The 112,197-nt window shown below is 41.7% G+C and carries 126 protein-coding genes and 1 tRNA gene (2 of these 127 running past the window's edge); 80 read left to right on the top strand and 47 right to left on the bottom strand.

Annotation, left to right across the window (positions count from 1 at the left end):
* A protein-coding gene (locus J0656_RS14505) for a metal-dependent hydrolase (protein WP_207035128.1) crosses the window boundary here: on the bottom strand, nucleotides 1-188 show its beginning. Its footprint begins 496 nt before the window's first position; only the first 188 of its 684 coding nucleotides appear in the window; the start codon lies at nucleotides 186-188; its stop codon lies off the left edge, out of view.
* Nucleotides 189-358: 170 nt separating this feature from the next.
* On the opposite strand from J0656_RS14505, the gene J0656_RS14500 reads away from it, so the two are divergent.
* Together J0656_RS14500 and J0656_RS14495 are read left to right on the top strand one after the other, a co-directional pair.
* On the top strand, nucleotides 359-772 hold the full coding sequence (locus J0656_RS14500) for a 6-carboxytetrahydropterin synthase (RefSeq protein ID WP_207035126.1): 414 nt from the start codon (nucleotides 359-361) through the stop codon (nucleotides 770-772).
* Nucleotides 773-799: 27 nt separating this feature from the next.
* Nucleotides 800-874: transfer RNA gene (locus tag J0656_RS14495), tRNA-Val, on the top strand.
* Between the two features lie 6 nt (nucleotides 875-880).
* Here the strand turns inward: J0656_RS14495 and J0656_RS14490 are convergent.
* The gene (locus J0656_RS14490) at nucleotides 881-1,042 is read right to left on the bottom strand and encodes a hypothetical protein (RefSeq protein WP_207035124.1); all 162 of its coding nucleotides are present in this window, start codon (nucleotides 1,040-1,042) and stop codon (nucleotides 881-883) included.
* A 162-nt stretch (nucleotides 1,043-1,204) separates the two neighbouring features.
* Here J0656_RS14490 and J0656_RS14485 point away from each other — a divergent pair, with 162 nt between their 5' ends.
* On the top strand, nucleotides 1,205-1,411 hold the full coding sequence (locus J0656_RS14485) for a helix-turn-helix transcriptional regulator (protein WP_207035122.1): 207 nt from the start codon (nucleotides 1,205-1,207) through the stop codon (nucleotides 1,409-1,411).
* Between the two features lie 56 nt (nucleotides 1,412-1,467).
* Here J0656_RS14485 and J0656_RS14480 read toward each other — a convergent pair whose 3' ends face one another.
* Nucleotides 1,468-2,742 carry a UDP-N-acetylmuramoyl-tripeptide--D-alanyl-D-alanine ligase gene (locus J0656_RS14480; RefSeq protein WP_207035120.1) on the bottom strand — a complete coding sequence of 425 codons (1,275 nt, stop codon included), beginning with the start codon at nucleotides 2,740-2,742 and terminating at the stop codon, nucleotides 1,468-1,470.
* A gap of 65 nt (nucleotides 2,743-2,807) precedes the next feature.
* The gene (gene gldJ, locus J0656_RS14475) at nucleotides 2,808-4,460 is read right to left on the bottom strand and encodes a gliding motility lipoprotein GldJ (protein WP_207035117.1); all 1,653 of its coding nucleotides are present in this window, start codon (nucleotides 4,458-4,460) and stop codon (nucleotides 2,808-2,810) included.
* A 394-nt stretch (nucleotides 4,461-4,854) separates the two neighbouring features.
* Between gldJ and porV the strand changes: the two genes are divergently transcribed.
* The 9 genes from porV (at nucleotide 4,855) to J0656_RS14430 (ending at nucleotide 14,335) form a co-directional block, all read left to right on the top strand.
* Nucleotides 4,855-6,003 carry a type IX secretion system outer membrane channel protein PorV gene (porV, locus tag J0656_RS14470; RefSeq protein WP_207035114.1) on the top strand — a complete coding sequence of 383 codons (1,149 nt, stop codon included), beginning with the start codon at nucleotides 4,855-4,857 and terminating at the stop codon, nucleotides 6,001-6,003.
* 62 nt (nucleotides 6,004-6,065) lie between these two features.
* Nucleotides 6,066-6,572, top strand: a complete 507-nt coding sequence (gene cdd / locus J0656_RS14465; protein ID WP_335622055.1) for a cytidine deaminase — start codon at nucleotides 6,066-6,068, stop codon at nucleotides 6,570-6,572.
* Between the two features lie 80 nt (nucleotides 6,573-6,652).
* Nucleotides 6,653-7,651 carry a pyruvate dehydrogenase (acetyl-transferring) E1 component subunit alpha gene (pdhA, locus tag J0656_RS14460; protein WP_207035110.1) on the top strand — a complete coding sequence of 333 codons (999 nt, stop codon included), beginning with the start codon at nucleotides 6,653-6,655 and terminating at the stop codon, nucleotides 7,649-7,651.
* 4 nt (nucleotides 7,652-7,655) lie between these two features.
* A complete protein-coding gene (locus J0656_RS14455) occupies nucleotides 7,656-9,296 on the top strand; it encodes a pyruvate dehydrogenase complex dihydrolipoamide acetyltransferase (RefSeq protein ID WP_207035107.1) in 1,641 nt (546 codons plus the stop codon).
* Between the two features lie 98 nt (nucleotides 9,297-9,394).
* Nucleotides 9,395-10,372 (top strand): M28 family metallopeptidase, encoded by a 978-nt coding sequence (locus tag J0656_RS14450; RefSeq protein WP_207035105.1) that lies wholly within the window; start codon nucleotides 9,395-9,397, stop codon nucleotides 10,370-10,372.
* Between the two features lie 55 nt (nucleotides 10,373-10,427).
* Nucleotides 10,428-11,105: an SDR family NAD(P)-dependent oxidoreductase gene (locus J0656_RS14445; RefSeq protein WP_207035103.1), complete on the top strand. Its 678-nt coding sequence runs from the start codon at nucleotides 10,428-10,430 to the stop codon at nucleotides 11,103-11,105.
* A 46-nt stretch (nucleotides 11,106-11,151) separates the two neighbouring features.
* Complete coding sequence (locus tag J0656_RS14440; protein WP_207035101.1) at nucleotides 11,152-11,763, top strand: SprT-like domain-containing protein; 612 nt, start codon at nucleotides 11,152-11,154, stop codon at nucleotides 11,761-11,763.
* Between the two features lie 28 nt (nucleotides 11,764-11,791).
* The gene (locus tag J0656_RS14435; protein WP_207035099.1) at nucleotides 11,792-12,871 is read left to right on the top strand and encodes a mannose-1-phosphate guanylyltransferase; all 1,080 of its coding nucleotides are present in this window, start codon (nucleotides 11,792-11,794) and stop codon (nucleotides 12,869-12,871) included.
* 3 nt (nucleotides 12,872-12,874) lie between these two features.
* Nucleotides 12,875-14,335 (top strand): DUF389 domain-containing protein, encoded by a 1,461-nt coding sequence (locus tag J0656_RS14430; RefSeq protein ID WP_207035097.1) that lies wholly within the window; start codon nucleotides 12,875-12,877, stop codon nucleotides 14,333-14,335.
* Nucleotides 14,336-14,337: 2 nt separating this feature from the next.
* Here J0656_RS14430 and J0656_RS14425 read toward each other — a convergent pair whose 3' ends face one another.
* Together J0656_RS14425 and J0656_RS14420 are read right to left on the bottom strand one after the other, a co-directional pair.
* Complete coding sequence (locus J0656_RS14425) at nucleotides 14,338-15,105, bottom strand: ABC transporter ATP-binding protein (RefSeq protein WP_207035095.1); 768 nt, start codon at nucleotides 15,103-15,105, stop codon at nucleotides 14,338-14,340.
* Nucleotides 15,105-15,842, bottom strand: a complete 738-nt coding sequence (locus J0656_RS14420; RefSeq protein WP_207035093.1) for an MlaE family ABC transporter permease — start codon at nucleotides 15,840-15,842, stop codon at nucleotides 15,105-15,107. The genes J0656_RS14425 and J0656_RS14420 overlap by 1 nt, the downstream gene beginning before the upstream one ends.
* Nucleotides 15,843-15,958: 116 nt before the next feature.
* Here J0656_RS14420 and pafA point away from each other — a divergent pair, with 116 nt between their 5' ends.
* Nucleotides 15,959-17,638 carry an alkaline phosphatase PafA gene (pafA, locus tag J0656_RS14415; RefSeq protein ID WP_207035090.1) on the top strand — a complete coding sequence of 560 codons (1,680 nt, stop codon included), beginning with the start codon at nucleotides 15,959-15,961 and terminating at the stop codon, nucleotides 17,636-17,638.
* Here pafA and J0656_RS14410 read toward each other — a convergent pair.
* From J0656_RS14410 to gcvP, 4 genes are all read right to left on the bottom strand, one after another.
* On the bottom strand, nucleotides 17,610-18,482 hold the full coding sequence (locus J0656_RS14410) for a glycosyltransferase family 2 protein (RefSeq protein ID WP_207035089.1): 873 nt from the start codon (nucleotides 18,480-18,482) through the stop codon (nucleotides 17,610-17,612). The two genes, pafA and J0656_RS14410, sit on opposite strands and share 29 nt — an antisense overlap.
* A gap of 37 nt (nucleotides 18,483-18,519) precedes the next feature.
* A complete protein-coding gene (locus J0656_RS14405; protein ID WP_207035086.1) occupies nucleotides 18,520-19,047 on the bottom strand; it encodes a class I SAM-dependent methyltransferase in 528 nt (175 codons plus the stop codon).
* Nucleotides 19,048-20,106 (bottom strand): 3-oxoacyl-ACP synthase III family protein, encoded by a 1,059-nt coding sequence (locus tag J0656_RS14400; RefSeq protein WP_207035084.1) that lies wholly within the window; start codon nucleotides 20,104-20,106, stop codon nucleotides 19,048-19,050.
* Between the two features lie 167 nt (nucleotides 20,107-20,273).
* Nucleotides 20,274-23,126: an aminomethyl-transferring glycine dehydrogenase gene (gene gcvP / locus J0656_RS14395; RefSeq protein WP_207035082.1), complete on the bottom strand. Its 2,853-nt coding sequence runs from the start codon at nucleotides 23,124-23,126 to the stop codon at nucleotides 20,274-20,276.
* 126 nt (nucleotides 23,127-23,252) lie between these two features.
* Here gcvP and J0656_RS14390 point away from each other — a divergent pair, with 126 nt between their 5' ends.
* On the top strand, nucleotides 23,253-24,077 hold the full coding sequence (locus J0656_RS14390; RefSeq protein WP_207035079.1) for a UbiA prenyltransferase family protein: 825 nt from the start codon (nucleotides 23,253-23,255) through the stop codon (nucleotides 24,075-24,077).
* Here J0656_RS14390 and J0656_RS14385 read toward each other — a convergent pair.
* From J0656_RS14385 to J0656_RS14350, 8 genes are all read right to left on the bottom strand, one after another.
* Nucleotides 24,074-24,304 carry a hypothetical protein gene (locus J0656_RS14385; RefSeq protein WP_207035077.1) on the bottom strand — a complete coding sequence of 77 codons (231 nt, stop codon included), beginning with the start codon at nucleotides 24,302-24,304 and terminating at the stop codon, nucleotides 24,074-24,076. The two genes, J0656_RS14390 and J0656_RS14385, sit on opposite strands and share 4 nt — an antisense overlap.
* Nucleotides 24,305-24,306: 2 nt before the next feature.
* Nucleotides 24,307-24,861 (bottom strand): sigma-70 family RNA polymerase sigma factor, encoded by a 555-nt coding sequence (locus J0656_RS14380; protein WP_207035076.1) that lies wholly within the window; start codon nucleotides 24,859-24,861, stop codon nucleotides 24,307-24,309.
* A gap of 223 nt (nucleotides 24,862-25,084) precedes the next feature.
* Nucleotides 25,085-25,480, bottom strand: coding sequence for a response regulator (locus tag J0656_RS14375; protein WP_207035074.1), 396 nt, complete (start codon nucleotides 25,478-25,480; stop codon nucleotides 25,085-25,087).
* 12 nt (nucleotides 25,481-25,492) lie between these two features.
* Nucleotides 25,493-27,352 (bottom strand): sensor histidine kinase, encoded by a 1,860-nt coding sequence (locus J0656_RS14370; protein WP_207035072.1) that lies wholly within the window; start codon nucleotides 27,350-27,352, stop codon nucleotides 25,493-25,495.
* Between the two features lie 150 nt (nucleotides 27,353-27,502).
* Nucleotides 27,503-29,518, bottom strand: coding sequence for a M3 family metallopeptidase (locus tag J0656_RS14365; protein WP_207035069.1), 2,016 nt, complete (start codon nucleotides 29,516-29,518; stop codon nucleotides 27,503-27,505).
* Nucleotides 29,515-29,916, bottom strand: a complete 402-nt coding sequence (locus J0656_RS14360) for a hypothetical protein (protein WP_207035067.1) — start codon at nucleotides 29,914-29,916, stop codon at nucleotides 29,515-29,517. The genes J0656_RS14365 and J0656_RS14360 overlap by 4 nt, the downstream gene beginning before the upstream one ends.
* Nucleotides 29,917-29,934: 18 nt before the next feature.
* Nucleotides 29,935-30,426 (bottom strand): 5-(carboxyamino)imidazole ribonucleotide mutase, encoded by a 492-nt coding sequence (purE, locus tag J0656_RS14355; protein WP_207035065.1) that lies wholly within the window; start codon nucleotides 30,424-30,426, stop codon nucleotides 29,935-29,937.
* Nucleotides 30,427-30,429: 3 nt separating this feature from the next.
* Nucleotides 30,430-31,584: a 5-(carboxyamino)imidazole ribonucleotide synthase gene (locus J0656_RS14350; RefSeq protein WP_207035063.1), complete on the bottom strand. Its 1,155-nt coding sequence runs from the start codon at nucleotides 31,582-31,584 to the stop codon at nucleotides 30,430-30,432.
* A gap of 117 nt (nucleotides 31,585-31,701) precedes the next feature.
* Between J0656_RS14350 and J0656_RS14345 the strand changes: the two genes are divergently transcribed.
* The 6 genes from J0656_RS14345 (at nucleotide 31,702) to J0656_RS14320 (ending at nucleotide 36,711) form a co-directional block, all read left to right on the top strand.
* Complete coding sequence (locus J0656_RS14345; RefSeq protein WP_207035221.1) at nucleotides 31,702-32,808, top strand: adenylate kinase; 1,107 nt, start codon at nucleotides 31,702-31,704, stop codon at nucleotides 32,806-32,808.
* A gap of 33 nt (nucleotides 32,809-32,841) precedes the next feature.
* Nucleotides 32,842-33,843, top strand: a complete 1,002-nt coding sequence (obgE, locus tag J0656_RS14340) for a GTPase ObgE (RefSeq protein ID WP_207035060.1) — start codon at nucleotides 32,842-32,844, stop codon at nucleotides 33,841-33,843.
* A 63-nt stretch (nucleotides 33,844-33,906) separates the two neighbouring features.
* Nucleotides 33,907-34,431, top strand: a complete 525-nt coding sequence (locus J0656_RS14335; RefSeq protein WP_207035058.1) for a DUF4136 domain-containing protein — start codon at nucleotides 33,907-33,909, stop codon at nucleotides 34,429-34,431.
* A 234-nt stretch (nucleotides 34,432-34,665) separates the two neighbouring features.
* Nucleotides 34,666-34,875, top strand: coding sequence for a hypothetical protein (locus J0656_RS14330; protein WP_207035056.1), 210 nt, complete (start codon nucleotides 34,666-34,668; stop codon nucleotides 34,873-34,875).
* A 55-nt stretch (nucleotides 34,876-34,930) separates the two neighbouring features.
* A complete protein-coding gene (locus tag J0656_RS14325) occupies nucleotides 34,931-35,989 on the top strand; it encodes a sensor histidine kinase (RefSeq protein ID WP_207035054.1) in 1,059 nt (352 codons plus the stop codon).
* The gene (locus J0656_RS14320; protein WP_207035052.1) at nucleotides 35,986-36,711 is read left to right on the top strand and encodes a LytR/AlgR family response regulator transcription factor; all 726 of its coding nucleotides are present in this window, start codon (nucleotides 35,986-35,988) and stop codon (nucleotides 36,709-36,711) included. Before J0656_RS14325 ends, J0656_RS14320 begins: the two co-directional genes overlap by 4 nt.
* A gap of 34 nt (nucleotides 36,712-36,745) precedes the next feature.
* On the opposite strand, the gene J0656_RS14315 is transcribed toward J0656_RS14320, so the two are convergent.
* The 3 genes from J0656_RS14315 to J0656_RS14305 all read right to left on the bottom strand — a co-directional run bounded on the left by J0656_RS14315 (nucleotide 36,746) and on the right by J0656_RS14305 (nucleotide 38,318).
* Nucleotides 36,746-37,123, bottom strand: a complete 378-nt coding sequence (locus tag J0656_RS14315) for a DoxX family membrane protein (RefSeq protein WP_207035050.1) — start codon at nucleotides 37,121-37,123, stop codon at nucleotides 36,746-36,748.
* Nucleotides 37,124-37,217: 94 nt separating this feature from the next.
* Nucleotides 37,218-38,003: an SDR family oxidoreductase gene (locus J0656_RS14310; protein ID WP_207035048.1), complete on the bottom strand. Its 786-nt coding sequence runs from the start codon at nucleotides 38,001-38,003 to the stop codon at nucleotides 37,218-37,220.
* Nucleotides 38,004-38,006: 3 nt separating this feature from the next.
* The gene (locus J0656_RS14305) at nucleotides 38,007-38,318 is read right to left on the bottom strand and encodes a cupin domain-containing protein (protein ID WP_207035046.1); all 312 of its coding nucleotides are present in this window, start codon (nucleotides 38,316-38,318) and stop codon (nucleotides 38,007-38,009) included.
* Nucleotides 38,319-38,414: 96 nt separating this feature from the next.
* On the opposite strand from J0656_RS14305, the gene J0656_RS14300 reads away from it, so the two are divergent.
* Nucleotides 38,415-39,314, top strand: coding sequence for a Mur ligase domain-containing protein (locus J0656_RS14300; protein WP_207035044.1), 900 nt, complete (start codon nucleotides 38,415-38,417; stop codon nucleotides 39,312-39,314).
* A 265-nt stretch (nucleotides 39,315-39,579) separates the two neighbouring features.
* Here J0656_RS14300 and J0656_RS14295 read toward each other — a convergent pair whose 3' ends face one another.
* Entirely contained in the window at nucleotides 39,580-40,032 is a 453-nt protein-coding gene (locus J0656_RS14295; RefSeq protein WP_207035042.1) for a DUF1569 domain-containing protein, read from the bottom strand.
* A 53-nt stretch (nucleotides 40,033-40,085) separates the two neighbouring features.
* On the opposite strand from J0656_RS14295, the gene radC reads away from it, so the two are divergent.
* Genes radC through J0656_RS14265 form a run of 6 tightly spaced genes read left to right on the top strand, consistent with a single transcriptional unit; the run spans nucleotide 40,086 to nucleotide 45,684 of the window.
* Entirely contained in the window at nucleotides 40,086-40,784 is a 699-nt protein-coding gene (gene radC / locus J0656_RS14290) for a RadC family protein (RefSeq protein ID WP_207035041.1), read from the top strand.
* A 3-nt stretch (nucleotides 40,785-40,787) separates the two neighbouring features.
* The gene (locus J0656_RS14285; protein ID WP_207035039.1) at nucleotides 40,788-42,083 is read left to right on the top strand and encodes a polysaccharide deacetylase family protein; all 1,296 of its coding nucleotides are present in this window, start codon (nucleotides 40,788-40,790) and stop codon (nucleotides 42,081-42,083) included.
* Nucleotides 42,076-42,765 (top strand): YjjG family noncanonical pyrimidine nucleotidase, encoded by a 690-nt coding sequence (locus J0656_RS14280; RefSeq protein ID WP_207035037.1) that lies wholly within the window; start codon nucleotides 42,076-42,078, stop codon nucleotides 42,763-42,765. Before J0656_RS14285 ends, J0656_RS14280 begins: the two co-directional genes overlap by 8 nt.
* A 54-nt stretch (nucleotides 42,766-42,819) precedes the next feature.
* Entirely contained in the window at nucleotides 42,820-43,371 is a 552-nt protein-coding gene (locus tag J0656_RS14275) for a hypothetical protein (protein ID WP_207035035.1), read from the top strand.
* 2 nt (nucleotides 43,372-43,373) lie between these two features.
* On the top strand, nucleotides 43,374-44,831 hold the full coding sequence (locus J0656_RS14270) for a DUF5723 family protein (RefSeq protein ID WP_313790198.1): 1,458 nt from the start codon (nucleotides 43,374-43,376) through the stop codon (nucleotides 44,829-44,831).
* 13 nt (nucleotides 44,832-44,844) lie between these two features.
* Nucleotides 44,845-45,684 carry a hypothetical protein gene (locus J0656_RS14265; RefSeq protein WP_207035031.1) on the top strand — a complete coding sequence of 280 codons (840 nt, stop codon included), beginning with the start codon at nucleotides 44,845-44,847 and terminating at the stop codon, nucleotides 45,682-45,684.
* Here J0656_RS14265 and J0656_RS14260 read toward each other — a convergent pair.
* Nucleotides 45,681-46,967, bottom strand: a complete 1,287-nt coding sequence (locus J0656_RS14260; RefSeq protein WP_207035029.1) for a replication-associated recombination protein A — start codon at nucleotides 46,965-46,967, stop codon at nucleotides 45,681-45,683. The genes J0656_RS14265 and J0656_RS14260 overlap by 4 nt on opposite strands.
* A 120-nt stretch (nucleotides 46,968-47,087) precedes the next feature.
* On the opposite strand from J0656_RS14260, the gene J0656_RS14255 reads away from it, so the two are divergent.
* A complete protein-coding gene (locus J0656_RS14255) occupies nucleotides 47,088-47,810 on the top strand; it encodes a rhomboid family intramembrane serine protease (protein ID WP_207035027.1) in 723 nt (240 codons plus the stop codon).
* Here J0656_RS14255 and rlmB read toward each other — a convergent pair.
* The 6 genes from rlmB to J0656_RS14225 all read right to left on the bottom strand — a co-directional run bounded on the left by rlmB (nucleotide 47,807) and on the right by J0656_RS14225 (nucleotide 56,783).
* Nucleotides 47,807-48,541: a 23S rRNA (guanosine(2251)-2'-O)-methyltransferase RlmB gene (gene rlmB / locus J0656_RS14250; protein ID WP_207035025.1), complete on the bottom strand. Its 735-nt coding sequence runs from the start codon at nucleotides 48,539-48,541 to the stop codon at nucleotides 47,807-47,809. The two genes, J0656_RS14255 and rlmB, sit on opposite strands and share 4 nt — an antisense overlap.
* A gap of 94 nt (nucleotides 48,542-48,635) precedes the next feature.
* The gene (locus tag J0656_RS14245; protein ID WP_207035023.1) at nucleotides 48,636-49,991 is read right to left on the bottom strand and encodes an aryl-sulfate sulfotransferase; all 1,356 of its coding nucleotides are present in this window, start codon (nucleotides 49,989-49,991) and stop codon (nucleotides 48,636-48,638) included.
* 36 nt (nucleotides 49,992-50,027) lie between these two features.
* Nucleotides 50,028-50,777: a hypothetical protein gene (locus J0656_RS14240; RefSeq protein ID WP_207035021.1), complete on the bottom strand. Its 750-nt coding sequence runs from the start codon at nucleotides 50,775-50,777 to the stop codon at nucleotides 50,028-50,030.
* A 172-nt stretch (nucleotides 50,778-50,949) separates the two neighbouring features.
* Complete coding sequence (locus tag J0656_RS14235; protein ID WP_207035019.1) at nucleotides 50,950-51,822, bottom strand: hypothetical protein; 873 nt, start codon at nucleotides 51,820-51,822, stop codon at nucleotides 50,950-50,952.
* An 11-nt stretch (nucleotides 51,823-51,833) separates the two neighbouring features.
* Nucleotides 51,834-53,510: a SusD/RagB family nutrient-binding outer membrane lipoprotein gene (locus tag J0656_RS14230; RefSeq protein ID WP_207035017.1), complete on the bottom strand. Its 1,677-nt coding sequence runs from the start codon at nucleotides 53,508-53,510 to the stop codon at nucleotides 51,834-51,836.
* Nucleotides 53,511-53,540: 30 nt separating this feature from the next.
* Nucleotides 53,541-56,783, bottom strand: a complete 3,243-nt coding sequence (locus tag J0656_RS14225; protein ID WP_207035015.1) for a SusC/RagA family TonB-linked outer membrane protein — start codon at nucleotides 56,781-56,783, stop codon at nucleotides 53,541-53,543.
* A gap of 516 nt (nucleotides 56,784-57,299) precedes the next feature.
* Here J0656_RS14225 and rpsL point away from each other — a divergent pair.
* The 36 genes from rpsL to J0656_RS14045 all read left to right on the top strand — a co-directional run bounded on the left by rpsL (nucleotide 57,300) and on the right by J0656_RS14045 (nucleotide 80,128).
* On the top strand, nucleotides 57,300-57,674 hold the full coding sequence (rpsL, locus tag J0656_RS14220) for a 30S ribosomal protein S12 (protein ID WP_014032016.1): 375 nt from the start codon (nucleotides 57,300-57,302) through the stop codon (nucleotides 57,672-57,674).
* 19 nt (nucleotides 57,675-57,693) lie between these two features.
* Entirely contained in the window at nucleotides 57,694-58,170 is a 477-nt protein-coding gene (rpsG, locus tag J0656_RS14215; protein WP_127140093.1) for a 30S ribosomal protein S7, read from the top strand.
* A gap of 8 nt (nucleotides 58,171-58,178) precedes the next feature.
* Entirely contained in the window at nucleotides 58,179-60,305 is a 2,127-nt protein-coding gene (gene fusA / locus J0656_RS14210) for an elongation factor G (protein ID WP_207035013.1), read from the top strand.
* A gap of 12 nt (nucleotides 60,306-60,317) precedes the next feature.
* Nucleotides 60,318-60,623: a 30S ribosomal protein S10 gene (gene rpsJ, locus J0656_RS14205; RefSeq protein WP_108246808.1), complete on the top strand. Its 306-nt coding sequence runs from the start codon at nucleotides 60,318-60,320 to the stop codon at nucleotides 60,621-60,623.
* Between the two features lie 168 nt (nucleotides 60,624-60,791).
* On the top strand, nucleotides 60,792-61,415 hold the full coding sequence (rplC, locus tag J0656_RS14200) for a 50S ribosomal protein L3 (protein WP_207035011.1): 624 nt from the start codon (nucleotides 60,792-60,794) through the stop codon (nucleotides 61,413-61,415).
* The gene (rplD, locus tag J0656_RS14195) at nucleotides 61,415-62,044 is read left to right on the top strand and encodes a 50S ribosomal protein L4 (protein ID WP_207035009.1); all 630 of its coding nucleotides are present in this window, start codon (nucleotides 61,415-61,417) and stop codon (nucleotides 62,042-62,044) included. The genes rplC and rplD overlap by 1 nt, the downstream gene beginning before the upstream one ends.
* A gap of 7 nt (nucleotides 62,045-62,051) precedes the next feature.
* The gene (rplW, locus tag J0656_RS14190; RefSeq protein WP_108246811.1) at nucleotides 62,052-62,342 is read left to right on the top strand and encodes a 50S ribosomal protein L23; all 291 of its coding nucleotides are present in this window, start codon (nucleotides 62,052-62,054) and stop codon (nucleotides 62,340-62,342) included.
* Between the two features lie 9 nt (nucleotides 62,343-62,351).
* A complete protein-coding gene (rplB, locus tag J0656_RS14185; RefSeq protein WP_207035007.1) occupies nucleotides 62,352-63,176 on the top strand; it encodes a 50S ribosomal protein L2 in 825 nt (274 codons plus the stop codon).
* A gap of 11 nt (nucleotides 63,177-63,187) precedes the next feature.
* On the top strand, nucleotides 63,188-63,466 hold the full coding sequence (gene rpsS, locus J0656_RS14180) for a 30S ribosomal protein S19 (RefSeq protein WP_108246813.1): 279 nt from the start codon (nucleotides 63,188-63,190) through the stop codon (nucleotides 63,464-63,466).
* A 7-nt stretch (nucleotides 63,467-63,473) separates the two neighbouring features.
* Nucleotides 63,474-63,881, top strand: a complete 408-nt coding sequence (gene rplV / locus J0656_RS14175; protein ID WP_207035005.1) for a 50S ribosomal protein L22 — start codon at nucleotides 63,474-63,476, stop codon at nucleotides 63,879-63,881.
* Nucleotides 63,882-63,891: 10 nt separating this feature from the next.
* Nucleotides 63,892-64,602, top strand: a complete 711-nt coding sequence (gene rpsC / locus J0656_RS14170) for a 30S ribosomal protein S3 (protein ID WP_108246815.1) — start codon at nucleotides 63,892-63,894, stop codon at nucleotides 64,600-64,602.
* A gap of 19 nt (nucleotides 64,603-64,621) precedes the next feature.
* Nucleotides 64,622-65,041, top strand: coding sequence for a 50S ribosomal protein L16 (rplP, locus tag J0656_RS14165; protein ID WP_108246816.1), 420 nt, complete (start codon nucleotides 64,622-64,624; stop codon nucleotides 65,039-65,041).
* 19 nt (nucleotides 65,042-65,060) lie between these two features.
* A complete protein-coding gene (rpmC, locus tag J0656_RS14160) occupies nucleotides 65,061-65,252 on the top strand; it encodes a 50S ribosomal protein L29 (protein WP_108246817.1) in 192 nt (63 codons plus the stop codon).
* Between the two features lie 13 nt (nucleotides 65,253-65,265).
* The gene (rpsQ, locus tag J0656_RS14155) at nucleotides 65,266-65,523 is read left to right on the top strand and encodes a 30S ribosomal protein S17 (protein WP_100816200.1); all 258 of its coding nucleotides are present in this window, start codon (nucleotides 65,266-65,268) and stop codon (nucleotides 65,521-65,523) included.
* 2 nt (nucleotides 65,524-65,525) lie between these two features.
* Complete coding sequence (gene rplN, locus J0656_RS14150; RefSeq protein ID WP_014032002.1) at nucleotides 65,526-65,894, top strand: 50S ribosomal protein L14; 369 nt, start codon at nucleotides 65,526-65,528, stop codon at nucleotides 65,892-65,894.
* A 16-nt stretch (nucleotides 65,895-65,910) separates the two neighbouring features.
* The gene (gene rplX, locus J0656_RS14145; RefSeq protein ID WP_220113515.1) at nucleotides 65,911-66,222 is read left to right on the top strand and encodes a 50S ribosomal protein L24; all 312 of its coding nucleotides are present in this window, start codon (nucleotides 65,911-65,913) and stop codon (nucleotides 66,220-66,222) included.
* A 2-nt stretch (nucleotides 66,223-66,224) separates the two neighbouring features.
* Nucleotides 66,225-66,776, top strand: a complete 552-nt coding sequence (rplE, locus tag J0656_RS14140; protein ID WP_108246819.1) for a 50S ribosomal protein L5 — start codon at nucleotides 66,225-66,227, stop codon at nucleotides 66,774-66,776.
* A gap of 1 nt (nucleotide 66,777) precedes the next feature.
* Entirely contained in the window at nucleotides 66,778-67,047 is a 270-nt protein-coding gene (rpsN, locus tag J0656_RS14135; protein WP_108246820.1) for a 30S ribosomal protein S14, read from the top strand.
* A gap of 18 nt (nucleotides 67,048-67,065) precedes the next feature.
* On the top strand, nucleotides 67,066-67,464 hold the full coding sequence (gene rpsH, locus J0656_RS14130) for a 30S ribosomal protein S8 (protein ID WP_207035003.1): 399 nt from the start codon (nucleotides 67,066-67,068) through the stop codon (nucleotides 67,462-67,464).
* A 19-nt stretch (nucleotides 67,465-67,483) separates the two neighbouring features.
* Nucleotides 67,484-68,026 carry a 50S ribosomal protein L6 gene (gene rplF, locus J0656_RS14125; protein WP_207035001.1) on the top strand — a complete coding sequence of 181 codons (543 nt, stop codon included), beginning with the start codon at nucleotides 67,484-67,486 and terminating at the stop codon, nucleotides 68,024-68,026.
* 11 nt (nucleotides 68,027-68,037) lie between these two features.
* Nucleotides 68,038-68,391 (top strand): 50S ribosomal protein L18, encoded by a 354-nt coding sequence (gene rplR / locus J0656_RS14120; protein WP_207034999.1) that lies wholly within the window; start codon nucleotides 68,038-68,040, stop codon nucleotides 68,389-68,391.
* Between the two features lie 6 nt (nucleotides 68,392-68,397).
* On the top strand, nucleotides 68,398-68,922 hold the full coding sequence (rpsE, locus tag J0656_RS14115; protein ID WP_176619618.1) for a 30S ribosomal protein S5: 525 nt from the start codon (nucleotides 68,398-68,400) through the stop codon (nucleotides 68,920-68,922).
* 12 nt (nucleotides 68,923-68,934) lie between these two features.
* Nucleotides 68,935-69,114, top strand: a complete 180-nt coding sequence (gene rpmD / locus J0656_RS14110) for a 50S ribosomal protein L30 (RefSeq protein WP_108246825.1) — start codon at nucleotides 68,935-68,937, stop codon at nucleotides 69,112-69,114.
* Between the two features lie 13 nt (nucleotides 69,115-69,127).
* The gene (gene rplO / locus J0656_RS14105; protein ID WP_207034997.1) at nucleotides 69,128-69,580 is read left to right on the top strand and encodes a 50S ribosomal protein L15; all 453 of its coding nucleotides are present in this window, start codon (nucleotides 69,128-69,130) and stop codon (nucleotides 69,578-69,580) included.
* 11 nt (nucleotides 69,581-69,591) lie between these two features.
* Nucleotides 69,592-70,935 (top strand): preprotein translocase subunit SecY, encoded by a 1,344-nt coding sequence (gene secY / locus J0656_RS14100; RefSeq protein WP_207034995.1) that lies wholly within the window; start codon nucleotides 69,592-69,594, stop codon nucleotides 70,933-70,935.
* A gap of 3 nt (nucleotides 70,936-70,938) precedes the next feature.
* A complete protein-coding gene (gene infA / locus J0656_RS14095; RefSeq protein ID WP_014031991.1) occupies nucleotides 70,939-71,154 on the top strand; it encodes a translation initiation factor IF-1 in 216 nt (71 codons plus the stop codon).
* A 4-nt stretch (nucleotides 71,155-71,158) separates the two neighbouring features.
* Complete coding sequence (gene ykgO / locus J0656_RS14090) at nucleotides 71,159-71,275, top strand: type B 50S ribosomal protein L36 (RefSeq protein WP_010519235.1); 117 nt, start codon at nucleotides 71,159-71,161, stop codon at nucleotides 71,273-71,275.
* A 2-nt stretch (nucleotides 71,276-71,277) separates the two neighbouring features.
* A complete protein-coding gene (rpsM, locus tag J0656_RS14085; protein WP_207034994.1) occupies nucleotides 71,278-71,652 on the top strand; it encodes a 30S ribosomal protein S13 in 375 nt (124 codons plus the stop codon).
* A gap of 101 nt (nucleotides 71,653-71,753) precedes the next feature.
* The gene (gene rpsK, locus J0656_RS14080) at nucleotides 71,754-72,146 is read left to right on the top strand and encodes a 30S ribosomal protein S11 (protein WP_108246829.1); all 393 of its coding nucleotides are present in this window, start codon (nucleotides 71,754-71,756) and stop codon (nucleotides 72,144-72,146) included.
* Between the two features lie 112 nt (nucleotides 72,147-72,258).
* Entirely contained in the window at nucleotides 72,259-72,864 is a 606-nt protein-coding gene (gene rpsD, locus J0656_RS14075; RefSeq protein WP_207034992.1) for a 30S ribosomal protein S4, read from the top strand.
* A gap of 21 nt (nucleotides 72,865-72,885) precedes the next feature.
* Nucleotides 72,886-73,878: a DNA-directed RNA polymerase subunit alpha gene (locus tag J0656_RS14070; protein WP_127023976.1), complete on the top strand. Its 993-nt coding sequence runs from the start codon at nucleotides 72,886-72,888 to the stop codon at nucleotides 73,876-73,878.
* A gap of 60 nt (nucleotides 73,879-73,938) precedes the next feature.
* A complete protein-coding gene (gene rplQ / locus J0656_RS14065; RefSeq protein WP_207034990.1) occupies nucleotides 73,939-74,442 on the top strand; it encodes a 50S ribosomal protein L17 in 504 nt (167 codons plus the stop codon).
* 97 nt (nucleotides 74,443-74,539) lie between these two features.
* The gene (gene carA / locus J0656_RS14060) at nucleotides 74,540-75,652 is read left to right on the top strand and encodes a glutamine-hydrolyzing carbamoyl-phosphate synthase small subunit (RefSeq protein ID WP_207034988.1); all 1,113 of its coding nucleotides are present in this window, start codon (nucleotides 74,540-74,542) and stop codon (nucleotides 75,650-75,652) included.
* A 118-nt stretch (nucleotides 75,653-75,770) separates the two neighbouring features.
* On the top strand, nucleotides 75,771-77,063 hold the full coding sequence (eno, locus tag J0656_RS14055) for a phosphopyruvate hydratase (RefSeq protein WP_207034986.1): 1,293 nt from the start codon (nucleotides 75,771-75,773) through the stop codon (nucleotides 77,061-77,063).
* Between the two features lie 122 nt (nucleotides 77,064-77,185).
* On the top strand, nucleotides 77,186-78,724 hold the full coding sequence (locus tag J0656_RS14050) for a glycogen synthase (protein ID WP_207034984.1): 1,539 nt from the start codon (nucleotides 77,186-77,188) through the stop codon (nucleotides 78,722-78,724).
* A gap of 120 nt (nucleotides 78,725-78,844) precedes the next feature.
* Entirely contained in the window at nucleotides 78,845-80,128 is a 1,284-nt protein-coding gene (locus tag J0656_RS14045) for a citrate synthase (protein ID WP_207034982.1), read from the top strand.
* A 68-nt stretch (nucleotides 80,129-80,196) separates the two neighbouring features.
* Here J0656_RS14045 and J0656_RS14040 read toward each other — a convergent pair whose 3' ends face one another.
* Nucleotides 80,197-80,529, bottom strand: coding sequence for a hypothetical protein (locus J0656_RS14040; protein ID WP_207034980.1), 333 nt, complete (start codon nucleotides 80,527-80,529; stop codon nucleotides 80,197-80,199).
* Nucleotides 80,530-80,953: 424 nt separating this feature from the next.
* Between J0656_RS14040 and J0656_RS14035 the strand changes: the two genes are divergently transcribed.
* From J0656_RS14035 to J0656_RS14025, 3 genes are all read left to right on the top strand, one after another.
* Nucleotides 80,954-81,868 carry a dimethylarginine dimethylaminohydrolase family protein gene (locus tag J0656_RS14035; protein ID WP_207034978.1) on the top strand — a complete coding sequence of 305 codons (915 nt, stop codon included), beginning with the start codon at nucleotides 80,954-80,956 and terminating at the stop codon, nucleotides 81,866-81,868.
* Nucleotides 81,869-81,950: 82 nt separating this feature from the next.
* The gene (gene ctlX, locus J0656_RS14030; protein ID WP_207035218.1) at nucleotides 81,951-82,856 is read left to right on the top strand and encodes a citrulline utilization hydrolase CtlX; all 906 of its coding nucleotides are present in this window, start codon (nucleotides 81,951-81,953) and stop codon (nucleotides 82,854-82,856) included.
* A gap of 221 nt (nucleotides 82,857-83,077) precedes the next feature.
* Nucleotides 83,078-83,695, top strand: a complete 618-nt coding sequence (locus J0656_RS14025; RefSeq protein WP_207034976.1) for a Pr6Pr family membrane protein — start codon at nucleotides 83,078-83,080, stop codon at nucleotides 83,693-83,695.
* 147 nt (nucleotides 83,696-83,842) lie between these two features.
* On the opposite strand, the gene J0656_RS14020 is transcribed toward J0656_RS14025, so the two are convergent.
* The 5 genes from J0656_RS14020 to J0656_RS14005 form a co-directional block, all read right to left on the bottom strand.
* Nucleotides 83,843-84,028 (bottom strand): hypothetical protein, encoded by a 186-nt coding sequence (locus J0656_RS14020; protein WP_207035227.1) that lies wholly within the window; start codon nucleotides 84,026-84,028, stop codon nucleotides 83,843-83,845.
* Between the two features lie 126 nt (nucleotides 84,029-84,154).
* Nucleotides 84,155-84,751: a hypothetical protein gene (locus tag J0656_RS20190; protein ID WP_237688952.1), complete on the bottom strand. Its 597-nt coding sequence runs from the start codon at nucleotides 84,749-84,751 to the stop codon at nucleotides 84,155-84,157.
* The gene (locus J0656_RS14015; protein ID WP_237688951.1) at nucleotides 84,679-85,668 is read right to left on the bottom strand and encodes a peptidase associated/transthyretin-like domain-containing protein; all 990 of its coding nucleotides are present in this window, start codon (nucleotides 85,666-85,668) and stop codon (nucleotides 84,679-84,681) included. Before J0656_RS14015 ends, J0656_RS20190 begins: the two co-directional genes overlap by 73 nt.
* Before the next feature lie 281 nt (nucleotides 85,669-85,949).
* The gene (locus J0656_RS14010) at nucleotides 85,950-87,371 is read right to left on the bottom strand and encodes an SDR family oxidoreductase (RefSeq protein ID WP_207034975.1); all 1,422 of its coding nucleotides are present in this window, start codon (nucleotides 87,369-87,371) and stop codon (nucleotides 85,950-85,952) included.
* A complete protein-coding gene (locus J0656_RS14005) occupies nucleotides 87,368-87,793 on the bottom strand; it encodes a hypothetical protein (protein WP_207034973.1) in 426 nt (141 codons plus the stop codon). Before J0656_RS14005 ends, J0656_RS14010 begins: the two co-directional genes overlap by 4 nt.
* A gap of 94 nt (nucleotides 87,794-87,887) precedes the next feature.
* On the opposite strand from J0656_RS14005, the gene argS reads away from it, so the two are divergent.
* Nucleotides 87,888-89,666: an arginine--tRNA ligase gene (gene argS, locus J0656_RS14000; RefSeq protein WP_207034971.1), complete on the top strand. Its 1,779-nt coding sequence runs from the start codon at nucleotides 87,888-87,890 to the stop codon at nucleotides 89,664-89,666.
* Nucleotides 89,667-89,702: 36 nt separating this feature from the next.
* Here the strand turns inward: argS and J0656_RS13995 are convergent, their stop codons facing one another.
* The 4 genes from J0656_RS13995 to J0656_RS13980 all read right to left on the bottom strand — a co-directional run bounded on the left by J0656_RS13995 (nucleotide 89,703) and on the right by J0656_RS13980 (nucleotide 94,188).
* Nucleotides 89,703-90,071 carry an endonuclease domain-containing protein gene (locus J0656_RS13995; RefSeq protein ID WP_207034969.1) on the bottom strand — a complete coding sequence of 123 codons (369 nt, stop codon included), beginning with the start codon at nucleotides 90,069-90,071 and terminating at the stop codon, nucleotides 89,703-89,705.
* Between the two features lie 90 nt (nucleotides 90,072-90,161).
* A complete protein-coding gene (locus tag J0656_RS13990; protein WP_207034967.1) occupies nucleotides 90,162-92,720 on the bottom strand; it encodes a TonB-dependent receptor in 2,559 nt (852 codons plus the stop codon).
* A complete protein-coding gene (locus tag J0656_RS13985; RefSeq protein WP_207034965.1) occupies nucleotides 92,698-93,612 on the bottom strand; it encodes a FecR family protein in 915 nt (304 codons plus the stop codon). Before J0656_RS13985 ends, J0656_RS13990 begins: the two co-directional genes overlap by 23 nt.
* 75 nt (nucleotides 93,613-93,687) lie before the next feature.
* The gene (locus tag J0656_RS13980; protein WP_108247056.1) at nucleotides 93,688-94,188 is read right to left on the bottom strand and encodes an RNA polymerase sigma factor; all 501 of its coding nucleotides are present in this window, start codon (nucleotides 94,186-94,188) and stop codon (nucleotides 93,688-93,690) included.
* A 113-nt stretch (nucleotides 94,189-94,301) separates the two neighbouring features.
* Between J0656_RS13980 and J0656_RS13975 the strand changes: the two genes are divergently transcribed.
* The 3 genes from J0656_RS13975 (at nucleotide 94,302) to folD (ending at nucleotide 97,781) form a co-directional block, all read left to right on the top strand.
* Complete coding sequence (locus tag J0656_RS13975; protein ID WP_207034963.1) at nucleotides 94,302-95,360, top strand: hypothetical protein; 1,059 nt, start codon at nucleotides 94,302-94,304, stop codon at nucleotides 95,358-95,360.
* Nucleotides 95,361-95,535: 175 nt separating this feature from the next.
* Nucleotides 95,536-96,864, top strand: a complete 1,329-nt coding sequence (gene ffh / locus J0656_RS13970) for a signal recognition particle protein (RefSeq protein WP_207034961.1) — start codon at nucleotides 95,536-95,538, stop codon at nucleotides 96,862-96,864.
* A 38-nt stretch (nucleotides 96,865-96,902) separates the two neighbouring features.
* The gene (gene folD / locus J0656_RS13965; RefSeq protein ID WP_207034959.1) at nucleotides 96,903-97,781 is read left to right on the top strand and encodes a bifunctional methylenetetrahydrofolate dehydrogenase/methenyltetrahydrofolate cyclohydrolase FolD; all 879 of its coding nucleotides are present in this window, start codon (nucleotides 96,903-96,905) and stop codon (nucleotides 97,779-97,781) included.
* Between the two features lies 1 nt (nucleotide 97,782).
* Here folD and J0656_RS13960 read toward each other — a convergent pair whose 3' ends face one another.
* Nucleotides 97,783-97,929, bottom strand: a complete 147-nt coding sequence (locus J0656_RS13960; protein WP_159075859.1) for a hypothetical protein — start codon at nucleotides 97,927-97,929, stop codon at nucleotides 97,783-97,785.
* Between the two features lie 120 nt (nucleotides 97,930-98,049).
* Here J0656_RS13960 and J0656_RS13955 point away from each other — a divergent pair, with 120 nt between their 5' ends.
* Complete coding sequence (locus J0656_RS13955; protein WP_207034957.1) at nucleotides 98,050-98,676, top strand: DUF2306 domain-containing protein; 627 nt, start codon at nucleotides 98,050-98,052, stop codon at nucleotides 98,674-98,676.
* A gap of 1 nt (nucleotide 98,677) precedes the next feature.
* Here the strand turns inward: J0656_RS13955 and J0656_RS13950 are convergent, their stop codons facing one another.
* The gene (locus tag J0656_RS13950; protein WP_207034955.1) at nucleotides 98,678-99,100 is read right to left on the bottom strand and encodes a VOC family protein; all 423 of its coding nucleotides are present in this window, start codon (nucleotides 99,098-99,100) and stop codon (nucleotides 98,678-98,680) included.
* Between the two features lie 33 nt (nucleotides 99,101-99,133).
* Nucleotides 99,134-99,973 carry an alpha/beta hydrolase gene (locus tag J0656_RS13945; protein ID WP_207034953.1) on the bottom strand — a complete coding sequence of 280 codons (840 nt, stop codon included), beginning with the start codon at nucleotides 99,971-99,973 and terminating at the stop codon, nucleotides 99,134-99,136.
* A 97-nt stretch (nucleotides 99,974-100,070) separates the two neighbouring features.
* Here J0656_RS13945 and J0656_RS13940 point away from each other — a divergent pair, with 97 nt between their 5' ends.
* On the top strand, nucleotides 100,071-100,493 hold the full coding sequence (locus tag J0656_RS13940; protein WP_207034951.1) for a winged helix-turn-helix transcriptional regulator: 423 nt from the start codon (nucleotides 100,071-100,073) through the stop codon (nucleotides 100,491-100,493).
* Nucleotides 100,494-100,503: 10 nt separating this feature from the next.
* Here the strand turns inward: J0656_RS13940 and J0656_RS13935 are convergent, their stop codons facing one another.
* Nucleotides 100,504-101,052: a hypothetical protein gene (locus J0656_RS13935; RefSeq protein WP_207034949.1), complete on the bottom strand. Its 549-nt coding sequence runs from the start codon at nucleotides 101,050-101,052 to the stop codon at nucleotides 100,504-100,506.
* Between the two features lie 5 nt (nucleotides 101,053-101,057).
* Nucleotides 101,058-102,566, bottom strand: a complete 1,509-nt coding sequence (locus tag J0656_RS13930; protein ID WP_207034947.1) for a helicase HerA-like domain-containing protein — start codon at nucleotides 102,564-102,566, stop codon at nucleotides 101,058-101,060.
* Nucleotides 102,567-102,622: 56 nt separating this feature from the next.
* Between J0656_RS13930 and J0656_RS13925 the strand changes: the two genes are divergently transcribed.
* Together J0656_RS13925 and J0656_RS13920 are read left to right on the top strand one after the other, a co-directional pair.
* Nucleotides 102,623-103,075 carry a RidA family protein gene (locus J0656_RS13925; RefSeq protein WP_207034945.1) on the top strand — a complete coding sequence of 151 codons (453 nt, stop codon included), beginning with the start codon at nucleotides 102,623-102,625 and terminating at the stop codon, nucleotides 103,073-103,075.
* A 32-nt stretch (nucleotides 103,076-103,107) separates the two neighbouring features.
* Entirely contained in the window at nucleotides 103,108-103,740 is a 633-nt protein-coding gene (locus tag J0656_RS13920) for a 7-carboxy-7-deazaguanine synthase QueE (RefSeq protein ID WP_207034943.1), read from the top strand.
* Between the two features lie 7 nt (nucleotides 103,741-103,747).
* On the opposite strand, the gene J0656_RS13915 is transcribed toward J0656_RS13920, so the two are convergent.
* Nucleotides 103,748-104,545: a hypothetical protein gene (locus J0656_RS13915; protein ID WP_207034941.1), complete on the bottom strand. Its 798-nt coding sequence runs from the start codon at nucleotides 104,543-104,545 to the stop codon at nucleotides 103,748-103,750.
* Between the two features lie 44 nt (nucleotides 104,546-104,589).
* Nucleotides 104,590-105,297, bottom strand: a complete 708-nt coding sequence (locus J0656_RS13910) for a class I SAM-dependent methyltransferase (protein ID WP_207034939.1) — start codon at nucleotides 105,295-105,297, stop codon at nucleotides 104,590-104,592.
* A 73-nt stretch (nucleotides 105,298-105,370) separates the two neighbouring features.
* On the opposite strand from J0656_RS13910, the gene J0656_RS13905 reads away from it, so the two are divergent.
* From J0656_RS13905 to J0656_RS13895, 3 genes are all read left to right on the top strand, one after another.
* Complete coding sequence (locus J0656_RS13905) at nucleotides 105,371-105,865, top strand: YkgJ family cysteine cluster protein (protein ID WP_207034937.1); 495 nt, start codon at nucleotides 105,371-105,373, stop codon at nucleotides 105,863-105,865.
* Nucleotides 105,866-105,886: 21 nt separating this feature from the next.
* Nucleotides 105,887-106,717: a sterol desaturase family protein gene (locus J0656_RS13900; RefSeq protein ID WP_207034935.1), complete on the top strand. Its 831-nt coding sequence runs from the start codon at nucleotides 105,887-105,889 to the stop codon at nucleotides 106,715-106,717.
* A 773-nt stretch (nucleotides 106,718-107,490) separates the two neighbouring features.
* Entirely contained in the window at nucleotides 107,491-108,843 is a 1,353-nt protein-coding gene (locus tag J0656_RS13895) for a BspA family leucine-rich repeat surface protein (RefSeq protein ID WP_207034933.1), read from the top strand.
* A 468-nt stretch (nucleotides 108,844-109,311) separates the two neighbouring features.
* Here J0656_RS13895 and J0656_RS13890 read toward each other — a convergent pair whose 3' ends face one another.
* Entirely contained in the window at nucleotides 109,312-110,535 is a 1,224-nt protein-coding gene (locus J0656_RS13890; RefSeq protein ID WP_207034931.1) for an exo-beta-N-acetylmuramidase NamZ family protein, read from the bottom strand.
* Between the two features lie 3 nt (nucleotides 110,536-110,538).
* Here J0656_RS13890 and J0656_RS13885 point away from each other — a divergent pair, with 3 nt between their 5' ends.
* Together J0656_RS13885 and J0656_RS13880 are read left to right on the top strand one after the other, a co-directional pair.
* Entirely contained in the window at nucleotides 110,539-111,780 is a 1,242-nt protein-coding gene (locus J0656_RS13885; RefSeq protein WP_207034929.1) for an ABC transporter permease, read from the top strand.
* A 65-nt stretch (nucleotides 111,781-111,845) separates the two neighbouring features.
* Nucleotides 111,846-112,197, top strand: the 5' portion of a protein-coding gene (locus J0656_RS13880; protein ID WP_207034927.1) for a M20/M25/M40 family metallo-hydrolase. Its footprint extends 947 nt past the window's final position; the window shows 352 of its 1,299 coding nt (coding positions 1-352); it begins with the start codon at nucleotides 111,846-111,848; the stop codon falls past the right edge of the window.

The following is a 112,197-nucleotide window of genomic DNA, read 5'->3' as shown; positions in this document are numbered from 1 at the left end:
TTGGCAATGGCCTCTACATCCAGAACATGATCTTGATGCCCATGGGTCAGAAAAATGTAATCAACTTTAAGGTCGTCAATGTTAACATCGGATGCCATTTCGTTGCCGGTGATAAACGGGTCGAACAAAATGTGTTTTCCGTTCATCTCAATCAGGAAACAAGCATGTCCTAAAAAGGTAATTTTCATAGTGTAGTATTTTTTATTTCGTATGTTATTTTGAAGGTTTTTGACCTATTGCATAAAGTTAACAAGAACAAGTTTGAATTTCAATTTGAAATCGAAAGGTTCAGGATCCTTTTGCATATTTTTTTGAATCAATAAAATATGATTGCAGAAAAAGAACTTAACTTTGCAGCATGATTGCCACGATTTGTAGAAAAGCACATTTTAATGCCGCACACAGGCTTCATAACCCAAAATGGAGCAAGGAAAAGAACATTGAAGTGTTCGGAAAGTGCAACAGTCCTAGTTTTCACGGTCATAATTTTGACCTTGAGGTACGGATAAAGGGAGAGGTTGACCCGGATACCGGTTTTGTGATGGACCTTGCAGAACTTGGGGCATTGATAAAAGATGAGGTAGAGGAACGCTTTGATCATAAGAACCTGAACGAGGATTGTCCGGAGTTTAAAAATCTGCTCCCGACAACAGAGTACTTCGTAAAAGTTATTTATGATATCCTAAAACCGAGTCTTAAAAAGGGACAATTATTGCATATTACCTTGCACGAGACATCAAAGAACTCTGCGGAGTATGGAGATTGGGATTAATTTCCGATATTGCACCCCGTTTTCAAAGGGATATTAGCTCAGTTGGTTTAGAGCGCTGCCTTGACAGGGCAGAGGTCACTGGTTCGAATCCAGTATATCCCACTTTTTCTACTCATATTCCGAAATCCTTTTTCTTAGTTTTTGGTTACTGCGCTCCAAGCGATCGTTTTGGTTGCGTAAACCGCCCAATACTTTTTGCATGGCCTCTAGGCTTTCTTGTTGTAGGCTGATGATTTGTTCTAGGTCTGATTTGGTGAACCTTTTACTCATGGTCTGTGATTGTATTCAAAAAACACTTTAAAATATTTATTTGAATCGTTAAAAGCAATATTAAAATATAAAAAATACTTTAATAAATATAATAAAGCATAAAATTAACCCAACAGCATATAGGGTTAAGTGACTATTTTTGATACGGAACAACTTCCCAACATGGAAAAAGAAGTATTCAATCGTATAAAAGCAGTTTTGGCTGAGAAGGGAAAAACCAATAATTGGTTGGCTGATGAATTGGATATGAACCGGACAACAATTTCAAAATGGTGTAGGAATGACATGCAACCAAGAGTTGAAACGCTTTTTCAAATTGCAAAAGCCTTGGATGTAGATGTCAGGGAGCTTCTCGTTTCGTCCAAATGATGAGAATGAGGCACATAAAAACTCGGATTCATGGTTTTATAAACGGTAACGACCAATCATAACACCTCCAAAACACGTTCCAAGGCCATTCCCCGCGAACCTTTAATGAGGAGTGATGCTTTTTCCAAAGGATGCTTTGTCAGATGCTCTTTTAAGGCATCAAACGATTTGAATTTACTCAAAGAAGTCTTGGTTCCATAGAAATTCTCGCCTACCAAATAGATTTGGTCAAAATGAAGGTTTTCTGCGAGGTCGGCAATGGATTGATGTTCTTCAGCAGCCGTGCTTCCAAGTTCGAACATATCTCCAATGATCAAAGTTTTTCTTTTGGCCTTCATCAGGCTGAAGTTTTCCAAGGCAGCCCTCATACTCGTAGGGTTTGCGTTGTATGCATCAAGAACGATATCAAAACCGTTTTTGGAAAGTAGCTGTGATCTATTGTTTTCTGGTCGGTAGCTTTCAATGGCTGTTTTGATGTCTGTCAAGGGCACATTAAAATATTTCCCCATCAGAATGGCGGCGCAGCAATTGGTAAAGTTGTATTTGCCCACCAGTTGCGTATTTATTTGTGTTCCCTCAACCTCTAAAGAAACGTAAGGGTCAACCCCAAGGAACTTTATTTGATAATATTGATGGTCACTGGAGCTAAAGCCCATCTTTTTGGTGTAGTTGGCCAATTTTTCCTTCTGAATTCCATCATCTGCATTAAAGAAAATAGAGTTGTTCTGGGATATGAGGTGGTCGTACATCTCACTTTTTCCTTTAATGACGCCCTCCACACCTCCAAAACCTTCCAAATGGGCCTGTCCAAAATTGGTGATATAACCAAAATCTGGCTGGGCAATGCTGCATAGGAACTCGATTTCCTTTTGATGGTTGGCGCCCATTTCCACAATGGCGATTTCAGTATCCTCTTTTATGGACAATAGGGTCAATGGAACCCCAATATGGTTGTTGAGGTTGCCTTGTGTGGCTATGGTCCTGTATTTTTTGGAGATAACCGCATGGATAAGTTCCTTGGTGGTGGTTTTACCATTGCTCCCGGTCAGGGATATGATTTTTGCGCTGGAATACTTTCTATGGTAAGTTGCCAATTTTTGTAAGGTCTCCAAGACGCCATCACAAAGAACAAGCCGCTCGGAAGTTTTAAATTCTTCCTCATCAATAATAGCATAGGCGGCACCTTTGTCCAAGGCTTCCTGAGCAAACTTATTACCATTAAAATTGGGGCCTTTTAAGGCAAAGAACAGACAATTTTTGGTGATTTTCCTCGTGTCCGTACATATATGGGGATGCTCTAAAAATAGAGCGTGCAATTCTTTTATCGTCATAAATCGAAGATAAAAAAAAGCCCCGACCTTTTTGGCCGGGGCTTTTAAAATACTCAAGAAGTTTTTTATCTCGCTTTTTTGTGACGTACTGTCTTTTTAGATCTGGATTTAGATCCAACTCTGGACATGGCACATCTAAAGCCGATATCGTCTGTTGCCATATATTGTGGCAAGTATCTACGTTGTGCAGGATCCAACCAATAAGCACGGTCTCTCCATGATCCACCTTTGTACACGCGAACCTCGTTGTTGATCAAGGATGTTCTGTAGTTGGATTCGTCATACTGGCGAACAATCTCACCATCCTCGTTGCGCTCAACTTTGTGATTAGGGGAGTCGTACATTTTTTGGGTATCTCCATCTTCTTCGCTAAAGCGGTCAAAGAACCTTGAAGAACCTGGGTCTCCATCTCTAAAACCTCTGTTGTCGCTTTTATCGAAGTTGGTTCTTAGGTAGGTTTCTTCCTCTGTAACCGCAACTTCTTTGATTTCTCCAGGAAGATTGATAGCTACGATTTTACCATTTGGCAAGGTATCGTATACAATTTCATCCCTCAATATTTCCACTTTTCCATCTTCGCCGATGGCTTTTTTCATGAAAACGTTTCCACGGTAGTAGTTGAAATCACTTATCTCATCATCAACAATAGGACGGTAAACATCCGCAACCCATTCGTTTACGTTACCGGCCATGTCGTACAGACCAAAGTCGTTAGGCTTGTATGATTTTACTTGACCTGTGATGTCGGCACCATCGTCGGACCATCCGGCAATACCTCCGTAATCACCTTTTCCTTGTTTAAAGTTGGCCAATTGGTCCCCTCTTCCCACACGTTGACCGTTACGGGTATAGTCACCTTCCCAAGGATATTTTTTTCTACCTCTATAGTTGTTGTATTCCCTAGTTCCAACAAGTGCCTGCGCAGCGTATTCCCATTCAGTTTCAGTAGGGAGTCTGTATTCTGGCATAATTACCCCGCTGCTTCTTTTGGCAAAGGAGTTGATGGAATCTTTCTTTTGTTTTCCTTGAAGCGAATCAATTTCACCTCCATAAACAGATTCTGGATTGTTTAAGTAGGCCTCAGTACTGAAAGTACCTTCTAGTTCTCCGTTCAACACCTTGTATTTGGTATCGTCGGCAAGGTAGCCCTCCCTTTCGAGCATTACCTCGTTCACCCTGTCGGTTCTCCATTCGGCATATTGTGTAGCCTGCACCCAGTTGACACCTACCACGGGATACTCGGCATATGCTGGGTGTCTTAGGTAGTTGTTTGTCATTGTTTCGTTAAAGCCCAATCGGTTTCTCCAAACCAATGTATCTGGCAGGGCACCTTCGTATATGTTGGCGTATTTTGGGTCATCTGGAGGGTATACCGCCTTTAGATAATCCAAGTACTCTAGGTACATTACGTTGGTTACTTCGGTCTCATCCATGTAGAATGACTGGACGTGCTGCTGTGTTGGCGTATTGTTCCAATCGTGCATAATGTCGTCCTGGACTTTACCTTTGGTAAAAGTTCCACCCTCTACAAATACGGTTCCTGGAGGCGTTTCTTGCTCTTTAAAATCCGAATTGTATTGAAAACCTCCCTCTTTGGCATTAATTTTCCAACCAGTGGCTCTGGAGACGTTCTTTGATGAGGATGAGTTTTTACAACTGGAAAAACTTCCCATCACTACGGCGCAAGAAAGTACAACTTTGATTAAGTGTTTTTTCATAATTTGGGCTTGAGTACTTTAAAAATCAGGGTTTTTACCCTCAGTATCTTCGACTTGTTTTGATTTTTTTAAATCTTTCGATGGCATTAGAACGGCGTTTTTACCATTATATTTTGTGCTCATCAAATATTTGTAACACCCGAAAATTGCGGCATGCTACATTTCAGTAACGGAGAAGGTTCCAAAATAGTATGGAGAAATCGGTTTTTAACGGTCAAGAAAGATAAGTGTGCTTATTTTTTTTGCCTTTTAATCAAAATAGAGACGATTTGGACATTCGGTATTAGAAATATGTCCTTCTATATAAGAATTTCCTCAAAAGACCGTTAATGTGTAATAAGTCCAAAGGAATTATTTTGGATTCAATAACTTTACTAAACGCTAAATACTTAGAATGAGAAAGTTACTCGTATTGGTGTTGCTGGTCATCGTAGGTGCTACATCGATGAGCGCACAACAAGAAAGGGCGATCACTACAGCAGTTCCATTTTTGACCATTGCAGCCGATGCGCGGGCCTCCGGTATGGGGGATATGGGTGTTGCCACCTCCTTTGATGCATATTCCCAGCAGTGGAACCCAGCCAAATATGCTTTTGCCAATAAAAAATCAGGGGTAGGGATAAGTTATACCCCGTACTTGGAAACCATTGTAAACGATGTTTCCTTGTTAAATGCCAATTATTACAACAAGCTTAACGACCAAAGTGCTTTTGCATTTGGATTGCGTTATTTTGGATTGGGTGAAATAGAATTAAGGCAAACCATAGATCAAGATCCAACTTTGGTGAAACCCAACGAGTTTGCTCTGGATGGTTCCTATTCCTTAAAATTGAGCCCAACATTTTCCATGGCCGTTGGTGGTAGGTTTATAAGTTCAAATCTAAGATTCCAGGACGGTGTGCAAGATTCACAAGCAGCCAATGCATTTGCGGTGGATGTTGCAGGATTTTACAGGTCCAGGGAAATTGCATACAGTAATTACGATGGACGTTGGAGAGCTGGATTCAATATCTCCAATTTGGGAGGTTCGCTTCAGTATGATGAGGGAGGGCAAGAAAACTTTTTGCCGACCAACCTGAAACTGGGAGTTGGTTTTGATTTTATTTTTGATCAAGACAATATATTGGCCATCAATACAGAGTTTAACAAACTATTGGTCCCGACACCAAGGGATTTTAATGGGGACGGTCAGATCACCACGGAAGACAACGATGAATATCAGAACATAAGTTTCTTCAACGGAGTTTTCGAATCCTTTGGAGATGCCCCGGATGGTTTCAGCGAAGAATTGAAAGAGGTGACTTGGGCACTTGGTGCCGAGTATCGATTTAGGGAAGCCTTTATGTTGCGAAGCGGGTACTTTAACGAAAGCGAGGAAAAAGGTTCCCGCAAGTTCTTTACATTGGGGGCAGGCTTCAAATTTAAATCGGCCCAAATAGACCTTTCCTATCTGTTCTCGACCTCACAGGTCAGAAATCCTTTGGAAAACACATTGCGTTTCTCTCTTAGCTTTGATTTTGGAGAGGAATTCTTCAACGATTAGTTAGTATTAAAATATATCATTGAAAACCTGTCCGTTGGGGCAGGTTTTTTTTATTTTTGAATATATCCAAAGATTACATGGAAAAAAGGAAAATCGGTTTTGAATTGCTTGTTTTTGATGATGCATCGGAGTTGTCACAAAACGACCAAAAATTGTTACAAGAAGCTGCCAAGGCTAGGGAGAATGCTTATGCCCCCTATTCCAAGTTCAGGGTTGGGGCCGCGGTATTGCTGGAAAACGGTGAGGTCATTATTGGCAGCAATCAAGAAAATGCATCTTATCCTGCCGGTCTTTGTGCCGAACGGGTGGCCATTTTTCATGCAGGAGCCAAATATCCTGGTATAGCTGTAAAGACTATTGCTATTTGCGCATCATCGTCCAAGGATGGGATAAGTTCGCCCGCAGCTCCCTGTGGTAACTGTAGGCAGTCCATCATAGAATATGAACAAAAACAGCGATCACCAATCTCACTATTGTTAAGTTCGGAATCTGGACCCGTTAATAAATGCAATTCCATGTCCGATATTCTACCATTGGCATTCAATAGCTCATTTTTGGGCGATTCTTAATTCAATTCTTTTTCCAAAACAGATATATATGTATTTTTGCTCTTCCCTACGCAAGGGAAATTCATTTAATACAACAGTAGATGAAAAAAATCACCAAAGAAGTTTACCTTAAATGGTACGAGGACATGTATTTCTGGAGAAAGTTCGAGGATAAACTGGCCGCCGTATATATTCAACAAAAAGTTAGGGGTTTCTTGCACCTATACAATGGTCAAGAAGCGGTGCTTGCAGGTGCTTTGCACGCCATGGACCTTGAAAAGGACAGGATGATCACCGCTTATCGAAACCACGTTCAGCCGATCGGCATGGGAGTTGATCCCAGAAGAGTTATGGCCGAGCTTTACGGTAAGGCTACCGGAACCTCGAAAGGTATGGGGGGTTCCATGCACATTTTCTCCAAAGAACACCGTTTTTATGGTGGACACGGAATCGTAGGGGGGCAAATTCCTTTAGGTGCCGGGTTGGCATTTGCCGACAAGTACTTTAAAAGAGACTCTGTTACCCTTTGTTATATGGGTGATGGTGCCGTAAGACAAGGTTCGCTGCACGAGGCCTTCAATTTGGCTATGTTGTGGCAATTACCGGTAGTTTTCATTTGTGAGAACAACGGATATGCTATGGGAACCTCTGTGGCACGTACTTCGCATTCCACAGAAATCTGGAAATTGGGTCTTGGTTATGAAATGCCTTGTAGCCCTGTTGACGGAATGGATCCAGCCATAGTTGCAAAGGAAATGGACAAAGCGATCGAGCGTGCCCGTACAGGGGGAGGACCAACTTTCTTGGAGATGAAGACGTACAGATACCGTGGACATTCCATGTCGGATGCACAGCATTACAGAACAAAAGAAGAAGTTGAAGAGTATAAAAAGATAGATCCGATCACTCAGGTCAAAGATGTGATCCTTGAGAAAGGATATGCATCCGAGGACGACCTTAAGAAAATCGATAAAAAGGTGAAGGACTTGGTAAAAGAGTGCGAGAAATTTGCCGAGGAATCAGATTTCCCACCAAAAGAGCAATTGTACGACACCGTTTACGAGCAAGAAGACTATCCATTTTTACAACATAAATTATAATTAGATGGCAGAAGTAATCAACATGCCTAGATTGAGCGATACCATGGAAGAAGGAACCGTGGCAAAATGGCTCAAGAAAGTAGGGGACAAGGTAGAAGAAGGAGATATATTGGCCGAAATCGAAACGGACAAAGCCACCATGGAATTCGAATCTTTCCATGAGGGAACTTTGCTCCATATTGGAATCGAGGAAGGTGATGGTGCTCCGGTTGATTCACTTTTGGCCATAATCGGTGAAGAAGGTGAGGACATTTCCGGTCTATTGAACGGCTCGGGAAGCTCATCGGAAGCTCCAAAAGAGGAAAGTTCATCAGAACCAGAAGAAGATACTGCATCAGAAACTGAAACTAGTGAGCCAGCAGATATTCCCGAAGGAGTGGAAATCGTGACCATGCCCCGATTGAGTGATACCATGGAGGAAGGAACGGTCGCCAGCTGGTTAAAGAATGTTGGGGACAAAGTGGAAGAAGGAGATATATTGGCCGAGATCGAGACGGATAAGGCCACTATGGAATTTGAATCGTTCTACTCGGGAACTTTGTTGCATATCGGTATTCAAGAAGGCGAAGGTGCTCCTGTGGATTCCCTATTGGCCATAATCGGCCCAGAGGGAACCGATGTAGATGCCGTTTTGAACGCACAATCATCAGGTGGTTCATCTAAGAAGAGTGCTGCTAAGAAAGAAGCGCCTAAAGATGATGCCGCTAATGCAGAAGAATCTTCTAAAAAAGAAGAAACCGCACCGGCGACCCAAGACGGTCAGCGCATATTTGCTTCTCCATTGGCCAAAAAGATTGCCGATGAAAAAGGTATCAATTTGGCAGATGTAAAAGGAACTGGCGATAACGGAAGAATTGTTAAAAAGGATATAGAGAACTTTAAGCCATCATCACAAGCAGCTCCTACTGCAGAAAAAACCGAAGCAGCACCTGCAGTAGCACCGGTTGCACTTCCAGTTGGCGAAGAAAGCGTGGAAGAAGTGAAAAACTCTACAATGCGCAAGGTGATTGCCAAGCGTTTGGGAGAATCCAAATTCTCTGCACCACATTATTACCTGACCATTGAGGTGGATATGGACAATGCCAAGGCGTCCCGTGCACAAATAAATAGTTTGCCGGATGCCAAAGTGTCCTTCAACGATATGGTTTTGAAAGCATGTGCCATGGCCCTTAAAAAGCATCCGCAGGTAAATACGTCGTGGAACGGTGATTCCATGATCTATAAACATCACATTCACATGGGTGTTGCCGTTGCCGTAGATGAGGGTCTTGTGGTTCCTGTAGTTAAATTTGCAGATCAGATGAGTTTGACCCAATTGGGTACTGCAGTAAAAGATTTGGCCGGAAGAGCAAGAAACAAGAAAATCAAGCCGGACGAAATGGAGGGAAGTACCTTTACGGTTTCCAACTTGGGAATGTTCGGTATTCAAGAGTTTACTTCCATTATAAATCAGCCTAACTCGGCTATTTTATCAGTAGGAGCAATCGTTGATAAACCTGTGGTTAAAAATGGCGAGATTGTAGCTGGAAGTACCATGAAGGTAACTTTGGCCTGTGACCACAGAACTGTTGATGGAGCTACTGGCGCTCAGTTCTTACAGACCTTGAGGGCGTACTTGGAGAACCCGGTGACTATGTTGGCCTAGATTTGTCGACACAAGCACATTCAATAATACATATATTTAAAAGCATCCTTTTTTTGGGATGCTTTTTTTATCTTTAAAAAAATCAAAAAAGAACAAAAATGAGAATACTGTCATATGTTTTCACGGCACTGTTTATAGTAAGTTGTGGTTCTGCAAAGGTTGTTCAAACAACAAATGTATCACCAGAAATTAAAAAGTCAAGTGGGACTTTTACCAATGCTGAGCGCGTCGGCGAAATAATGAATTATTTAGCGAGCGACGACCTTAAGGGAAGGGAGGCTGGAGACGAGGGAATTGAAATTGCTGCGACATATATTGAGAATTATTTTAAGTCCTATCACCTCAAACCCTATTTTGAAACGTATCGTGACACACTTTCAAATTTTAAAAAACCTGCTTACAATATTGTGGGTGTTGTGGAGGGCAACGACCCTAATTTAAAGGATGAATATATTTTGATAGGTGCCCATTACGACCATATTGGCATCATTAAGCCGGAAAACGGAGATTATATTGCCAATGGGGCAAACGATAATGCATCGGGTACCACTTCTGTTTTGGAAATGGCACGCTATTTTGGAACAAACAAAACAAACAAGCGCACTCTTATTTTTGCTTTGTTCAGTGCTGAGGAGAAGGGTTTGTTGGGTTCCAAGCACCTGGCCCAAAAATTAAAAGAGCAGGATTTGAATCTGTACACCATGCTCAATTTTGAAATGACGGGTGTTCCTTTGCAGGGGAAGGACTATTTTGTATACATCACGGGGTACGATATGTCCAACTTGGCCGAGGTAAGCAATAGGTACGCTAAGGAAAACTTGGTAGGGTTTTTACCAACGGCCAAGGAATTTAACCTGTATCAGAGGTCGGACAATTATCCGTTCCATGAGGAGTTTGGAGTGCCGTCCCATACGTTCTGTACGTTTGACTTTACCAACTTTAATCATTATCATAAGGTCGGTGACGAGAACAGTTTAATGGATTTTGGTCATATGGCCACATTGGTAAACAAAACAATTCCAGTTATTGAAGGTATCGCTAATGCTCCATCAAAAGAAATCAAATTAAAAGAGTAGCATATTGTTTCGAACTGCCCAATGGCTATCGGGAGTAAGAAATCTGAAATATATTATGGCAAACATTATTATTACAGGCACAAGTAGGGGAATAGGATTTGAATTGGTGAAACTTTTTGCAAGGGAAGGACATCAGGTTTTGGCATTGTCACGAAATAGTGAGCCTGTGCAAAGCCTGAATTTACCCAATGTGCAAACGTTACCCTTTGATTTGGGCAATCCTGCTGATTTTGAAAAACTAAATGAATTTTTGAACCAATGGCATGTAGTGGATGTCCTTATTAATAATGCAGGTCGGTTTTTGGGCAAACCATTTTCGGAAACCACAGCTGAAGAATTTGAGAGCGTTTACAAAGTAAACGTGTTCGGAGTAGCTGAAATAACAAAGACCGTACTCCCCTTGATGGGTCAAGAAGGACATGTGGTGACCGTGAGTTCCATGGGAGGCGTGCAGGGCAGCCTAAAGTTTCCAGGACTCTCTGCGTATAGTTCAAGCAAAGGTGCTGTGATTACGTTGACCGAACTCTTGGCGGAAGAGTACAAGGAAACAGGACCGAGTTTTAATGTATTGGCCCTAGGTGCCGTACAGACCGAGATGCTCGAAGAAGCCTTTCCAGGGTACAAAGCTCCCGTAACCGCCGCGGAAATGGCGACCTATATCAAGGATTTCGCATTGACAGGGCATAAACTGTACAATGGAAAAATGTTACAGGTAAGCAATAGTACGCCCTAGGCTTTATCATTAAATATTCTCTGGATAAACTTGTAACTTTATCCCAGTGAACGATACCCTACAAAAATATCTTCCAGAGCTTGCAGTTGCTCCTTGTTTTGAACTCATCAAAACGCATGGTGTGCATTTAAAAATTGTGAACCATCGTGTTACTCGCCATGGCGATTATCGAAGATTGCCGAACGGATTGCATTTGATAACCGTGAATGCATCGCTCAACAAATACCGGTTCCTGATTACACTCGTCCACGAAATAGCGCATTTGGTGGCCTTTGAAACGTATGGTCGTCGAATAAAACCGCACGGAGTGGAATGGAAGCGTACCTTTCAGCACTTAATGGTTCCATTTATTCGGCCAGAGGTGTTTCCAACGCAACTGTTGCCCATAATTGCAAATCATTTTAAAAACCCAAAAGCCAGTAGTAGCACCGACGCTAGGTTGTCCATTGCGCTTAAAGCTTTTGATGAGGAAGAGCGACAACTGAGTTATGTATACGAATTGCCCACGGGGAGTGTTTTTAGGTTGTATAATAGTAAATTGTATAAAAAAGGAAACAAGAAAGTAAAACGGTACGAATGTGTAGAGTTATCAACTGGCAGAGTATATTTGTTCCAGCCAAACGCGGAGGTTGAGTTGGTTCAAGATGTGCCAAGGTAACCAGCATTTTAATTAGAAGAACAGCAAAATGAACAAGAATTATTACGCAATTTTAATGGCGGGAGGAGTTGGTTCTAGATTTTGGCCTGTAAGTACATCTTCCAACCCTAAACAGTTCCACGATATGCTGGGGACGGGCAAAACCCTGATTCAAAAAACATTTGATCGTCTGAATAAGTTTGTTCCCACTGAAAATATTCTGATTCTGACCAATGAGCAGTATAACGACTTAGTGTTGGAACAATTGCCTATGGTAAAACAGGACCAAGTGGTTCTGGAACCCGCGATGAGGAATACGGCACCTTGTATTTTGTATGCATCACTAAAGATTCAGAAAATGAATCCCAATGCGGTAATGATAGTAGCTCCGAGTGATCATTGGATTGAGGATGAGGCTGCCTTTGAAAAAGATGTGACCGCTTGTTTCAATAAATGTGAAGAAGAAAATGCACTTTGCACTTTAGGGATTCAGCCAACTTTTCCCAATACAGGATTCGGTTACATCGAATTTGAAAAAGGGAGTGACGCGCAATTTAAAAAGGTGTCCCAATTCAGGGAAAAACCGGATTATGAAACCGCAAAGGAATTTTTGGCGCAAGGCAACTTTTTATGGAATGCGGGTATTTTTATTTGGAGCGTGGAAACGATAGTGGAAGCTTTCAAAAAATACCAGCCTGGTCAATATGAGCTATTTGGAGGAGGTATTTCCTGTTATAATACGGGCGAAGAAAGAGCCTTTATCCAAGAAAACTACGCCAAGGCGGAAAACATATCCATTGATTATGCTATCTTGGAACAATCCAACTCAATTTATACCCTCCCGGCAACTTTTGATTGGAACGATTTAGGTACTTGGGGCGCTCTTTACGATAAATTGGAGAAAGACGATGCGAGCAATGCAGTGGTGAATGCCCAGGTGTTATTGGAGGATGCAAAAGGCAATATGATTCGCGCCCCAAAAGGAAAAGTAGTTGTGGTTGATGGTTTGGAGGATTACATCATTGTAGATAAAGAAGAAGTGCTCCTTATTTATCCGAAGGAGAAACAACAGGATATTAAAAAAGTATTGACCCAAGTAAAGGAAAAATTTGGGGATCAGTTTGCATAGCATATGACCGAAGAACAAAAAAAGGATGCAGAGACCACAGCGCCCAATCAAGATAGTGGGGATGAGGTAAAAAAGGATTTTAAAGGGCTTTTGGGCAGCGTGCGCAAGTTCCTTTCTGATTTGTTGGAAATCCGTTCCAATACTGATGCCGCGGCCACCAAGGAATCCATCATTGCGGATATTCCATTTAAGAACCATACCACATGGATTTTGGTGTGCTCCATTTTTATTGCATCCATTGGCTTGAACGCAAACTCTACGGCAGTGGTTATCGGTGCCATGCTTATCTCTCCCTTAATGGGTCCCATTTTGGGAATGGGCATGTCGTTGGCCATAAATGATATCGATACGTTGCGAAGATCGCTCAAGAATTTCACTGTAATGGTGGTGTTGAGTGTGATAACGGCATTCCTATTCTTCTACTTTTTTCCATTGCGCGATGAATCTTCAGAATTGTTGGCACGTACCAAACCAGATATTCGGGACGTACTGATTGCCTTTTTTGGTGGGCTCGCACTGGTGATCGCTCGGGCAAAAAAAGGAACCATTGCCAGTGTTATTTTTGGTGTGGCCATTGCAACTGCTTTGATGCCGCCCCTTTGTACAGTGGGTTTTGGTTTGGCCATTGGAAAACCGTGGTATGCTGCAGGGGCCATGTACCTGTTCATTATCAATACCATTTTTATAGGTCTGGCAACCTTCTTGGTCATCAAGTTCCTGAGATTTCCCATGGTGCGATACGCCAATTCCCAACGAAGGAGGTTGATTGCCCGTTTGGCTTCCATTACAGGAATTTTGGTGATGATTCCGGCTGGATTTACTTTTTACAATGTATTTCAGGAGTCACTTTTTATGAAACAGGCACAAGAGTTTTTGAAAGGTACGGTAGAGGTATATCAGTTTGATGGAGCTGGAAGATATGTGGACAATCTTACCAAATTGGAATATGTGGATGATGGGACCTCAATGATAGAAGTGGTTTTTATGGGCGATGAATTGGTTCCAGAGAATATCATCAATACATGGAGAACACAGAAGAATGAGTACAATAGGCTCAAGGACGCCGAACTCCATATTATTCAAGGAGGAAGGGATGATTCAGAAGAAAAGTTCAATTATGTAAGCGAACTTTATGAGAAGAACAAGGCCGAGCTGTTGAATAAGGATGAGCAAATCAGACTGCTCGAAGAAGAATTGGCCATTCTAACCAGGAATGTAGGTAGGAGGGTTCCTTTTCAGAGTATAAGTGCAGAAGCTAAAGCCAATTATGAGAATATTGATGCCCTAGGTTTCTCTTACCAAATACGTACCGATTTTAAAAAGCTGGATACCGTTCCCGTTTTTGAGGTAAATTGGAAAAGCGGATTGAGCTCTAGCCAAAAGGAAGCCGATACCAAAAAAATGTTGGCATGGTTAAAATTGAGGCTTCAGGATTCCACCTTGGTGATCAAGGAAGTTGAATAGCGTCAGTTTCTTTCTTCGATATACATTTGCCGAACCTTTTTGAACAATTCGGAGGAGTACACAAAGTCGGTAACCGCTTGGTTATCGGTCTTGAAGATTTCCTTATTGGTACCCTCCCATTCTTTGAGTCCGTTTTTTAGAAAGATTATTTTTTCCCCGATTTCCATTACCGAGTTCATATCGTGTGTGTTGATAATGGTGGTAATATCGTATTCCTGAGTGATTTCGTGAATCAGGTTGTCGATTAGGATGGCAGTTTTTGGGTCAAGCCCAGAGTTGGGTTCATCGCAGAACAGATATTTTGGGTTCATAACAATGGCCCTTGCAATGGCGACTCGTTTCTGCATACCACCGGATATTTCGGCAGGAAATTGTTTGTGAGCATCCACCAAGTTGACTCGCTTCAACACAAAATCCACACGATCTTGCTTTTCCGATTGCGACTGTTTGGTGAACATATCCAAAGGAAACATTACATTTCCCTCAACGGTCATGGAATCAAAAAGGGCGCTGCCCTGAAAAACCATCCCCATTTCTTGCCTTAGATTTCTTTTTTGTTTTGTCGAAAGCTCGGAATAGATTTGGCCATTGTAGCAAATGTTTCCTTCATCGGGTTCAAATAGTCCCAATAGACATTTTAAGAAGACCGTTTTCCCTGAACCGCTTTGCCCAATTACAAGATTGGTCTTCCCTTTTTCGAATATTGTCGAAATTCCTTTAAGTACATGATTTTCGCCAAAGGATTTATGTATGTTATCAACCTCTATCATTAGCCCAACAATAATTGTGTTAAAATATAGTTCACGATAATAATCACAACACTTGTCCAAACAAAAGATGTGGTGCTGGCCTTGCCCACCTCTAAAGCTCCGCCTGTCATGTAGAAGCCATGAAAGGATGGCACCGTGGCGATTACAAAAGCAAAGACCACGGACTTGATCAGTGCATAGGTTACGTGGTAGGAATTAAAATCCATCTGAAGTCCCTGTATAAAATCCCCGCTAGGTGCAAAACCGCCAAATACAGCTGCGACCCAACCTCCTAAAATGCCTACGAACATGGAAATTGCCACGGCGAAGGGGTATAACATAATGGCCACGATCTTTGGGAACACAAGATAGTTCAAGGAGTTTATCCCCATAACCTCAAGGGCATCTATTTGTTCTGTAACACGCATAGTGCCAATACTGGAGGTAATGTAAGATCCTACCTTTCCTGCCATTATTATAGAGGTGAATGTCGGTGCAAATTCCAGTATTACGGATTGTCTTGCCGCAAACCCGATAAGACTTTTGGGCAAAAGCGGATTGGTCAGGTTAAGGGCGGTCTGTATGGTGACAACTCCCCCAATAAAAAAGGATATGAATATGATGATGCCCATGGCCCCAAAGACCAATTCATCAACTTCCTTGAGAATCAAGGTTTTCATTATGCGCCACTTGGTAGGCTTTTTAAATACTTCCCAAATCATGATGAAGTATTTTCCAATCGCTTCTAGGTATTTCATGCGTTTTTTGGACTTGAGATGATAAAAATAAGAATATTGTGCAGCTTTTAACCTTCATTTAAATTTTAAAACGGGATAAATGAATAGTTTTGCCCTAATTAGATTAAACCTATAACATGAGAACAACCAACCTTATAGTTTCCATTTTAGCATTGTGCATGATCAGTATATCTTATGGTCAACGAAGAAAAAAGAACGATGCAGAAGTACAATCGCCAGCACCAATAGCCCAAACCCCTAAATTGGTCGTGGGCATTGTGGTAGACCAGATGCGATACGATTATCTCACACGTTTTTGGAATCAGTACGGAGAAGGGGGCTTTAAGCGATTGGTAAACGAAGGGTTCAATTGTAAAAACAACCACTTTAACTATGCGCCCACCAGCACAGGGCCGGGCCATACCTCGGTGTATACGGGAACAACCCCAGCAACGCACGGTATCATCGGAAACGATTGGTTCGATAAGGAATCCGGCGAAGATGTGTATTGTGCAGGAGATGATAGTTATGCTTCAGTAGGTACAACATCGGATGCCGGAAAAATGTCTCCACACCGTATGCTCACCACTACCATCACAGACGAATTGCGCTTACATACCCAAAAAAGGGGGAAAGTAATTGGCGTGGCTTTAAAAGATAGGGGAGCCATTCTTCCAGCGGGGCATGCAGCAAATGCAGCATACTGGTTCGAGGGCGGACAAGATGGCAACTGGATTACAAGCACTTATTACATGGATGAATTGCCCCAATGGGTAGTGGACTTTAATAGTTCGGATATCGTAGAGTCGTACAAAAAGCCATGGAATACATTAAAGCCTATTGAAACATATGTTGAAAGTGGTTTGGATGCCAATAATTATGAAGGGTTGCAAGAAGGGGAGACCAGCAATACTTTTCCTCATGACCTTCCAGCAATCTGGGATCAAAACGGCCAGTTCGATTTGATAAGAAGAAGCCCTTATGGAAATAGCATTACAGCTGACTTTGCCTTGGCCGCTTTGGAAGGCGAAGATCTTGGAGCAGATACCATCACTGATTTCTTGGCCATTAGTTTTTCCAGTACGGATTATGTAGGTCACTTTTTTGGGGTGAACTCTAAGGAGATTGAAGATACTTACATAAGATTAGATCAAGATTTGGCCCGTATTTTCTCTACTTTGGATGAGAAGGTGGGAGAAGGCGAGTATACTGTGTTCCTTACAGCGGACCATGCCGCCATTGATGTTCCTTCCTATTTGATGGATTCCAAGATTCCTGCCGGTTATTTGGATATGAACGGTATGAAAACAAAGTTTGCAGAGTTTCTTCAATACAAATATGGAACTACCGATGTGGTCAGAGATCTTTCCAACTATCAATTGTTTTTAGACCATAAAATATTGACCAATTTGGATATCGACCTGGATGATGCCCAAGAAGAAATTGCCCGGGAATTATTGACTTATGAAGGTATTGGCCAGGTATATACGGCCAGTCAAATGTGGAAAAACGAATATACCGAAGGTGTGCCATACATTTTGCAGAACGGGTACAATCAAAAGCGTTCCGGTGACGTATTGTTGGTGCCAAGTGTAGGTTATATTTCTTACGGTAAAACAGGCTCCACACACGGTTCGCCTCAAATCTACGATACCCATGTGCCGTTATTGCTGTATGGTAAGGGCATTAAACAGGGAAGCACCGTAACCCGTACGGAGATTCCCGATATCGCACCTACTATAGCAGCGTTGCTTGGTATTGCGTTCCCGAGTGGAACTACGGGCCGGCCTATTGGGGAGGTTTTGGAGTTTGATTAGAGTATAGTTTGGATGGGATTCCCTTCCAACGATAGCTCCTTATAAATTTTCCCTCTTTTTTGGAAACGTATTTGGGTTGCTGTTGGAAGAAAGCCTGAAGATAGCCAAATATAGCTTGGAAGTATAGGCTCGGACTTTTGGCCTGCCAAGCCATTTTTAATGTCGCAATTTTAGTGAGTACGAGTCCATAACCCATTTTATACATTGCTACACCCTTGGATTGATAGTTTCTGGTGCTGTACCCGTGTCCCGTCGGGCGAAGATGTTTTACCTTGAGTTCAGGAATCGTCAATGTATCAAAATCGTGGTATTTGGCCAGAAGTGTATCCACAGTGTCCCAACCCACTCCCGGTCGGAGACCGCCGATTTTGTTAAAACAGGCTTTATGATATAGTTTGATTGGTCCCCGGATATGATTTTGGTCCGCAATCTTTTCATATACCCACGCATCACTTTTTTTGATGTAGAGAAGTCCAGAGCACATTCCGAGTTTCCAATTGGCCTGAAATTGATTTACGATGAGTTCAAAATAATTTTCGGGCAGAATAATGTCCGCATCAAACTTTCCAATGAGGTCAAAATCTGACGTTTGTTGCAACCCAAAATTGAAGGTGTCCACAACTTTTTTGCCCGGAATATGTTCATCGGTAGAGTTACGCTGGACCACTTCTATCCAGTCGTATTTTTTGGCGTATTCTTTTGCAATCTTAAATGTATCGTCGGAAGAATTGTCATCCACAATAATCACTTCATTGGGCAAGTAGGTCTGACCCACAAAGGAATCTAGACAATCTTGTAAAAAAATTGCCTCATTGTGAGCTGGAATAACAATACTGATGCGCATTGGTTAAAAGTCCAAAAATCCCGGGACTTATCCCAAATTAGTTTTTTGTTCTTTCCGCATATACGATATAGTACCGATTTGTAAAATATCGAAGAATAGGGCGAAGGCCTATTTTTTTGGTGGGATTTGTCCACTTGGAGGAATCTTTTATGGTCCATCCGGCTTTTTCCAAGAGCCAGTCAAACTGCCAATCCTCAAATTCGTGATAGTGCCTGTCCCATGGGTCAGTTTTACTGCGGTAGGCAGGTGCAAACCACAATCGCATGGGTATGCTTGCGACCAATTTATCCGCTTTTATTTCTTTTAGGACATTAAATGGAGCTATTAAATGCTCAAAGATTTCGAAGGCGGTTACCACATCGGCATCCGACTGTGCAACACGTTCAAAATCGATATCCAAATCTTCTCCGGCAGTGTTCGCGACACTGTACCCATTGGATTTCATTATTTCTGAAAAGGGATTTTCAACCCCTAAATCCAAAATGGTCTCTGAGGTATCAATGTGTTTTTGTAAGAACGCCAATGTATGTTTGTAGCGTTTGTTGGGAAAGTTGTTTTCGTACATTTAATATCGATATACAATGGCGTTGATGTTCATTCCTGCACCAACACTTGCAAATATAACAACGTCTCCCTTTTTTACTTCATGTTCTGATAGTTTTCCTTTAAGAACCATATCATAAAGTGTGGGCACCGTAGCGACCGAACTGTTTCCCAAATCGTGTATGCTCATCGGCATCACATGTTCGGGTACGGTTTTTCCGTAGATTTTGTAGAACCTTTTTATAATGGCCTCGTCCATTTTTTCATTGGCTTGGTGGATGAAGATCTTTTTAACGTCCTCGATATTAACTCCGCTATCATCTAGGCAAGAAGCCATGGCCTTGGGAACGTTGATGCAGGCAAACTCGTATATTTTTCTTCCCTGCATTTTTATGTATCGTGTGTCTTTGGACTCCAGAGGACTGTTCGATTTATCAAAATAAAGATAGTAAGCCTCTTCATTGGCATAGGTTACCGACGCGTGGGATAATATCTCTCCATTCGGGGCATTGGCCTCAAGTATTGCGGCACCCGCTCCATCGGAAAAAATCATGCTGTCGCGGTCGTGTTGGTCAACAACCCTGGATAGTGTTTCCGCTCCGATGACCAAACACTTTTTGGCCATACCACTTTTGATAAAAGCAGTAGCTTGAATCATACCTTCTATCCAGCCGGGGCAACCGAAGATAAGATCGTACGCAACGCATTTAGGATTTTGTATTCGTAATAGATGTTTAACACGGGTGGCGAGGCTCGGTAGCGTATCCCCTTGTATTTTTCCAGGTGTAAGATCGCCAAAGTTATGTGCAAAAATGATGTAATCTAGTTCCTCCTTATCCACTCCGGAACTTGCAATGGCCTCTTCGGCAGCCAAAAAACCAATGTCCGATGTTTTAAGGTCCGGTTTGGCATACCTTCGGTTGGCAATGCCCGTAATAGCTTCAAATTTTTCAATGATCACATTGTTCTGTTGTTCAAAGGAAGACCCATCGATTTCCATGAACTTATGATTTAAAAAATCTTCGTTTTTGGTAATTACGGAAGGGATGTGACTTCCTGTGCCTGTTATGCCAATTTTCATGTTGTGCGGAGGTTTAATCAATACAATTTAAGGTATTGAACCATTATTATTATGCATGCATAATAAATTATACAATGTTCAAAAGGTAACTTATATATTGCTGGATATGAAAAAAGCCTTGAACTATTATTAGTAACAAGGCTTTTAATCAATGTTTATAGTGGTTTTTAGGCCTCTATGTAATCTTCGATAGGTGCACAGGTGCACATTAAATTACGATCCCCAAATGCTTCATCTGTCCTTCGTATACTTGGCCAAAATTTGTTTTCGGCAATATAAGGTAATGGGAAGGCCGCTTCTTCCCTGCTATATGGGTGCTCCCAAGAATCGCTGGTAACCATGGCCAATGTGTGAGGTGCATTTTTCAGGACATTGTCCGTCTCATCAGAAGTAGCCTCATCGATTTCTGTTCTGATGGATAGCAAGGCATTGCAGAAGCGGTCCAGTTCTGAACGACTTTCACTTTCCGTTGGTTCTATCATCAATGTTCCAGCTACGGGGAACGATACCGTTGGTGCATGGAAACCATAATCAATCAAACGTTTGGCAATATCGGTAACTTCGATGCCATTTGCTTTAAATGGTCTGCAATCAATGATCATTTCGTGGGCGGCACGTCCTCTTTCGCCAGCATACAGTACATCGAACTTACCTTTTAAACGGTCTTTGATGTAGTTGGCGTTGAGGATAGCGGCCTTGGTGGCGTTTGTCAGTCCTTCTGAACCCAACATTTTAATATATCCATAAGAAATCAAGCACACCAAAGAGCTTCCCCATGGCGCTGATGAAATGGCTGTGATGGCACTTTCTCCCCCCGTAGGAATTACTGGATTGGTCGGTAAAAAAGGTTTCAATTGCTCGGCCACGCAAATAGGCCCAACACCTGGTCCTCCACCTCCGTGTGGGATGGCAAAGGTCTTATGAAGGTTCAAGTGGCATACATCGGCACCAATGGTAGCGGGATTGGTCAATCCAACCTGCGCATTCATATTGGCACCGTCCATATAGACCTGTCCTCCGTTGTCATGGATAAGTTTTGTAATCTGTTTTATGGACGATTCAAAAACCCCGTGAGTGGAAGGGTAGGTGACCATTAATGCAGCTAGGTTCTCCGCATGTTGATTCACTTTCTCTTCCAAATCGTTCAAATCGATATTTCCTTTTTCATCGGTTTTGGTCACGACCACTTTCATGCCTGCCATTACGGCCGAAGCAGGATTGGTGCCGTGGGCCGAAGCAGGAATCAAACAGATGTTGCGATGTCCCTCACCTCTGGATTCATGGTAAGCACGGATAACCATAAGCCCTGCATATTCACCTTGCGCACCCGAGTTGGGTTGAAGGGAGGTCGCAGAAAACCCTGTGATGACATTCAATTGTTCTTCCAAAGATTTTAAAACCTCTTGATAACCTTCAGCTTGATTTAAAGGCACAAATGGGTGGATGTTCCCCCATTCGCCCCAGCTCAACGGCAACATTTCCGATGCGGCATTCAGCTTCATGGTACAGCTGCCTAAAGAAATCATGGATTGATTCAAGGCCAAATCCTTACGTTCCAATTTTTTGATGTAACGCATCAACTCGGTCTCGGAATGATAGGAGTTGAAGACTTCGTGCTCCATAAATGGAGCCTGTCTTTGAAGGTTGGTTGGAATAGCTTCATCCAATTGAGCATCACTCAATTGCTTTTCATCTAAATCATGTGATTCCAAAAAGCAGGAGATCAAAGTTTCCACATCAGTATTGGAAACGGCTTCATTCAAAGAAATGGACACTGTATTCTCGTCAATGTAGTGAAGATTGATGCCTTTACTTTCTGCAACTTGTTTGAGTTTACTACTGTTTTTGACCTTCACCTCAACAGTATCAAAATAAGCACTGTTCATTTGCTCAAAACCATGAGCTTCCAAGACGCTGACCAACTTTTTGGTGTTATTGTGTACTTTGTTCGCAATATATTTTAAACCTTCTGGTCCATGATATACGGCGTACATGCCCGCCATCACGGCCAATAATACTTGTGCGGTACAAATATTTGAAGTGGCTTTGTCCCTTTTTATATGCTGCTCCCTAGTTTGAAGTGCCATTCGGAGCGCTGGGTTGCCATCAGTATCTTTAGTGATGCCGATGATACGTCCTGGAATACTTCTTTTATACTCTTCTTTGGTGGCAAAGAATGCGGCATGTGGTCCACCATACCCCAATGGAATCCCGAAACGTTGGGTTGTTCCCACTACGGCATCCACACCCCATTCGCCCGGAGGGGTCAATGGTACCAAGCTCAAAATGTCGGCAGCAACGGCAACTTTAATTTCATTCTCCTTGGCTTTTTCCACAAAGGATGCATAGTCGTTTACTTGACCATGTTTCCCCGGATATTGTAACAACGCACCATAGAATTCTTCTGAAAAATCAAATTTCTCGTGGTCACCGATTACAAGTTCTATCCCCAAAGGAATAGCTCTTGTTTCCAATAAGCTCAATGTTTGTGGCAATATTTCTTCGGAAACAAAGAATTTTACCGCACCGCTTTTTTTCTGTTGACGGTTGCGAAGCTCGAACAACATGTTCATGGCCTCGGCTGCCGCTGTACTTTCATCCAATAGCGATGCATTGGCAATTTCCATACCGGTAAGGTCGGCGACCATGGTTTGGAAGTTCAAAAGCGCTTCCAACCTACCTTGGGCAATCTCTGCCTGATAGGGGGTGTAGGCGGTGTACCATCCTGGATTTTCCAAGATATTTCTTTTAATAACAGATGGGGTAAGCGATTCATGGTACCCCAATCCGATATAGGTTTTAAAAACCTTGTTTTTCTTGGCCAAGCTGTTCAGGTGGCTCAGGAATTCATGTTCACTGATACCTTCGGGAAGGTCCAATGGTTTTTTTAGTTTGATGTCATCGGGAATGGTCTCATAAATGAGCTGTTCCATACTTTCCACCCCAATGGTTTCGAGCATGTGGGGCAAGTCTCTTTCTGTGATGCCAATGTGTCTGGCGGCAAAAACCTCTGTGTTCATGTTCAATCCAATAAAGTGCACAAAATTAGGGATTAATTCAATGAAAATAACCAATTTTGATGGACTCTGGAGCAAAGTTGTTAACCACCAATTAACCTTAGTGCCCAAGCATAATTTTTTATCCCCATGCGGACCCTAAAAGCCATATTTGATTTTTATCTGGACGCCAGTATACATGTGGCCGTAGCAGTAATTTCTATGGCGGGCGTCACCTTCCATTTGTTGGGCAGCTCATCGGATGTCAATCTAATGGGTTTCATTTTTTTCAGTGTGATTGTTTGCTACAATTTCATTAAGTATGGTGTTGAGGCATACAAGTACCTTATTGTGTCCAATGCATATCACAAAATCATCCAATTATTCAGCTTTGTTTCCTTTGCTTTCGCGGTTTATTTTTTGCTGCAACTGAATAGGGATATTTGGATAGCGACGACTATTTTGGGAGTGTTGTCCGCGCTGTATGCCGTGCCTTTGTTGCCCAGTGCCAATAATTTGAGGAATTTGGCGGGATTAAAAATTTATATCGTGGCCTTTGTCTGGGCCGGGTTTTCGGTTCTATTGCCTGTTTTGGATGCAAAAATGACCTTGGACTGGGATTTTGCGGTAACATTCATTCAGCGGATGCTACTGGTGTTGATACTGATTCTTCCTTTTGAGATAAGGGATTTACAATGGGACGACAAAAGTTTACGGACATTGCCGCAGGTTTTGGGGATAAAAAATGCCACCCGATTGGGGATTGGGCTTATCTTGATTTTTTTCTTGATGACGTTTTTGAAAGACGAAATCCATCAAAATGAAATCCCGTTACGGCTAATTTTGTCGGCCGTACTTGTTTTTATACTGATATCAAAGAAGCGAATGCAGTCCAAGTATTTTGTGATGTTTTGGGTGGAAGCTATCCCGATTTTCTGGTTTTCGTTGTTCTGGTTTGTCAAAGAGTTTTTTTAAAACTTCTCTCCAAGCTCCCGTTTCATGCGTTTTTTGTCGTCTTCAGACAACATAGTGAGTCCAGCGCGATCGCACAATGAGGTCAATTCGCTGTTCTTTTTGGAGTATCCTTTGCAGACTTTACAATATAGTAGGTGGAAGCGCAGTTTGACAATGTCCCAAAAGCTAGCTTCTTTATACTGGGATTTGTCGCAAATACATGATGCCTCTTTACATGAAATCTTCATACCTAAAACCAATTTTCGTTTAAACAACCCATAAGCGATGTCCTTGCCCTATGGATCATTACCCAAAGGTTGGACGGATTTATGTCCAGTTCATTACAAATATCCTCGGTACTCATGCCTTGAATGGTCTTTAATTTAAAGGCCAAGGCCTGTTTTTGCGGCAATTTGGTGATACAATCTTGAATAGCTGAACCCAATTCTTCATTTTCCAAAATATTGTCGCCATCTTTACTGAAAGGGTCCGCAACTTGTTGTTCCAGCCAGTCACCCTCTGCATCGGAATCGGAACTATAGTTGATTCGGACCTCTGCTTTGCCTTTTTTTGAATTTATTTTTCGATAATGGTCGATGACCTTTCTTTTTAAAATGGATACCAACCAAGTACGCTCGGCTGCATCTCCCTTAAAGTTTTTGGCAGAGTTGAGTCCCGCAAAAAAGGTTTCCTGTACCAAATCCTTTGCTATTTCAGCATCGCTAACACGCGAGACCGCATAGTTGAAAAGATAGTCCGCATATTGGTCTACCCAGTTTTCCGGTTGAAGTTTGTGCTTGGTCATATTCTTATCGAATTACCAAATGTAAGGGTTTTTTGAACATCCAAAGATGTGACTGAAAACGCATTGGACGTTCAAAAGACGCCAAGCTAACACCGAAACAGGTTTTTAATATAAATTTTTGAATTTTTGATCGAAAACACTATCTAGCCTTCAGGTAATTCGGCCAATATTATGTACGAGTTGGTTGGGAATAAAAAAATGTAAAAAACAAATGTGTTATCGGTTACATTTTTAAAATGATTTTCTCGATATCTTCGGGTTTTAAAGGTTTTACAAGATAATCCGATATAGCATGGATTCTTTTCGCCTTTTTGATATCCTTTGGATCCATTGAAGAGGACACCATGTACACTTTGATTTCTTTGTTCAATTTAGGAAGCATTTCCACAAACTCGGACATGAATTGGAAACCATCCATTACAGGCATATTGATATCCAAAAAGATGAGGTCAGGAAGTAGATCGTCGTCATTTTGATGGACAACAATATGTTCCAGTGCCTCTGCACCATCACAAAATGTATGTACAGTACCTATCTGAGGAATACTTTTAAGGGCAACTCCAATAGTGAATTGATAGATTTCGTCATCATCAACCACAAAGACATTGAATGGTTCCATAATTATCTTTGATTATAAGTTTATAAAAAATGAAGTTCCCTTTCCTACTTCACTTGAAGCCCAAATTTTACCGCCCATGGCATCCACTTGGGCCTTTGTTAAAAACAAACCAACGCCTTTGGCATCTTTATTTCTATGAAAAACCTTGCTGAAACCGAACAGTTTGTGGCCGTTCTTTTTCAGGTCGATTCCCAATCCGTTGTCCCGGAATTCCAATTGTACGATACCGTCATTAATTTTGGATTGCACAAAAATTTTCGGGGCTCTATCCTCCGCCCTGTACTTTAGAGAATTGCTTATCAAATTGAGAAAAATACTTTCAAGATAGATTTTGTTGTACATGGCGCTTGGTATCTCCGAAAAATCGTGCTCTATTGTGGCATTGGTTTTTGAAATCTCCGCAGCCAACATTTCTTTTGTTTTGGATAAAGTTTTCTCAAAATATGTCTTTTCCAAGGACTGTACGGAGCCCTTTTTAATAATCAATGATTCTACCAAAGTATCCAAGGTCCATGTTAAATGGTTCGCGACGGAATCTATTTTGTCGATGATCATTTCTTTGGTTCCTTCATCGCTTTCCGTTTTATAAATATCCAGCAGTGCTTTTAGATTGCTCACCGGTGATCGTAAATTGTGCGATGTGATCTGATTGAATTCCTCCAATTGTCGATTTTGGGCTTTTAAGCGCGTTGCCGATTCTTTTAAGCTTTTGTTGGTTTCCAATATACGGTGGGCTGCTTGTTTTTGGGCGGTAATATCCCTTATTGCAATGGAAACAAGTAATCCTTCGGAGGTTTTAAGTGGACTTAGGGTTACTTGAACAGGTATTTGGAATCCAGATTTGTTCTGTATAAAAAAGTCAAGATCAGCTGGGACTTCGGTATGTTTGGGGGATTTGAAAAAGTTGTCGGCATAATACTCCATGGTGTCCCAAAGTCTTCTGGGGACCAATTTGGTCAAATGTTTGTCTTTAAGTTCAGCGGGCATATAGCCAAACATTTTTTCCGCCTGCTTGTTTATTAATTGGATGATACCCATTTGGTTGACGATTACCATAGTGTCCGGAGCCGAATCCAATAGTCCCCTAAACTTTATCTCGGACATCCTATGCTCCGTAATATCCTGGGTGGTTCCGATCATTTTTATTACATCACCATTTTTGTCGGTAATTAATTCGCCAATCAGTTCAACGGTATGGACATTTCCATCTTTATGAATGATTCGGTGCATGAATTTTTGAAATCTTTTCTTCGCTATGATTTCTTCAGCGTTTTCACGAAACATTTCCCTGTCATCGGGATGGATGGATTCGATGACGCGCTCAAAATTGATAGGAGTGCCCAATTCCAAATCGAAAATCCGATATAGGTTATCGGACCACATGATTTCATCTTCAACAATATCCCATTCCCAATATCCAATTTTGGACAGTTGTTCTGCAAGGTTTAACTGTTGATTTTTTTTGGCAAGTTCAATTCCAGTATTTTTTCTTTCGGTAATGTCCTGAAGAAAGCCGACTATTTTAAGGCATTGGCCATTTGCCATATGGGGATACCCCACATTACGGACATAACGAATATTACCTTTTGCCGTTAAAATTTCGAGGTCTAAATCATAAGGGTCGCCATTGTTCAAAGCACGGTACATGGCATCTCTGGCCTTGTCCTTATAATATCCTTCTTTAAAAAAGGACTTGATGTTTTCCATTGTCGGGACAAAGTCTGTTGACACTTGGACAATTTGTTTGGTGACATCGCTCCAATAGACTTCATTGGTGGCAACATATAGCTCATAGATTCCAATTTTGGCAAGTTTGATGACCTCTTTGAACAAATTCACAGATGCCGACTCCTCATTGTCCCAATTCTTCATATGTTTTCGGATTAGGTCTAAAAAAGGAAGTGGTGTTGACCATTCATGGACAAGGTTAAGGTTGATTTAAATAAATTTAAATCTTAAAAGATACTAAAAATCAGCTTTTGTTTTAGAGATGCTTGAAATTTAATTTCTATTCAAATCGTTTTAAACGAGTCCTGCCCGTTCCAATAAGGCATCAATTTTGGGTTCTGCTCCCCTGAACTTCTTGTATAGGTCCATGGGGTTTTCCGTTCCGCCTTTTGAGAGCACATGCTCTTTAAATTTGTCCGCAACCATTTTACTGAAAACCCCGTTTTCCTTGAAATAGGCAAAGGCATCTGCATCCAGAACTTCCGCCCATTTGTAGCTATAGTAGCCAGATGAATAACCTCCTTGAAAAATATGCGAGAATGATGTGCTCATACATGTTTCCGCTGTTTCGGGGAACAAATTTGTGCTTTCAAAGGCTTCTTCTTCGTAGGCTTTCACATCCTTGATGCCCAATGGGGCCTTTCCGTGCCATGCCATGTCCAATAACCCAAAACTCAATTGGCGAACGGTGGCCATACCCTCCTGAAAAGTAGCTGATTCCTTGATTTTTGCTACCAGTTCCATTGGAATTAATTCACCTGTCTCATAATGATGGGCGAAAAGTTCCAATGCTTCTTTCTCGTAACACCAGTTTTCCATTACTTGGCTGGGCAGTTCCACAAAATCCCAATACACCGAAGTGCCCGATAGGCTAGGGTAGTTGGTGTTCGCTAGCATGCCGTGAAGTCCGTGACCAAATTCATGGAACAGGGTCGTGACCTCATTAAAGGTAAGCAACGAGGGTTTTGAACTTGTAGGCTTGGTGAAATTGCAGACATTGGAAATGTGTGGTCTGCTATTTTCGCCATTTAAAATATACTGAGGCTTGTAGGAGGTCATCCAAGCACCACCACGTTTTCCTGGCCTAGGATGGAAATCGGCATAGAACAAGGAAATAAACTCATCGTTATCATATACCTCAAAAGTCTTGACTTCTGGATGGTATTTGTCCACGTTGTCCACTTCTTTAAACGTAAGCCCAAAGAGTTTTTCAGCAACTTTGAAAACCCCGTTGATTACATTTTCCAGTTTGAAGTATGGTTTCAGTTTTTCATCATCCAAATTGAAAAGCTTTTGCTTCAATTTTTCGGAGTAGTAGGCACTGTCCCATTTTTCCAAACGGTCAATGTTGTCCAATTCCTTGGCGTATGCCTCTAATTCCGTAAACTCTCTTTCGGCTGCTGGTTTGGCTTTTTCCAAAAGTTCGTTCAGAAAGTCTTTTACTTTTTCGGGGGTCTCCGCCATGCGCTCCTCGAGCACAAAATCTGCATGGGTTTTATAGCCCAAAAGATTGGCTCTTTCGTGGCGAAGGTTTACGATGCGTTTTACGTTTTCTTGGTTGTCCAGCTCGTCATTGTGGAAACCCTTGCTGCCAAAAGCCATGGAAAGTTCCTTGCGCAACTTCCTGTTTTTGGCATATTTCATAAATGGGATGTAGCTCGGGTAATCCAGCGTAATCATCCAGCCTTCTTTACCTTTAGATTCCGCTAATTGAGCAGCAGCTTCTTTGGTTCCTTCGGGTAATCCGTCCACATCTTCTTCATCCGTTAGCAACATTTCGTACTTGTTGGTCTCGGCCAATACGTTTTCTCCAAATATAAGCTTCAACTTAGAGAGTTCGGCATCGATTTCACGCAGACGTTTTTTATTCTCTTCCTTTAAATTGGCCCCGTTTCTACTGAAATTCTTGTATTTCTTTTCAAGAAGCGTTTGTTGTTCGGTGGTCAAATCCAGAGAGTCACGTTGCTCATAAACGGTTTTGACCCTTGCAAAAAGACCTTCGTTCAAAGTAATATCGTTGCTGAACTCTGATAAAATAGGTGATACTTCCTGAGCTATTTTTTGAATTTCCTCATTGGTCTCAGCAGAATTCAAATTGAAAAATATGCTGGAGATTCGGTCCAACTGTTGCCCGGAAAAATCCAGGGCTTCCAAAGTATTTTCAAAAGTTGGGGGTTCAGGGTTGTTTACAATGTCATCGATTTCTTTTTTGGTGTCCTCGATAGCCTGAAGAAAAGCAGGCTTAAAATGTTCGTTCTTTATTTTGGAAAAAGGAGCTTGGTTAAAAGGCTCCAACAATGGATTGTTCATAGTTGTTTCTTCTGTTCTTTGTTTTTTAAACGTATAACCGCCCAATCACTCAACAAATAGGCGAAACCGATAATGGATGAAATTACGGCCATGGTCAGTGGAGCGTAATTCCTAATGGTTGAACCATAGGTTTTTCTGTTCATGGCAGCAATGGCTTCTACAGAATATTCGTTGAGGTCAACAAAACCGTTTCCGTTTAAGTCATATTTACTCGCATAATCCGAAATAAATTGCCAACGTATTTCAATAAAAATCAATAGCGCGGCATACATGGTAAACACAAATAGACCACTTTTCCATAGTCCTTTTATGTACGGATTGCGAAGTTTTGGCAGCGTGAAGCCAAAAAAGGCAATGGAGCAAATCCCCAGCAATATGCCAATTTGATTATAGTTCATAACCAAACATGATTTTTTCTAAAAGGTTTTCTTTACCTCCTCTGCCCCTTTGATGACTTTTTCCTTGAGTCCCTCTTTATAGGAAATTATGTTGTCCATAATCTCGCTGTCGGAACTTCCTATGATTTGTGCCGCAAGGATACCGGCATTTTTGGCTCCATTCAAGGCAACTGTGGCTACGGGAACGCCCCCGGGCATTTGCAAAATGGATAGGATGGAATCCCAACCATCAATGGAATTGCTGCTTTTTACGGGTACTCCGATAACAGGGAGAGGTGATAACGATGCCACCATTCCTGGCAAATGTGCCGCTCCACCGGCTCCAGCAATAATTACGGAGTAGCCATTGGTATGGGCACTTTTGCTAAAACTGAACAATTTTTCGGGTGTTCTGTGGGCGGAAACAATATCCACGTCCACATCCACTCCCAATTCCTTTAATATATCGATGGCGTCCTGCATAACAGGAAGGTCGCTTGTGCTTCCCATGATTACGGCTACTTTGCTCATATCTTATTTGCTTATCACTTTAATGGTTTCCTTTACCTGTTGGGCAACTTCTCGGGCTCTCGCCATGTTCTCGTCAACGATGGTCACGTGGCCCATTTTCCGAAACGGACGGGTTTGTTTTTTACCATAGATATGCGGTGTAACCCCGTCCATTTCCAATATTTTTTCAATGTTTTCATAGACCACATCGCCTGTATGTCCTTCTGCACCCACCAAGTTAACCATAATTCCTGCTACTTTACTGTCGGTTTTTCCAAGCGGCAGACCTAAAATGGCACGGATATGTTGTTCAAATTGGTTGGTGTAGGCCGCTTCAATACTGTAATGGCCACTGTTATGCGGTCTTGGTGCAGATTCGTTCACCAAAATTTGGTCGTCCTTGGTTTGGAACATTTCCACGGCCAGCAGGCCAACGTGCTTCATATGTTCCGAAACTTTTAATGCCACTTCCTGTGCTTTTTTAGCTACGGCATCATCAATCCGTGCAGGACAGATTACGTATTCCACCTGATTGGCTTCGGGATGAAACTCCATCTCAACCACGGGATATGTTTTAACCTCACCTTTGGAGTTTCGAGCTACCACAACGGCCAACTCATTTTTAAAATCAATCATTTTTTCAGCAATACACTCCACATTGGGCAGTTCTTTAAGGTCTTCCATCTTTCGGACGACTTTTACCCCTTGGCCGTCATACCCAAATTGGGCGCTCTTCCAAACAAACGGTAAGGAAAGTCCGCCGTTGTTTATGCTGTCCTCGATTTCCGATGTGTAGGCAAAGCGGGTAAAAGGAGCGGTTGGAATACCATGATCGGTATAGAATAATTTTTGGACGGCCTTGTTCTGAATGGTCCTTAAGGTTTTGGTGGGCGGATATACGGTTTTGCCTATGTGTTCCAACTTTTCAAGGGCGTCAACATTTACGTTTTCAATCTCGATGGTGAGCAAATCTACATCTTTTCCAAAGGCGTAAACGGTGTCAAAATCCATCAAACTGCCCTGAACAAACTCGTTGCAGGCAATTTTGCAAGGAGCTTCGGGAGAGGCATCCATAACCTTGGTTTGTATGTCCCATTTTCTGGTTTCGTAGAGCATCATTTTGCCCAGTTGTCCACCACCTAAAATTCCCAATTTAAAGTCTGAAGAGAAAAATTGCATTGATTTGTAAATTGAATGTGGGCAAAAATACATGAAATCCACGAGGGTATAAAAGATGTAAGGTTTTAGGAGCTTTAAAAATAGTATCTTTGCCAACCTGACCATAACTTGAACACATTGATTAAGCTCCACGATAAAGTTTTTAAGCCCTATTTAAAGGAAGAGCAAATCCTTGCGGCCATTGATAAAATGGCTAAGGAGATTGCCAATGATTATAAAGATGAGACGCCCTTGTTTGTTGGTGTGCTCAATGGAGCTTTTATGTTCGTGGCCGATTTTTTGAAGGCCTACCAGCACCCTTGTGAGGTCTCTTTTGTGCGGTTGAGTTCTTATCAAGGATTGACCTCGACAGGGATTGTGGAAACGCTCTTGGATGTGCCGGAGGAATTGGAAGGAAAGAGTGTGATAATCTTGGAGGATGTGGTGGATACAGGAAGAACCTTGAAAGAATTGGTTCATCTGTTTTCCAACACCAATGTAAAGGAGTTTAAAATAGGGACCCTTTTTTATAAGTCGGACATTTATAATGGTGAATATGCCATAGACTATGTAGGTCTGGAAATTCCAGATCATTTTATTGTGGGCTATGGGTTGGACTATAACGAGTTGGGTCGAAATCTTAGAGAAGTTTACCAATTAAATCAAACAGATATGATCAACCTAGTGCTTTTTGGAAAGCCAGGAGCAGGGAAAGGGACCCAAGCAGGTTTCTTAAAAGAAAAGTATAATCTGAAACACATTTCCACAGGAGATGTTTTTCGTTACAACATCAAAAACGGAACAGACCTTGGTAATTTGGCCAAGTCATACATTGATAAGGGGGATTTGGTTCCCGATGAGGTGACCATTGATATGCTGAAGGACGAGGTCGAAAAGAACCCAGATGCAGCAGGTTTTATTTTTGATGGTTTTCCACGTACCGCAGCTCAGGCAGAAGCATTGGACAATTTCTTGGAATCCAAGGATATGAAGGTAAATGCGACCATTGCTTTGGAAGCTGAGGACGACATTTTGGTCGAGCGTCTTTTGGAGCGTGGTAAAAGTAGCGGCCGTTCCGATGACCAGGACGAGAGCAAAATCCGTAACCGTTTTGATGAATACAATGAAAAAACAGCTCCTTTAAAAGCTTACTACGAAAAACAAGGAAAATTCCACTCTGTAAACGGAATAGGTGAAATCGATGAGATTACCCAGCGATTGAGCAAGGTAATCGATTCCCTATAATTGATTTCCCAAAAGACTTTTTTATATTAGAATATGACCGAAGGAAATTTTGTCGATTATGTAAAAGTTCACATCTCTTCTGGAAACGGGGGCAAGGGTTCTGCACATTTACGTCGCGAAAAATATGTGGCCAAAGGCGGGCCCGATGGTGGTGATGGTGGTCGAGGCGGTCATGTTATAGTCAAAGGGAACAAAAACTTATGGACACTGGTCCATTTCAAGTTCAAAAAACACTTTAAGGCCGGCCATGGCGAACACGGAAGCAAAAGCCGAAGTACCGGGGCCGATGGTGAGGATGTATATATGGAAGTGCCATTGGGAACAGTGGTGCGAGATACCGAAACCAACGAGATACTTTTTGAGATTACCGAGGACGGCGAAGAGAAAATTGTGCTCGAAGGAGGAATGGGCGGATTGGGAAACTGGCATTTTAAAAGTGCCACCAACCAAACACCCCGGTATGCACAACCAGGTATCAAGGGTCAAGAAGGCGACGTTACCTTAGAGCTTAAAGTATTGGCCGATGTTGGTCTGGTAGGGTTTCCCAATGCCGGAAAATCAACGCTACTTTCCGTAATGACTTCTGCCAAACCTAAAATTGCGAATTACGAGTTTACCACCTTAAAACCCAATTTGGGCATTGTGGAATATCGCGATTTTCAAAGTTTTGTAATGGCTGATATTCCTGGAATTATTGAGGGTGCTGCCGAAGGAAAGGGATTAGGACATTACTTTTTGCGACATATTGAACGTAACGCTACGCTATTGTTTTTAATACCTGCCGACAGTAAGGACATTAGCCAAGAGTATAATATTCTTCTGGAAGAATTGAGACGATACAATCCCGAATTGCTGGACAAGGCACGTTTGGTGGTCATCTCCAAATGCGATATGCTGGACCAAGAGCTTATCGCCGAAATGGACGAGGACATGAAAGAAGATTTCAAGGATGTTCCCTTCATGTTTATATCTTCCGTGAGCGGATTGGGAATTCAGCAACTTAAGGATAGACTTTGGAAGTTGTTGAACGAATAATACTCTGCTATATGCCATCTAATCAATATATTGATTAAATTTAGGAGAACCCAAATATCCACTATGCGTTATTTACTTTTTATAGTTTTGATTGTTGTAATGGCATCCTGCAGCTCGGTCAAGGTAAACTATGATTACGACAAAACGGTCGATTTTTCCAGCTATTCTACCTATAATTACTATTCGGATATGCAATCTGGATTGAGCCAACTGGATGAAAAAAGATTGCTCAATGCTTTGGATTCTACACTAAAAGCTAGAGGCTATCGATTGGCCGAAGAACCCGAACTCTTCATCAACATCATGAGCAATGAATACAGGAGCGCACCCAATAACAATGTAGGTGTTGGTCTTGGCGGTGGCGGTAGAAATGTCGGCGGCGGAATTTCTGTTGGGTTACCATTGGGCGGCCCAAATATGCAGCGCAGTATCCAAATCGATTTGGTGGATGCGCAGCGTGATGCACTTGTTTGGCAGGCAGTCGCCGAGAGTGGCCTTAGAGAAAATGCATCGCCAAGTGTGCGAGAGGATAAACTACGTGCCGTGGTAAAAAAAGTATTCTCAAAATTTCCTCCAAAGGTAAAATAGTCCTTAAAATTAGCTCGTTACCACTATCTTAAACCGGTAGCAACTGGTTTTACCGTTCAGTTTGTCAAAATTACCACTTGTCATAAATCACTTCATCAAGCAAGGGTTGTCCTGTACTTTAGCTTTAGAAATAAATTCTAAAACCAAATAGTCATGATAGCACTAGCCAAATTAATCATTTCAATTTTAGTAAGTATTATTTTATAATCTGCCAGCGTTGCAAAATTCATCAATATGAAAAAGCTTAAAACAAGTCAGAAAGTAGTTTTGGCCATGGGAATAATTGGCGTGTCTATAGGGATATTTGGAAGATACCAAACATGGGAGTATATGGAGTATTTTCCATTTTTCTATTCGGGAATAACCATGATGTGGGTTGCCTTTTTACCACAGAAAAAATCTTGCAGCAATCCGTTTAAAAGAAAAGCCGCACAAGAATCCTAGTAGCACCAATACTGAATTGGTTTAATGTAAATTTAGGCAAACTTGGCTCAATGGAATGGAATTAAGTAGTAGAAAGAGAAATATTGCATTTTGGACGCTCCAATTATTGGGGTGGGGGTTTATCAATGCCATTGCAGCTTTGATTCCTCAAAAAATTAGTTTGGAGATGACCATTTTCTCTGTGGTTGTCGGAATTTTTATAGGCGTATTTTCTACCTCCATCTTACGTTGGTACCTTAAGAGAAATGTTCATTTTGATTCCTTTGGTGGAAAAGAGGTCCTGAAAATTATTATATCCATATTACTGGCTTCCACGATTTTCGGACTTTTAAATGTCTTTTTCGGGTACATCTATATAAAATTTGGCCCAGAAATTACCGAGGCAGAAATGCAAATGTTCGAGGGTTATGACAAAGTCATGGTCCAAGTATTGAATTCGCTCTTTTTGGTCGGGGCCTGGACGATTACGTATTTGGTCATCAAATTACTTTTGAAATTAAACCAGGATCGAATAGAAAGGCTTGAACTGAATACCACCTTAAAGCAGGCCCAATTAAACACTTTAAAGGGGCAAATAAATCCACATTTCATGTTCAATAGTCTTAACAACATTAGAGGTCTCATGCTGGAAGATGTGGAAAAATCAAGGGAAATGCTTACCAAGCTCTCCGAAATTATTCGCTATTCCCTTACCAAAAACAATATCAATGATATTCCGGTACGGGAGGAGTTGGAGGTAGTGGATAACTATATCGACCTTTCTAAAATACAGTTCGAACATCGTTTGGAGTTTGTGAAACAAGTTGGTGCCGATACCTTGGACCTTAGGATTCCGCCTATGATCATTCAATTACTTATAGAAAATGCAACCAAGCATGGTATTTCCAATCTTAAAAATGGAGGAAGGATTCTCTTGGATATATCCAGGAGAGAAGAAGATTTGATTATAGAAGTAAGGAATACAGGAAAACTCAATATTGCCAAAGACTCCACCAAATTAGGTTTGATAAACATAGAACAGCGCTTGAAGCTATTGTATGCTGGCAAAGCATCTTTTAAATTAGAGGAGATATCTGATGAGGTAGTGGCTGAAATTAAAATACCATTGGCATGAAGATCAGGGCGGTAATAGTTGAAGATTCTCGATTGGCAAGGAACGAGCTCAAGGAGCTTATTAAACTGCATGATGATTTGGAGCTTATTGGCGAAGCAAGCAATGTAGATGATGGTGTTGAATTAATTGAGTCCGAATTACCTGATTTGTTGTTCCTTGACATCAATATGCCGGAAAAGGATGGTTTCGACCTGTTGGAAATGTTGGATGAGGTGCCGATTACCATCTTTACTACAGCTTACGATGAATATGCCATAAAATCCTTTGAGTACAATGCATTGGATTATCTATTAAAACCGGTCAGCAACAAACGTTTTGATATGGCCTTGGAAAAAGTTCGTGTAAAAATGGCCTCAAAGCAGGAGGATAACAACTCCGCTAAAAAATTGACCGAGAATAGTCAGATTTTCATTAAAGATGGAGAGGCATGTTGGTTGGTGAAAATAGGAGATATTTCTCAGTTCGAAATTGTGGGCAACTACACGCGGGTATTCTTTGATGGCAAGAAACCCATGCTGTATAAATCGCTTAATCAAGTGGAAGAAAAGCTGCCCCAAGATTCTTTTTTTAGGGCAAACCGTCAGCAAATAATCAATACCAACTATATTGAAAATGTGGTGCCTTGGTTCAATGGCAAGCTAAAGCTTACCATGAAGAACGGTGAGGAAGTGGAAGTTTCCCGAAGGCAATCCTACATTTTTAAGGATAAAATGAGTTTATAAAAAAAAACCTCCAATTCAATTGGAGGTTTTTTTGTTAAGGTCTTAAAATGTCCTTGTATCGGTCTTTATATCCGACAAGCACAACAATGTTGAGAATCAGTAGTGCCAGAGCAGGGGCAATAGATTCCATCGCCATGGTTAGGTGCAATAGGACGGCACATACCGATACGCTCATCAATATGATTGCCATTAAAGCTCCGTATTTGTTCAAAATGAAGGAAATGCCTGCCAACACCTCTACCAATCCAACCAATATTAGAGTTTTGGACATTGTCAACCCTGTAAAATAGGCCATCATACCTTCTGGCATTTCTTCGGGAGCAGGAAGGAATGGATAGAGTTTGTTGGCCCCGAAAATGATGACGAACAATCCCAATAGGATACGAACCACCATAAAAACTTTTGAATTCATAGGTATAAATTTTATTGGTTATACACTAAAAGTATTCAAAAATTGAATATGTGATAATTTTTTGATAAGATTTAATTTGTTGGGGGCCAGTTTTTTAAAGTGATTTCAACAAGCCCCCGTCAATAGGAATATTGGTTCCAGTGATGAAAGCAGCTTGGTCCGAAGCCAAAAATGCAACCAAGTATCCATATTCTTTTGGGTCTCCAATTCTTTTTACAGGAACCTGTTCTTCCATATTGGAACGAACCTCATCCGGAGAAATTCCTAACTTTTCAGCTTTTTTGGAATTTAATTGGGCAATTCGGTCAGTATCAAAGTAGCCTGTTAGCGTGCTGTTCACTGTAATACCATCTTTTGCCACATCGTAAGCCAAACTTTTGGCCCAGGTAACCACTGCAGCTCTAATGGTATTTGAAAGCGCCAAATAGTTCAAGGGTTCCTTTACCGAAATAGACGCTATGTTAATGATACGGCCCCATTTGTTTTTTTGCATATGTTTTAGGGCGAGTTCCGTAGTGAAGACAACGGACTTGAACAGCAGGTCAAAAGCATTTTGGTAGTCAGATACATTTTTCTCAAGTGCACCACCACCTTCCGGTCCTTGTGTATTATTGACCAATATATCCACGGTATTGGTCTCGAAGAACTCCGAAATTTTTGATTTATATTCATCGAAGTTGGTAAAATCCACGGCCAAATATTGATGTTTTTGTCCATATGAGCTGTCCATTTCGGCAATCAGTTCTTTCATGCGTCCCTCGCTTCGCGCCATAAGGGTCACACTGGCACCGCTTTCGGCCAATTGCCGAGCGATAGCTTCACCGATTCCTTTGCTGCTGCCGCCGACCAAGGCATTCTTTCCTTTTAGAGATATGTTCATGGCTTAACGGTATTCTTCTCTAACCGGACTAAAAATGTCCATTAATTTACAGGAGGTCACTGCTCTGCCACTATGTGGAGCATTGGATGGAATAACCACAACGTCCCCAGCAGTGTAAGTTCCTTTTTCGCCATTCAAGGTAAATTCAAAAGTGCCTTCCACTACGTGCATAATTTGTTCATGGTCGTGCTGGTGCTCGGGCACTTCGGCATTTGGTTCTACATCCCAAAACACCCAGCTCATCCGTTCGCCGTGCACCAATTTGCCATGGTAGCCGGGCATAATTTCTTTTGATTTTATTTCTGATAAATTCATAGTTCTCAAATTTACCACCAAGATAGTTATTAATCTAGGGTTTTGGAATTTGTATTGGCACTGGCATTGGCTATTTTTGAAGCCTAAATTGAATCGATGCAGGTACATTTTATAGGTTTGGGCGAGGTGGAAATGTTTAATCTGGCCTTAGCTCTTCACAAGAAGGGAGATACGGTAACCGGAAGTGATGAACTTTTTGATGAATCGTTGAAGACCGTTATGCGGGACCAAGGATTGATGTCGGATGGAATAGGTTGGTTTTCCGATAAAATCAACGACCAGCTTGATGTTGTCGTATTGGGGGCCAACGTAAAAAATGACAATCCGGAACTTGTGAGGGCAAAAGAACTGGGTTTGCGATTGGTTTCCTACCCTGAATTCCTATACGAGCTGGTTAAATTGAAAACACGTGTTGTGATAGCCGGAAGCCGGAGAAGGTCCGAGGTCGTTTCCATGATTTTGCATGTACTGGACTATAACAATATTGAGGTCGATTATGTACTTCCATCTCCAAATGGAATCCATCTAACCGAAGAAAATGATTTTATTGTCATCGAAGGTGGTGATGGGCCATCATCTATTATTGACGCCGCACCACAATTTCACAACTATCAGCCCAACATCGCTTTATTGACCGATATTGAGTTTAAAGAAGGAAGTTCTTATACCGATGTTGAAACCTATGCGGAACAATACGGGATTTTTGTAAATAGTATTGTAAAGGGAGGGAGTATTACCTATAATGATGAGGATGTCGAAGTAAAAAGAAGAGTGGAGTCATCGGAAAACCCTATAAGAAAGTTCCCTTACGTAACCCCAGCGTATCAAGAAAATGACGGACAAATATTTTTGGATACACCAGATGGTGAAATGCCATTGGAAATATCCGGTGAAACAGCGTTGAGCAATTTGGCGGGGGCCAAATGGGTTTGCCAACAAATGGGAGTGGACGAAGTGGAGTTTTATGAAGCGATGGCCACTTACCGGCAGTTATAGGTTGGGCGTCCAAATAAACAGGCAAATGTAATTTTGTCAGTTCGTAGTTTGTGGAACGGTAATTGACTGATTTTGTGAATGAAACAGTGGGTTCGCAAAATCTTGTTTTACTTGAAACGATTTATATCGGTTTCATTTTTTGCTTTTATGTTGGGGATTTCCAACGTTTTTTTACAAGAAGACCGAATGATAAATGATTCAAGGAAAAAAGTAGAGCAGCACGAGGTTCAGGATGAAGACGATTCACTCTGACTATCTCCCTACATCAAACATTGAATTGCCTTAAATGATGGTCCAAGTGCTTATATTGCATTTGTCCCCATTGTTCGGGTGTAAAAGACCCAAAAACTGGGTGTGGGTCCCACTCTTTTTTATCTTTTTCATTATGAAAATCGTTCACCAGACCAAGTAAGATATCCTTTTCTTTTGCAAAATCTTTGTCCTCCACGACCTTCAAACCTTTGGCGGTGGGCAAACCTTGGCGCCATGGTTTATCATCGTACAAACTCTTTTTGAAAAATTTGCCCGCAAGTTTGAGCATAAAATTGGCATTGCCATCCGATTTGTGCCGTTTCAAGGATATTTTTAAAGGAAATTGGCAATGGTGAAGCATTTGCCCAACCTCCATTTTGCCCCATTGCCTTTCCGAAGATTCTGAAAGTTGATGGATACGTGCAATAATTTCTTCGTGCGCCTCAGTATTGAAAAGGGATTTCATGATGAAGGATTTATATTGAAAATTACATAAAATTATTCTCCTATCTTTAGCGCATGCAAGAAAAACTAGCTTCCTTTTCCATTAAAAACTGGGCCGACGATGATAGGCCAAGAGAAAAATTGGTGCAAAAAGGAAGTTTTGTACTTTCCGATGCTGAACTGATTGCTATTTTAATTGGTTCGGGGAGTAGAAATGAGAGTGCTGTGGAACTTTCCAAACGGATATTGGCTTCTGTGGACAATAATCTCAATGAGCTTGGAAAGTTATCGGTAAGCCAGTTGATGCGGTTTAAGGGAATAGGTGAGGCAAAAGCTGTTACCATAGCCGCAGCATTGGAGATGGGTAGGCGAAGACGATTGGAGGATACTTCCAAAATAATCAAAATACAGAGCAGTCATGATGCTTTTGAGTTGCTCTATCCATTGATCGGTGAACTTCCGCACGAGGAGTTCTGGATTGTTTACCTGAACAATTCAAACAAAGCTGTACATAAAGCGCAGCTTAGCAAAGGCGGCATTACAGGAACTTTGGTAGATGTTAGGCTTGTCCTAAAACAAGCATTGGAGCTCGGGGCTGTGGGTATTATTTTGGCACACAACCATCCATCAGGGACATTGGTGCCAAGTGCAGCGGACAAACAAATAACAAAAAAATTGAAAGTGGCATCAGAAGCTCTGGATATAAAAATATTGGATCATTTAATCTTGGCCCAACACCAATATTTGAGCTTTGCCGATAAAGGAATACTGTAACCCATGTTGTTGATTTTTACACATAAGGTAACCAATCGATTGACCTATACGGCCAAACAGATTTTTGAAAAAATCTTGGGCGTGGAGATGGGTTTTACAACAAAGGTCGAGGAGTTCATCAAACATAATGGGCCTAAAATGACGTATTCCAAACAACCACTACAGAACGAATTCTTTATTCGAAGCAATGATCTTTTGTTTGAGCAAGGCATCAATGATTTAGAGGTGAGGGTGTCAGATTGGGATGGGCTTCCCTGTTTTTTTTCTGCTGGGGATAAAAGTACTGTTCCCTTTGATATTTTTTCGGCCAGTTTTTTTCTTTTGAGCAGGTACGAAGAATATTTGCCCCATGTTAAGGACAGTGTGGGCAGATTCCCTGTGAAGGAAAGTATAGCTTATCAGAATGACTTTTTGGAACTTCCCGTGGTAGACCTTTGGGCCTACAAATTATTGGAGGCCTTAAAGGAAAGGTTCCCGGATTTGGAAAATAAGGAAAAGGACTATCGTTTTACCTCGATTATAAATGTTACAACTTCACATGCGTATGCCATGAGAGGGATTGCCCGTAGTATTGGAGGACTTTTATTGGATTTGGGGAATTTTAGGTTCAGGGATGTCTTGGATCGCTTTTCGGTGATGATGAGACTCAAAAAAGACCCTTATGACAATTTTTTCGAGTTGGTGGATATCCATAAAAAGTTTCCCATTAAAACCATGTTCTTTTTTCAGTTTGCAAAGCATTCGGCGCACGATAAAAACGTATCTACCAACAACAATAAGTTTCGCTATTTGATCAAATCAGTTGCTGATTATAGTATTGTTTCATTGAGTACTTCGTTTATATCATCTTATGACAAAAATGTGCTCCGGGAAGAAAAGAAACAATTGGGCAACTTAATTAATAGGCCCATCAGCTATGCCCGGTTGCGTTATAATAAAGTAAATGTTCCCGCGACCTACAGGAATTTGGTGGAAACGGAGTTCACGGATGACTTTTCCATGGGTTATACCCACGAAATTGGTTTCAGGGCAGGTACGTGTACGCCATTTTATTTTTACGACATCAATACAGAGGTGAGACAACCCATTAAGATCCATCCATTTGCCATGCACGACTATGCTTTGGTAAAGTACAAGAGCAAGGAAGAAGTGTACGAGAAAATGGATAGGGTATACCGATTGGTAAAACAGGTCAAGGGCGACTTTATTCTTGTGTTCTCAAATGAGCTCTTGGGAGGAAAACAGCATTTGGATTGGATGGATCTGTATCAATCCCTTTTAAAGAGATACTATGTTTGATCATAAAGTAACCGATGTTTTTTTTGATTTGGACCACACTTTATGGGATTTTGAAAAAAACTCGGCATTGACCTTCGCCAAAATTTTGGTAGAAAACAAGGTCAACGTAGATTTAGATAACTTTTTGAAGGTTTATGCCCCCATCAACATGCAAATGTGGGCATTGTACCGACAGAATGGAATTGGAAAGTCCGAGCTAAGGTACCAGCGTTTAAAACAAACATTTGATAGGCTCGGGGAACATGTGCCAGACGAAATCATAGACGTATTGTCCCACGAATATATCGCCCACCTATCATCTTTCAACCATTTGTTGCCCAATACCCTGGAAACTTTGGAATATCTTTTTCCAAAATACAAGTTGCACATTATAACCAATGGATTTCAGGAGGTACAGACCAAAAAGTTGAGAGGAAGTGGAATCCATCATTATTTTCAAAAAATAATTGATTCAGAGATGGCCGGTGTTAAAAAACCGGACCCCTACATTTTTCAAATGGCATTGGAACTGGCAAAGGTAAAGCCCCAGAACTCGTTGATGATAGGGGATAATCTCGAAGCCGATATTTTAGGGGCAAAAGCCTTGGGGATGCAAGTGCTGCACTATAATTTTCACAAAGAATCCCATCATGGAGAATGTACCATGATTCATGACCTTATTGAAATAAAAAACATTTTATAGAGTTATATTACCAGTGGCAACCCCCATTTTTGATACTTGGAAATGTTTTTGGCTATGAAAAAATTACTGTATTCCGCTCTCTGGATCACAGGATTATTGTGTTGCTCCATATCCTGTATGGAAGAGCAAGATTTTGATCAGTTTGATGATTTAAGGGTGACCCCTACCTTGTCCTCAGGGATTTTTTATTTTGAATCCGATGAGGAGACCATAAATTTAGCAGGGCCATTGGGCTCTTTTTATTTTCAAGAGGTCACTTTTGAAGCGTTTAACGAGCAGTATGTTGCAGAGCGTTTAATAGAAGGCACAATAACCTATCAAATAGAAAACACCACAAGCAAAAGGCTTCGCATAGTCATTGAATTTTTGAATGAAGATGGAAGGGTGTTGGATGTAGAGAGATTTGGTATCGAGCCCAATAGTCCAAGTGTTGTTGAACGTCCGGTCTTTTACGGAGTAGGAGGCAAAAACATCGATATATTATCCAGTACAAAAAGTCTTCGCGTATCTGCTGATAATTTGGGTGATGGCTCAAGTGTTTCTGCAAATCCTGATGCAAGGATTATATTTCGCTCTGGAGCTGAATTTTTATTTCAACTAAAATGAGTATGGCCCCAAGACTTATTCTGATTGCACTGTTTGTATGCGCAACCGGGTTTGCCCAGAACAAGGAGATATTGTACGATTTTTATGAGATTCCCCAATCTTTGATGGTCAATCCCGGAGTCAAGACCTCACAGAAATGGCATGCAGGTATTCCTGTTTTGTCAGGTCTGTCCGTGCAAGGAGCCACCAGTGGAGTTACCGTGAACGACCTTTTTGCCAATGATGGGGTAGACTTTACCACCAAGGTGCAAGAGCGATTGTTGTCGGTTATGACCAATAGAGATGATTTTAGCACAACAAGTCAGATAGAGGCGTTTACCGTAGGATTCAGGGGTAAAAACAGACCGGATAATTACTATTCCTTTGGAATGTATGGTGAAATGGACATTATTTCCTATTGGCCCAAGGACTTGGCCATTTTGGCTTTTGAAGGTAACGGGGGAGCCAACCTGGGTAGGAGCTTTGACCTTGGGGATTTGAATCTCCGCGGAGAAATGGTCAATGTGCTTCATTTTGGCATCAATAGAAAGATGAATGAAAGTCTGACTATTGGGGGACGGGCCAAAATATATTCCAGTATTTTTCAGTTTCAATCCATAAACAATTCAGGGTCATTTGTTACAAGGGAAGGACAGAACAATGTCTACGAAAGTGGCATCATTGCAGATATGCAGTTGCAAACGGCCGGTGTTAAAGGTTTTTATGATATCATCGAAGAGGATACGGGAACTACGAAAAAGGATGTAAAAAGCCTGTTTACGGAAAGGACGCTGTTGGGTGGAAACCTGGGTTTTGGTGTTGATGTTGGTTTTAGTTATAATTTAAATCCGCAGACTACCATTACAGCAAGTGTTTTGGACCTTGGATTTATCAGCAATTCAAAAGATGTTTGGAACTATACTTTTGCCGGTAGCACCACTACAGACGGTATTTCTATTGTACTTCCAGAGGATATCGACGACGTGGACAATGACAAATGGCAAGAACTTATAGATGAAATCGATGCGGCATTGCCACATGGTGAAAATCAGTCCAGCTATATCTCTTGGAGGCCAGTAAAGGTTTATGGTTCCGTTAGATACGATTTTGGACAGGGCGGAAACGGTCGGGTTTTCGATAATTGCGGTTGCGCCGTAAACGGGGGCGGAATGTCAAGTACTACCGACTATTACCGCAATAGTGTCGGCGGACAATTGTTCATGATAAAAAGACCAAAGGGAGTCCAAGCTGCATTGACCGGTTTTTATCAAAGACGTTTTGGTCGTGTACTTTCATTAAAAGGTACGTATACCGTGGATAAATATTCCTTTACAAATATAGGTTTGGGCGCAAATTTTCAGATGGGCCCCGTTAACTTTTATGTGCTGGCGGACAATCTTCTAAGCTACTCCAATATTGCGGACAGCCACTATGCTTCTTTACAGTTCGGATTTAATATTATATCTTGGAACGGTAATTGAGTATCTTTGATATATGAAACATAAAGTATTGTACATATTGCTTTTTGCAATGGGATTGAACACAGTGGTAAATGCTCAGTTGAACGATTACAAATACATCATTGTGCCCAAGAAGTTCGATGCATTTAAATCTGTGAATGAATACCAGACCAGCACTTTGGTCAAATATTATTTTGAAGAAAACGGGTTTAATGCTCTTTATGATGATGCATTGCCAGTGGACTTGGCAGGGAATAGGTGTTTAGGGCTTTTGGCCAATTTGGAGGATGGTTCCAATATGTTTTCCACGAAAATTACCATCGTACTTAAAGATTGTAATAACGTTGAAGTGTATAGGTCCGTTGAGGGAGTTAGCAAGATCAAGGAATACGACAAGGCTTACAAAGATGCTATTCAAAAGGCATTTGTCTCTTTTGCCGGAATGGATTACAACTATGTGTCACAAGAACAGGAGCAAAAAGAATCAGCTACGGTTACTCTCAATTTTAAGGACGATGTAAAATCGGTTCAGGAAAATTCAAAGGAGCATATTATAGAGCAAAAGGCAACTACGGAGGAGCAGGTTTACAAAGCAGTGGAACCGAAACCATCATCTATTGTAAGAGTTGTTGAGAAGCAATCGTCTGAGTTGCCAAACGAGGTTTTGTACGCACAGCCTACCGATTTTGGTTATCAACTCGTGGACAGTACTCCAAAGGTTGTTTTAAAGTTACAGGAAACATCCATGAACAACGTATTTATGACCGATTTTAATGGCAACAATGCAGTAGTCTTCCAAAAGGATGGCAAGTGGTTGTTGGAGTATTCCGAAAACGGAGAAAAAGTTCAGAAAGAACTAGATATCAAGTTCTAAAAATCATACTTGTTCTTCCATCTTTTCTTTAGGAAATCTTTCATAGAATTTTCTCTCGGGTTGTTCCCGGGTTTATAGAAAGTTGTGCCTGAAATCTCTTCGGGCAGGAACTCAAAATCCACAAAATTGTTTTCGTAGTCATGTGCGTATGCATATCCTTTTCCATAGCCCAAGTCCTTCATTAATTTAGTTGGAGCATTCCTTAGCGGAATAGGCACGGATAGGTCCCCGGTCTGACGAACTTTTTGTTGCGCCTCGTTAATGGCCATATAGCTGGCATTGCTCTTGGGCGAACTTGCTAAATAGGTGGCACATTGGCTCAAAATTATTCTGGCTTCTGGGTATCCTATCGTTGTTACGGATTGGAATGTGGTATTGGCCATTACAAGTGCAGTAGGATTGGCATTTCCAATATCTTCGGATGCCAATATGATCATTCTACGGGCAATGAACTTTACGTCCTCACCTCCTTCAATCATCCGGGCCAACCAATAAACAGCGGCGTTGGGGTCGCTTCCACGAACACTTTTAATGAAGGCCGAAACAATATCGTAATGTTGTTCCCCGGTTTTGTCATACCGAACCGTGTTGCTTTGGACCTTGTTGAGTACTAGGTCATTGGTTATGACAATTTTTCCATTTGGTTCTGATGGTTCTGAATTAACGATAAGCTCAAAGATATTGAGCAATTTGCGGCCATCTCCTCCCGATAAGCGCAGCAGGGCATCCGTTTCTTTAAGTTCAATGTCTTTTTTGGAAAGCAAGGTGTCGGTCTCGATGGCGCGCTCCAAGAGTGCTACAAGGTCATCTTTTCCAAAAGAATTCAAAGTGTAGACTTGGCAGCGTGACAAAAGTGCAGGAATTACCTCAAAACTCGGGTTCTCGGTAGTTGCGCCAACAAGTGTAACCCAACCTTTTTCCACAGCAGCGAGCAAAGAATCCTGTTGTGATTTGCTAAATCGGTGAATCTCGTCAATAAAAAGAATGGGGTTTTTGGAGGTGAACAAGCCACCACTCTGCTTGGCTTTGTCAATTACCTCTCGAACATCTTTTACACCACTGCTAATGGCGCTCAAGGTATAAAATGGTCTTTGGCTTTCCGTTGCGATTATATTCGCCAAGGTGGTTTTTCCTGTTCCGGGCGGGCCCCAAAAAATTAATGAGGGGATTACTCCACTTTTAATTTGATTGGTCAAAGCGCCCTGCTTTCCCACCAAATGTTGCTGACTGATATAATCCTCTAAAGTTTTCGGACGTATGCGTTCTGCCAAAGGTTCGTTCATACATCAAAAATAAAATAAATTTGATGGTCCGTTGTTCTTAAAAGAGGAAGGATTTTCATCTGCCACCTGACAATTTGTATAAATTTAATGTTATGGCGGGATGTTTGATTTTGTGAGCGTATGAGTTCAGGTTCGTTTAAATTCTCTAATTCAGTTATAGTAGCGCCCCTAGTGGCGGTATTGTCCATTTGGATTGTATTCTGGGTAGAGATGCAGTTGGGCATCAACCTGAACGAATATGGTGTGTATCCTCGGAGGTTATCGGGCTTGCAGGGAGTATTCTTCAGCCCGTTTATCCATGGTTCCATTGAACATCTATACAACAATACCATTCCTTTAGCAGTTTTAACGGCATTCCTTTTCTATTTTTATAGGAGTGCGGCCCTTCGGGTCTTGTTTGTCGGGACTCTGGTTTCTGGATTGCTTACATGGGCCATCGCAAGGCCATCGTACCATATTGGGGCAAGTGGTGTTATCTATTTATTGGCCAGCTTTATATTTTTTAAAGGGATTTTGGCCAAAAACTATAGATTGGTCGCCCTGTCGTTGGTCGTGGTGTTTATATATGGCAGTATGATCTGGTATATATTCCCGGTCAAGGACGGTATATCCTGGGAAGGCCATTTGGCAGGGTTTTTCACGGGGCTTGTGTTTGCTTTTATTACGAAGGTTCAAGTTCCGGAGGTTCGGAAATATGATTGGGAACGAGAAGATTATAGGGAAGAGGATGACCCTTTCCTAAAACATTTTGATGATAACGGAAATTTTATCGAGAATACTCCAGAAGAGCCTGAAGAAAAAATAGAAATCAAATATCACTATAAAAAGTCCAGTGATGATTAGTTTCTCCTTTGTCGAACAACCTCATAAAGAAACACGCCGCAAGCTACCGAAACGTTCAACGAACCAATTTTTCCCATAAGGGGCAATTTGGCCTGATGGTCTATAATATTGAGGGTAGAGGGGGAGATACCTTTTTCCTCCGATCCCATTATGATTGCGGTAGGTTGGTTAAAATCTATTCCATAAACCTCGTCATCGGCTTTCTCGGTAGCTCCGGTAACCACAACTCCAGAAGATTGCAGGTAAAAAATTGCATCTTTTAAGTGGTCTACCTTTGCGATGGGGACATTAAAGGCTGCCCCGGCCGAAGTTTTTACTGTATCGTCCGTTATAGGTGCAGCCCCGCTTTTAGGAACAATGATTGCGTGAACGCCACAACATTCAGCGGTACGGATAATGGCTCCAAAGTTTCTTACATCGGATACACCATCGAGCATCAGGAATAGGGGAGTCTCTTCTTTATTTAGTACTTGTTCTACCAATTCTTCAAACTGATGGAATTCCACAGGGGAAATTTGGGCGACGGCACCTTGGTGGTTATTGTTACGGGTAAGGCGGTTCAGCTTTTCAACAGGAACGTAGGATAGGCCGATGCCGCTTTTACGCGCAGAAGACTCTAATTCTTTGTAAAGATCACCTTTAAGACCTTTTTGAATGAATATCTTATTAATGGGTTGTCCGGCGTTAATCGCCTCTAGGACGGCCCTTATACCGTAGATTTGACTGCTCATTGTTAGGTGCAATTGATTTGCAAAGATGCAATAAAGAAACTTATAAGCATTTTAATGGAAGATCTATTTTTTAGAAGTACTAAATAAATGAAGCTTATAGTCCAAGCTCCAATACTCCTGGGTCATCTTTGGCGTAGTGGTACGATCTCCAAAAGAATCCTTGTCCTGAGAACTTCCAAACGACTTCGCCATCCATAGTTACCTCCCAAATACCATAATCTCCTTCGGTTATCATCGTATTACCATTGGGGAGTCTTACGGCTCCTGAAACCCTGTCTGCGAATAACTCAGGATTTGAGAAACTCCATGTAACTTGTGGCGCTATGTTTTTGGGTATTGATTGTTGGTAAAGAGCTTCAGGCAGTTTCATTTCGTAAACGGTCGATTGGCCCAATTCCCCTCCATTAGAAAAGATCATGAATTTTCCTGATTCAAATAGATTGGGGTGGTGGTTATTGCGGAACAATCGTTCAGAATCTAAATCTCCATATGTGCTTGGGTTGCCAAACCTGTATACAAGGTCCCCACCACGTCCATAATTTCCGCCGGAATGAGAGGCAGCAATAGCGGTCGTCGCACTATGATCTATCACCCAAACTTCGCTATAAAAATTGACACTAAGGTATATAAGATTGTTATCGGGGTCATAATCAATTCCATTGATGTGCATAAGATTACCAGTATCGTTACTGTTGAAGTTGATATCAATAAGCTGTGGATTGTCCGATACTGAACCAAAATTGGATTTGGTGTCATCAACATCTTGTATGATGTGGTCTATAGAATGCCATTCCCAAACAATTTCATCGGTAGTAGGGTCAATTTCAATAACCGATTCCAAATAAAGATCCATATTATGGGTAGAGCCATTTTCTGTTGCTGTTTCTTGAGGTATTCTTTCCCATGCAATGGCCAATATATTCCCGTTGGGCATCCTTTCAATATCGTGATGCATCCTATGTTCGCTTGTGGCATAGACGAAATCCCAAAGAGCAGTTCCTTCTTTATCCAAAATTTGAATTTGACCTCCATAACCTCCAAAAAGAATGTCAGTACTTCCATCATACCTAAACATGGCAAGGAGTGTTCCATCATCTTGGAGTACCGCATCGTTGCCTATTGCTTTTTCTCCTAGATCCCATTCATATACAATATTTGCGCTTTTGTCCATTAAATAAACAGCAGGAGCTGAAAGGTCGTTTACCAACACATAGCTATCACTAATTTGTTCCGAATCAATAATATTTACCGTTCCAGTGTCTCCCTCACTGATTTCTGGACCGTTGCCGTCTTCTGAATCGTCACCATTCTCATCGGGATTACCTGGTTGTTCTATTTCACCCTGGGAATCCGGAGGCTCCGTTGTGGAATCGTCTCCGGAGCACGAAGGGAAAAGTAAAATTATGGCCAGTACTGTAAATAGAGATTTGGTAATCGATTTAGTGAGCATAAGTAATGTAGGGAATAATAAAAAACGAAGATGTGGTTATTTCTTATTAAGATATTCAAACACCTTTATAAGGTCGGGCTCGTTTTTGATGTTTAAATCATTTGCTTTGAGGTATTCCTTAAGGTCTTGTTTGGTAGAGCCTTCAAATAGTTTCAACATCTTCCCATTTCTTTGGGGTATTTGATTTATTTTATTGACTCCCTTTTTCTGGAAATAGTATTCCGTAAACTTGGAAAACCTACTTGGAATTGCCGCTACAAATGAATTTTGTGCTGGTTGACCCTCGGTAAATTTCACCAAGGTTCTTTCATAAAGATCATATTTTGAGCCATCGAAAACCAAGCTTAGGTAGCCGTTTATCGTTTCTTTTTTATCCGTAATAAAGGTTTTGAAGCTCAAGGGTTTTCCGTTGATGAGAAGACTTATGGCTTTGTCTTTATTAAGGGCTTGGTATAGTTCGCCCTCTGAAGGTGTTTTTTTGATTTCGATTTCTTCATTAAGGGCATTATACCTGTAATAAATGGTACCTATTATCTCATCTTTATATTTTAAAGGTGCCGGGGAAAATGTATCGGCGGTGTAAGGGGATCCTTGAAACTTGTCAAGGTCTATTTCCTTTCTTTTTTGATATGCCTCATTCACAGGTCCCAAAAAATTGGATAAGGCCGAACCTGCTGCGGCATTTTGACTGGCTCCTGCCATATTAGAGGCGACTTGGCCGGCATATTGGGAGTGGGATTGATAAATAATACTAATAAAAATACAAAGGGCTAGTGTTTTTCTCATATCTAAAAATATTATTAATTGATTAGTTTACAATAATTTAAATTCTAATTTTTTGTTAATTGAGTAATTTCTTTCGACAATTAAAATCCTTTGTTCGGTAAGGTTAGTTGCACAAAAAAGAAATAGCTGCCCCAAAATTTTGGGGCAGCTATAAAATATTCTAGTGAAAGTATTAACCTTTACAAATATTCAATGTAATGGTGCCTACTGCCGGAGTTGGTCCATCAGCAATTGCTGTTTCACCTGTTGGGGCAGTTATTTCATAAGTTATTTCAGAATCAAATGAACCTGAAACAAACTCTAAAGTAAACTCTGTAGTTCCATCAGGTACAGTAAAAGTTTCTGTTCCAGAACTTCCATCGTCTAAAGTAAATGAAGATTCTACACCATCTATTACAATATCGATGGATGCACCGTTCCAACCATCACCATAACTATCTACCAAATCAATAGTGTATTCACCAGGCACTGGGGCCGGCGGGATACATTTAATTACAGGACCATAAAAGAAAGGAGCGTTAAAGAACGAACCGGTAATGGTACCCGTGCTGTCGTCGTTTGAGAATGTTCTGCCATCGGTCAGTGTCAGAACCAAACGATATTGGATGGCATCACCTCCGTCAAAATCCCCTTCTTCAAGTCCCAAAAGGCTCAAGGCATTTGCCAAAGTTGACTCGTAGCTGGCCACTGGTAGTCCAAAATCACCTTCGGTAAAATCTTCGGGAGTATACGTCTGAATCAAAATTTCATCAACTGTTGAATCACCGTTATCCTCGGTATTGTCTTCAAAACTGATATACAGATCTACTTTTTCCATTAATGCTCCACCTTCATAATCTTGTTCTTCAAAAGTGAAACCAAATACTGAGGATGTGTCAAAGCGATCATAAACACCATGTGATTCGAGTGTTCTTAAGACGGCACCTCTGGTTGTTGATGAGAAGACCTCATCAATAACCTTGCCTCCATCATCATCGCAAGAAGAGACTAGCAGTAGTGCCGAGGCTCCTATAATATAGCTTGATATTTTACTAATTATTTTCATTTTGATTTTTTTTAGTTAGCAGGTGGGAATGCCGGTCCAGCTGGATTGGTATCCCAAAATACTTGAGTTGATAAATCATCTTTCTGCGATACGTTCGAATTTGTTATAACCTCTGTTTGAGGATATAGGAACGATCTTGGGAATGCGCCTGGATTGGCCTCCCAGTTAGGGGCCAAAGTAGTAGGGAATCCTGTTCTTCTGTAATAGTTAAAGGCTTCTACACCTCCCCCATAAAGAGCGATCCAATACTGCTCGGATAAAATGTTCATTTGGGCATCTCCGCTCGCAGCCAAGAAATCGGCCACAACACCATCTATATAGGTGGTGACTTCTCCCTCGGTGGGCTCTAGGGACTTGTCTGCACTGGCATCCAATGCAGCAAAACTTTGCACCTTAGCAATGGACTTGGTCATTCCTGATTCAAGGAATTCGGCTTTCTCTGCTGGCGTTGCAGCCATTTCTGCTCGCCAGAAATCTACGTAAGAGGCTAGGATGATCGGCTCGATACCTGCTCCACCACCACCAAGGCCAAGACCAACAACATCAAAACTGTTATCGTCAAAACGACCTGCCGCTGGATAGACACCAACAGCTGTTCTTGTAAATCCATCTGGTGGTGTTCCTTCGTTATTACCGTGAGATCTTCCCCAATATCCGTTCGGAACTGAACAGTATACAAAACCGGCATAATGTGGCGGTGGAGTTGCAAGGGAACACGCTAAGGTTTCCTCGTCTGCAGGTTCACCAGCAGCACCAGGTGTGGCATCAGATTGTCTATAAAAATAATATCTGATTCTTGGGTCATTTTTATCCAACATGTAGTTCATCAACCAGTTCGATTGATAGATGTTTGCTCCACTGGGAGTGTAATCATCTTGGTAATCGGGGTGGCGCGTATCAGGTTGCAAATCTCTAGCTCCATATTGCCATTGGAAATCATCCTCGGTATCGGAAATGTAGTTGCCGGCTGCAATTATTGAATTAAACGTGCTAGCGTCGCCAGTTGTAACAGCAGCTTTTAATCTAATCGTATTGATTAACTTGATCCATTGCTCTGTATCGCCATCATAGAAAAAGTCAACCGCTCCTTGAGTGTCCGGGTCAGCGGCAAACAATGCTTCGGCTTCAGATAGAATGGCTAAAGCACCAGTATAGACTTCTTGTCCTTCATCCAATAATGGGGCTGGGAAATCTACTGGGTTTCCTGCTTCACTTAAGGTCGCTTTGCCCAAATAGTCTACAAGTAATAAAAGCATATGTGCTTTTAATGTTTGACCAACGGCAATGTGAAAGGAGTAGTCGATATCGGATGTTTCATCTATGGTCTGAAGGTTGGCAACGTTGGGAAAAATACCAAGGTCAACAGAAGCGGAATAAACATCTCCGTTACCATCTGTACTACTATATAGACGTTCCCAAACATCGTCAAAAGTGTTCCCTGGGTACGTGTTAAAGTAGTTTCGTCCTAACATATAATCAATCCTTGTTAATTCAGAACCAATATCGTTTAACGTATACATATTGGCTGTGTAGGATAATTGGATGGAATTAAGCAATAAGTTAGGGTCTGCTTGATCCGATGCCAAGTCATTAGGACTAGTCCTAAGATCTAAATCCGTTGTTTCGCAGGAATTTAACAACAGTCCTGCGGTAAAAGCAACGGTTATATATTTTATTATTTTTTTCATAATATTTCTATTAATTCAGATTAGCAATTTTTAAAAGGTTGCTTTTACACTAAGTCCATATCTTCTGGAACTTGGACCGTTCAAGAAGTCGAAACCTTGTGAGTTACCAACGCCGGCACCTTGAATGTTAGGGTCAAAGTTCGCACCATCAGGTGTGTTGTAGGCGTCATACCAAAGGTTGAAACCTTGAGCGGTAATAGTCAAAGATCCAAAGGGAGTCCTGTCCAAGAATTTGCTTGGGAAAGTATATCCCAGTGAAAGCTCTTGCAAACGTATCACAGATGCGTCATAAACTTTCAATTCGGTTGGGCCAAAAAGAATGTTGTTGAAGTAATACGTGGAGTTGTTGATCTGCTTGTTGTTTATTTCCCCTGTACTTTGCGATACACCTGGTAGTATGTATGTGTCCTCTCTGTCCAAAGTTTCGGTGATAAGACCTCTACCAAGCAGTGTCCCAATTGTATTGGATACAATATCACCTCCTTTAATGTGATTGATCTGGAAGCCTAAATTCCAGTTTTTATAGGAAAAAGAGTTGATGAAGTTCATGATGTAATCAGGGTTTGGATTACCTATGATTGGTACGTTTCCGTTAATGTCCTGTTCCGTGGTTACATAATCACCACCGTCATCTACCAAGAAGTTACCATCGGCATCTCTTGCAATAGCGTCTCCGACAATCACACCTAGTTGCTCACCTTTTATAGCAGCATTACCACCTACGGACAAAGTTGAGCTACCTGCGTAAATAATGATGTCTTGTTCTTGTTCGGTTACTATGAATTTGTTTTTGGTAAAGTTTACCCTGGAATTCCAATTGAAACCATCACGATTTTCACTTGTGAACCAATCTATGCCCAAGTCAACCTCGATACCGTCTCCTTCAATCTTACCAACATTGCTTTGAGTGAAGGTGAAACCAGTAGATGGAGATAGAGGTTCGCGAACGATCAAGTCCTTTGTAGTTCTGTCAAAATAGGTAAAGTCCAGGGAGACCTTGTTTTTAAAGAATCTAGATTCAAAACCTACTTCGAATTCGGACAACAATTCCGGCTTTAAGTCCGGGTTTGCCTTGAAACCGGCAACTTGATTTGTGGTTACACCACCATCATCTCCGTATACCTGAGTATTTTGCTCAACAACACTTATCGTTGGATATCCCGTTGGGAAGGTTGCGGATTGTCCGATACCAGCCCTCAACTTAAGAAAGTTTAATCCGTTTTCCGACCTTAAACTGGAAAAAGCGGCAGTAGGTAGAAAGGATACACTTGCACTTGGGTAAGTTTGACTATTGTTCTTTGTGATAAGGTTAGAAACCCAATCCGTTCTTGTTGAAGCGGTCAAGAACAACATGTTATCATAGTCCAAGGTTGCTTGGCCCAATATACCTGCAATGTTTCTTCTTTGTGAGAATTGGATAGGTGATTGATTAGCATAGTTGTAATGTCTTTGAATGTCAAAAACAATTTGTCCGGTACTTGCAACACCTGATTGGTCAAATGTAGTGGAACGGGTAGTGGCACCAACGTTGAACGACATTCCAAGTTTCTCGGATAGGTCGTAGTTACCGTTCAAGGCCAAATAATGGTCCCAAATGGTGTTGTTGTTGTCATAAGTGTTTAAGAAACCGAAAATTGCATTGGTGAATGTTACCCCGCCTTTGTTAGAGTATTGTTCGTTCCTTTCGTTATAAAAATCCAGACCTGCCCTATAAACAAGGTTCAAGTTTTCATTAATGTCGTATTGAACTGATGCATTCCAAAATACACGGGTAGTTAACTGTGAAAATTTGGAATTGGCCGCCGTCCATCGCGGGTTAAGGATGTCGTTACCATTTCTGTAATAAACACTGGAGCCATCTATAGGATTTTGGAAAGGAAGTCCCATAAGATCCACACTCCTCGGGGTAAAGTAAACTGCACCGAACAAGGAGAAACCTGTGGAGCCGTTACCTTCACTCGCAGCAACCGGAGGTGAACTATAGTCTGTTCTGGAATAGTTCATGGCCCCGGACACTGTAAATTTGTTAGATAATTTGGATTTGCCACCTATGGAGATATTAGCCCTGGTCAACCCATTTCCAGGGATAAAACTTTGATCGTCCAAATATCCAAAGTTGGCATTAAATGTTGTGTTTCCGTCATCGGTAGCTCCATTAATGTTAACAGAGGTGGAGCTTACATAACCTGGTTTGAAAAATTCCTCAACGGAATCGTAGGGTTTCCATTCATATCGTGCGTCTTGTAGCTCTGGAAAGGCAGCCCTGGTGGCAGCAATTGAGGTTGTGCTGTAAGGGTGTGGGAGTGTTCCGTTTTCGTCTATAGCTGGTTGTCTTCCCCAGCCAGACAGCCCTTCTTTCTCAAAGCTTGGGCCCCAGTTACTGTAGAACCATCCAAAAGCTTGGTCAAAACCATTTCCGTATTCATCCTGATAGTCAGGCAAGGATGCAAATTCGTTCACGAAATACGATTGATTTACCGTTATTTCGGTCTTCTTGGCCCCGCCTGTTGCAGAACCTGCTTTTGTAGTAATCAAAATCACACCGTTTTTACCTTGCGAACCGTATAGTGTGGCTGCAGCAAGACCTTTTAAAACTTCAATTTTTGCGATGTTGTTGGGGTCCAAGTCCAAAAACCTGGAAGAACCAGTATTACCTGTTAGGAAGTTGGATCCTTGTCCGTTAATATCTTGTGCGTTGGTGTCACTACTAAAAGGTACACCGTCAACAACAAATAGAGCCTGGTTACTTCCGCTGAAGGAACTTAAGCCCCGTACAATAACGTTGGTCGCGGATCCAGACATACCACCTGCGGCTGTTATTTGAACACCTGAAGCTTTACCGGAAAGTACCCTGGCAACGTCACCTTCGGAACGGGATTCCAAATCCTCATCCTCTACCGAGGATACGGCAAATCCAAGGGCTTTCTTTTCTCTTTTAATACCCTGTGCAGTAACAACTACCTCTTCAAGAGCCTGAGTGTCTTCGACCATCTGTACGTCTACCACACTGCTTGCGCCGACAACTTTGGTAGAAGGACGCTGGCCTATGTAAGTAAACAGAAGAGTTTGTCCTTCACTTGCGGTAATTGCATAATTTCCATCGAAATCCGTTTGGGTGCCGGTAGTGGTCCCTTCAACGACAATGTTGACCCCAGGCAGCGGGAGGCCATCGGCATCCGTAACTGTACCTGTAATCGTCTTGTCCTGTGCATAGGATATATGCACAACAAACGCCAATAATAGCGTTAACAATCCATTAAGTTTTGTTCTCATTGTTAAATTATTTGAATTAGCTAATCGCTAAAATCATAATTTCATGTTAATAATCCAAACTAATTTTATAAAATCTTTAAGACTGGTTGTTTAAATGAAGTAACATCAAAAACATCAAGTTTGATTGATAACTATATAATTTAAAAGGGGTGTAATTGTTCTTATTGCAATATTTTTGATTTGACCCATAAATTAAGAGGGGTCGAGTCCAATAAGTTTGATTTGATGTTAGGTTTTGTCTTAAAGAATAAATGTAATAAAAAATGTTAGGGTAATGTTAAGAGTTTACTTCTTGTCTTAGTAACCCTATACCTTAATATATAGTGGTTATTTGCGTCCAAGAATTTTGCCTTTCAAAGGGGCATTTAATGTTGGTGTGAGTTATTTTTTTAAGACGGCTTTTATCTTTTTTTGCATTCTGCTTAAAATTAATTGCTTGGGATTTGAATTATTGGGAATTATCATTACATTTGCAGCCCTCAAAATGAGGGTTATTTAGTTTTTAAAAGGAATTTAATGCCAACAATTTCACAATTAGTACGAAAAGGAAGGGCCACGATTACCAAGAAGAGTAAATCGGCTGCTTTGGATTCGTGTCCTCAAAGAAGAGGGGTTTGTACGCGTGTTTATACTACTACACCAAAAAAACCAAACTCGGCAATGCGTAAAGTTGCAAGGGTAAGGTTGACCAATGGTAAAGAAGTGAACGCATACATCCCTGGTGAAGGACACAACCTCCAAGAGCACTCGATAGTATTGGTAAGGGGCGGAAGAGTAAAGGATTTGCCTGGTGTGCGATATCATATCGTTCGCGGTGCTTTGGATACCGCAGGTGTTGCGGGAAGAACCCAGCGACGATCTAAGTATGGTGCAAAGCGTCCTAAAAATTAATCATTTTTAAGAAAGAGAGATGAGAAAAAAGCAGGCAAAAAAGAGACCTTTATTACCGGATCCAAAGTTTAATGATCAGCTTGTTACGCGTTTTGTGAACATGATGATGTGGGACGGTAAAAAGTCAATTGCGTTCAAGATATTTTATGATGCAATTGAGATCGTTGACGAGAAAAATACTGACGAAGAAAAAACTGGATTGGAGCTTTGGAAAGACGCTCTTTCCAATGTAATGCCGCATGTTGAAGTTAGAAGTAGGAGAGTTGGTGGTGCTACATTCCAGATTCCAATGCAGATTCGTCCAGATAGAAAGATATCCACTGCCATGAAATGGTTGATCAGCTATTCAAGAAAGCGTAACGAGAAATCCATGGCGCAAAAATTGGCTGCCGAGATTTTGGCAGCTGCCAAAGAAGAAGGTGCGGCGGTGAAGAAAAGAGTAGATACACACAAAATGGCTGAGGCCAATAAAGCGTTCTCACACTTTAGATTCTAAACAATACAATGGGAAGAGATTTAAAATATACAAGGAATATAGGTATTGCAGCTCACATTGATGCTGGAAAGACAACTACTACAGAACGTATTCTTTTCTACACAGGTGTGAGTCACAAAATTGGGGAGGTGCACGATGGTGCGGCGACCATGGACTGGATGGAGCAAGAGCAAGAGCGCGGTATTACCATTACCTCTGCTGCTACAACATGTACTTGGAAATTCCCAATGGAGAATGCCAAGGATTTGCCAGATACAAAAGATTATCATTTTAACATTATCGATACTCCCGGACACGTTGATTTTACGGTAGAAGTAAACCGTTCCCTTCGTGTATTGGATGGGTTGGTGTTCTTGTTCAGCGCCGTTGATGGTGTTGAGCCTCAATCCGAAACCAACTGGAGGTTGGCTGATAACTATAAAGTGCCAAGAATCGGGTTCGTGAATAAAATGGACCGTCAAGGTTCTAACTTCCTTGCGGTTTGTAAGCAAGTTCGCGAAATGTTGGGGTCAAATGCCGTGCCGATTGTATTGCCAATTGGTGATGAGGCTGACTTTAAAGGAATCGTTGACTTGGCCAAAAACAGAGCTGTTGTTTGGCACGAGGATAACTTTGGTTCCACCTTTGATGTTGTTGATATCCCTGCAGATATGCAGGATGAGGTGAGAGAGTACAGGGCTGCATTGATAGAGGCTGTTGCCGAATATGATGAGGAGTTGATGGAGAAATTCTTCGAAGATGAAAACTCTATCACTGAAGAGGAAGTGCATGCTGCGCTACGTGCTGCGGTTATGGACAGAGCGATTATTCCAATGATTTGTGGTTCTTCCTTTAAAAATAAAGGAGTTCAGTTCTTGTTGGATGCGGTTTGTCGCTACTTGCCTTCACCTTTAGATAAGGATGATATTGTAGGTGTTAACCCTGATACGGAAAAAGAAGAAAGAAGAAAACCGGACCCAAAAGAGCCATTTGCTGCTCTTGCTTTTAAAATCGCAACTGATCCTTTCGTAGGTCGTTTGGCATTCTTTAGAGCGTATTCTGGTCGTTTGGATGCAGGTTCTTATATTTTGAACAACCGTTCAGGTAACAAAGAGCGTATTTCTCGTATCTATCAGATGCACTCCAATAAACAAAATGCCATCGATTTTATCGAGGCGGGAGATATTGGTGCTGCTGTTGGATTTAAGGATATCAAAACAGGGGATACCCTTTCAGATGAGAAACATCCGATAGTTTTGGAAAGTATGCAGTTTCCTGAGCCTGTAATCGGTATTGCCGTTGAGCCTAAAACTAAGGCGGATGTTGATAAATTGGGTATGGCTTTGGCTAAATTGGCCGAAGAGGACCCAACGTTCCAAGTAAAAACAGATGAGGCTTCAGGTCAAACCATTATTTCTGGTATGGGTGAGCTTCACTTGGATATTATTTGTGACCGTCTTAAGCGTGAATTTAAAGTTGATGTTACTCAAGGTCAGCCACAGGTGGAGTACAAAGAAGCTATTACTGGTACAGCTGATCACAGAGAAACTTATAAAAAGCAAACTGGTGGTCGTGGTAAATTCGCAGATATTGTATTTACTATGGAGCCTGCGGAGGAAGGTAAATCCGGACTTGAGTTTGTAAACGTTATAAAAGGTGGTAACATTCCTAAGGAATTTGTTCCATCTGTTGAAAAAGGATTCAGGGAGGCTATGAAGAATGGTCCTTTGGCCGGTTTCGAAATGGATTCCATGAAGATTACCCTTAAAGATGGTTCCTTTCACCCTGTGGATTCTGACCAACTTTCTTTCGAATTGGCTGCAAAATTGGGTTACAAGGTTGCTGCTAAGAAAGCAAGGGCTATTATAATGGAGCCAATTATGAAGTTGGAGGTTCTAACTCCAGAGGAAAACATGGGTGATATTGTAGGTGACTTGAACCGTAGAAGGGGTCAAGTGAACAGCATGTCAGATAGAGCAGGGGCAAAAGTTGTTAAGGCTGAAGTGCCATTATCCGAAATGTTTGGTTATGTTACTGCTTTGAGGACTTTGTCTTCAGGTAGGGCAACATCAACAATGGAATTTTCACATTATGCAGAGACTCCTTCCAATATTGCAGAGGAAGTGATCAAAGCAGCTAAAGGAGTAACCGCTTAATTTTTCAGCAAGATGAGTCAAAAAATTAGAATAAAATTGAAATCTTACGATCACAATTTGGTGGACAAATCTGCTGAAAAGATCGTGAAAACAGTAAAAACTACAGGTGCTGTGGTAACTGGACCAATTCCGTTGCCAACTCGTAAAAAAATATTTACAGTTTTGCGTTCACCTCACGTGAATAAAAAGGCTAGAGAGCAGTTTCAATTAAGCTCATACAAGAGGTTGTTGGATATTTACAGCTCTTCATCAAAAACTATCGATGCCCTTATGAAGCTTGAGCTTCCGAGTGGTGTGGAAGTTGAGATCAAAGTCTGATAAAATTTTTCCGCAAGCATTGCGGAGATTACATGTCCCCAACGATGGTTGGGGAAAAACGGAGAAAGAAAAGAATCTGGGTCAGAACAGAATTGTTTTCTTGACCCAATTTTTTTGCCAAGGAATTGGCTAACATTATAAAAAGTAAACAATTAATAATTAATAAATATGTCTGGGTTAATAGGTAAGAAAATCGGTATGACCAGCATTTTCGACGAGAATGGAAAGAACATTCCATGTACCGTTTTGGAGGCTGGGCCATGCGTGGTTACCCAAGTCAGAACCGAAGAGGTAGACGGGTACAAGGCCCTTCAGCTAGGTTTCGATGACAAGGCAGAAAAACGTGCTAACAAGGCCGAAACAGGTCACTACAAAAAAGCAGGTACTTCTCCTAAAAAGAAAGTCGTTGAATTCCATGGGTTTGAAGGGGAATACAAATTGGGAGATACAGTAGGTGTCGACCTTTTTCAAGAAGGAGAATTTGTTGATGTAGTAGGTACGTCAAAAGGTAAGGGATTCCAAGGTGTTGTAAAACGTCATGGTTTCGGTGGAGTTGGCCAAGCCACCCACGGTCAGCACAATAGATTGAGAGCCCCTGGTTCCATCGGTGCTGCTTCTTATCCATCCAAAGTTGTTAAAGGTCTTCGTATGGCTGGTAGAATGGGTGGTGACAGAGTTACTGTACAAAACTTAAGAGTATTGAAAGTGGTTCCTGAGAAAAATCTTTTGGTTGTTAAAGGATGTGTGCCAGGCCATAAAAATGCATATGTAACTATTCAAAGGTGGCAATAATGAAGGTAGCAGTTTTAGATATCAAAGGAAAAGAAACAGGTCGGAGCGTAGAGCTTTCTGACGATGTTTTCGCGATAGAGCCTAACGAGCATGCTATTTATTTGGATGTTAAGCAGTACTTGGCCCATCAAAGGCAAGGAACTCATAAGGCCAAAGAAAGAGCTGAGATCGCTGGTAGTACCAGAAAAATTAAAAAGCAAAAAGGTACTGGTACCGCAAGGGCTGGTAGTATCAAGTCACCTGTATTTAGAGGTGGAGGTAGGATTTTTGGTCCAAGACCTAAGGACTACACTCAAAAGTTGAACAAGAACATGAAGCGATTGGCTAGAAAATCAGCCTTGAGCTTGAAGTCCAAAGAGCAATCTTTAGTCGTGGTGGAAGACTTCAATTTTGAAGCTCCAAAAACCAAGGACTTCGTTAAATTCTTGTCTTCCTTGGGAATAGAAAATAAAAAGTCCCTTATTGTGTTGGGCGATTCAAATAATAACGTATATTTGTCGTCGCGTAATTTGGAACGTTCCGAAGTTGTAACTAACTCAGGATTAAACACTTACAAAATAGTTAATGCAACTAGTTTGGTGTTGACCGAAAGCGCTTTGGAAGGAATTGAATCGAACCTAAAGAAATAAGAGTATCATGAGTGTGTTGATAAAACCGATAATTACGGAGAAGATGACCGCCGATAGCGAGCTTTTCAATCGCTACGGGTTCTTTGTAAATCCAGCTGCTAATAAGTTGGAAATCAAAGAAGCGGTAGAGGCAACTTATGGTGTGTCTGTTGAAAAGGTAAGAACCATGAATTATGGTCCAACGCGTAAGAGTCGTTATACAAAAACCGGTATTCAGCATGGTAAAACAAATGCTATCAAAAAAGCAATTGTTGATGTAGCTGAAGGTGATATTATTGATTTTTACAGTAATCTATAAAGACGAGAAATGTCAGTTAGAAAATTAAAACCGATAACCCCTGGTCAGCGTTTTAGAGTAGTAAACGGATTTGACGCGATTACTACTGATAAGCCGGAGAAAAGCTTGCTTGCTCCGATCAAAAAGACAGGTGGTAGGAACAGTCAAGGAAAAATGACCATGCGTCACAAGGGTGGTGGTCATAAAAGAAGATATCGAATCATCGATTTCAAGAGGGATAAACAAGGGGTTGAAGCTACAGTTGTTTCAATTCAGTATGATCCCAATAGAACTGCATTTATCGCCTTGGTAGAGTACAAGGATGGTGAAAAAAGATATGTAGTTGCCCAAAATGGTTTGCAGGTAGGTCAGACTATCCAGTCTGGAACCGGGTCTGCTCCCGAAATTGGAAATGCACTTCCTTTGAGCGAAGTTCCATTGGGTACTATTGTTTCCTGTATTGAGTTGAGACCAGGTCAAGGTGCCATCATGGCGCGTAGTGCTGGAACATTTGCTCAATTAATGGCAAAGGACGGTAAGTTCGTAACCTTGAAATTGCCATCCGGTGAAACTAGAATGGTTTTGACTACTTGTTTGGCTACCATCGGTGCGGTTTCCAACTCTGACCACCAATTGCTTGTTTCTGGTAAGGCCGGTAGAAGCAGATGGTTGGGTAGAAGGCCAAGAACTAGACCTGTTGCAATGAACCCTGTTGATCACCCAATGGGAGGTGGTGAAGGTAGAGCTTCAGGAGGTCATCCAAGATCTAGAAACGGTATTCCTGCAAAAGGATTCAGAACCCGTTCCAAGACCAAGGACACCAATAGATATATCATAGAACGTAGAAAGAAATAAAAGAAAAGTAAATGGCACGTTCGTTAAAAAAAGGACCATACGTTCATTTTAGTCTGGAGAAAAAAGTCCAGACCAATATAGAATCAGGTAAGAAAACAGTTATCAAAACGTGGTCTAGAGCCTCTATGATAACGCCAGACTTTGTAGGGCAGACTATCGCAGTGCACAACGGAAGACAATTTGTTCCCGTTTTCGTTACTGAGAACATGGTTGGGCACAAATTGGGAGAATTTTCACCTACTAGATCTTTTAGAGGTCATGCAGGGGCTAAAAACAAAGGTAAAAAGTAAGTAAGCTATGGGAGTTCGTAAGAGAGAAATGGCCGAAAGGTTAAAAGAAGAGAAAAAGCAACTTGCTATTGCAAAGCTTAACAATTGCCCAACGTCTCCAAGAAAAATGCGTTTGGTCGCTGACTTGGTAAGAGGTAAGCGAATTGAGATGGCATTGGCTACCTTAAGGTTTAACCCTAAAGAAGCTTCTAGAAAGTTGGAAAAGCTTTTGCTATCCGCAATTGCTAACTGGGAGGCTAAAAATGAGGGTGCTGATATCGAAGCTGCTGATCTTTACATCAAGGAAATCCGTGTAGATGGAGGAACTATGTTGAAAAGATTGAGACCAGCTCCACAAGGAAGGGCACACAGAATCAGAAAGCGTTCCAATCATGTAACAATGATCTTGGAGGCCAATAACAACGTTGAAAGCTAGAAATTAGAATATGGGACAGAAGACCAATCCAATAGGAAATCGTTTAGGAATTATCAGAGGATGGGAATCCAACTGGTACGGAGGAAATGATTACGGCGATAAACTGGCTGAAGACGATAAGATCAGAAAATATATCCATGCGCGTTTGGCAAAAGCCAGTGTGTCAAGGGTAATTATCGAGAGAACCCTGAAGTTGATCACTATTACCATTACCACGTCTAGACCTGGTATCATTATCGGTAAAGGTGGACAAGAGGTTGATAAGCTTAAGGAGGAACTTAAGAAGATCACCAACAAAGAGGTTCAGATCAATATTCATGAAATTAAGAGACCTGAGCTTGATGCTAACTTGGTAGCTGCAAGTGTTGCAAGACAGATTGAGAGTAGGATTTCATACAGAAGAGCTATTAAGATGGCGATTGCAGCTGCAATGCGTATGAATGCCGAAGGTATCAAGATTCAGATTTCCGGACGTTTGAACGGTGCTGAAATGGCGCGTTCCGAATCTTACAAAGAAGGAAGGATTCCATTGTCTACTTTCCGTGCGGATGTAGATTATGCTTTGCACGAAGCTCATACTACTTACGGTAGATTAGGGGTTAAAGTGTGGATCATGAAAGGAGAGGTCTATGGAAAAAGAGAGCTTTCCCCATTGGTAGGATTGAGCACTGGTCAAGGAAAAAGCGGTAAGGATAATAAGAAACCACGCCGTAGAAAGTAATTAGATAAAGTAAGGTAAAATGTTACAGCCAAAAAGAACAAAATTTCGTAAGGCCCAGAAAGGGCGTATGAAGGGTATCTCCCAGAGAGGGCACCAACTTTCCAATGGAATGTTCGGTATCAAGTCCATGGATTCGCACTTCATTACTTCCCGTCAAATAGAGGCTGCACGTATCGCTGCGACAAGATACATGAAGAGACAAGGTCAATTGTGGATCAAAATATTCCCGGACAAGCCTATCACCAAAAAACCTCTTGAGGTACGTATGGGTAAAGGTAAAGGTGCTCCAGAATATTGGGTAGCCGTGGTAAAGCCGGGTAGAATCATGTTCGAGATTGCTGGTGTACCAAAGGATATTGCCCAAGAGGCCTTAAGGCTTGCAGCACAAAAACTTCCGGTTAAGACCAAGTTTGTTGTAGCAAGGGATTATTCCGCCTAATTTTTAATTGAGAAGAAAGATGAGACAATCAGAAATAAAAGAACTTTCAATTGAAGAGCTAAAGGAGAGATTGGCCGAGTTGAAAAAACAACATGCCGACCTTAAAATGGCACATGCCGTTACTCCTTTGGAAAATCCTTTACAGATCAGAAAGACTAGAAGGACGGTAGCAAGACTTGCAACTGAAATAACTAAAAGGGAATTACAATAATCGGTTCTGCCTTATGGAAAACAGAAATTTAAGAAAAGAAAGAATAGGCGTTGTTACCAGCAACAAAATGGAGAAATCGATAGTGGTTTCTGAGGTAAAAAGAATGAAGCACCCTATGTACGGGAAATTCGTTTTGAAGACCAAGAAGTATGTTGCCCACGACGAGAAGAACGATTGCAACGAAGGTGATACCGTCAAAATAATGGAAACACGACCATTGAGCAAAACAAAATGCTGGAGGTTGGTAGAAATCCTAGAAAGAGCTAAATAATTATGGTACAGCAAGAATCAAGATTAAGAGTTGCGGACAATACCGGTGCAAAAGAAGTTTTGACCATCCGCGTACTAGGAGGAACAAAAAGGAGATATGCTTCCTTGGGTGACAAAATAGTTGTTACCGTAAAAGAAGCTACTCCGAACGGTACTGTAAAGAAAGGTTCTGTGTCTACAGCAGTTGTTGTTAGAACAAAGAAAGAAGTGAGAAGACCTGACGGTTCTTACATCCGTTTCGATGACAACGCGTGTGTGTTGTTGAACCCAACCGGGGAGATGAGAGGAACTCGTGTATTCGGTCCTGTTGCCAGAGAGTTGAGGGACAGACAATTCATGAAGATTGTTTCATTGGCGCCTGAAGTGCTATAAAAGAAATATCAGAAAGATGAAGTTGAAAATAAAAACAGGGGATACGGTAAGAGTCATTGCGGGAGACCACAAGGGCAGTGAAGGTAAAGTGCTTCAAGTAGACCGTGAAAAGAACAAAGCTATCGTGGAAGGCGTCAATGAGGTGTCCAAACACGAAAAGCCAAGTGCGAACAATCCTCAAGGAGGCATAACTAAAAAGGAAGCTCCAATGCATATTTCCAATCTTTCCTTGATTGATCCAAAATCTGGCGAGGCAACTCGTGTTGGATACGAAGTAAGGGATGGAAAGAAAGTAAGGGTTTCTAAAAAATCCAATGAAGTAATTTAGTCATGAGTTATATTCCAAGATTAAAGCAAGAATATAAGGAGCGCGTGATCAAGGCGCTAACGGAAGAGTTTGGTTACAAGAATGTAATGCAGGTTCCTAAGTTGCAGAAAATAGTAGTGAGCCGAGGAGTCGGTGCTGCTGTTTCAGATAAAAAGCTTATCGATCATGCCGTGGACGAGCTGACCAATATCACAGGTCAAAAGGCGGTAGCTACGCTTTCAAAGAAAGACGTTGCAACCTTTAAACTGAGAAAAGGTATGCCGATTGGTGCTAAAGTGACATTGAGAGGTGAGCGCATGTACGAATTTTTGGATAGATTGATCACAAGTGCACTTCCAAGGGTGCGTGATTTCTCTGGAGTTAAAGCCACTGGTTTCGACGGGAGAGGTAACTACAACTTAGGTGTTACCGAACAAATCATCTTTCCAGAAATCAATATCGATAGAATTAACAGAATCAATGGGATGGACATTACGTTCGTTACTTCCGCTGAAACTGATAAGGAAGCAAAATCATTGTTAACCGAACTGGGAGTACCCTTTAAAAAGAACTAGTATGGCCAAGGAATCAATGAAAGCCCGCGAAAGAAAAAGGGCTAAAATGGTAGAAAAATACGCCGAAAAAAGAAAGGCGCTAAAGGAAGCGGGAGATTATGAGGCTTTGCAAAAGTTGCCTGTAAATGCATCTCCAGTTCGTATGAGGAACCGTTGTAAACTAACTGGTAGACCTCGTGGTTACATGAGAACTTTTGGTATATCAAGGGTAATGTTCAGGGAAATGGCCAACAAAGGTTTGATTCCTGGTGTTAAAAAGGCAAGTTGGTAATTTAGATAAAGAAAAGAAATGCTTACAGATCCAATTTCAGATTATTTGACCAGATTGAGAAATGCCAACAAGGCAGGTCATAGGGTTGTAAATATCCCAGGTTCCAATCTAAAGAGACAAATTACCAAAATATTGTTCGACCAAGGATATATTTTGAGCTATAAGTTCGAGGAGAATGAAGTGCAAGGGAACATTAAAATCGCCCTTAAGTATGATAAATTCACCAAGGAGCCTATCATAAAAAAATTGCAGAGGGTTAGTAAACCAGGTCTGCGTAAATATTCAAACTCAAACGATTTGCCTAGAGTATTGAACGGTTTGGGAATTGCCATCATATCAACTTCTCACGGAGTTATGACGAGCAAACAAGCTCAACAAGAGAACGTAGGTGGTGAAGTTTTGTGCTACGTATATTAATTGAGAAAAGAGAAGAAAAATGTCTAGAATAGGTAACAGTCCAGTTAAAATTCCTGATGGAGTCAGTATAGAAGTGAAGGATTCCATGGTTACTGTAAAAGGTAAACTAGGTGAGCTTTCGCAAGAGTTTTCAGGGATAGACATAAAAGTCGAGGACGGAAATGTTGTTTTGGAAAGACCTTCCGATGACAACGAACATAAAGCAAAACATGGTTTATACCGCGCTCTTATCAATAATATGGTAGAAGGTGTGACCAATGGTTGGACCAAGCAATTGGAACTTGTAGGTGTTGGTTATAGAGCCAGCAATCAAGGTCAAAAGTTGGATTTGGCCCTTGGATTCTCTCATAACATTATCTTGGACATTGCTCCAGAGGTGAAGATTGAGACTATCTCCGAAAAAGGGAAAAACCCTATCGTAAAACTAACATCTCACGACAAGCAATTGGTAGGTCAAGTGGCCGCCAAGATCAGATCCTTCCGTAAGCCAGAGCCTTACAAAGGAAAAGGTGTGAAGTTCGTAGGAGAACAATTAAGAAGAAAAGCAGGTAAATCAGCTTAATAATTAAGACTATGGGATTATCTACTACTGAAAGGAAATTACGCATCCGAAGAAGAATTCGAAAAGTATCCTTCGGAACTGAAGCAAGACCAAGGTTGTCTGTCTTCAGAAGCAATAAAGAAATATACGCCCAGTTGATTGACGACAATAAAGGTGTAACTTTGGCGGCAGCTTCATCCAGAGATAAGGATGTCGATGCCAAAGGAACAAAGTCCGAAATCGCGACCAACGTGGGTAAGGCCATAGCCGAGAAGGCCCTTAAGCTTGGTGTTGAAGCCGTGGCTTTTGATAGGGGAGGAAACCTATATCACGGAAGAGTAAAATCGTTGGCTGAAGGCGCTAGGGAGGCCGGACTAAAATTTTAATAGACTATGTACCAGAATTACAAAAACGTAGAGATAGTAAAGCCAGGTGGACTGGAGTTGAAAGACCGTTTGGTTGGAGTACAAAGGGTTACCAAGGTAACAAAAGGTGGTAGAGCCTTTGGTTTTTCAGCAATAGTTGTTGTTGGTGATGAAAACGGAGTAGTTGGACATGGTTTGGGTAAATCCAAAGAGGTTGCCACAGCTATCGCCAAGGCAATCGAGGATGCTAAAAAGAACTTGGTTCGTATACCTTTGACAAAAGCAACACTTCCTCATGAACAAAAAGGAAAGTTCGGAGGCGCAAGGGTATTCATCAAGCCAGCATCGCATGGTACCGGGGTAATCGCCGGTGGAGCAGTGAGAGCCGTATTGGAAGCAGTTGGAGTACATGACGTACTTTCTAAGTCCCAAGGATCTTCAAACCCGCACAACGTGGTAAAAGCAACTTTCGATGCTTTGTTGCAATTGAGAAGCGCTGACACCGTAGCGAAGCAAAGAGGAGTTTCCTTGGAAAAAGTCTTTAAAGGATAAATAGAGGATATTATGTCAAAGATTAAGGTTAAGCAAATAAAGAGCGGCATTAAAAAGCCACAAAACCAAAAAAGAACTTTGGAAGCTCTTGGACTGAAAAAAATCGGACAGGTAGTTGAACACGAAGCAACACCTAGTATCCTTGGAATGGTAAATAAGGTAAAACACTTGGTTTCCACAGAGGAAGCTTAAAATATAAAGGCACATGGATTTGAATAATCTTAAACCAGCGGATGGCGCTGTGCACAGAGAAGGAAAACGTGTAGGACGTGGAGAAGGTTCCGGTAAAGGAGGTACTTCTACCCGTGGACACAAAGGAGCCAAGTCTAGATCTGGATATTCCAAAAAGATTGGTTTCGAAGGTGGTCAGATGCCATTGCAAAGACGCGTACCCAAGTTTGGTTTTACCAACATCAACAGAAAAGAGTACACAGGAATCAATTTGGGTAAACTTCAAGAATTGGTGGACAAAGGAACCGTAAAAAGCGAAGTTACTCTGGAAACCCTTATCGAGAATGGATTGGCCCACAAAAATGATTTGGTAAAGATATTGGGCGATGGCGAATTGAAGGCCTCCCTTAAAGTATCTGTACATAAATTTACTGCTTCCGCAAAAGCTGCCATCGAGTCAGCAGGAGGTGAAGCAATAAGTTTATAAGAAGTTATAGCATGAAGAAATTTATTGAGACCATATCAAATATCTGGAAGATAGATGAACTGAGACAACGTATTATCCTAACATTGGGATTATTATTGGTGTACCGATTCGGTGCCCAAGTTGTACTTCCTGGTATTGATACCGCCCAATTGGCCCAATTATCCTCGCAGACCGAAAATGGAATCTTGGGTATTCTGAATGCTTTTACAGGTGGTGCTTTTGCGAATGCTTCGGTATTCGCTTTGGGTATTATGCCCTATATCTCCGCTTCCATTGTGGTTCAGTTGATGGGAATTGCGATTCCTTATCTCCAAAAACTGCAAAAAGAAGGTGAGAGTGGTAGAAAGACCATCAACCAGATTACCCGTTGGTTAACAATAGGTATCTGTATAGTTCAAGCCCCTGCCTATTTGTACGGTCTTGGTGCCCTTGGTGTACCGGACAGTGCATTTGTGTTGGGCAAAGGGTTGGATTTTATCGTTCCAGCTGTTATTATATTGGTAACAGGATGTGTGTTTGCCATGTGGTTGGGTGAGAAAATTACCGATAAGGGAATTGGAAATGGTATCTCCCTTTTGATTATGGTGGGCATCATCGCTACGTTGCCACAAGCATTTGCTCAGGAATTCGTCTCAAGAACTACCAACAATACTGGTGGAATCATGTTTATGTTGATTGAAGTGATTGTTTGGTTCTTGGTAATCTTAGCCAGTGTTTATTTGACCATGGCTGTAAGACAGATTCCGGTACAATACGCAAGAAGGACAGCTTCTGGGGGATATGAAAAGAACGTAATGGGAGCACGTCAGTACATTCCTTTAAAATTGAATGCATCTGGTGTAATGCCCATTATCTTTGCGCAGGCAATTATGTTTGCACCAAGTTTGATAGGAAGAACATTTAATGATACAGCTGCAGGTCAGTGGATGGAAGTACAGTTTGCCGATATATTCGGGTTGGCTTACAATATCCTATTTGCAGTGTTGATCATCATATTCACATACTTCTATACAGCAATCACAGTGCCGACCAACAAAATGGCCGATGATTTGAAAAGAAGTGGCGGTTTTATCCCTGGCATACGCCCTGGGAAGGAAACAGGAAATTATTTGGACAAAATCATGTCCTTGATTACATTACCAGGATCCATCTTTTTGGCCTTGTTGGCAGTATTGCCAGCAATCGTTGTAAAATTGATGGACGTACAGGCCGGATGGGCATTGTTTTATGGAGGAACATCACTATTGATTATGGTAGGTGTGGCCATAGACACTGTACAACAAGTAAATTCTTATTTGTTGAACAGGCATTACGACGGCTTGATGAAAACCGGTAAAAACAGAAAAGTAGCATAATTTATGGCAAAGCAGCCAGCAATAGAACAAGACGGGACTATTATTGAAGCATTGTCTAATGCAATGTTCAGGGTAGAATTGGAAAATGGGCACGTGGTAACGGCGCACATATCAGGGAAAATGCGTATGCACTATATTAAGCTGCTTCCCGGTGATAAAGTAAAGTTGGAGATGAGTCCATACGATTTAACAAAAGCAAGAATTACGTATAGATACTAGTTACATGAAAGTAAGAGCATCAATAAAGAAGAGAAGTGCCGACTGCAAGATTGTTCGCAGAAAGGGCAGATTGTATGTAATCAACAAAAAGAATCCTAGATTTAAACAAAGACAAGGGTAATTATGGCAAGAATTGCAGGGGTAGATATACCTAAACAAAAGCGTGGCGTTATTTCGCTTACCTACATCTTCGGTATAGGTAAAAGTAGGGCGCAAGAAATTTTGGCAGCAGCCCAAGTAAGTGAAGATACCAAGGTTTCCGATTGGACCGATGATGAAATTGGTAAAATCAGGGAAGCGGTTGGAGCTTACACGATTGAAGGAGAGCTTCGCTCAGAAACCTCAATGAACATAAAACGTTTGATGGACATCGGTTGTTACCGTGGAATTCGTCACAGAGCAGGATTGCCATTGAGAGGTCAACGTACCAAAAATAACTCTAGGACTAGAAAAGGAAAAAGAAAAACGGTTGCTAACAAGAAAAAGGCAACTAAATAATAAGAACATAGTCATTAGTATTTAGACGTTAGAAGAATCTGTTTGAAATGTAAAAGTCTAGGATTCCAATAACTAAGAGCTAACACTAGAAACTAAAAAATATGGCAAAAACAAGTAAAACTACAACCAAGAAGCGCAAAGTAGTAGTAGATGCTACAGGAGAGGCGCACGTTGTAGCATCTTTCAACAACATCATTATTTCTCTTACCAATAAGAAAGGTGATGTTATTTCATGGTCATCTGCAGGAAAAATGGGATTCCGTGGTTCAAAAAAGAACACTCCCTACGCAGCTCAGGTTGCAGCAGAAGATTGTGCAAAGGTTGCTCATGAAGCAGGCTTGAGAAAAGTGAAGGTTTATGTAAAAGGACCAGGTAACGGTAGGGAATCTGCCATTCGTTCCATTCACAACTCAGGAATCGAGGTAACAGAGATCGTAGATGTTACTCCACTACCGCACAATGGTTGTAGACCTCCTAAAAGAAGAAGAGTTTAATTATCAATTATAATGTTTAACGGCCCCCTAAAAAGGGTCTTCACCCGAAGGTGCAGTTAGATTATCGAAGGATAAGCCTTAATTCATAATCGCACTTTCAAACCAAAAGAAGATGGCAAGATATACAGGACCAAAAACAAAAATCGCTAGAAAATTTGGAGAAGCGATTTTCGGAGACGATAAGTCATTCGAAAAGAAAAATTACCCTCCAGGACAACACGGAAACAACAGACGCCGTGGTAAAAAGTCTGAATATGCAATCCAGTTGATGGAGAAGCAAAAAGCAAAGTACACTTATGGTATTTTGGAGAAGCAATTCCGTAACCTATTTGCCGAGGCAAAAAGAAAAGAAGGAGTTACCGGTGAAATCTTGCTTCAATTATGTGAATCACGTTTAGACAACGTGGTTTTCAGAATGGGAATTTCCCCATCAAGAAGAGGTGCACGCCAATTGGTATCGCACCGTCATATTACTGTAAACGGAGAGGTAGTTAACATTCCATCTTACTCGCTAAAAGCTGGCGATGTTGTTGGTGTTAGGGAAAAATCCAAATCCGTACAATCCATCGTGGATTCATTGGCTAACAATAGCAGTGTTTACGAATGGATTACTTGGAACTCTGAAAAGAAAGAAGGTACTTATGTAGCTGTTCCAGAAAGGCTTCAGATTCCTGAGAATATCAAGGAGCAACTGATAGTCGAATTATACTCTAAATAAGAATTCAACATTAATCCAATTATGGCATTACTTAATTTTCAGAAGCCCGATAAAGTTATAATGATCGATTCAACAGATTTCGAGGGGAAATTCGAATTTCGTCCCTTGGAACCTGGATATGGATTAACAGTTGGGAATGCGCTGAGAAGGGTTTTGCTTTCCTCTTTGGAAGGTTTTGCCATCACTTCTGTGCGCATAGATGGAGTTGAACATGAGTTTTCTGTTATCCCAGGCGTTGTTGAAGACGTTACCGAAATTATCCTGAACCTTAAACAAGTTAGGTTCAAAAGACAGATTGATGATGTTGAGAGCGAAACTGTGTCTATTTCCGTTAGCGGAAAAGAGCAGATGACTGCCGGTGACTTCCAAAAGTTCATCTCAGGATATCAAGTGCTGAACCCAGACTTGGTAATCTGTAACATGGACCCCAAGGTGAGCATTAACATGGAAATCGTTATAGAAAAAGGTCGTGGTTATGTTCCTGCGGAGGAAAACAAAAAATCCAATGCCCCATTGGGAAGCATTGCGGTGGATTCTGTTTACACTCCTGTAAAGAATGTAAAATATAGCATCGAGAACTATAGGGTAGAGCAAAAGACCGATTATGAAAAATTGGTTTTCGAAATCATCACTGATGGTTCCATTCACCCAAAAGATGCGTTGACCGAGGCCGCTAAAGTCTTGATTCACCACTTTATGTTGTTCTCCGATGAGCGTATCACCCTTGAGGCTGATGAAATTGCTCAGACTGAGACCTACGATGAGGAATCATTGCACATGCGTCAGTTGTTGAAGACCAAATTGGTAGACATGGACTTGTCCGTAAGGGCTTTGAACTGTCTTAAAGCTGCTGAAGTTGACACTTTGGGAGATTTGGTTTCCTTCAATAAGAACGATTTGATGAAATTCAGAAACTTCGGTAAAAAATCATTGACCGAATTGGAAGAATTGGTCATAAACAAAGGCCTACAATTTGGTATGGACCTTTCCAAATACAAATTAGATAAAGATTAATAATCATATTTTGCTCTCTCTGTAAAACGGGATTTGGTAGCAAGATGATAACTTAGAACAATGAGACACGGAAAGAAGTTTAATCACTTAGGTAGAACAGCTGCCCACAGAAAGGCAATGTTGGCCAACATGGGAAGTTCCCTAATTGAGCATAAAAGAATCAATACCACGGTTGCAAAGGCCAAGGCGTTGAAAAAGTTTATTGAGCCCTTGATCACAAAAGCAAAGGTCGAGAACAATCAGACTACCGAAAAAGGTACGCACAACAGAAGGGTTGTATTCAGCAATTTAAGAAGCAAGGAAGCTGTGACTGAATTGTTCAGCACTGTTGCGGAGAAAGTTGGTGACAGACCAGGTGGTTATACAAGAATCATTAAATTGGGTAACCGATTGGGAGATAACGCTGACATGGCGATGATCGAGTTGGTAGATTTCAACGAGCTTTACAACGCAGGTAAGCCCAAGAAGAAGTCGACCAGAAGAAGTAGAAGAGGAGGCGGAGCCAAGAAAGCTGAAACACCAGCTCCAGCGGCTGAAACCAAAACTGACGATTCTGAAGAATAAGAAGAATGTTATTAACTATTGTATTTAACGAAAAAGGATAAGTGAGAACTTATCCTTTTTTTATGTTTTTTTGTCAAAACTGAAACTAGAGCACGAAATGAAGTATCACACAAAGAAAAAAGCGTTGATTTTGTTAGCGGATGGAACCATATTTTATGGCAAGGCCGTTGGAGGAAGAGAAGGTACCGCAGTAGGGGAAGTTTGTTTCAATACTGGGATGACGGGTTACCAAGAGATTTTTACAGACCCGTCCTATTACGGACAGTTAATGGTCACCACCAATGCACACATTGGGAATTATGGGGCCAATTTGGAAGAAGTGGAATCTGATTCCGTGAAGATTGCCGGTCTAATCTGCAAGAATTTCAGTTACGATTACTCCAGACCCAATGCAGACATGAGTTTGTTGGAGTTCTTGGACAAGAACAGTCTATTGGCTATCTCAGATGTGGACACCCGTGCTTTGGTGAGCTACATTCGTGATAATGGCGCCATGAACGCACTGATTTCCACAAGAGTTGACGATATTGATGCGTTGAAAGAAGAATTGAAGCAAGTTCCAAGTATGGAAGGCTTGGAACTTTCATCCAAAGTATCCACAAAAGAGCCGTATTTCTACGGGGATGAGAATTCCGAAATAAAGATTTCGGCTTTGGATATCGGAATCAAAAAGAACATTTTGAGGAATTTGGCGAAGAGGGGAGCCTATATCAAAGTATTTCCTTATAATTCTTCGTATGATGAAATGAAAGAATGGAATCCTGACGGTTATTTTATATCCAATGGACCTGGAGATCCAGAACCGTTGACCGATGCCGTAGCGGCCACTAAAGAAATGATTGCCTCTGATAAACCTTTGTTCGGAATCTGTTTAGGTCATCAAGTATTGGCTTTGGCAAACGGGGTTTCCACGTATAAGATGCATAATGGACACAGAGGGATTAATCACCCCATCCTTAACTTAGTTACTGGGAAGGGTGAAATCACTTCCCAAAACCACGGATTTGCGGTGAATAGGGAAGAGACGGAAGCAAATGCAGAGTTGGAGATCACCCACACGCATTTGAACGATCAAACCGTGGCCGGAATCAAAATGAAGAACAAGGATGTATTCTCGGTACAATATCACCCGGAAGCAAGTCCAGGTCCACACGATGCAGATTATCTGTTCGACCAGTTCTTCGATTTGATCAAGGCCGGTAAAAACTAAAACGATATAGTTCTGTTTTTAAGTATTTAAGTGCGTTTTGTGAGTAATATCATGGAGTTAAAAACGCTGTCTTTTGTATCTTTAGCCAATAATCACAACTATAAAACATTGAATTAAAATGAGCATCATTATCAACATTCATGCAAGACAAATATTGGATTCCAGAGGGAACCCGACAGTAGAAGTAGATGTAACAACAGAAAATGGAATAGTGGGAAGGGCAGCTGTACCTTCCGGAGCCTCTACTGGGGAGCATGAAGCCGTTGAATTGCGTGATGGCGGCGATTCCTTTATGGGTAAAGGGGTCGGTAAAGCCGTGAACAATGTAAATACGATCATAGCCGAGGAACTTATCGGGACATCGGTTTTTGAACAAAACCATATTGATCAGACCATGATCGAGTTGGACGGTACTCCAAACAAATCAAAATTGGGGGCCAACGCCATTTTGGGGGTATCATTGGCAGTGGCAAAAGCTGCAGCGAATGAGTTGGGTATGCCATTGTACCGATACGTAGGTGGTGTTAGCGCAAACACGCTTCCCGTTCCTATGATGAACATTATCAACGGAGGGTCGCACTCCGATGCACCTATCGCGTTCCAAGAATTTATGGTAATGCCAGTTAAGGCAAAGGATTTTAGTCATGCCATGCAAATGGGAACGGAAATCTTCCATAACCTTAAAAAAGTATTGCACGATCGTAATTTGAGCACTGCTGTAGGTGATGAAGGTGGTTTTGCACCAACATTGGAAGGTGGTACCGAAGATGCTTTGGATACCATTGCAAAAGCTGTGGAAAAAGCAGGTTACAAATTGGGCGATGAGATCATGATCGCATTGGATTGTGCTTCGGCAGAATTTTATGTAGACGGTGCTTACGATTATACAAAATTTGAAGGAAGTAAAGGTGTAGTGCGTACTTCTGAGGAGCAAGCTCAGTACCTTGCCGACCTTTGTGAAAAATATCCGATTATTTCCATAGAGGATGGAATGGATGAAAACGATTGGGAAGGTTGGAAAGTTTTGACTGAAAAGATCGGTGACAAAGTTCAGTTGGTTGGGGATGACTTGTTCGTGACAAACGTGGAGCGTCTTTCCCGTGGAATTGAAAACGGTATTGCCAATTCCATCTTGATCAAAGTGAACCAAATCGGAACATTGACCGAGACCATTGCCGCTGTGAACATGGCAAAGAATGCCGGATACACTTCTGTAATGTCTCACAGATCTGGTGAAACAGAGGATAATACCATCGCTGATTTGGCAGTGGCATTGAACACAGGTCAAATCAAAACAGGTTCTGCTTCCAGAAGTGACCGTATGGCCAAATACAACCAGTTATTGAGAATTGAGGAAGAATTGGGCGAAGTTGCCTATTATCCACAAGAAAAAGCCTTCAAGATAAACTAAGAATAATGATTTTTTAGCATACAAAAAGCCTTTCCTGATCAGGAAAGGCTTTTTTTTGTTTCAGTTCCAAACTTTGGTTAAATTAAGGGTTCACTTAATAAACATTCAAATATCTCTCCCGCATGAACAACTTTCTTTTTATTGCCGCCGAAAATGACGCTTTGGAAAACTGTAAAGCAGGTGGCATGGGCGACGTGGTCCGTGATGTGCCAAGGCAGATATCCGAACGGGGCGATAAGGTGCACGTGGTTGTTCCCGCTTATTCGAGACTTCATCATGGAGGATTGCCAAGAACAACGGTGAACTTTACCTTGCGCGGTTTGGGGTATACCGCAGAACTTTACGAAGTAAAACCTAAAAAGGAATTCCCCAATATTTTCCATTACGTTTTGCACCATCCGGAAATTGAGGCGGGCGATATTGCGCACATTTACCACAACGACCCAGAAGAGCCCTTCTATACCGATGCCATTAAGTATTTTATCTTTTGTACCGCGGTGGCTGAGGCCATAAAACAAGGTGCATTCGGTGATGTGGATTTGGTACACTTGCATGATTGGCATTCCAGTTTATTGTTGTTCTTGAGGGAATATCATCCAGAGTATACCAATCTTAAGGATATCAGGATTGTTTATAGTATCCATAATTTGGCCATTCAGGGCATACGTCCATTTGACAATAATTATTCCTCTGTAAAGAACTGGTTCCCCAATGTTCCGTTGGATTATCAAAAGTTGATGGACCACAGATACCAAGACTGTATCAACCTTATGGCCGTGGGCATTCGATTTGCGGATGCCGTACATACTGTGTCACCATCCTATAAAGATGATGTCTTGTTGCCGAGTTCTCCTCCCGAATTTATTGGAGGGGAAAGCTTGGAAACCGATTTACAGAAAGCAGATGAGGAAGGACGTTTGTTCGGTATACTAAACGGCTGTAACTATAAGAACATCAACAAGGAAAAGAAGGGTAATATTTACCGAAATACGGTCAAAGCATTATTTGGATGGTTGCAGCAAGAGGATAAAAAGTACAAGGCCGATTTCTTGGCCCACACAGGTGAGAAAATCATGGCCTATGTGGAGGAGAGACCCAAATTTATCGCTTCGAGCGTAGCTAGGTTGACAGAGCAAAAATTTTACTTTTTCATGAGGTCGCCAGAAGCCTTTGTGGAAATACTGAAAAAACTCGAAAAGGTCGATGGTATCTTTATGTTATTGGGCACCGGAGCTCCCGAGTATGAGGAACTCTTCAGAAAATTGAGCTACCAGCACAAGAACTTTATATTCACCAACGGTCAGTCAGAAAAACTCATTGATTCCATGTACCTGGAATCCGACCTTTATTTTATGCCCAGTCTTTTTGAACCTTGTGGTATTAGCCAAATGTTGGCCATGAGAAATGGAAATCCATGTTTGGTACATCACACTGGTGGACTAAAGGATACGGTGGAGCACATGAAAACCGGTTTCAGTTTTGATGGGGACAGCTACGACGAGAAAATAAAGAGCATGTTGGAAGCAATGGATGTAGCTTTGGATGTGTTCGCAAATGATAAACCAACTTGGAAAAAAATACAGGCTGCGGCACGAAAAAAACGCTTTACATGGCAGAAATCCGTAGATGAATATTACAAAGTGCTCTACAAATTGGATTGACCCAATTTATATATATCATTTTAGCGTTAATATCAACACAAATAGCGGCTGGAAATTGTTAATGGCTATGCTTTTTCGTAATTTTCGCATTCTATTTTTACTAATCTATTAAAACATAAAATGTCGGATAAAGCTATACTCGAATATGGGGGAGAAAGATATGAATTCCCTGTTATAAAAGGTACTGAAGATGAATTGGCCATAGATATCAAAACCTTGAGGGCCGCAACAGGAATGGTGACCATAGACCCCGGTTACAAAAACACAGGCTCTTGTGAAAGTGCCATAACGTTCCTCGATGGCGAAAAAGGTATTTTAAGATATCGAGGATATTCTATTGAAGATCTTGCCGAGAAAGCTGACTTTTTGGAGGTTGCATATCTTCTGATTTTTGGCGAGTTGCCAAACAAGGAACAGCTTGAAAAATTCCATAGCGACATTAAAGAGGAATCCCAAGTGGACGAGGAAATGAAGAAAATTTTGGATGGCTTTCCAAAATCTGCCCACCCAATGGGCGTGCTATCTTCGTTGACAAGTGCCCTTGTTGCATTTAACCCATCATGCGTTGATGTGTCATCCGAGTCCGCCATGTATAACTCCATTGTTCGTATTTTGGCAAAGTTCCCGGTTTTGGTCGCATGGACACTACGCAAGAAAAAAGGTCTTCCATTGGATTATGGGGATGATACTTTGGGTTATGTGGAGAACATCCATAAAATGATGTTCAAAAGACCGAATCAAGAATATAAAAGAGATCCAATCGCCATAGATGCTTTGGACAAATTATTGATTTTGCACGCAGATCACGAACAAAACTGTTCTACATCTACGGTAAGAATCGTGGGTTCTTCGCACGCTGGTCTGTTTGCATCACTTTCCGCAGGTATATCCGCACTATGGGGTCCATTGCACGGAGGGGCCAACCAAGCCGTTCTGGAGATGTTGGAAGCTATTGAGGCTGATGGAGGTGATACCAAAAAATACATGGCCAAGGCCAAGGACAAGGACGATCCTTTCAGATTAATGGGCTTTGGACACAGGGTATATAAAAACTTTGATCCAAGAGCCAAGATCATTAAAAAGTCGGCAGACGAGGTGTTGGGCAACTTAGGAATAGAAGACCCGATTTTGGACATCGCCAAAGGATTGGAAAAAGAGGCCTTGGAAGACAGCTATTTTGTGGATAGAAAACTGTACCCCAACGTGGATTTCTATTCTGGAATCATCTACCGCGCATTAGGTATACCAACAGAAATGTTCACTGTAATGTTTGCATTGGGTAGATTGCCCGGATGGATTGCACAATGGAGAGAAATGAGATTGAGAAAAGAACCGATAGGTAGACCAAGACAGGTTTACATCGGTGAAAACCATAGAAGCTTTGTTCCTTTGGAAAAAAGATAAGATTTGGAACATTGAGAAAATAAAAAAGGGGCGATATCGCCCCTTTTTCAATGGGACGGATTAACTAACTATAGAATGCGACCTATTGTATTTTGGTTTAAATGCTTGTCCTTATCTAGGCACATTCGCATTATTTCAAACTGGTAATGCCTTTGCATTTCGGAAATGTCCTCTCTGGATGCTTCACTTTTTGCATCCTGAAAAGTTTTGTGAATAAAGTCATGCGCATCCACGGTACTCATGCTCTTTAAGGTAGAGTCCAATGACATACCATATTTTCTCGCCGATTCGTTTACTTTACTGTATTCAGGCTCTAAATGCTGATGAGTTATCTGGTGTGTAAACAGAAAATGTCTCTTGGGCAAGTCTTCTTGGGTAATACAATCATTGTATTTTACCATAAGGATTGGTTCAAGATTAGCAGGAGTCCCAGTTTTGGAAATAAAGCTAAAACGATCTTTGCTTTGGAAAGCATTCATGCCCCCAAATACAACTGCTAAAGTTGCCAGTAGAGTTGATGTGAGTATTAGTTTTTTCATGAGTAAGAAAAATCTTAATACAAAAGTAGTAATAAAAACATTTTAAGTATCTGATATATGTCAGTTTTTGAGGATTTGAACAGTATTTTGAGGTTTTGATAAAAATTAGCCCGTTTTTAAACCCGTAAATTGTAGTTCTAGAGGGTAAGGCATTGAAAAGTTGGAGGATTTTCTCATTTTCGCGAGCAATAAAATTCAACTAAAACACTAGATTTGCCATAGAAATTTTAGGATTTTTCTGTGTTGATCATATCTGCCGATATTTTCGGAGACAAATAACCCTAGTATGATAGATTTGAACGTTGTTGATGAGACCAGCCCTTTAAAAGCAGTCATTTTGGGAACTGCAGAAAGTTGTGGGCCAGTTCCGACCATTGAGGAGGCCTACGACCCCAAATCCATCGAATACATTAAGGCAGGTACGTATCCCAAGGAAGCTGATATGATCAAGGAAATGGATGCCTTTGCCCATGTATTTCATAAATATGGAGTAAAGGTTTACCGACCCGAAGTTTTGGAGGACTGTAACCAGATATTCGCCCGCGATATTGCTTTTGTGATCGAGGATAAGTTGTTTCACGCCAATATTTTGCCAGACCGCGAAAGAGAGTTCGAAGCAATCCATGAAGTATTGGAAAACATAGACCCCAACTGTATTATTAGGCCGCCCGAAGAAGTTCATATAGAGGGTGGCGATGTAATGCCTTGGAAGGATCATGTTTTTATCGGAACCTATACGGGGAGCGATTATTCTAGCTATATAACCGCCAGAACCAATATTGAAGCTGTAGAATTTATCCAAGACATGTTCCCCCATAAAACGGTGAAATCCTTCGAACTGAGAAAATCGAATACCAACCCAAGGGAAAATGCATTGCACTTGGATTGCTGTTTTCAACCTGTGGGGAAGGATAAGGCCATATTGCACAAGAATGGATTTCTAGTGGAAGAAGAATACCAATATCTGGTAGATTTTTTCGGGCCGGATAATATCTTTGAAATCGATAAGGAAGAAATGTATCAAATGTTCAGCAACGTATTTTCCATTTCCCCTGAAGTCGTAGTTTCAGAAAGGAATTTTACAAGATTGAACAACTGGCTTCGGGACCAAGGATTTACCGTAGAGGAGATTCCCTATGCCGAAATAGCCAAGCAAGAAGGTCTGTTGCGATGTAGCACCATGCCTTTGGTGAGAGCATAAATTTATAACCCCGTTTCCTGCTGCCACAGGTATACCAAAAACAGTCAACGTATTGAAGAATCAGATTACCGGTACCATTCTTATGGTGCGCCCCGTTAACTTTAGGATGAACGAACAGACTGCTGTCAACAATTATTTTCAGGAAGACCCGCATCTAAAAAATGCCGAGATCAACAAGAAAGCACAAGAGGAATTCGACCAGTTTGTAAAAGTGCTTCGGGACAATGGTGTCAACGTGATCACCATAAACGATAATATGGAGCGCGATACTCCCGACTCCATTTTTCCGAACAATTGGGTCTCTTTTCACGCCAACGGAACGGTGTGCGTATATCCCATGTTTGCGGAGAACCGCAGAAAGGAGCGTAGAGAGGATATTTTTGAACTCTTGGAAGAGAACGGTTTTGTAATCAATAATTTTATGGATTATACAGCCGCAGAAGAGGAAGAGGTGTTTTTGGAAGGTACAGGCAGTATTCTATTGGACAGGGTAAACCAGAAAGCGTATTGCGCATTGTCCGAACGCGCGCACGAAGACCTGTTTATCGAATTTTGTGAAGATTTTGATTGTTTTCCGGTAATTTTTCATGCCAATCAAACGGTGGAAGGTGAGCGATTGCCGATTTACCATACCAATGTAATGATGGCCATGGCAGAAACCTTTGACGTTATCTGTTTGGATTCCATCGATGATAAAAAGGAACGAAAAAACGTGGTGGACCATATTAAAATGGACGGCAAGGAAGTCATCAGGATTACCGAAGAGCAAATGTGCCATTTTGCAGGGAACATGTTGCAGGTAATCGGTGCCGACGATAAACGTTTTATGGTGATGAGTACCCAAGCGTACAATAGCCTAACACAAGAACAAATCACGGCCATTGAAAAACATTGTCTCATCATCCACAGTCCGTTGGATACCATTGAGACCTGTGGTGGTGGCAGCGCCCGTTGTATGATGGCCGAAGTATTTTTGCCAAAAGCGTAGGAACATAATGTCATTTCGAGCTGGTTTCTGAGTTGTCATCCTGAGCGCAGTCGAAGGAGAGCGAAGGAGCAGTCGAGAAATCTTTATTCTTTAACATGACACGAATTACACCAATTATACGAATCATTACGAATGGGCAAGTTGTCGTGCTGAACTTGATTCAGCTTCACATTCAGAATAATACTGTTGCATTGCAACTTTAAAATTGAATATCTTCGACCATGCGCAGAAATTTTGAGATTTTAGGGATGTGTGCAGGATGGTTTGCCGTACTCGCCCAACTCTATTTGATGCTTCAGAATAGAGAAACCGTCTTGGTTGAAAGTTTGTTGCGTTTTATCAGCTATTTTACCATTCTTACCAATACGTTGGTTGCCCTTTTTTTTACGACCAGGGTCTTTGGGGCGGACCAAAAACGACTGGCCCTTTTTCACCAGAAGGCCACGCCAATGGCCTTGACCTCTTTTATATTGGTGGTGGGATTGGTATACCAATTTGTTCTCAGGAACCTTTGGGCTCCAACAGGTCTGCAAATGGTGGTGGATGAGCTGTTGCATACCATAATCCCAATATTGATGTATGTGTATTGGCTCATGTTCTGTTCCAAGGCCGTAGTTGAATGGAAACAGCTCTCCAAATGGCTGTTTTACCCTTTAGGGTATGTGGTTTTTGTGTTGGTCCGGGGACATTTCTCTGGTTTTTATCCGTATCCGTTTTTAAATGTGCTGGAGCTTGGGTTGGGTTCCGTGCTTTTGAATAGCTGTTTTGTGTTATTGTTGATGCTCCTGGTTATGGCCGCTCTCTACTTTTTAGGGAAATTGCTCCGGCCGAAACAATGAACAATTGGCAGTGAGCAATAATCAATGGCATAGTTTGACACAAATTCCACGAATTTCCCCGAAGTAGCTTTTTGTCATTTCGAACCGACCAAAGGGAGTGTGAGAAATCTAAGGAAAGTTGAGATTTCTCAATCGATGCTTTGCATTTCATTTTCTCAACCCAACCGCAATCCCCCGAAGCGCAGCGACCACTTTTTGAACTTCTTTTCGGTCAAATGTGTCTTCTTCCAAATAAAACAACATTTCCAAGGCTAGATCCAACACTTTGGCCAATTCCTCAGGAGAACCGTACCAGTCTTCCATCCATTGCCAAACAACTTCTGCTTTTTCCATATGATAAGCAAGAAATACATTTTTGGTCAACGGGTACATGTCATATATGGCAACATGATGAAGGGTAAAGGGTAAAAGACGAAGGTTACGGAAGAAAACTCAGAACTCTTAACCCAAAACTCATAACTAATCTTCCTCCTCGGCCGTAAACCCACGAATGGCCTGGTTGGGCTCCATAATGGTGTAGCCTTTCCAAAACTCCGCGTCGTAGCGTGGCATATAAGTGGCCTTTACTGTTTTATCCTCTTTAAAGGACTTGAACTCGCTTTCGGCAATGTTATCTTGGTTGAAGACCACGAGTTCCCATTTGGAGGTAACGTTCATCTGGAAGTCAATGTTTAGCTTCAATTCGTTCTGTTTGCGACGGCCTTTTACATGTTTGTTCTTTTCCACCACTTTTAGCGGTCTGTCCACCCCAAAGAACTTGCCATCGGCCAATTCCATAAACTGAAGTTCGTACTTGCCATTGGGCAGTTTGGCAAACCGCATGGTGCCCTTGTACAAGGTTTCGCGATAGGTAATGCCCAATAATCTGAAATTTCTGAGGCGTTGGGTGTTCGTAAAGTCCAAACGCATTACGGCAAAGTCCTCAATGTTGATGTAGAGTCGTCCCTTGAAATCCGCGCTGCTTCGCTTGGGCCAAAAGTCGACTACGTACACCCCTGCATCGCCAATATCGGCATAGCCTGCCAGTTTAAACTCGTAACGGTGGTTTTTGTCCACCAAATCCAATTTGGTATCTTCTTTATAGTACAGTTGCTCAATAGTTCTTTGAACTGCCAACGTTGGCTATCGGTCAAGCCGGAAACACTGTCTTTTTTTACTTGGGCTTTCAGTTTTTTTGCCTGGTCCATCCGTTCGTCGTCCATGGTATCCAGAATGGAATCCACTTGTATTTTTTCACTAAAAATCCCCGATTTTATCTTTAGATAAGAACCCGGCTTTACGTTCGCCGTAAAAATGTCCTCCATGTGTTCCGCCAAATCTTCAAAAGAGCTCACATCGCGTTTATCGTACAGGTCGGCCGCTTTTAGGATGTTGAGCTTGTAATCGGTGTTGTTTTTGTAGAAGTCGCCAAAACTCTCGGTGTAGTGCGAAGCATTTTTAGGGATAGATCGGGCAATGCTGTCCATTAATTCCTTGTTGAGTTCTTTGATGGATGATTTTTCGAACCCAAAATCCACCTTGTGCATATTGGCCAGTTCCGATTTCCGAAGAAAAAACCGTTGTTTTACTGGAGCTTTGTTCACGTTTTGGGGAATGTTCTCTATCATTTTATCAATGATGTCATCTACCTCCAGTTCCTTGTCGAACACATAAACACCGCTCAATTCAATGGCCTTGGCATTCAAAGTAACCAAGCTATCCTGCATTTGTTCCAACGTGAAGCCTTTTTTCTCATAGCCCATGGAAGTCACATAAATGGAGTCGGGCAGGGCGGTACCTTCTTCCAATACAAAACTGAAACGGCCTTCATCATTAGTGACCACTCCTTGGTGCTCCCCATATTGTATGGTGGCGTAGGGAATCCCTTTTTGGGTCTTGGCATCCACCAAACGTGAACTAATGGTCTGGGAGGCCATCGGAAGTGCTATTAAAAGCGAAAAATAAGCAAGAAATAAGGTCTGTTTTAGGGACATAACTACAGATATGGTTTCAATGTTAAGACGCCTTTTGGGGAGGAAAGGTTGTCTGTGGTTTAGACGAACTTTGGGCAATTTTGTGACAAAGTGCGAAGAAATAGGGAATCCCCGATATGGCTTAATAGTATTTTAACAGCTGTGAAGTTAGGAGGATTGTCATTTCGAGCTGTCACCCTGAGCGCAGTCGAAGGGGACAGTCGAGAAATCTTAAGTAAAACGATAATTAATGAAAACATCTCGACTGCGCTCGATGTAACAGAGGTTTTTACTTTGAGTATTTACACTTTTGCAATATTCCGAATCATGTTCCCAAAAATGAATAGATGGAACGGCAGCACGGAGTACCAATACAATCGTCCCAGTAAACCTTTGGGCCGAAAGGTAGCGGTTTGGTAGAGCACGCCGTCCTCAATTTTAAACTCCAGCCAAGCTTCTCCCGGGGTTTTCATTTCGGCAAAAAGCAGCAATCGCTTGCTTTTTTTGTCGGCCAGAAGCACTCGCCAAAAATCCAGTGCATCACCAGGAAAAATTTTATCGGGATGGGTGCGTCCACGTCGCAGTCCCGGTCCACCTACCAATTTGTCCAAGAACCCACGGATTTTCCAAAGCCAATTACCGTAGTACCAACCGTTTTCGCCACCAATCCGCCAGATGTTCTTGAGGACTTCTTTCTCATTTTGTATGGGAATTGATTTTTTATCCTGCAATACACCATATTTTGGTACTTGGATATAATCCTCAAGATCTTTTTTTATTCTACCACTTGCAATACTGTCCTTCCAACTACTGATGACGAGGTTTTGCTCAATTTTTTTGAAGGCCAAGTCGATAGCCTCTTCGTAAGTGTGAGTTTCGATTCCCAACATTTCTTGCAGGCGATTGTCTTGGGCCACAACCTCCATTTTCATGCTATCCACTAGGTTTGTAGCCAATTTGTAAGAGGTCGAGGTCACAAAATAGAGCCAGTAGGAAGATAGTTTCGGCGTCATCACGGGAACCGTGAAAATCCAGTTTTTAAAGCCACGTACTTTGGCGTAGCCATGCAGCATATCTTTATAGGTAAGAATATCGGGCCCACCAATGTCAAAGGATTGACCGTACGTTTCTTTGTTGCCCAACACTTCGGTGAGGAACTGAATCACATCGCGAATGGCGATCGGCTGCGTTTTGGTGAGTACCCATTTAGGTGTTATCATCACGGGCAGTTTTTCGCAGAGGTCGCGAATAATCTCAAAAGAGGAACTTCCGGAGCCTACAATAATCCCAGCACGGAGCACCGTTACATCAAACGGGCCTTTGTATAGAATTTCTTCTACATTTTTTCTGGAACTGAGGTGTTTGGAAAGTTCCTTGTCGTTCACAATACCGCTGAGGTAGATAACCTGTTGGCACTGGGTGTTCTGCAAAATGGTGTTGAAGTTTTTGGCCGCTTGCGCCTCTTTTTCATCAAAATCGGTAACGGAGGAGGTCATGGAATGTATCAAGTAGTAGGCGGCATCAATATCCTTGGTCACCTGTTGTTTTTCGGGGTCGTCCAAAAAATCAATCTCAACAATATCAATTTTTGAGCGGATTTTAGCATCCACCGAAAGCCGTTTTTCATCCCGAACAGCACAAACTACGCTATGGCCCATATCCAAAAGTTTGGGCAATATGCGCATCCCGATGTAGCCATTGGCCCCTGTCAACAATATTTTCATAGGTCTTCCAAGTTGGTGGGCAGATTATCCGCACGATGGTCCATCAATTTACGGAAGAATCGCTGAATAGCTTTGGTATCCGACTTTACTTTGATGAAGTAATGGTCCATATAAATGGAATAGATCCCGATATCACCTTTATACACGTTCAATTTGTAGTAGGGGATGATAAGCCCGTAGGTCTCCAAGCGGGCTCGAAACCGAACAATGATGCCATTCGGACGAATTTCAACATTACAAGTATTGGTGCTATTGTCCAAAATGAGCAGATTGTAAATATCGATACTGGCCTCGGTAACAAAAAGTTTTGGGGAGCCGATACCGCCCATGGCAAAACGCTCTTTTATAGGGATGGGTTTGCCTACGGCATCGTCAATTTTTTTGGTGATTATTTTATCGTTGTAGGAGACGTTCAAAAGCATATCTAAAAATACTCAAATTAGGGCGGACCATTTGGTAAGGGTGTGGGAAAAGCCCAAAAAATGCGTAGTTTTGCGCCCTGAAAAGCCTTTATAGATGAGTTTGCAGAACGATTTGACCCAAAAAGTAATCGAGGCGGTAAAACAACTGTACCAAGTTGACTTGCCCACGGTGGAATTTCAACCTACCCGAAAGGATTTTGAGGGTGATATTACCGTAGTGGTATTCCCTATGTTGCGCCTTGTGAAAGGGAATCCGGTTCAGATTGGAACTAAGATAGGGGAGTACTTGGTTGAGAATGTTGATGAAGTATTGAAATGCAACGTGGTACAGGGCTTTTTGAACATTGTTATTGCTGATAGCTACTACCTTAATTTCTTCAACGGTATTTTTGATGAAACAGATTTTGGTTATGTAAAATCACAGTCGGATGATGCCGTGATGGTGGAATATTCATCTCCCAATACCAACAAACCGTTGCACTTGGGGCATATCCGAAACAATCTTTTGGGCTATTCCGTAGCTGAGATTTTGAAAGCTTCGGGCAAAAAAGTGTACAAAACCCAGATCATCAACGACCGAGGCATCCATATTTGTAAAAGTATGTTGGCCTGGCAAAAATTTGGTGAAGGCGAAACCCCAGAATCTTCCGGTTTAAAAGGGGACCACTTGGTAGGAAAATACTATGTGGCTTTTGATAAGGCATACAAAGAACAGATAGCCGAATTGGTCGAATCGGGCACACCCAAAGAAAAGGCTGAAAAGGAGGCGTCAATTTTATTGGAAGCCCAAGAAATGCTCCGTAAGTGGGAAGCTGGCGATGATGAAGTTGTGGCACTTTGGAAAAAAATGAACGGCTGGGTGTACGATGGTTTTGATATCACCTACAAAAACTTGGGCGTTGATTTTGATACGCTGTACTACGAGAGTGATACCTATTTGCTAGGTCGTGATGTGGTGAAAGATGGATTGGAACGCGGTGTTTTCTTTAAAAAGGAAGATGGCAGTGTTTGGATAGACCTGACCGAGGACGGATTGGATGAAAAAATCGTGTTGCGTTCCGATGGTACTGCGGTGTATATGACTCAAGATATCGGGACGGCCATTCAAAGGGTGACCGACCATCCAGACATTAACGGAATGGTATACACGGTGGGTAATGAGCAGGATTATCACTTTAAGGTCTTGTTCCTTATCTTAAAAAAACTGGGTTATTCTTGGGCGGAGCAGTTGTTCCATTTGAGTTATGGAATGGTGGATTTGCCCAGCGGCAAAATGAAGAGTAGGGAAGGTACCGTAGTGGATGCGGACGACCTTATCAAAAATATGGAAGATACCGCTGAATCCATTTCCCAAGAATTGGGCAAACTGGAAGGTTATTCCGAAGAGGAGAAAAAACAATTGTACCGAACCATAGGTCTGGGTGCCCTTAAATACTACATTTTAAAAGTAGACCCAAAGAAACGTATTCTTTTTAACCCTGAAGAATCGGTCGATTTTCAGGGAAACACAGGACCATTTATTCAATATACCTACGCTAGGATTCAATCTATTTTAAGGAAGGCTGATTTTGGTGTCTCGACTGCGCTCGACATGACAATGGACTTGCACGAAAAGGAGAAAGAGTTGTTGAAACAAATCCAATTGTTCCCGGAAACGGTTCAATTGGCGGCGGAAAACTTTAGCCCTGCTTTGATTGCGAACTATACTTACGATTTGGTGAAGGAGTTTAACTCGTTCTATCAGCAAGTTTCCATTTTGGGTGAAACTGACGAGCAGAAGAAAAACTTCAGGGTGCAGTTGTCCCAAAAAGTAGGCGAGGTGATTCAATCTTCGTTCCGCTTGTTGGGTATTGATGTTCCTGATAGGATGTAGGAATCCTCTCAGTCTCCCTTTTTAAAAGGGAGAAGCCTATGGGGTTTGTTTAAAATGTTCAGTAATTTCCGATAATACGGATTCCAGGTTTTCAAACACCATTTTATTCTCAAATCGTATCACGGTATAACCTAGTTCATTTATAACCTGAGTGCGCTTTGCGTCGTATTCTTGGGCTTGAGGTGTATTGTGTACGGCTCCGTCCAATTCTATCACTAATTTTTCTGAAGCACAATAGAAATCAACAATGTAGTTTTTGATGCTATGCTGACGGTTGAAACGTCTACCTCGTAGTTTTTTGGCTTTGAGGTAACGCCATAAAAAAGCTTCGGCGGGGGTTAGGTTCTTTCGTAACTTTTTTCTGTAGTTTTCTAATTCTTTGCGGTTATGGATTCTTTTTTTCATCAATCTTTATATAAAAAGCTCCCCTCTTGGAAAAAGAGGGGTGATTCAGGCTACTGAATCTGGGAGATTGATTCTATAAATCTACAAAATTTAAAAACTCACCCTAAAACTCATATTGGGGGTAATGCCCAGTGAAAAGTTTTCCACGGTCTCGATTTCATTATCTTGGTTGACCCGATAATATTTGTTGAGGCTGTTTCTTCTATTTGTGAAGTTTAAAATGGACAGCCCGGCGTTGGCCCGAATAGTTCTACCGATTTGAAAATTGTATATGGCCGAGGCATCCGCCCTAAAATATTCTGGCAACCTACTGCTGTTTGGTTCCTGAAAGTTGATTCTGGGCGGGGAGAAGTTGTCATCCAGCCCTTCATCGCCCGGAACAGGTTCGGTAAAGGGTTTACCAGTTCTGTAATTAAGTCCAATGCTCAGCTTCAAATCCTTATAATTGTAGGTGCTGGCAAAGGTAATGGTATGTCTTATGTCCAAATTGTTCGGGAATGTTTGTGGTACAATGGAGTCGAAGGTGTAATCATTCTTGTTGTAAGCATAGCTTAACCAAGTACTATAATTATCTCCTTTTTTGTTGATAAGCAGTTCCATGCCCTTAACATTGTAGCCTCCTATTTCTCCCGAAAATTGATATTGATTTTGGAATCCTTGCGTGCTGGTGCTGATGCCGTCCACATTTTTATAGAAGCCCTCGACACCCACATAAAAATTGTTTTTTTCGTAATTGATGCCTACCGAGCCTTGCTTGCTCTTGGTCACGGGAAGCGTGTTATCGTTGGACAAAATCCATCTGCGCTTTTCAATGCCTAAAAAGTTTTGTTCCAAATCAATGATTTGGTTGGTGGTCTGACTTTTGAACTCACCTAAAACCTCGGCCCTAAGATAATTGGCCAATTTAAAGTTCAGGTTGATTCTGGGTTCCACCAAAAGCTGTTGAAAGGTGTTCAGATTCTCGATAAAATTGAATCGGGCTCCAATTTTTCCGATGAATTTGTTCCCCGGAGAATTGTAATTGAGTTGCGAATATGGTGCGTGGGTTCGGATTACGCCTTTGAGTTCACTTTCAAAACTGGGTTGATTGATGATCGTAGCATTGACAATACCGGTTTCAATGTATTGATACCCATTGTTCCAATTAAATGCATCATTAAGAATAAAGGTGGTGTTTAATTTTAGTGCATTTTCAATCACTTGATTGTTTTGGAACAACTGCTGTATCTGATTGTCATAAATATTTTGTGCATCCAAATTGTACTTGGAGTAATAGATGTTCAGGTGCGTGGAGAACCTATCCGTCCAATCGCTTTGGAGTTGCCCGCCAACGGAAATATTGTCCTGTCTCAATAGGCTGATATTGGTTTCATCTGCCGTAACATTGGTCTCATCAAATTTTAAATTGTTTTTAATGTGTATGGCACTCAGTCTGATTTTGTGATATTCGTTGAGGTCGTACAGGATTTTTCCGGAAAAATCATAAAAGAAAAAATCTTCGTCACGTATAAATTCATCATCAACGGTGCTGTTGTTTTGAAGTGTAATCTCACTATCCTGAAACGCCCGATTGATGAACTGTTTGTATGTGGGTGTCCTCAAAAAGTCGGTGGCTGAGCGCCTTGCAGAAAACTGAATTCCAAGGTTGTTGGTTATGGGGGCCTCGGCGTAGATATCGCCGCTTATCAAATTAAATCCACCTCCACCATTAAACGTTTCCGGGATGGAATTTCCCGTTTCCATTTGAATAACGCTGCTCACCCCGTCACCAAAGTTGGCGGGCGTCCCATTTTTATAGATGGTCACTTTATCCGTTTGATAGGGGTTAAAGGCAGATATCAACCCAAAAAAATGTCCGGATTGATACATTTTTATGCCGTTCCAAAGAATAAGGTTTTGGTCGTTGGTACCACCACGAACGTTGATGTCCGATACGGTCTCGTCAATACTTTTTATCCCCGGCAAGGCTTGTACGGTTTGCAGAATGTCGGGTTCAATAAGTCCTGGAAGTATTCCAAACTCTGCGGTGTTCAATGTGATGCTGGCATCCTTTTCTTTTATAATTCCCGAGGTGAGGTATTTGTATACGAACACTTCATCCAATTGTTCGTAATAAGGTGCCAAAAGTATTTTGGGGCATCCGCTTTGTTGCAACAGACTTTCAACCTTTACATATTTGGTCACGTATCCCAAATACCGAATTTGCAAGGACGCGTTTCTAGGAATATTCTCCAGTGAAAAAGAGCCGTTATTGTCCGTTATTTTAGCGGTGCCTGTTCCCAAAACCTCTATTGTGGCTCCAATAACCGTGTTTTCGGCAAAATTATCCAAAACCACACCGCACACATTGACCTGATTTTTGGTGGAGAGGGTGTAATAGCGGTCATTGAGTTTTTCTGTTTGAATATTGAAGATGTCCTTGATGTATTGAAGGATTTCTTCTAGGGTATTCAGGCTTTCTGGAATTTTAAGGGTGAGACCATCCAAATCCTCATCAAGATAGGAGAACTTGACATCAAAACGATTCTCTATATTTTTTATGTATGAAATAAGGGATTGTTGTTCTTCCTGTGCATTCATGTTGCCTGCCAGAAAAAACAAAACACCGAGGACGAGGCCTATATGCTTATTGTTGTGTGTTCTCAGCATAAAAAAGTACGTTGTCTCCGTCTATTTTAAAACGTGTTTGGGAGGGGGTACTTATACTTTTTAACGCCATTTTTAGGTCTGTGTTGTTAAACGAACCTGTAAATAAAAGATTTGTATCAATATTTTCAATGCTAACCTGGATATTGAACTGTCTTTCCAGCTCGGCAAAAACATATTTTAAAGGAATACTTTCAAAACTACTTTCGTTGTTCATCCAAGAGGGGGAATTACCATTTGGAGTGCCAGTGCTTACAATTTTGCCATCGATTACCAGAAAGGAATTTCCTGCGGGCAGTTTTAATTCTTTATTGTTGTGGGTAACGCTTACCAATCCTTCGTAGCAGGTTACTTCAAAAAAACCTTTTCTGTTTTCCACATTGAACTGTGTTCCCAATACGCTAACTTTTCCATGGTCGGTGGAAACGGTGAATTTTTTTCCTTTGGCTACTTTAAAGAAAGCTTCGCCTTGTAAATCAATGTTTCGATTTTTGTCCCAACCTTTCTCGCTGTATGAGATTTGGGAACCGGCATTCAAAAATATTTCGGAATCATCGGGAAGTACAACTTCGGAGCGTTCTGCAAACTCTGTGGTTACTTTTTCATTCAAAGTATTTATGTAGAAGTATGAACCAGCAAGCAGAACAGCAATGACTGCAGCCACCCTAAGGAATTTCTTGAAAGGGTTCAAGGAAATCACCTTTGGCGCATTGTCGATGTACTCATCTTTTAGGCGTTGCAATGCTTGGTCGGCATCGAATTCAGGAGCCGTCAACCTACTAGAAACATCCTTTAGCTTTTGATATGAGGCATACTCTTCGGAGCCTTTAAATTCCCGAAGCTCATCTTCTGAAAGCTCTCCGCTCAGCCATTTTGCCAAATAATTTTCTTGCATGGGTTCTATGCTTTACGTTATACAAACAACTAGTTGTTAAAATACCCTACTTAAAATTCAAAATAAATTCTATAGCTAAATACCATCAATATGTTCCCGTAAACTTTTGAGGGCCAAATGCATTCGTTTTTCAATGGCTTTTACGCTCACCTCCTCCATTTCTGCAATTTCTGCATACTTTTTACCATCGATTCGGTTCAGTAAAAATGTGGTCCGTTGATTTTCGGGTAGGGCATTAAGCGCATTGTCCAATTTTTCCTTGTATTCTTGTTCCTCCATTAAAAATTCTGGAGATTCGTTGGTTCTATCTTTTACAAGGCTGTCGGCATGTTTCAACCTCACCTTTTCAGCCTTTATCACATTTAAATAAAGGTTGTTGGCTACTGTGTAAACATAGGATTTTGCTTTCTCCGGGCTCACTTTTGCACAGTTTTGCCATAATTTTACAAATGCCTCCTGTACAGCGTCATTTGCTTTTTCCTCATTGCCGAACTTGTAGAATATATAGTTAAAGACCGTTTTGGAATGGGCCTTGAAAACTTTACTGAAAATTTGCTCTTCACAAACGTTGCTCATTGAAGATGGTTTGATTAGGGAATCAAATATATTTGAAAAATATTAAGGAAAAGTAGGGTTTTTTTTTTGAGAATTGTTTAGTGGTAAAGAATAACCCCAAAAAATCAATAGTTATGAAGAAGCTGATTGACAATGTGATGCGTGTTGTGCTCATGGTGTCTGTTATTGGGTTGTATTCCTGTCAAGAGGAGTATGAAGATGTACATGGCAACGACCAAGAACAAACCATTGCAGCTAAATCTGACATTGCTGGTTTAATTCAACAAACCTCATCCCAAGATGGTTCTTTTGACAATATTGTGGATGGAGCCAGTTGTTTCGCCATCCAGTTTCCATATACCGTAAATGCAAATGGGGTTGAGATCAGCATCAATTCCAAAAGTGATCTAGAAAAAATCGAAAATGTTTTTGACGCTACCATTGAGGGAAATAATATCCTAGAAATAGTTTTTCCCATCACAATAACATTTGCGGATTATAGCCAAATTACTATTGAAAATAAGGGAGAGCTTATGGTTAGGGCCCGTGAATGCATTGAAGGCGGCGGGGATGACGATATTGAGTGCGTTGATTTCGTATATCCCATAACCTTGTTCACCTTTGTGATAGATGCACAACAGAGTTCCGAAATCCAAGTTGAAACCGATTTTGATATGTACCGTGTATTTTCCGAGTTGGAAGACAATCGATTGGTCAGTTTCCAGTATCCCATCACACTGACAAAGCATGACGGCACCGAAATTGTTGTTGAAAATAATGCCGATTTGATTGCCACTTTGGAAATGGAAAAAAATCAATGTGATGAGGATGACGACAATGACTTTGGCGATGACGATTTCTCCGAAGCCGAGCTGGACGAATATGTAATGGCCTGTCCATTACAGGTAAAACAGGTAATACGTAACCAAATGGACAACAGTGAACAATACCTTGAACATTTAATGGTATTTAGAGAAGATGGTTCTGTTGTTTTTTCCACATTTACTGCAAATGAGATAACAGGAACCTGGAACACAAGTATGTCAAATGGAGCAGTGAACTTGAGACTTAAGTTTGAAAATTTTCCCGATTTCACCTCAGAATGGCAAGTATATAAACTTGAGGAAAATCTTATAAAGTTGTACCAAGACGATGTCAATAAAATTGTTCTCGAAAGAAGATGTGATATATAACCCACAACAATTGGTTCTCAATTGAAAAGCTTTAGAAGCTCTGATTAGTCAATAATTCAAGAAGAAATAAAAATTTTCCCCCATTCTTTTTCCAAAAGAAGGACGGCCTACCCCAAAGCCGTCCTTTTTCTTTTATATTATTCTTAAATTTGTCCCTCTTTAAAACAAAGAACATATGTTCGATAATTTAAGCGAAAAATTAGATAAAGCATTCCACGTCCTTAAAGGACATGGTCAAATTACGGAAATCAATGTAGCAGAGACCCTTAAGGAAGTTCGAAGAGCTTTGTTGGATGCTGACGTAAACTTTAAAATAGCCAAGGAATTTACCAATACGGTAAAGGAAAAGGCACTGGGTCAAAACGTTTTGACCACCCTTCAACCGGGCCAGCTTATGGTGAAGCTGGTAAAGGATGAGCTTACCGAGCTTATGGGGGGCGATGCAGAGGAAATCGACCTATCGGGCAACCCTTCTGTAATACTGATGTCCGGTCTTCAAGGTTCGGGTAAAACCACCTTTTCCGGTAAATTGGCCAATTATCTCAAAAACAAAAAAACAAAGAAGCCGCTTTTGGTGGCTTGTGATGTGTATCGTCCTGCAGCGATAGATCAGTTGCATGTAGTCGGGGACCAAATCGGCGTAGAGGTTTATTCCGATAGGGAAAACAACGACCCCGTTGCCATTGCCAAGGCAGGTATTGCCCATGCAAAAAGTACAGGGTGCAACGTTGTAATCATCGATACTGCAGGTCGTTTGGCCGTGGACGAGCAGATGATGGATGAAATCTCCAACATCCACAAAGCCATTGAGCCGCAAGAAACTTTGTTTGTGGTGGACTCCATGACAGGTCAAGATGCCGTGAATACTGCAAAGGCGTTCAACGATGTACTTAATTTTGATGGTGTAATCCTTACCAAGCTTGATGGTGATACCCGGGGAGGTGCGGCTATTTCCATTAAATCCGTAGTGGACAAGCCCATCAAATTTATTGGTACAGGCGAGAAAATGGAGGCCATTGATGTGTTCCATCCATCCCGAATGGCCGATCGTATCCTTGGAATGGGAGACGTGGTGTCCTTGGTGGAGCGTGCCCAAGAACAATTCGATGAAGAACAGGCGCGTAAGATTCAAAAGAAAATTGCCAAGAATAAATTCGGGTTTGATGACTTCTTGAGTCAAATACAGCAAATCAAGAAAATGGGGAACATGAAAGACCTCATGGGAATGATTCCAGGTGCAGGAAAGGCTCTAAAGGGGTTGGATATTGACGATGATGCCTTCAAGCACATTGAGGCTATTATCCATTCTATGACTCCCGAAGAACGATCTACCCCAGCTATGTTGAATGCAAGCCGCAAAAAAAGAATTGCCGCAGGTAGCGGAACTTCTATTCAAGAAGTGAACCAGTTGCTAAAGCAATTCGACCAAATGAGCAAGATGATGAAGATGATGCAAGGTGGCGGAGGCAAGAAGATGATGCAGATGATGCAGAACATGAGATAACTTATTCAAAAGCCCAGAACTAAATACCAACACAACCCATGGAAATCCTTGACGGAAAAAAAATATCGAACCAAATTAAAGAAGAAATCACCGTTGAGGTGGCCCAAATGAAAGAGAGAGGTGAAAAAGTACCTCATTTGGCCGCTGTTTTGGTGGGTAACGATGGTGCCAGTCTAACCTATGTGGGAAGTAAGGTGCGTTCCTGTAAAAAAATAGGTTTCGAATCCACCTTGATCCATCTTCCGGAGGAAACTACAGAAGAAGATTTGCTAAAGCAAGTACATCAATTGAACAATGACCCAGCAATTGATGGGTATATTGTTCAGCTTCCTTTGCCCAAGCATATTGATGAAGAAAAAGTGCTAATGGCGGTAGATCCAGATAAGGATGTGGATGGTTTTCACCCGACCAATTTCGGAAAAATGGCCTTGGATATGGAGACCTTTATATCTGCCACTCCATTTGGAATCATGGAATTGTTGAAGCGGTACAATGTGGATACCGAAGGAAAACACACCGTTGTGATCGGGAGAAGCCATATCGTCGGTAGGCCCATCAGTATTTTAATGAGCCAAAAAGGAAAACCTGGTAACTCTACCGTGACCCTTGCGCACAGTAGAACCAAAAACCTAAAGGAGTTGACCTTGCAAGCGGATATAGTCATTTCTGCCCTAGGAGTTCCAAGGTTCTTAAAGGCCGATATGGTTAAAGAGGGTGTGACCATCATAGATGTGGGAATCACTCGGGTTGCCGATGACACTAAAGAAAAAGGATACTACATCACAGGTGACGTAGATTTTGATTACGTTAGTAAAAAAGCTTCCTTTATCACACCCGTACCTGGAGGGGTGGGGCCAATGACGATAGCGATGTTGCTCAAGAATACCTTATTGGCCAGAGAGCGCCATAATAACTAGCTTAGTTTTTCTGCTCTGTTTTTAATGCCATTTGCTGCTCCTCATCGGGATTAAGGTGTTCAAATTCCGTTTCACCTTCATCGTTGGTGCAGCTGGATACTGCCATGGCCGAAAAAACAAGAGTGACCAATAGTAAAATTGTCTTCATAGTAATAAGATTTGGGTACGGCTTGTTAGCCTAATTGGTACACTTATAACGAATTGCTGTTCAAATTCTTGTTTTTGTCATAAAAATATCGATAACTTACCTCTTGCTAAACAAGGCATTATGGCTCAAACAGCAAGAAACAAGGTAGCTTGGGTGGTATTTATCTTTTTGGCCATAGGGATAGGTTTGTATCCTTTGGCCTATTTATTGGCTTCTGACGATTTTGGTGTATTGTTGAGCAAGTCATCAGATTTACGCGCCAATAGCGTTTGGAAGACGGCGTTTTACGGCCACATTAGTTTTGGTGGAATAGCGCTTTTGGTGGGATGGTCCCAGTTCTTGAAAAGGCTGCGGGCCAAGCGCTTGCAATTACATCGAAATATTGGAAAAATCTATGTGGTCTCAGCTTTGATCAGTGGATCGTGCGGAATTTATCTTGGATTTTTTGCCACAGGTGGTATCGTTCCCGCTATTGGTTTTATAAGTCTCGGGGTGATTTGGGTATTTACCACGACAAGAGCATATATTGCCATCAAAAAGAAGGATCTTTCGCTTCATCAGGGTATGATGATTTACAGCTACGCGGCTTGTTTTGCAGCGGTGACCTTACGCATATGGCTACCTTTGCTCACCATTGTTTTTGGTGAATTTTTAATGGCTTATAAAATAGTGGCTTGGCTTTGTTGGGTGCCCAATATGGTTTTTGCTATGCTATGGGTACGAAAAAAAGGATTGAACCTCGCGTAATCTACTTGGCAAACAATTGCCCCATGTCCTTAAAAGCTTTGAATTCCAGAGCGTTTCCTGCTGGGTCCAAAAAGAACATCGTGGCCTGCTCACCAGGTTCTCCTTTAAAGCGAATGTAAGGTTCAATTACAAAGTCAATTCCTTTTTCAATAAGTTCCTGCGAAAATGTTTGGAAGGTATCCCACGGTAAAACCACGCCGTAGTGGGGAACGGGTACGTTTTTGCCATCAACAGGGTTGGTGTGGGTTTCTTCTTCGGACTTTGGCTTATAATGAATCACAAATTGATGTCCGAAAAAATCGAAATCGACCCATTGCTCGGCACTTCTACCTTCTTTGCAACCAAGAACTTCACGGTAAAATATTCGGCATTCATCAAGGTTGTGAACCGGTACGGCAACATGAAAAGGAGTTATTTTTTGCATGGTGTATTTTTTCTGAAAAGTAGAACAACTTTATCAAGCTTCCAAAAATGATATGATTTGATCGTTAACATCGTCTTGGTGCATGGAATGCCCTAGTCCTTCGGTACTGACCAATTGGCTCCCTTTCCAATTTTTATTGACGGCGACAGAGGCATGATAGGGGGTAATCAGGTCGTGTTTATCGTGGAATAACAGTCCTTTTTTACTGATGGACTGTGCGAACTTCGATGTGGAAAATTCATCAATTTTGAACCCGAAACGATTCAAGACATAATCATCCAAATGTTTCATAACCCTATTGTTGAACTTTAAAATGTCCTGAAAATGACCAACAATCTCATGAAATTCCGAGGGAGAACCAATAGTAACAATTTTATCAACATGCTCACTTGGATTTTTGTATTGATTATAAAGAATCGTCATTCCACCAACAGAATGCCCAATAAGATGCTTTGGATTATATTTTTTAACCATGTGGTTTACCGCTTCTTCGTACAACGGCACATACAGATGTTTTCCAGAAGAATATCCATGTGAAGGAGCGTCAAAAGCAATAATGTTAAAATCGGCTTCCCTAAGTTTTTTGATAAGGTTGCGCCACCTGAATGTGTTGCTCTCCCAGCCATGTACCAACAGAACGGTTTCTTTATTCCCTGGCCAACGGTACGATTGTATTTTATGTCCGGCAATATCCTCAACGGTAAGTTTAAAGTCATCCAAATAGGCAGCTTGCTCGGGTTTGATGCGTCCTTTTCGTACTGTGCAAAAAACATGAAAGGCATTATTGGCCACTTTATGGGGGGCAATAAGGCTGTACAGATTAAAATATTGTCCGTAGGCCCGGGGCACTATTTTATTGATTAGTTTTTTCATGAGGTTACTTTTTGTAACTTACTCTTGATTAGATACTAAAAGTACATATTCCTTTTAGAAAAGAAAAGAAGTGATTGATTGAAAACCAAGTATATCTATGGAAACTATTGCTGAAAATCAGAAGGTTAGGACGGTAAAAAAATTAGAAAAAATGTTTGTTCACATTGATTTGAAGAATCCTCCCGTGCTATGCCCGGTTCGGGATGTAATGTCCGTGGCTTCTGACCAGTGGAGCGTTTTGATTCTTCTTTGGTTGGGTTATTTTCCCGTACTTAGGTTCAACAAGCTCAAGAAATATGTGTATGGCATATCCAATAAAGTATTGAGCCAGCGCTTAAAAGTATTGGAAGCTGATGGTTACATTCAACGGGAAGCATATCCCGAAGTGCCCATCCGGGTTGAGTACAGTCTTACCGAATTTGGACAATCCTATGTGGAAAAACTACTGGACTTGGCCGAATGGATGCACGACAACAGTCCAAAAGTATTGGCCAACCGTGAAAAATTCGGATTGTTGTAGTCTTGGGAAGTCATTCCCAGCCCACCATTAAATATTTGATTTTGGCATCGTCGGGAATTTGCACCGCTTCAATATCCGAGGTTGAAAACCGTAAATTTTCAGGGAGTTCTTCTTTGTCAATCGTGAAGTAAAGATTGCTTCCCTTTGGAAAAATCACAATACTTTTCAAGGTAGTCACAATTTTCTTGATATCATATTTGCTCTGGATATCTTTAAACGTACTTTTTAGTCCAATTCCTTTTTCTGAAACATATCTGGGGTCCATAATTCTCACGTTCTCAATGGTCGGTACACTGTCTGTGTTCACGGTAAGGGTCAAAAGATGTTTGCCCCCTTTTTCAAAAACTTCGAATTTTTTAGGTGACGCCCCCAAATCTATTTGAACTTGGTCCCCTACTACAGAGTCCTTAGCGAAGGTGGTCTCCAGTTCGGTTGCCTTAGTATCTTGTGTCAATGGACCGACACTGGTTTCCGTAATCAAAAAAGTAGTGTCTTTTTGGCAAGAATGGATGAATACTGTCGCAAAAATCAGTACAATTGCTATGCTTGTTTTTTTCATATAAATTATCGAATCACTTTTTTTAACACCCCTAAAACGCCTCTTATAAATGTTGCACTGGTCAAAACTTTGACCACGGGGTTCATTCGGGTACTGGTCCGGCCTGATGATCTTCGGCTCGTTGATTTTTCTTCTTTTTCTTTCTCAGCCTCTTTTTCGGCTCTTTCTATTTTTTCCGTTAAGATTTCGTAAGCACTTTCACGGTCAATCTCTTCATTGTATTTTTTTATCAATTTGGATTTGCCCAGTACCTCCTTGATTTCCGAATCGCTCAAAATATCCATTCGGCTCATGGGAGCTCGCATCATGGTGGCTGCCAATGGGGTAGGGCGTCCCTTTTCGTCCAAAGCGGAGACAAGGGCTTCACCAGTTCCCAATGAGGTCAGTACCTCGGCAGTGTCGTAAAACTCGGTTATGGGATAGTTCTGTGCCGTAAGTTTTATCGCTTTACGGTCCTTAGCCGTGAATGCACGCAATGCGTGCTGTATTTTTAGTCCCAATTGTGCCAAAACCTCGTCCGGTACATCGGTAGGGTTTTGTGTAACGAAATAGAGTCCTATTCCTTTGGAACGAATCAATTTAACGATGCTTTCAATTTGGTCCAAAAGTGCCTTGCTGGCGTTATCGAAAATTAGATGGGCCTCATCAATAAACAAGACCAGTTCTGGACGCTCACTATCTCCTTGCTCCGGAAAAGTGGCATAAATTTCCGCCAAAAGGCTCAACATAAAGGTTGAGAACAATTTGGGACGGTCCTGTATATCCGTCAAACGGATAATGTTCACATAACCCCGCCCGTTTTCATCGATGCGTGTTAAATCATCCACATCAAAAGATTTTTCTCCAAAGAAAAGGTCCGCACCTTGCTGTTCCAGTTCAATTACTTTTCTCAAAATTGTTCCGGTAGAGCTTGTGGAAATTCGTCCGTAAGCTTTTTGAAACTCTTCCTTTCCTTCACCAGTAGCATATTGTAGAACCTTTTTAAAGTCCTTAAGGTCCAATAGCGGAAGCTTGTTGTCATCGCAATATTTGAAAATTACCGCAACAATGCCCTCCTGTGTTACGCTAAGGTCCAAAATTCTGGACAGCAGCACGGGACCAAACTCCGAAACTGTGGCACGCAGGCGAACCCCGCCTTGTTCGGAAAGCGAAAGGATTTCCACAGGGAATCCTTTGGCTTCGAATGGCAGACCTATTTTTTCTTGGCGCTCGTCTATTTTGGGATGGCCAGGGCTAGGTTGTGCAATACCGCTCAAGTCTCCTTTAAGGTCCATGAGCAATACGGGAATTCCTTTGTCGGATAGGTTTTCTGCCAAAACTTGTAGCGTCTTGGTTTTTCCCGTACCCGTTGCTCCTGCAATCAGGCCATGGCGGTTCATTGTTTTTAAGGGAACCTTTACAAAGGCATTCGTCAAAGTCTCGCCATCCAGCATTCCTGCTCCCACAGTAATGTAATCGCCCTTCATGGCGTATCCTTGTTCTAAATGCTCGAAGAATTTTTCTTTGTTGCCCATTGCATCCAATTTGCGATAAAAATAGGGTAATTTTAAGCAAAACTAAAAATGAGATTATGAAACATATGCAATGTGCAATCTGGACTGTTTTGTTGAGTTGCTTTATGGCAACCACTTATGCGCAAGAATCCACTGAGGTTATTTTTTATAAATCGCACGAACCCAAAAAGCAAAATGCACCATTTAGTGATGTGGTACAGGCGGGCAATATGTACTTTTTGGCCGGACAAATAGGTATGGACCAAGCAACTCGGACTTTGGTAGAAGGAGGGATTCAAGCAGAGACCCGGCAGGCCATAAAAAATATTGAGGATGTTTTGGCCCAGCATGATTTGACATTGGATAATGTGGTGAAATGTACCGTAATCTTGGCGGATATAGGCGACTTTGCGGCCTTCAACGAGATTTACACCCAATTTTTCACAAAGAAACCGGCAAGAACTACTTTTGCGGCTAGCGGACTTGCGGCCAATGCCCATATTGAGATAGATGTTATTGCCGTAAAGTAGGTGAAACCACCGAAGTGGATTATCTTTGCACCATGGTAGAAGAAAACGTGATGGATTTGGTGGAAAAGGGCTTGATGCTGCCCCTGATGGAAGAATTTTATACCATTCAAGGGGAAGGGTACCACAAGGGAACGGCCGCTTACTTTATTAGGGTAGGTGGGTGTGATGTGGGATGCCACTGGTGCGATGTTAAGGAAAGTTGGAATGCCGAAACCCATCCGCCAACAGCTATCGATAGTATTATTGCAAACGCGGAAAAGTACTCCGATACCATTGTGATTACCGGCGGAGAACCGCTAACCTGGGATATGGGGCCACTCACCCAAGGCCTTAAGGCAAAGAATATGAAAATCCATATCGAAACCTCAGGGGCCTACCCATTGACTGGTGTTTGGGATTGGATTTGTCTATCGCCCAAAAAGAACAAACTTCCCGAGGGAGAGATTTATAAAAAAGCCCATGAACTAAAGGTAATCGTGTACAATAAGCACGACTTTATCTTTGCCGAGGAACAGGCCGCTCAAGTTGGGAAGGATTGTATTCTTTACCTGCAACCGGAATGGAGCGTTCGCGATAAAATGGTTCCGTTGATTGTAGACTATGTGATGAAGCATCCCAAGTGGAAAGTTTCCCTACAGACACATAAGTATTTAAATATTCCTTAAACGGACGTTAGCGTCCCCCGTATTTTTGAAGATCTAAAAGGCATTCAGCGTCCAAATCTGGAATCGTGGCCAATCCTTTGGATGTATTTTTTTCCATCTGTTTGAGCAAAGATGCACCGAACTGCAATTCGGCACGCATCAAACAACCATCTACATTGCAATGGTTTTCAGTTTCTGTGTCCTCATGGTCGTTTACAGATTCTGTGGAGAGGTTCACCAAACCGAACAAATGCCCAAATTCATGAAGAATGGTAGCCGTTTCAACCTCTTCGGTGCTTACGGCAGTGCTACTTCCGGCCATATCTTTAATGGTGGATTCATAAATAACCATGGAGGTATTTCTATATACAGCACCCAAGGTCACCAATCCTTCGCTTTCATCGTCGCTTTCTGCTGGGGCATCAGCAAAATATATGTGAATGGCCAAGGTTGAGCCGTTATTATATTCATCTCTGTTTTCCTTTTCCAATTCCACTACCTCATCAAGCGATAAACTATCCTCGTTGGGAGAGGAAACAGCAGAATATGTAAATTCAATAATTTCTTTGTGGGTACGCGCTCTTAAAAACTCCTCAAAATTGGCTATGGCTCCGGCAGTAGGGGCAAAACCGGTCACATAATCTATTTCTATCAAGAGTCTGTCAAAAGTATCATTGGAGAGAAAATCCCTTGCAGATGCACCTGTGGTCAAGCGATTTCCGGCCATCAGGTTGGTGTTGGACTCCGGTGAGGATACATCGGCATCCTTGGAACAACTTATCAGTAACCCAAAACTACAAAGGGCAAAAAGGACAATTTTTTTCATGACCAACTAATATACAATAGAACGTTCCATATTGGAAACTAGTATTATTTTAAAGTGAGTTTGGCCAAATAGTCGTAATGTTCGCCCGATAGTATAAGTTCACAATTAAAACCGTTCGACTCACAAGCATTTTGCAATGTATTTATATCTACGTAAACCCAATCAAAAGGTTTGCTTTTTTGTTTTTTGTACTCCATTTCAAATTCCACTTCGCCGTAATAAGTGCCATCATCTGGAATCCAGTAGCCGCCATCATCATCCTGTTCAAACATGTACACAATATCACTGGAATCCAAGAGAATCTGCCCGTTAGGTAGCAATAATGACGCCAAATGTTGTAAAAAAGGACTTAAATTTTTCAGTTTGCCAGCCAGACCAATTCCATTCATCAACAACAGTAGGGTATCATATTTTTCTTCTGAGTAGTCCAGAATGTTGTTCAATACAGTCGATTTAATCCCTCTATCCTTGCATACGGTAATGGCGCCTTCTGAATTGTCCAAGGCTGTTACACCATATCCATTGTTCTGAAGATAAAGTGCATGGCTTCCTGCACCGGACCCAATGTCCAGTACCTTTCCACGAGCCAATTGCAGGGCCTTCTGTTCAATTTTGGGCATCTCATCAAATGTTCGAAACAAGTAGGGAACGGGAATCACATCTTCTTCATCCAAAGATGAAAAGGTTTTTATGTCTTCCGTATAGTGCCCATTTTGATAATCTTTCAAGGCCATTCCAAAAACATCTGCCATAGGATCAATTTGTTTGTGCAAAGGTGGGACTTTAATTGTTTGGAAAGGTTTAAAATGGATAAGTTTGTACGCTATGGATGAAATACTCAGGGATTTACCGCAAAAAGCCAGGGAGAAGCATTCGGAGAACAAAAAGTTCTTCTCCAAGCTAAAAAAGCGTCCGCCCAAGGATCTCGACTATACCATGCAGGAACTGCACGATGCCGAGTTTGAACGCACGGAATGCCTTACCTGTGCCAACTGTTGCAAAACCACGGGCCCGTTGTTCACCAATGCCGATGTGGAACGAATCGCCAAACATTTTCGGATGAAGCCCTCCCAATTTATTGATGAATTTTTACGGGTTGATGAAGAGAACGATTATGTGCTGCAAAGTGTGCCCTGTACTTTTTTGGGAGCTGATAATTACTGTTCCATTTATGATGTCCGTCCCAAAGCATGCCGAGAGTTTCCACATACGGACCGAAAAAAGTTCCAACAGATTTCCAATCTTACTTTAAAAAACGTGGCGATTTGCCCTGCGGCTTTTAACATTGTTGAAGAGATGAAAAAAGCCATCAAATTTTAATGATTTGCTATATTTGAAGGAATGGAGCAGTTGATTTCATATTTTGAGAGCATTCCTTCTTGGCACCGAAGCCTGATTTTGGTCGGAGGAATCACTTTCTTTTGGATTTTGGAGGGAATCGTGCCCCTCTTTAATGTGCCCTATAAAAAATGGCGGCACTCCGTTCCCAATTTCTTTTTTACGTTGACCACCATAATCGTAAATTTTCCGTTGGCGTTTTTGTTGCTGAAATCTTCGGATTGGGCGGTGGAAAACCAATTTGGAATCATCAATTGGTTGCCCGAAATGCCGTTGTGGCTATACGTGCTTCTCGGTGTTATGCTCTTGGACCTTATCGGGGCTTATGCCGCACATTGGGTGGAGCACAAAGTAAAACCGCTGTGGATGGTTCACTTGGTGCACCATTCCGATCACAATGTGGATACCACTACGGCGAACCGCCACCATCCTTTGGAAAGTTTGATCAGGTATGCATTTACTTTGGCGGGAGTTGTCATTGTTGGGGCGCCCATCGGCATTATTATGCTGTACCAAAGTCTGTCCGTAGTGTTTTCTCAGTTCAACCACGCGAATATCCGTTTGCCCAGAAAAGTGGACAATGCCATCAGTTGGTTCATCGTAAGTCCCGATATGCACAAAGTGCACCACCACTATCAATTGCCCTATACCGATTCCAACTACGGAAACATTTTCTCCATTTGGGACCGCTTGTTTGGCACCTATATGTCCATGGACCCCAAGAATATCGTGTACGGCGTGGATACCTTTCCCGATGAAAAAGAGAACAGCAGCATCAAGGGATTGCTAAAACAGCCTTTCCATAAATACCGAAGGCCAACTACGGAGGGATAGGATTTCTCGAAAAAGTCGGATGTCAGAGGTCAGAAGTCAGAAGTCAATGGGCAGTTAACAATTAACATTGAACATACGTCGCTTGTCAGTTCGAGCGCAGTCGAGAACCCTTTGCCCATTACCTATACACCATAGAATCTGAATTGCCCTTCGACTCCGCCCAGGGTCCGGCCCTCAATTGGTGAAAATTAGTGGAATTAGTGTCAAGATGACTACTGACCATCCAAAAATCCAACAATCGAATAATCGAATAAGAATGTCCCTTCGACTCCGCTCAGGGTCCAGTTGCGAATGACATTAATCAGGAGTCAGTTAACAATTAACATTGAACATACGTCGCTTGTCAGTTCGAGCGCAGTCGAGAACCTTTTGCCCATTACCTATACACCATAGAATCTGAATTGCCCTTCGACTCCGCCCAGGGTCCGGCCCTCAATTGGTGAAAATTAGTGGAATTAGTGTCAAGATGACTACTGATCATCGAACCATCCAAAAATCCAAAGATCAAATAATCGAATAAGAATGTCCCTTCGGCTACGCTCAGGGACCCGTTTAGAATGACAACCATCCAATCATCCTTTTTTTAACCTTTAACTCTTAACTCTAAACCCTCAACCCTCATCCCTTAACCTTTTACCCTTTCCCCAAAAAACATCTATCAACCCAAACCTATCATCCGTCAACTCAAACAGGGCATTGGTCAATTGGCGGTCAAAAACCTCCCGATAAGTCCCGAATTTGCCGGAATATTTAATCAATAAAAAACATAAATTATGAAAAAGATACTTTTTTCAGTGGTTGTTGTGGCCATGCTCTGGTCCTGCGGAAAGGACGATAGTCCAACCCCATCGGTGGACGAGAACAGCGTACCCGTAATAACCGCAAAGACCTTTACTGTAGCGGAGACCATTTCCGATACCGAGGTGATAGGTAAGGTAACGGCAACAGATGCCGATGATGACGCACTGACCTTCTCCATTGTAACGAACTCCGAATCCCTGTTCGAGATCACCGCAGCGGGCGACCTGAGCCTCGCAAGCGGTAAAACACTGGATGCGGCCACAAAAGATCAGCACGCCATTACCGTTAAGGTGGACGATGGCGAGGACACGGCAAGTGCTACGATTACCATTAAGGTAACAACCGTTGCTCCGACAAACGAAGCCCCCGAAATGGCCGACCAAGAGTTCTCGGCAGCAGAGGACATTACCGATGCCGATGAAATTGGCCCGGTAGTTGCCACCGACCCCGATGGCGATACCTTGACCTTTAGCATTACCGATAGCGAACTATTTGTTATCTCGGATGCGGGCATGTTGACACTGGCCGAAGGCAAGACCTTGGACTTTGAAACAGCGGCCTCGCACAGCGTTACCGTAAGCGTTACCGATGGCGAGGAAACCGTTGAAGCTACCGTTACCATAACCGTGGAAAACGTGGCTGATACAATGGCCGAAGACCCCGCCTCTTTTGTCACCGCATGGAAAACGGAAGCTGATGGGGAAGGGATATCATTTAATTTATGGGATAGTTATGAATATGACTTCACCATAGACTGGGGTGATGGCACTATTGAAACTATTCAAATAGTCCCTGAAGATAAAAAAGTAGGACATGACTACGCTACTGCAGGTATATACATTGTCGCCATACAAGGCACTTTCCCGGCTTTCCATTTGTATAATAATGCAGATGGGCTTAAGCTGATGAGCATTGAGCAATGGGGCAGTATTATATGGCAGGAGCTTTCGTATGCTTTTGCAAATAGTGAAAACATGGTCTACAATGCTACAGATAGCCCTGACCTTTCCAATGGAACAAGCCTAGAGGGAATGTTCTTCCAGGCCACTTCTTTTAATGGTGATATCAATGGTTGGGATACCTCCAAAGTTACTGATATGGAATATATGTTCGATAATAGTGGTATGTCCAAGGAAAATGTAAATGCCACCATAATTGGGTGGTACAACTTTGTAGGTGATAATAGTGGTCCCTATGGTTTAAGTATAGGTGTCGATAATCTACCTGCATGTGGTCCAGAGGTTTGGAATACTATACTGGCCTTCACCAATGATTACGGATGGACCTTTACTGGCATACTTGATTATGCAGCTCAATGTAATTGATTTTAGTGAAGAACTTAATATTTCAAATTAAATAGACAAAAGACCGGGAGGGCCAAGTGCTTTTCCGGTTTTTTCTTTTTTAGGAGTCAGGAGTCAGGAGTCAGGAGTCAGGAGTCAGGAGTCAGGAGTCAGTGGGCAGTTTACAGTTTACAGTGAACAATGAACAATGAACAATTGACAGTTAACAGTGAACAATGAACAGATGCTACTTGTCAGTTCGAGCGCAGTCGAGAACCCTTTGCCCATTACCTATACACCATAGAATCTGAATTGCCCTTCGACTCCGCTCAGGGTCCGGCCCTCAATTGGTGAGAATTAGTGGAATTCGTGTCAAGATGACTACTGACCATCCAAAAATCGAACAATCCAACAACCCTTAACCCTCAACCCTTAGCCTTTTACCCTTTATCCAAACCCCATCAACCATTAACCATCAACAAATAACGAATAACAAAATCACCCAACAAATCAATCATAGATTAAATACTTCGCCCTAATTTTTTTGAAGCCTTCCAAATCCTCTTGCCAAGTGGCCTTGATTTCTTCGTTGGAGAGTCCTTGCTCAATCTGTTTTTGCAGCAGGGGAGTGCCCGCGTGTTTGGTAAAACCGTCGGTCAAAAAGAATTTGGACTTGTCCAAGGTGTTGCTGTAGGCATCAATGATCCATTGCATGGTCATCTCGTTCATCCTTGGCGTATCGGACAGGTCACGGCCATAACAGGTTTTGCCTTCCTCTTTGGGGTATTTGGAGCCGAAATTTGGTTCGGGCACATAACTAAATTCGTAGGCAGTACTGTCCATAAACGATGCGCCGTAGCGCTGAAACTGGAATTCCGTCCCACGGCCCGCGTTGACGTTGGTGCCCTCAAACAATCCCAAACTGGGATACAAAGTAATCGAAGTATCGTTGGGTAAGTTCGGTGAGGGCCGTATGGGCAAGTGGTATTCCGACTCGTGGGTGTAGTTCTCCAGTTCAATCACGGTCAAATCGGCTTTGCTGCCATTTTCCAGCCATCCTTCGCCATTCAGCATTTTTGCGTATTCGCCCATCGTCATCCCATACACCAGAGGAATCGTGTTCAGACCCAAATAGCTGGTGTGTTCCTCCATCATGGTGGGGCCGTCCACATAATGTCCGTTGGGGTTGGGGCGGTCCAAAACAATGATGGGAACGTCATTTTCGGCACAGGCTTCCATCACCAATTGCAGGGAAGCAATAAACGTGTAGAACCGCACGCCCACATCTTGAATATCAAAAACAACCACATCCAAGTCGCTCAGTTGTTCTTTTGATGGTTTCCTGTTTTTTCCATAAAGCGAAATAATGGGCAATCCCGTTTGGGTATCCACACCATCCTTTACGTGTTCCCCTGCATCTGCCGTGCCCCGAAATCCGTGCTCAGGGGCAAAAACTTTTAGTACATCAACTTCCGATGAAAGCAAGGAATCCACCAAATGGGTGTATCCGTTATCATTAAAAACAACGCTCGTGGGATTGGCGACCACACCTACTTTTTTTCCTTGTAAAAGCGGGAGATAGACCTCGGTTCGGTTTGCCGCCACTTTTATGGGAGCTTGTGCTTCCGTTGCGGGTTCAGGGGCCGAAACTGCTTCTTTTTGTTGTCCCTTGCACGAGGAACCTATCAAAAACAACAATAAAACTGTACTTTTGAATCTATATAAAATGGGCATTCGTTGAATTTAGAATTATTTATTGCCAAACGCCTTGTTACAGGGAAGGAACATAAAATTAGTATTTCCGCCCCGATAATAAAAATCGCCATCGCCGCCATTGCGATCGGGGTGGTGATGATGCTCATTGCCATTGCTACGGGCATTGGTCTTAAAAACAAGATTCGCGAAAAGGTTGCCGCCTTTAACGGGCATATCCAGATCTCCAGTTTCGACAATAACAATTCCGAGGTTTCCCTCACGCCAGTTTCGATTGATCAGGATTTTTATCCCGAATTCAAAAACGTGTCAGGTGTAAGGCATGTGCAAGCGGTGGCCACCAAAGGTGGAATTATCCGAACTGCCGATACGTTCGAAGGAATGTTGGCCAAGGGCGTGGGCTCCGACTACGACTGGAACACATTTGAGGAATATTTGGTCGACGGTCGATTGCCATATTATAGCGGAGATCTCAATGAAGAGGTGCTCATATCCAGTTTAATGGCCAATAGGTTGCAGTTGAAAGTTGGCGATAGCTTCTTTTCATTCTTTCTTCGTGATGGGGATGCGTCCAAACCACCGAACAATCGTAGGTTCGAAATCGTTGGTATTTATGACAGCGGTTTTGAAGAATTTGATGAAACCTACGTTTTTGTGGACATTCGTCATATTCAATTGATGAACCGTTGGGAAGAAGATGAAATTGGGAATTTTGAGGTGTTTTTGGATGATTTTGATCAGATCGATGAAAAGACGAACGAGATTTACAACAATACACTCTCTGTTTTAGATACCCAAAACATCAAAAGCAAATACTTTCGCATTTTTGAATGGATCGGACTGTTTGATTTTAATATTGCCCTGATCATTGGCATTATGATCATTGTTGGCGGCATCAATATGATCACCGCCTTGCTGGTCCTTATTTTGGAACGCACCCAAATGATCGGGATTTTGAAAGCGTTGGGGTCTGCCAATTGGAGCATACGAAAAGTGTTTTTGTACAATGCCGCCTATTTGATCGCCATCGGACTATTTTGGGGCAACCTGATCGGTCTTGGGGTCATTTTCCTTCAGAACAAATTCCGAATGTTCAAGTTCCCGAATCCCGAGGAATACTATATTGATTATATCCCAGTCCATATGGATGCGCCCACTGTGCTATTGCTGAATGTTGGGGTGATGCTGCTTTGTTTGTTGATGCTTTTGATTCCATCGTACATCATCACAAGGATTACACCCGTAAAGGCCATCCAGTTCGAGTAGAAGATGTTGCCCGACTTGGTGTTTATCATTCTAAATTGATAACTTGTCCATCAAAATAACCCACCATGAAAATTCAATATACCTCGACCCTTATTGCACTGCTTTTTGTTGCTTCTGTTTCTGCCCAAAAACTTTCCCGAACAGAAAAAAAGATTGTCTCTACCATAGAAAAGAACAATTCCGAAGCCATAGATTTTTTGGAAAAGGTAGTGAACATTAACAGTGGTACGCTCAATGCCGAAGGTGTGAAAAAAGTGGGCATGGTTTTTAAGGACGCCTTTGACAATATAGGTTTTGAGACCAAATGGATAGAAATGCCCGCAGAAATGAACCGTGCAGGACACCTTTTTGCCGAAACCACGGGAACCAAAGGAAAAAAGCTGTTGCTGATCGGGCATTTGGACACCGTATTTGAAG

Source organism: Flagellimonas aurea (genome assembly GCF_017313785.1).
Taxonomy (GTDB): domain Bacteria; phylum Bacteroidota; class Bacteroidia; order Flavobacteriales; family Flavobacteriaceae; genus Flagellimonas; species Flagellimonas aurea.
This window is presented reverse-complemented; position numbering and strand designations above follow the sequence as displayed.

Coding starts and splice junctions, on each gene's coding strand:
- J0656_RS14500 (WP_207035126.1), top strand. CDS start 359: ATGATTGCCACGATTTGTAGAAAAGCACATTTTAATGCCGCACACAGG.
- J0656_RS14490 (WP_207035124.1), bottom strand. CDS start 1,042: ATGAGTAAAAGGTTCACCAAATCAGACCTAGAACAAATCATCAGCCTA.
- J0656_RS14485 (WP_207035122.1), top strand. CDS start 1,205: ATGGAAAAAGAAGTATTCAATCGTATAAAAGCAGTTTTGGCTGAGAAG.
- J0656_RS14480 (WP_207035120.1), bottom strand. CDS start 2,742: ATGACGATAAAAGAATTGCACGCTCTATTTTTAGAGCATCCCCATATA.
- gldJ (WP_207035117.1), bottom strand. CDS start 4,460: ATGAAAAAACACTTAATCAAAGTTGTACTTTCTTGCGCCGTAGTGATG.
- porV (WP_207035114.1), top strand. CDS start 4,855: ATGAGAAAGTTACTCGTATTGGTGTTGCTGGTCATCGTAGGTGCTACA.
- pdhA (WP_207035110.1), top strand. CDS start 6,653: ATGAAAAAAATCACCAAAGAAGTTTACCTTAAATGGTACGAGGACATG.
- J0656_RS14455 (WP_207035107.1), top strand. CDS start 7,656: ATGGCAGAAGTAATCAACATGCCTAGATTGAGCGATACCATGGAAGAA.
- J0656_RS14450 (WP_207035105.1), top strand. CDS start 9,395: ATGAGAATACTGTCATATGTTTTCACGGCACTGTTTATAGTAAGTTGT.
- J0656_RS14445 (WP_207035103.1), top strand. CDS start 10,428: ATGGCAAACATTATTATTACAGGCACAAGTAGGGGAATAGGATTTGAA.
- J0656_RS14435 (WP_207035099.1), top strand. CDS start 11,792: ATGAACAAGAATTATTACGCAATTTTAATGGCGGGAGGAGTTGGTTCT.
- J0656_RS14430 (WP_207035097.1), top strand. CDS start 12,875: ATGACCGAAGAACAAAAAAAGGATGCAGAGACCACAGCGCCCAATCAA.
- J0656_RS14425 (WP_207035095.1), bottom strand. CDS start 15,105: ATGATAGAGGTTGATAACATACATAAATCCTTTGGCGAAAATCATGTA.
- J0656_RS14420 (WP_207035093.1), bottom strand. CDS start 15,842: ATGAAATACCTAGAAGCGATTGGAAAATACTTCATCATGATTTGGGAA.
- pafA (WP_207035090.1), top strand. CDS start 15,959: ATGAGAACAACCAACCTTATAGTTTCCATTTTAGCATTGTGCATGATC.
- J0656_RS14410 (WP_207035089.1), bottom strand. CDS start 18,482: ATGCGCATCAGTATTGTTATTCCAGCTCACAATGAGGCAATTTTTTTA.
- J0656_RS14405 (WP_207035086.1), bottom strand. CDS start 19,047: ATGTACGAAAACAACTTTCCCAACAAACGCTACAAACATACATTGGCG.
- J0656_RS14400 (WP_207035084.1), bottom strand. CDS start 20,106: ATGAAAATTGGCATAACAGGCACAGGAAGTCACATCCCTTCCGTAATT.
- gcvP (WP_207035082.1), bottom strand. CDS start 23,126: ATGAACACAGAGGTTTTTGCCGCCAGACACATTGGCATCACAGAAAGA.
- J0656_RS14390 (WP_207035079.1), top strand. CDS start 23,253: ATGCGGACCCTAAAAGCCATATTTGATTTTTATCTGGACGCCAGTATA.
- J0656_RS14385 (WP_207035077.1), bottom strand. CDS start 24,304: ATGAAGATTTCATGTAAAGAGGCATCATGTATTTGCGACAAATCCCAG.
- J0656_RS14380 (WP_207035076.1), bottom strand. CDS start 24,861: ATGACCAAGCACAAACTTCAACCGGAAAACTGGGTAGACCAATATGCG.
- J0656_RS14375 (WP_207035074.1), bottom strand. CDS start 25,480: ATGGAACCATTCAATGTCTTTGTGGTTGATGATGACGAAATCTATCAA.
- J0656_RS14370 (WP_207035072.1), bottom strand. CDS start 27,352: ATGAAGAATTGGGACAATGAGGAGTCGGCATCTGTGAATTTGTTCAAA.
- J0656_RS14365 (WP_207035069.1), bottom strand. CDS start 29,518: ATGAACAATCCATTGTTGGAGCCTTTTAACCAAGCTCCTTTTTCCAAA.
- J0656_RS14360 (WP_207035067.1), bottom strand. CDS start 29,916: ATGAACTATAATCAAATTGGCATATTGCTGGGGATTTGCTCCATTGCC.
- purE (WP_207035065.1), bottom strand. CDS start 30,426: ATGAGCAAAGTAGCCGTAATCATGGGAAGCACAAGCGACCTTCCTGTT.
- J0656_RS14350 (WP_207035063.1), bottom strand. CDS start 31,584: ATGCAATTTTTCTCTTCAGACTTTAAATTGGGAATTTTAGGTGGTGGA.
- obgE (WP_207035060.1), top strand. CDS start 32,842: ATGACCGAAGGAAATTTTGTCGATTATGTAAAAGTTCACATCTCTTCT.
- J0656_RS14335 (WP_207035058.1), top strand. CDS start 33,907: ATGCGTTATTTACTTTTTATAGTTTTGATTGTTGTAATGGCATCCTGC.
- J0656_RS14330 (WP_207035056.1), top strand. CDS start 34,666: ATGAAAAAGCTTAAAACAAGTCAGAAAGTAGTTTTGGCCATGGGAATA.
- J0656_RS14325 (WP_207035054.1), top strand. CDS start 34,931: ATGGAATTAAGTAGTAGAAAGAGAAATATTGCATTTTGGACGCTCCAA.
- J0656_RS14320 (WP_207035052.1), top strand. CDS start 35,986: ATGAAGATCAGGGCGGTAATAGTTGAAGATTCTCGATTGGCAAGGAAC.
- J0656_RS14315 (WP_207035050.1), bottom strand. CDS start 37,123: ATGAATTCAAAAGTTTTTATGGTGGTTCGTATCCTATTGGGATTGTTC.
- J0656_RS14310 (WP_207035048.1), bottom strand. CDS start 38,003: ATGAACATATCTCTAAAAGGAAAGAATGCCTTGGTCGGCGGCAGCAGC.
- J0656_RS14305 (WP_207035046.1), bottom strand. CDS start 38,318: ATGAATTTATCAGAAATAAAATCAAAAGAAATTATGCCCGGCTACCAT.
- J0656_RS14300 (WP_207035044.1), top strand. CDS start 38,415: ATGCAGGTACATTTTATAGGTTTGGGCGAGGTGGAAATGTTTAATCTG.
- J0656_RS14295 (WP_207035042.1), bottom strand. CDS start 40,032: ATGAAATCCCTTTTCAATACTGAGGCGCACGAAGAAATTATTGCACGT.
- radC (WP_207035041.1), top strand. CDS start 40,086: ATGCAAGAAAAACTAGCTTCCTTTTCCATTAAAAACTGGGCCGACGAT.
- J0656_RS14285 (WP_207035039.1), top strand. CDS start 40,788: ATGTTGTTGATTTTTACACATAAGGTAACCAATCGATTGACCTATACG.
- J0656_RS14280 (WP_207035037.1), top strand. CDS start 42,076: ATGTTTGATCATAAAGTAACCGATGTTTTTTTTGATTTGGACCACACT.
- J0656_RS14275 (WP_207035035.1), top strand. CDS start 42,820: ATGAAAAAATTACTGTATTCCGCTCTCTGGATCACAGGATTATTGTGT.
- J0656_RS14270 (WP_313790198.1), top strand. CDS start 43,374: ATGGCCCCAAGACTTATTCTGATTGCACTGTTTGTATGCGCAACCGGG.
- J0656_RS14265 (WP_207035031.1), top strand. CDS start 44,845: ATGAAACATAAAGTATTGTACATATTGCTTTTTGCAATGGGATTGAAC.
- J0656_RS14260 (WP_207035029.1), bottom strand. CDS start 46,967: ATGAACGAACCTTTGGCAGAACGCATACGTCCGAAAACTTTAGAGGAT.
- J0656_RS14255 (WP_207035027.1), top strand. CDS start 47,088: ATGAGTTCAGGTTCGTTTAAATTCTCTAATTCAGTTATAGTAGCGCCC.
- rlmB (WP_207035025.1), bottom strand. CDS start 48,541: ATGAGCAGTCAAATCTACGGTATAAGGGCCGTCCTAGAGGCGATTAAC.
- J0656_RS14245 (WP_207035023.1), bottom strand. CDS start 49,991: ATGCTCACTAAATCGATTACCAAATCTCTATTTACAGTACTGGCCATA.
- J0656_RS14240 (WP_207035021.1), bottom strand. CDS start 50,777: ATGAGAAAAACACTAGCCCTTTGTATTTTTATTAGTATTATTTATCAA.
- J0656_RS14235 (WP_207035019.1), bottom strand. CDS start 51,822: ATGAAAATAATTAGTAAAATATCAAGCTATATTATAGGAGCCTCGGCA.
- J0656_RS14230 (WP_207035017.1), bottom strand. CDS start 53,510: ATGAAAAAAATAATAAAATATATAACCGTTGCTTTTACCGCAGGACTG.
- J0656_RS14225 (WP_207035015.1), bottom strand. CDS start 56,783: ATGAGAACAAAACTTAATGGATTGTTAACGCTATTATTGGCGTTTGTT.
- rpsL (WP_014032016.1), top strand. CDS start 57,300: ATGCCAACAATTTCACAATTAGTACGAAAAGGAAGGGCCACGATTACC.
- rpsG (WP_127140093.1), top strand. CDS start 57,694: ATGAGAAAAAAGCAGGCAAAAAAGAGACCTTTATTACCGGATCCAAAG.
- fusA (WP_207035013.1), top strand. CDS start 58,179: ATGGGAAGAGATTTAAAATATACAAGGAATATAGGTATTGCAGCTCAC.
- rpsJ (WP_108246808.1), top strand. CDS start 60,318: ATGAGTCAAAAAATTAGAATAAAATTGAAATCTTACGATCACAATTTG.
- rplC (WP_207035011.1), top strand. CDS start 60,792: ATGTCTGGGTTAATAGGTAAGAAAATCGGTATGACCAGCATTTTCGAC.
- rplD (WP_207035009.1), top strand. CDS start 61,415: ATGAAGGTAGCAGTTTTAGATATCAAAGGAAAAGAAACAGGTCGGAGC.
- rplW (WP_108246811.1), top strand. CDS start 62,052: ATGAGTGTGTTGATAAAACCGATAATTACGGAGAAGATGACCGCCGAT.
- rplB (WP_207035007.1), top strand. CDS start 62,352: ATGTCAGTTAGAAAATTAAAACCGATAACCCCTGGTCAGCGTTTTAGA.
- rpsS (WP_108246813.1), top strand. CDS start 63,188: ATGGCACGTTCGTTAAAAAAAGGACCATACGTTCATTTTAGTCTGGAG.
- rplV (WP_207035005.1), top strand. CDS start 63,474: ATGGGAGTTCGTAAGAGAGAAATGGCCGAAAGGTTAAAAGAAGAGAAA.
- rpsC (WP_108246815.1), top strand. CDS start 63,892: ATGGGACAGAAGACCAATCCAATAGGAAATCGTTTAGGAATTATCAGA.
- rplP (WP_108246816.1), top strand. CDS start 64,622: ATGTTACAGCCAAAAAGAACAAAATTTCGTAAGGCCCAGAAAGGGCGT.
- rpmC (WP_108246817.1), top strand. CDS start 65,061: ATGAGACAATCAGAAATAAAAGAACTTTCAATTGAAGAGCTAAAGGAG.
- rpsQ (WP_100816200.1), top strand. CDS start 65,266: ATGGAAAACAGAAATTTAAGAAAAGAAAGAATAGGCGTTGTTACCAGC.
- rplN (WP_014032002.1), top strand. CDS start 65,526: ATGGTACAGCAAGAATCAAGATTAAGAGTTGCGGACAATACCGGTGCA.
- rplX (WP_220113515.1), top strand. CDS start 65,911: ATGAAGTTGAAAATAAAAACAGGGGATACGGTAAGAGTCATTGCGGGA.
- rplE (WP_108246819.1), top strand. CDS start 66,225: ATGAGTTATATTCCAAGATTAAAGCAAGAATATAAGGAGCGCGTGATC.
- rpsN (WP_108246820.1), top strand. CDS start 66,778: ATGGCCAAGGAATCAATGAAAGCCCGCGAAAGAAAAAGGGCTAAAATG.
- rpsH (WP_207035003.1), top strand. CDS start 67,066: ATGCTTACAGATCCAATTTCAGATTATTTGACCAGATTGAGAAATGCC.
- rplF (WP_207035001.1), top strand. CDS start 67,484: ATGTCTAGAATAGGTAACAGTCCAGTTAAAATTCCTGATGGAGTCAGT.
- rplR (WP_207034999.1), top strand. CDS start 68,038: ATGGGATTATCTACTACTGAAAGGAAATTACGCATCCGAAGAAGAATT.
- rpsE (WP_176619618.1), top strand. CDS start 68,398: ATGTACCAGAATTACAAAAACGTAGAGATAGTAAAGCCAGGTGGACTG.
- rpmD (WP_108246825.1), top strand. CDS start 68,935: ATGTCAAAGATTAAGGTTAAGCAAATAAAGAGCGGCATTAAAAAGCCA.
- rplO (WP_207034997.1), top strand. CDS start 69,128: ATGGATTTGAATAATCTTAAACCAGCGGATGGCGCTGTGCACAGAGAA.
- secY (WP_207034995.1), top strand. CDS start 69,592: ATGAAGAAATTTATTGAGACCATATCAAATATCTGGAAGATAGATGAA.
- infA (WP_014031991.1), top strand. CDS start 70,939: ATGGCAAAGCAGCCAGCAATAGAACAAGACGGGACTATTATTGAAGCA.
- ykgO (WP_010519235.1), top strand. CDS start 71,159: ATGAAAGTAAGAGCATCAATAAAGAAGAGAAGTGCCGACTGCAAGATT.
- rpsM (WP_207034994.1), top strand. CDS start 71,278: ATGGCAAGAATTGCAGGGGTAGATATACCTAAACAAAAGCGTGGCGTT.
- rpsK (WP_108246829.1), top strand. CDS start 71,754: ATGGCAAAAACAAGTAAAACTACAACCAAGAAGCGCAAAGTAGTAGTA.
- rpsD (WP_207034992.1), top strand. CDS start 72,259: ATGGCAAGATATACAGGACCAAAAACAAAAATCGCTAGAAAATTTGGA.
- J0656_RS14070 (WP_127023976.1), top strand. CDS start 72,886: ATGGCATTACTTAATTTTCAGAAGCCCGATAAAGTTATAATGATCGAT.
- rplQ (WP_207034990.1), top strand. CDS start 73,939: ATGAGACACGGAAAGAAGTTTAATCACTTAGGTAGAACAGCTGCCCAC.
- carA (WP_207034988.1), top strand. CDS start 74,540: ATGAAGTATCACACAAAGAAAAAAGCGTTGATTTTGTTAGCGGATGGA.
- eno (WP_207034986.1), top strand. CDS start 75,771: ATGAGCATCATTATCAACATTCATGCAAGACAAATATTGGATTCCAGA.
- J0656_RS14050 (WP_207034984.1), top strand. CDS start 77,186: ATGAACAACTTTCTTTTTATTGCCGCCGAAAATGACGCTTTGGAAAAC.
- J0656_RS14045 (WP_207034982.1), top strand. CDS start 78,845: ATGTCGGATAAAGCTATACTCGAATATGGGGGAGAAAGATATGAATTC.
- J0656_RS14040 (WP_207034980.1), bottom strand. CDS start 80,529: ATGGTAAAATACAATGATTGTATTACCCAAGAAGACTTGCCCAAGAGA.
- J0656_RS14035 (WP_207034978.1), top strand. CDS start 80,954: ATGATAGATTTGAACGTTGTTGATGAGACCAGCCCTTTAAAAGCAGTC.
- ctlX (WP_207035218.1), top strand. CDS start 81,951: ATGGTGCGCCCCGTTAACTTTAGGATGAACGAACAGACTGCTGTCAAC.
- J0656_RS14025 (WP_207034976.1), top strand. CDS start 83,078: ATGCGCAGAAATTTTGAGATTTTAGGGATGTGTGCAGGATGGTTTGCC.
- J0656_RS14020 (WP_207035227.1), bottom strand. CDS start 84,028: ATGGAAAAAGCAGAAGTTGTTTGGCAATGGATGGAAGACTGGTACGGT.
- J0656_RS14015 (WP_237688951.1), bottom strand. CDS start 85,668: ATGTCCCTAAAACAGACCTTATTTCTTGCTTATTTTTCGCTTTTAATA.
- J0656_RS14010 (WP_207034975.1), bottom strand. CDS start 87,371: ATGAAAATATTGTTGACAGGGGCCAATGGCTACATCGGGATGCGCATA.
- J0656_RS14005 (WP_207034973.1), bottom strand. CDS start 87,793: ATGCTTTTGAACGTCTCCTACAACGATAAAATAATCACCAAAAAAATT.
- argS (WP_207034971.1), top strand. CDS start 87,888: ATGAGTTTGCAGAACGATTTGACCCAAAAAGTAATCGAGGCGGTAAAA.
- J0656_RS13995 (WP_207034969.1), bottom strand. CDS start 90,071: ATGAAAAAAAGAATCCATAACCGCAAAGAATTAGAAAACTACAGAAAA.
- J0656_RS13990 (WP_207034967.1), bottom strand. CDS start 92,720: ATGCTGAGAACACACAACAATAAGCATATAGGCCTCGTCCTCGGTGTT.
- J0656_RS13985 (WP_207034965.1), bottom strand. CDS start 93,612: ATGCAAGAAAATTATTTGGCAAAATGGCTGAGCGGAGAGCTTTCAGAA.
- J0656_RS13980 (WP_108247056.1), bottom strand. CDS start 94,188: ATGAGCAACGTTTGTGAAGAGCAAATTTTCAGTAAAGTTTTCAAGGCC.
- J0656_RS13975 (WP_207034963.1), top strand. CDS start 94,302: ATGAAGAAGCTGATTGACAATGTGATGCGTGTTGTGCTCATGGTGTCT.
- ffh (WP_207034961.1), top strand. CDS start 95,536: ATGTTCGATAATTTAAGCGAAAAATTAGATAAAGCATTCCACGTCCTT.
- folD (WP_207034959.1), top strand. CDS start 96,903: ATGGAAATCCTTGACGGAAAAAAAATATCGAACCAAATTAAAGAAGAA.
- J0656_RS13960 (WP_159075859.1), bottom strand. CDS start 97,929: ATGAAGACAATTTTACTATTGGTCACTCTTGTTTTTTCGGCCATGGCA.
- J0656_RS13955 (WP_207034957.1), top strand. CDS start 98,050: ATGGCTCAAACAGCAAGAAACAAGGTAGCTTGGGTGGTATTTATCTTT.
- J0656_RS13950 (WP_207034955.1), bottom strand. CDS start 99,100: ATGCAAAAAATAACTCCTTTTCATGTTGCCGTACCGGTTCACAACCTT.
- J0656_RS13945 (WP_207034953.1), bottom strand. CDS start 99,973: ATGAAAAAACTAATCAATAAAATAGTGCCCCGGGCCTACGGACAATAT.
- J0656_RS13940 (WP_207034951.1), top strand. CDS start 100,071: ATGGAAACTATTGCTGAAAATCAGAAGGTTAGGACGGTAAAAAAATTA.
- J0656_RS13935 (WP_207034949.1), bottom strand. CDS start 101,052: ATGAAAAAAACAAGCATAGCAATTGTACTGATTTTTGCGACAGTATTC.
- J0656_RS13930 (WP_207034947.1), bottom strand. CDS start 102,566: ATGGGCAACAAAGAAAAATTCTTCGAGCATTTAGAACAAGGATACGCC.
- J0656_RS13925 (WP_207034945.1), top strand. CDS start 102,623: ATGAAACATATGCAATGTGCAATCTGGACTGTTTTGTTGAGTTGCTTT.
- J0656_RS13920 (WP_207034943.1), top strand. CDS start 103,108: ATGGTAGAAGAAAACGTGATGGATTTGGTGGAAAAGGGCTTGATGCTG.
- J0656_RS13915 (WP_207034941.1), bottom strand. CDS start 104,545: ATGAAAAAAATTGTCCTTTTTGCCCTTTGTAGTTTTGGGTTACTGATA.
- J0656_RS13910 (WP_207034939.1), bottom strand. CDS start 105,297: ATGGCAGATGTTTTTGGAATGGCCTTGAAAGATTATCAAAATGGGCAC.
- J0656_RS13905 (WP_207034937.1), top strand. CDS start 105,371: ATGGATGAAATACTCAGGGATTTACCGCAAAAAGCCAGGGAGAAGCAT.
- J0656_RS13900 (WP_207034935.1), top strand. CDS start 105,887: ATGGAGCAGTTGATTTCATATTTTGAGAGCATTCCTTCTTGGCACCGA.
- J0656_RS13895 (WP_207034933.1), top strand. CDS start 107,491: ATGAAAAAGATACTTTTTTCAGTGGTTGTTGTGGCCATGCTCTGGTCC.
- J0656_RS13890 (WP_207034931.1), bottom strand. CDS start 110,535: ATGCCCATTTTATATAGATTCAAAAGTACAGTTTTATTGTTGTTTTTG.